Source organism: Streptomyces sp. NPDC001530 (assembly GCF_042894545.1).
In the GTDB taxonomy this organism is placed as follows: domain Bacteria; phylum Actinomycetota; class Actinomycetes; order Streptomycetales; family Streptomycetaceae; genus Streptomyces.
In genome coordinates this window covers 167,190-280,469 of sequence record NZ_JBIAVS010000014.1, presented here as the reverse complement: position 1 = coordinate 280,469, position 113,280 = coordinate 167,190, and the positions used below count along the sequence as shown (strand labels likewise).

96 protein-coding genes, 4 pseudogenes and 1 riboswitch (2 of these 101 running past the window's edge) are annotated in these 113,280 nt (G+C 70.7%); of the genes and pseudogenes, 51 read left to right on the top strand and 49 right to left on the bottom strand.

Features of this window, described 5'->3' with window-relative positions:
* The 3 genes and pseudogenes from ACFY0T_RS29120 to ACFY0T_RS29110 all read left to right on the top strand — a co-directional run.
* Positions 1–341, top strand: partial view of a response regulator gene (locus ACFY0T_RS29120; protein WP_388876668.1) — the end only. 352 nt of this gene lie to the left of the window's left edge; only the last 341 of its 693 coding nucleotides appear in the window; its start codon lies off the left edge, out of view; the stop codon is at positions 339–341.
* Positions 342–363: 22 nt separating this feature from the next.
* Positions 364–864: pseudogene (locus ACFY0T_RS29115) on the top strand (type I glyceraldehyde-3-phosphate dehydrogenase); the annotation flags it as partial.
* Positions 865–1,047: 183 nt separating this feature from the next.
* Positions 1,048–2,781 (top strand): GAF domain-containing protein, encoded by a 1,734-nt coding sequence (locus ACFY0T_RS29110; RefSeq protein WP_388876665.1) that lies wholly within the window; start codon positions 1,048–1,050, stop codon positions 2,779–2,781.
* Here the strand turns inward: ACFY0T_RS29110 and ACFY0T_RS29105 are convergent.
* On the bottom strand, positions 2,767–3,768 hold the full coding sequence (locus tag ACFY0T_RS29105; protein WP_388876662.1) for an Acg family FMN-binding oxidoreductase: 1,002 nt from the start codon (positions 3,766–3,768) through the stop codon (positions 2,767–2,769). The genes ACFY0T_RS29110 and ACFY0T_RS29105 overlap by 15 nt on opposite strands.
* 131 nt (positions 3,769–3,899) lie before the next feature.
* The gene (locus ACFY0T_RS29100; protein WP_388876659.1) at positions 3,900–4,601 is read right to left on the bottom strand and encodes a response regulator; all 702 of its coding nucleotides are present in this window, start codon (positions 4,599–4,601) and stop codon (positions 3,900–3,902) included.
* 256 nt (positions 4,602–4,857) lie between these two features.
* On the opposite strand from ACFY0T_RS29100, the gene ACFY0T_RS29095 reads away from it, so the two are divergent.
* Entirely contained in the window at positions 4,858–5,370 is a 513-nt protein-coding gene (locus ACFY0T_RS29095) for a hypothetical protein (protein ID WP_388876656.1), read from the top strand.
* 74 nt (positions 5,371–5,444) lie between these two features.
* Here ACFY0T_RS29095 and ACFY0T_RS29090 read toward each other — a convergent pair whose 3' ends face one another.
* Positions 5,445–5,909 carry a cyclic nucleotide-binding domain-containing protein gene (locus tag ACFY0T_RS29090; RefSeq protein WP_388876653.1) on the bottom strand — a complete coding sequence of 155 codons (465 nt, stop codon included), beginning with the start codon at positions 5,907–5,909 and terminating at the stop codon, positions 5,445–5,447.
* Between the two features lie 140 nt (positions 5,910–6,049).
* Positions 6,050–7,774 carry a SulP family inorganic anion transporter gene (locus ACFY0T_RS29085; RefSeq protein WP_388876650.1) on the bottom strand — a complete coding sequence of 575 codons (1,725 nt, stop codon included), beginning with the start codon at positions 7,772–7,774 and terminating at the stop codon, positions 6,050–6,052.
* 293 nt (positions 7,775–8,067) lie between these two features.
* Here ACFY0T_RS29085 and ACFY0T_RS29080 point away from each other — a divergent pair, with 293 nt between their 5' ends.
* The 3 genes from ACFY0T_RS29080 (at position 8,068) to ACFY0T_RS29070 (ending at position 10,781) form a co-directional block, all read left to right on the top strand.
* Complete coding sequence (locus ACFY0T_RS29080) at positions 8,068–8,697, top strand: hypothetical protein (RefSeq protein WP_388876839.1); 630 nt, start codon at positions 8,068–8,070, stop codon at positions 8,695–8,697.
* Positions 8,698–8,854: 157 nt separating this feature from the next.
* The gene (locus tag ACFY0T_RS29075) at positions 8,855–9,760 is read left to right on the top strand and encodes a universal stress protein (protein ID WP_388876647.1); all 906 of its coding nucleotides are present in this window, start codon (positions 8,855–8,857) and stop codon (positions 9,758–9,760) included.
* A 130-nt stretch (positions 9,761–9,890) separates the two neighbouring features.
* Entirely contained in the window at positions 9,891–10,781 is an 891-nt protein-coding gene (locus ACFY0T_RS29070) for a universal stress protein (RefSeq protein WP_388876644.1), read from the top strand.
* 5 nt (positions 10,782–10,786) lie between these two features.
* On the opposite strand, the gene ppk2 is transcribed toward ACFY0T_RS29070, so the two are convergent.
* The 6 genes from ppk2 to ACFY0T_RS29040 all read right to left on the bottom strand — a co-directional run bounded on the left by ppk2 (position 10,787) and on the right by ACFY0T_RS29040 (position 19,304).
* Positions 10,787–11,590, bottom strand: a complete 804-nt coding sequence (gene ppk2, locus ACFY0T_RS29065) for a polyphosphate kinase 2 (protein ID WP_388876641.1) — start codon at positions 11,588–11,590, stop codon at positions 10,787–10,789.
* Positions 11,591–11,760: 170 nt separating this feature from the next.
* The gene (locus ACFY0T_RS29060) at positions 11,761–13,827 is read right to left on the bottom strand and encodes a glycoside hydrolase (RefSeq protein WP_388876637.1); all 2,067 of its coding nucleotides are present in this window, start codon (positions 13,825–13,827) and stop codon (positions 11,761–11,763) included.
* Between the two features lie 53 nt (positions 13,828–13,880).
* Positions 13,881–15,926, bottom strand: coding sequence for a beta-galactosidase (locus ACFY0T_RS29055; RefSeq protein WP_388876634.1), 2,046 nt, complete (start codon positions 15,924–15,926; stop codon positions 13,881–13,883).
* Between the two features lie 72 nt (positions 15,927–15,998).
* Positions 15,999–17,336 (bottom strand): ABC transporter substrate-binding protein, encoded by a 1,338-nt coding sequence (locus tag ACFY0T_RS29050; RefSeq protein ID WP_388876631.1) that lies wholly within the window; start codon positions 17,334–17,336, stop codon positions 15,999–16,001.
* Positions 17,337–17,425: 89 nt separating this feature from the next.
* A complete protein-coding gene (locus ACFY0T_RS29045; RefSeq protein WP_388876628.1) occupies positions 17,426–18,373 on the bottom strand; it encodes a carbohydrate ABC transporter permease in 948 nt (315 codons plus the stop codon).
* 4 nt (positions 18,374–18,377) lie between these two features.
* A complete protein-coding gene (locus tag ACFY0T_RS29040) occupies positions 18,378–19,304 on the bottom strand; it encodes a carbohydrate ABC transporter permease (RefSeq protein WP_388876625.1) in 927 nt (308 codons plus the stop codon).
* Between the two features lie 194 nt (positions 19,305–19,498).
* Between ACFY0T_RS29040 and ACFY0T_RS29035 the strand changes: the two genes are divergently transcribed.
* Positions 19,499–20,587, top strand: a complete 1,089-nt coding sequence (locus ACFY0T_RS29035; RefSeq protein ID WP_388876622.1) for a LacI family DNA-binding transcriptional regulator — start codon at positions 19,499–19,501, stop codon at positions 20,585–20,587.
* A gap of 203 nt (positions 20,588–20,790) precedes the next feature.
* Positions 20,791–22,554, top strand: coding sequence for a SpoIIE family protein phosphatase (locus ACFY0T_RS29030; RefSeq protein ID WP_388876619.1), 1,764 nt, complete (start codon positions 20,791–20,793; stop codon positions 22,552–22,554).
* Here the strand turns inward: ACFY0T_RS29030 and ACFY0T_RS29025 are convergent.
* The 6 genes from ACFY0T_RS29025 to ACFY0T_RS29000 are packed head-to-tail and all read right to left on the bottom strand — an operon-like array spanning position 22,551 to position 28,399.
* Positions 22,551–23,408 (bottom strand): sugar phosphate isomerase/epimerase family protein, encoded by an 858-nt coding sequence (locus ACFY0T_RS29025; protein ID WP_388876616.1) that lies wholly within the window; start codon positions 23,406–23,408, stop codon positions 22,551–22,553. The genes ACFY0T_RS29030 and ACFY0T_RS29025 overlap by 4 nt on opposite strands.
* Positions 23,409–23,429: 21 nt before the next feature.
* Positions 23,430–24,449 carry a Gfo/Idh/MocA family protein gene (locus tag ACFY0T_RS29020; protein ID WP_388876613.1) on the bottom strand — a complete coding sequence of 340 codons (1,020 nt, stop codon included), beginning with the start codon at positions 24,447–24,449 and terminating at the stop codon, positions 23,430–23,432.
* A 26-nt stretch (positions 24,450–24,475) separates the two neighbouring features.
* Complete coding sequence (locus ACFY0T_RS29015) at positions 24,476–25,378, bottom strand: sugar phosphate isomerase/epimerase family protein (protein ID WP_388876610.1); 903 nt, start codon at positions 25,376–25,378, stop codon at positions 24,476–24,478.
* Position 25,379: 1 nt separating this feature from the next.
* Complete coding sequence (locus ACFY0T_RS29010) at positions 25,380–26,291, bottom strand: ATP-binding cassette domain-containing protein (protein WP_388876607.1); 912 nt, start codon at positions 26,289–26,291, stop codon at positions 25,380–25,382.
* 9 nt (positions 26,292–26,300) lie between these two features.
* Positions 26,301–27,374, bottom strand: coding sequence for an ABC transporter permease (locus tag ACFY0T_RS29005; RefSeq protein ID WP_388876604.1), 1,074 nt, complete (start codon positions 27,372–27,374; stop codon positions 26,301–26,303).
* 5 nt (positions 27,375–27,379) lie between these two features.
* Complete coding sequence (locus ACFY0T_RS29000; RefSeq protein WP_388876601.1) at positions 27,380–28,399, bottom strand: sugar ABC transporter substrate-binding protein; 1,020 nt, start codon at positions 28,397–28,399, stop codon at positions 27,380–27,382.
* 293 nt (positions 28,400–28,692) lie between these two features.
* Between ACFY0T_RS29000 and iolC the strand changes: the two genes are divergently transcribed.
* The 6 genes from iolC (at position 28,693) to ACFY0T_RS28970 (ending at position 35,828) form a co-directional block, all read left to right on the top strand.
* Positions 28,693–29,649 (top strand): 5-dehydro-2-deoxygluconokinase, encoded by a 957-nt coding sequence (iolC, locus tag ACFY0T_RS28995; protein WP_388876598.1) that lies wholly within the window; start codon positions 28,693–28,695, stop codon positions 29,647–29,649.
* A gap of 119 nt (positions 29,650–29,768) precedes the next feature.
* The gene (locus tag ACFY0T_RS28990) at positions 29,769–30,647 is read left to right on the top strand and encodes a deoxyribose-phosphate aldolase (RefSeq protein ID WP_388876595.1); all 879 of its coding nucleotides are present in this window, start codon (positions 29,769–29,771) and stop codon (positions 30,645–30,647) included.
* Between the two features lie 22 nt (positions 30,648–30,669).
* The gene (gene iolB, locus ACFY0T_RS28985) at positions 30,670–31,554 is read left to right on the top strand and encodes a 5-deoxy-glucuronate isomerase (RefSeq protein WP_388876592.1); all 885 of its coding nucleotides are present in this window, start codon (positions 30,670–30,672) and stop codon (positions 31,552–31,554) included.
* Entirely contained in the window at positions 31,554–33,425 is a 1,872-nt protein-coding gene (gene iolD, locus ACFY0T_RS28980) for a 3D-(3,5/4)-trihydroxycyclohexane-1,2-dione acylhydrolase (decyclizing) (protein WP_388876589.1), read from the top strand. The genes iolB and iolD overlap by 1 nt, the downstream gene beginning before the upstream one ends.
* Positions 33,426–33,452: 27 nt before the next feature.
* Positions 33,453–34,946 carry a CoA-acylating methylmalonate-semialdehyde dehydrogenase gene (locus tag ACFY0T_RS28975; protein WP_388876586.1) on the top strand — a complete coding sequence of 498 codons (1,494 nt, stop codon included), beginning with the start codon at positions 33,453–33,455 and terminating at the stop codon, positions 34,944–34,946.
* A gap of 81 nt (positions 34,947–35,027) precedes the next feature.
* On the top strand, positions 35,028–35,828 hold the full coding sequence (locus ACFY0T_RS28970; RefSeq protein WP_388876583.1) for a GntR family transcriptional regulator: 801 nt from the start codon (positions 35,028–35,030) through the stop codon (positions 35,826–35,828).
* 141 nt (positions 35,829–35,969) lie between these two features.
* Here the strand turns inward: ACFY0T_RS28970 and ACFY0T_RS28965 are convergent, their stop codons facing one another.
* The 6 genes from ACFY0T_RS28965 to ACFY0T_RS28940 all read right to left on the bottom strand — a co-directional run bounded on the left by ACFY0T_RS28965 (position 35,970) and on the right by ACFY0T_RS28940 (position 42,223).
* Positions 35,970–37,019: a LacI family DNA-binding transcriptional regulator gene (locus tag ACFY0T_RS28965; RefSeq protein WP_388876580.1), complete on the bottom strand. Its 1,050-nt coding sequence runs from the start codon at positions 37,017–37,019 to the stop codon at positions 35,970–35,972.
* A gap of 241 nt (positions 37,020–37,260) precedes the next feature.
* Entirely contained in the window at positions 37,261–38,709 is a 1,449-nt protein-coding gene (locus ACFY0T_RS28960) for an alginate lyase family protein (RefSeq protein WP_388876836.1), read from the bottom strand.
* A 189-nt stretch (positions 38,710–38,898) separates the two neighbouring features.
* Positions 38,899–40,467 (bottom strand): carbohydrate-binding protein, encoded by a 1,569-nt coding sequence (locus tag ACFY0T_RS28955; protein ID WP_388876577.1) that lies wholly within the window; start codon positions 40,465–40,467, stop codon positions 38,899–38,901.
* Positions 40,468–40,850: 383 nt separating this feature from the next.
* Positions 40,851–41,465, bottom strand: a complete 615-nt coding sequence (locus tag ACFY0T_RS28950) for a DUF1326 domain-containing protein (RefSeq protein WP_388876574.1) — start codon at positions 41,463–41,465, stop codon at positions 40,851–40,853.
* A 432-nt stretch (positions 41,466–41,897) separates the two neighbouring features.
* The gene (locus tag ACFY0T_RS28945) at positions 41,898–42,056 is read right to left on the bottom strand and encodes a hypothetical protein (protein ID WP_388876572.1); all 159 of its coding nucleotides are present in this window, start codon (positions 42,054–42,056) and stop codon (positions 41,898–41,900) included.
* 17 nt (positions 42,057–42,073) lie between these two features.
* A complete protein-coding gene (locus tag ACFY0T_RS28940) occupies positions 42,074–42,223 on the bottom strand; it encodes a hypothetical protein (RefSeq protein ID WP_388876569.1) in 150 nt (49 codons plus the stop codon).
* Between ACFY0T_RS28940 and ACFY0T_RS28935 the strand changes: the two genes are divergently transcribed.
* Entirely contained in the window at positions 42,185–42,349 is a 165-nt protein-coding gene (locus tag ACFY0T_RS28935) for a hypothetical protein (protein WP_388876858.1), read from the top strand. The genes ACFY0T_RS28940 and ACFY0T_RS28935 overlap by 39 nt on opposite strands.
* Positions 42,350–42,404: 55 nt before the next feature.
* Here ACFY0T_RS28935 and ACFY0T_RS28930 read toward each other — a convergent pair whose 3' ends face one another.
* Positions 42,405–43,559, bottom strand: a complete 1,155-nt coding sequence (locus tag ACFY0T_RS28930; RefSeq protein WP_388876566.1) for a Gfo/Idh/MocA family protein — start codon at positions 43,557–43,559, stop codon at positions 42,405–42,407.
* A gap of 111 nt (positions 43,560–43,670) precedes the next feature.
* Here ACFY0T_RS28930 and ACFY0T_RS28925 point away from each other — a divergent pair, with 111 nt between their 5' ends.
* Both ACFY0T_RS28925 and ACFY0T_RS28920 read left to right on the top strand, forming a co-directional pair.
* Positions 43,671–44,726, top strand: a complete 1,056-nt coding sequence (locus ACFY0T_RS28925; protein WP_388876563.1) for a LacI family DNA-binding transcriptional regulator — start codon at positions 43,671–43,673, stop codon at positions 44,724–44,726.
* A gap of 21 nt (positions 44,727–44,747) precedes the next feature.
* Positions 44,748–44,939 (top strand): hypothetical protein, encoded by a 192-nt coding sequence (locus tag ACFY0T_RS28920; protein WP_388876560.1) that lies wholly within the window; start codon positions 44,748–44,750, stop codon positions 44,937–44,939.
* Here the strand turns inward: ACFY0T_RS28920 and ACFY0T_RS28915 are convergent.
* The 3 genes from ACFY0T_RS28915 to ACFY0T_RS28905 form a co-directional block, all read right to left on the bottom strand.
* Positions 44,936–45,487: a TetR/AcrR family transcriptional regulator gene (locus ACFY0T_RS28915; protein WP_388876557.1), complete on the bottom strand. Its 552-nt coding sequence runs from the start codon at positions 45,485–45,487 to the stop codon at positions 44,936–44,938. The genes ACFY0T_RS28920 and ACFY0T_RS28915 overlap by 4 nt on opposite strands.
* Positions 45,488–45,492: 5 nt before the next feature.
* Positions 45,493–46,188, bottom strand: a complete 696-nt coding sequence (locus ACFY0T_RS28910) for a type 1 glutamine amidotransferase domain-containing protein (RefSeq protein WP_388876554.1) — start codon at positions 46,186–46,188, stop codon at positions 45,493–45,495.
* Between the two features lie 246 nt (positions 46,189–46,434).
* Entirely contained in the window at positions 46,435–46,998 is a 564-nt protein-coding gene (locus ACFY0T_RS28905; RefSeq protein ID WP_388876551.1) for a PadR family transcriptional regulator, read from the bottom strand.
* An 82-nt stretch (positions 46,999–47,080) separates the two neighbouring features.
* On the opposite strand from ACFY0T_RS28905, the gene ACFY0T_RS28900 reads away from it, so the two are divergent.
* Positions 47,081–47,473: a nuclear transport factor 2 family protein gene (locus ACFY0T_RS28900; RefSeq protein WP_388876834.1), complete on the top strand. Its 393-nt coding sequence runs from the start codon at positions 47,081–47,083 to the stop codon at positions 47,471–47,473.
* 76 nt (positions 47,474–47,549) lie between these two features.
* Positions 47,550–47,933 (top strand): ferredoxin, encoded by a 384-nt coding sequence (locus ACFY0T_RS28895; protein ID WP_388876548.1) that lies wholly within the window; start codon positions 47,550–47,552, stop codon positions 47,931–47,933.
* A gap of 27 nt (positions 47,934–47,960) precedes the next feature.
* Here ACFY0T_RS28895 and ACFY0T_RS28890 read toward each other — a convergent pair whose 3' ends face one another.
* Complete coding sequence (locus ACFY0T_RS28890; protein WP_388876545.1) at positions 47,961–48,539, bottom strand: histidine phosphatase family protein; 579 nt, start codon at positions 48,537–48,539, stop codon at positions 47,961–47,963.
* 114 nt (positions 48,540–48,653) lie between these two features.
* A riboswitch (cobalamin riboswitch) is annotated at positions 48,654–48,812 on the top strand.
* Between the two features lie 39 nt (positions 48,813–48,851).
* Between ACFY0T_RS28890 and ACFY0T_RS28885 the strand changes: the two genes are divergently transcribed.
* The 6 genes from ACFY0T_RS28885 to ACFY0T_RS28860 all read left to right on the top strand — a co-directional run bounded on the left by ACFY0T_RS28885 (position 48,852) and on the right by ACFY0T_RS28860 (position 56,216).
* Positions 48,852–49,073, top strand: coding sequence for a CbtB-domain containing protein (locus tag ACFY0T_RS28885; RefSeq protein WP_327426512.1), 222 nt, complete (start codon positions 48,852–48,854; stop codon positions 49,071–49,073).
* A gap of 26 nt (positions 49,074–49,099) precedes the next feature.
* Positions 49,100–49,864 (top strand): CbtA family protein, encoded by a 765-nt coding sequence (locus ACFY0T_RS28880; protein WP_388876542.1) that lies wholly within the window; start codon positions 49,100–49,102, stop codon positions 49,862–49,864.
* 126 nt (positions 49,865–49,990) lie between these two features.
* The gene (locus ACFY0T_RS28875; RefSeq protein WP_388876538.1) at positions 49,991–51,214 is read left to right on the top strand and encodes an acyl-CoA dehydrogenase family protein; all 1,224 of its coding nucleotides are present in this window, start codon (positions 49,991–49,993) and stop codon (positions 51,212–51,214) included.
* Positions 51,215–51,283: 69 nt separating this feature from the next.
* On the top strand, positions 51,284–52,081 hold the full coding sequence (locus ACFY0T_RS28870) for an oxygenase MpaB family protein (protein ID WP_388876832.1): 798 nt from the start codon (positions 51,284–51,286) through the stop codon (positions 52,079–52,081).
* A 62-nt stretch (positions 52,082–52,143) separates the two neighbouring features.
* Positions 52,144–54,423 (top strand): tetratricopeptide repeat protein, encoded by a 2,280-nt coding sequence (locus ACFY0T_RS28865; protein ID WP_388876536.1) that lies wholly within the window; start codon positions 52,144–52,146, stop codon positions 54,421–54,423.
* Positions 54,424–54,653: 230 nt separating this feature from the next.
* The gene (locus ACFY0T_RS28860) at positions 54,654–56,216 is read left to right on the top strand and encodes a phytoene desaturase family protein (protein ID WP_388876533.1); all 1,563 of its coding nucleotides are present in this window, start codon (positions 54,654–54,656) and stop codon (positions 56,214–56,216) included.
* Between the two features lie 6 nt (positions 56,217–56,222).
* Here ACFY0T_RS28860 and ACFY0T_RS28855 read toward each other — a convergent pair whose 3' ends face one another.
* Together ACFY0T_RS28855 and ACFY0T_RS28850 are read right to left on the bottom strand one after the other, a co-directional pair.
* Entirely contained in the window at positions 56,223–56,810 is a 588-nt protein-coding gene (locus tag ACFY0T_RS28855; protein WP_388876530.1) for a dihydrofolate reductase family protein, read from the bottom strand.
* 59 nt (positions 56,811–56,869) lie between these two features.
* Positions 56,870–58,657: a serine hydrolase gene (locus tag ACFY0T_RS28850; RefSeq protein ID WP_388876527.1), complete on the bottom strand. Its 1,788-nt coding sequence runs from the start codon at positions 58,655–58,657 to the stop codon at positions 56,870–56,872.
* Between the two features lie 171 nt (positions 58,658–58,828).
* Here ACFY0T_RS28850 and ACFY0T_RS28845 point away from each other — a divergent pair, with 171 nt between their 5' ends.
* From ACFY0T_RS28845 to ACFY0T_RS28830, 4 genes are all read left to right on the top strand, one after another.
* Complete coding sequence (locus tag ACFY0T_RS28845) at positions 58,829–59,956, top strand: NAD(P)H-dependent flavin oxidoreductase (RefSeq protein ID WP_388876524.1); 1,128 nt, start codon at positions 58,829–58,831, stop codon at positions 59,954–59,956.
* Positions 59,953–61,503 (top strand): acyl-CoA synthetase, encoded by a 1,551-nt coding sequence (locus ACFY0T_RS28840; protein ID WP_388876521.1) that lies wholly within the window; start codon positions 59,953–59,955, stop codon positions 61,501–61,503. The genes ACFY0T_RS28845 and ACFY0T_RS28840 overlap by 4 nt, the downstream gene beginning before the upstream one ends.
* A gap of 145 nt (positions 61,504–61,648) precedes the next feature.
* Positions 61,649–62,569, top strand: a complete 921-nt coding sequence (locus ACFY0T_RS28835; RefSeq protein WP_388876518.1) for an NAD-dependent epimerase/dehydratase family protein — start codon at positions 61,649–61,651, stop codon at positions 62,567–62,569.
* Positions 62,570–62,647: 78 nt separating this feature from the next.
* Positions 62,648–63,514 carry an RNA polymerase sigma-70 factor gene (locus ACFY0T_RS28830; RefSeq protein WP_388876515.1) on the top strand — a complete coding sequence of 289 codons (867 nt, stop codon included), beginning with the start codon at positions 62,648–62,650 and terminating at the stop codon, positions 63,512–63,514.
* A 73-nt stretch (positions 63,515–63,587) separates the two neighbouring features.
* Here the strand turns inward: ACFY0T_RS28830 and ACFY0T_RS28825 are convergent, their stop codons facing one another.
* The gene (locus ACFY0T_RS28825) at positions 63,588–66,020 is read right to left on the bottom strand and encodes a penicillin acylase family protein (protein WP_388876512.1); all 2,433 of its coding nucleotides are present in this window, start codon (positions 66,018–66,020) and stop codon (positions 63,588–63,590) included.
* A gap of 220 nt (positions 66,021–66,240) precedes the next feature.
* Between ACFY0T_RS28825 and ACFY0T_RS28820 the strand changes: the two genes are divergently transcribed.
* Positions 66,241–67,740: an acyl-CoA synthetase gene (locus ACFY0T_RS28820; RefSeq protein ID WP_388876509.1), complete on the top strand. Its 1,500-nt coding sequence runs from the start codon at positions 66,241–66,243 to the stop codon at positions 67,738–67,740.
* 188 nt (positions 67,741–67,928) lie between these two features.
* On the opposite strand, the gene ACFY0T_RS28815 is transcribed toward ACFY0T_RS28820, so the two are convergent.
* The 3 genes from ACFY0T_RS28815 to ACFY0T_RS28805 form a co-directional block, all read right to left on the bottom strand.
* Entirely contained in the window at positions 67,929–69,260 is a 1,332-nt protein-coding gene (locus ACFY0T_RS28815; RefSeq protein ID WP_388876829.1) for an enolase C-terminal domain-like protein, read from the bottom strand.
* A 40-nt stretch (positions 69,261–69,300) separates the two neighbouring features.
* Positions 69,301–70,638, bottom strand: a complete 1,338-nt coding sequence (locus ACFY0T_RS28810) for a gluconate:H+ symporter (protein WP_388876506.1) — start codon at positions 70,636–70,638, stop codon at positions 69,301–69,303.
* A gap of 86 nt (positions 70,639–70,724) precedes the next feature.
* The gene (locus tag ACFY0T_RS28805; RefSeq protein ID WP_388876503.1) at positions 70,725–71,687 is read right to left on the bottom strand and encodes a 5-dehydro-4-deoxyglucarate dehydratase; all 963 of its coding nucleotides are present in this window, start codon (positions 71,685–71,687) and stop codon (positions 70,725–70,727) included.
* A gap of 107 nt (positions 71,688–71,794) precedes the next feature.
* Here ACFY0T_RS28805 and ACFY0T_RS28800 point away from each other — a divergent pair, with 107 nt between their 5' ends.
* Positions 71,795–72,583, top strand: coding sequence for an IclR family transcriptional regulator (locus tag ACFY0T_RS28800; protein WP_388876499.1), 789 nt, complete (start codon positions 71,795–71,797; stop codon positions 72,581–72,583).
* 65 nt (positions 72,584–72,648) lie between these two features.
* Here the strand turns inward: ACFY0T_RS28800 and ACFY0T_RS28795 are convergent, their stop codons facing one another.
* Both ACFY0T_RS28795 and ACFY0T_RS28790 read right to left on the bottom strand, forming a co-directional pair.
* Complete coding sequence (locus ACFY0T_RS28795) at positions 72,649–73,167, bottom strand: hypothetical protein (protein WP_388876495.1); 519 nt, start codon at positions 73,165–73,167, stop codon at positions 72,649–72,651.
* A 53-nt stretch (positions 73,168–73,220) separates the two neighbouring features.
* A complete protein-coding gene (locus ACFY0T_RS28790) occupies positions 73,221–74,840 on the bottom strand; it encodes an acyl-CoA synthetase (protein WP_388876492.1) in 1,620 nt (539 codons plus the stop codon).
* A gap of 187 nt (positions 74,841–75,027) precedes the next feature.
* On the opposite strand from ACFY0T_RS28790, the gene ACFY0T_RS28785 reads away from it, so the two are divergent.
* From ACFY0T_RS28785 to ACFY0T_RS28740, 10 genes and pseudogenes are all read left to right on the top strand, one after another.
* Positions 75,028–75,828 (top strand): crotonase/enoyl-CoA hydratase family protein, encoded by an 801-nt coding sequence (locus tag ACFY0T_RS28785; protein WP_388876489.1) that lies wholly within the window; start codon positions 75,028–75,030, stop codon positions 75,826–75,828.
* Positions 75,829–75,884: 56 nt separating this feature from the next.
* Positions 75,885–76,826: a Zn-ribbon domain-containing OB-fold protein gene (locus ACFY0T_RS28780; protein ID WP_388876486.1), complete on the top strand. Its 942-nt coding sequence runs from the start codon at positions 75,885–75,887 to the stop codon at positions 76,824–76,826.
* The gene (locus ACFY0T_RS28775; RefSeq protein ID WP_388876483.1) at positions 76,823–77,872 is read left to right on the top strand and encodes a thiolase domain-containing protein; all 1,050 of its coding nucleotides are present in this window, start codon (positions 76,823–76,825) and stop codon (positions 77,870–77,872) included. The genes ACFY0T_RS28780 and ACFY0T_RS28775 overlap by 4 nt, the downstream gene beginning before the upstream one ends.
* Positions 77,869–79,035 (top strand): thiolase domain-containing protein, encoded by a 1,167-nt coding sequence (locus tag ACFY0T_RS28770; RefSeq protein WP_388876480.1) that lies wholly within the window; start codon positions 77,869–77,871, stop codon positions 79,033–79,035. Before ACFY0T_RS28775 ends, ACFY0T_RS28770 begins: the two co-directional genes overlap by 4 nt.
* An 83-nt stretch (positions 79,036–79,118) precedes the next feature.
* The gene (locus tag ACFY0T_RS28765) at positions 79,119–79,361 is read left to right on the top strand and encodes a DUF397 domain-containing protein (RefSeq protein WP_385168600.1); all 243 of its coding nucleotides are present in this window, start codon (positions 79,119–79,121) and stop codon (positions 79,359–79,361) included.
* Between the two features lie 357 nt (positions 79,362–79,718).
* Positions 79,719–80,456: pseudogene (locus ACFY0T_RS28760) on the top strand (universal stress protein); the annotation flags it as partial.
* Positions 80,457–80,514: 58 nt separating this feature from the next.
* Positions 80,515–81,114: a CGNR zinc finger domain-containing protein gene (locus ACFY0T_RS28755; protein WP_388876477.1), complete on the top strand. Its 600-nt coding sequence runs from the start codon at positions 80,515–80,517 to the stop codon at positions 81,112–81,114.
* Positions 81,115–81,259: 145 nt separating this feature from the next.
* Positions 81,260–84,148: an AAA family ATPase gene (locus tag ACFY0T_RS28750; protein WP_388876474.1), complete on the top strand. Its 2,889-nt coding sequence runs from the start codon at positions 81,260–81,262 to the stop codon at positions 84,146–84,148.
* A 105-nt stretch (positions 84,149–84,253) separates the two neighbouring features.
* Positions 84,254–84,751, top strand: a complete 498-nt coding sequence (locus ACFY0T_RS28745) for a hypothetical protein (protein ID WP_388876471.1) — start codon at positions 84,254–84,256, stop codon at positions 84,749–84,751.
* A 100-nt stretch (positions 84,752–84,851) separates the two neighbouring features.
* Positions 84,852–87,212 carry a glycoside hydrolase N-terminal domain-containing protein gene (locus tag ACFY0T_RS28740; RefSeq protein ID WP_388876467.1) on the top strand — a complete coding sequence of 787 codons (2,361 nt, stop codon included), beginning with the start codon at positions 84,852–84,854 and terminating at the stop codon, positions 87,210–87,212.
* A gap of 125 nt (positions 87,213–87,337) precedes the next feature.
* Here the strand turns inward: ACFY0T_RS28740 and ACFY0T_RS28735 are convergent, their stop codons facing one another.
* Both ACFY0T_RS28735 and ACFY0T_RS28730 read right to left on the bottom strand, forming a co-directional pair.
* Positions 87,338–89,308 (bottom strand): N-acetylmuramoyl-L-alanine amidase, encoded by a 1,971-nt coding sequence (locus tag ACFY0T_RS28735; RefSeq protein WP_388876464.1) that lies wholly within the window; start codon positions 89,306–89,308, stop codon positions 87,338–87,340.
* Between the two features lie 267 nt (positions 89,309–89,575).
* Positions 89,576–90,718 (bottom strand): aminoglycoside phosphotransferase family protein, encoded by a 1,143-nt coding sequence (locus ACFY0T_RS28730; protein ID WP_388876461.1) that lies wholly within the window; start codon positions 90,716–90,718, stop codon positions 89,576–89,578.
* Positions 90,719–90,950: 232 nt separating this feature from the next.
* On the opposite strand from ACFY0T_RS28730, the gene ACFY0T_RS28725 reads away from it, so the two are divergent.
* Positions 90,951–92,450, top strand: coding sequence for a hypothetical protein (locus ACFY0T_RS28725; RefSeq protein ID WP_388876458.1), 1,500 nt, complete (start codon positions 90,951–90,953; stop codon positions 92,448–92,450).
* A gap of 75 nt (positions 92,451–92,525) precedes the next feature.
* On the opposite strand, the gene ACFY0T_RS28720 is transcribed toward ACFY0T_RS28725, so the two are convergent.
* Positions 92,526–93,992, bottom strand: coding sequence for a PP2C family protein-serine/threonine phosphatase (locus ACFY0T_RS28720; protein WP_388876456.1), 1,467 nt, complete (start codon positions 93,990–93,992; stop codon positions 92,526–92,528).
* Between the two features lie 283 nt (positions 93,993–94,275).
* Positions 94,276–94,956: a TetR/AcrR family transcriptional regulator gene (locus tag ACFY0T_RS28715; protein ID WP_388876453.1), complete on the bottom strand. Its 681-nt coding sequence runs from the start codon at positions 94,954–94,956 to the stop codon at positions 94,276–94,278.
* A 118-nt stretch (positions 94,957–95,074) separates the two neighbouring features.
* Between ACFY0T_RS28715 and ACFY0T_RS28710 the strand changes: the two genes are divergently transcribed.
* Both ACFY0T_RS28710 and ACFY0T_RS28705 read left to right on the top strand, forming a co-directional pair.
* Complete coding sequence (locus tag ACFY0T_RS28710; RefSeq protein WP_388876450.1) at positions 95,075–96,145, top strand: medium chain dehydrogenase/reductase family protein; 1,071 nt, start codon at positions 95,075–95,077, stop codon at positions 96,143–96,145.
* Between the two features lie 56 nt (positions 96,146–96,201).
* The gene (locus ACFY0T_RS28705) at positions 96,202–96,648 is read left to right on the top strand and encodes an ester cyclase (protein ID WP_388876448.1); all 447 of its coding nucleotides are present in this window, start codon (positions 96,202–96,204) and stop codon (positions 96,646–96,648) included.
* Between the two features lie 57 nt (positions 96,649–96,705).
* Here the strand turns inward: ACFY0T_RS28705 and ACFY0T_RS28700 are convergent.
* Positions 96,706–97,396 (bottom strand): annotated as a pseudogene (locus ACFY0T_RS28700) (MFS transporter); the annotation flags it as partial.
* Between the two features lie 189 nt (positions 97,397–97,585).
* On the opposite strand from ACFY0T_RS28700, the gene ACFY0T_RS28695 reads away from it, so the two are divergent.
* Complete coding sequence (locus ACFY0T_RS28695) at positions 97,586–99,625, top strand: phosphocholine-specific phospholipase C (RefSeq protein ID WP_388876827.1); 2,040 nt, start codon at positions 97,586–97,588, stop codon at positions 99,623–99,625.
* 39 nt (positions 99,626–99,664) lie between these two features.
* Here ACFY0T_RS28695 and ACFY0T_RS28690 read toward each other — a convergent pair whose 3' ends face one another.
* Both ACFY0T_RS28690 and ACFY0T_RS28685 read right to left on the bottom strand, forming a co-directional pair.
* The gene (locus tag ACFY0T_RS28690; protein WP_388876445.1) at positions 99,665–100,678 is read right to left on the bottom strand and encodes a Gfo/Idh/MocA family protein; all 1,014 of its coding nucleotides are present in this window, start codon (positions 100,676–100,678) and stop codon (positions 99,665–99,667) included.
* An 87-nt stretch (positions 100,679–100,765) separates the two neighbouring features.
* Positions 100,766–101,863, bottom strand: coding sequence for a chemotaxis protein (locus ACFY0T_RS28685; protein WP_388876442.1), 1,098 nt, complete (start codon positions 101,861–101,863; stop codon positions 100,766–100,768).
* A gap of 149 nt (positions 101,864–102,012) precedes the next feature.
* Between ACFY0T_RS28685 and ACFY0T_RS28680 the strand changes: the two are divergent.
* Positions 102,013–102,639 (top strand): annotated as a pseudogene (locus ACFY0T_RS28680) (arginine deiminase family protein); the annotation flags it as partial.
* A gap of 3 nt (positions 102,640–102,642) precedes the next feature.
* Here the strand turns inward: ACFY0T_RS28680 and ACFY0T_RS28675 are convergent.
* The 3 genes from ACFY0T_RS28675 to ACFY0T_RS28665 all read right to left on the bottom strand — a co-directional run bounded on the left by ACFY0T_RS28675 (position 102,643) and on the right by ACFY0T_RS28665 (position 105,364).
* A complete protein-coding gene (locus ACFY0T_RS28675; RefSeq protein WP_388876439.1) occupies positions 102,643–102,861 on the bottom strand; it encodes a hypothetical protein in 219 nt (72 codons plus the stop codon).
* A gap of 130 nt (positions 102,862–102,991) precedes the next feature.
* The gene (locus ACFY0T_RS28670; protein ID WP_388876436.1) at positions 102,992–103,537 is read right to left on the bottom strand and encodes a DUF4232 domain-containing protein; all 546 of its coding nucleotides are present in this window, start codon (positions 103,535–103,537) and stop codon (positions 102,992–102,994) included.
* A gap of 258 nt (positions 103,538–103,795) precedes the next feature.
* Complete coding sequence (locus tag ACFY0T_RS28665; protein ID WP_388876433.1) at positions 103,796–105,364, bottom strand: alpha/beta hydrolase; 1,569 nt, start codon at positions 105,362–105,364, stop codon at positions 103,796–103,798.
* 269 nt (positions 105,365–105,633) lie between these two features.
* Between ACFY0T_RS28665 and ACFY0T_RS28660 the strand changes: the two genes are divergently transcribed.
* Positions 105,634–106,296 carry a chaplin gene (locus tag ACFY0T_RS28660; RefSeq protein WP_388876430.1) on the top strand — a complete coding sequence of 221 codons (663 nt, stop codon included), beginning with the start codon at positions 105,634–105,636 and terminating at the stop codon, positions 106,294–106,296.
* 64 nt (positions 106,297–106,360) lie between these two features.
* On the opposite strand, the gene ACFY0T_RS28655 is transcribed toward ACFY0T_RS28660, so the two are convergent.
* Positions 106,361–106,882 (bottom strand): GNAT family N-acetyltransferase, encoded by a 522-nt coding sequence (locus ACFY0T_RS28655; RefSeq protein WP_388876427.1) that lies wholly within the window; start codon positions 106,880–106,882, stop codon positions 106,361–106,363.
* Between the two features lie 170 nt (positions 106,883–107,052).
* Between ACFY0T_RS28655 and ACFY0T_RS28650 the strand changes: the two genes are divergently transcribed.
* Positions 107,053–107,907, top strand: coding sequence for a GNAT family N-acetyltransferase (locus ACFY0T_RS28650; protein WP_388876424.1), 855 nt, complete (start codon positions 107,053–107,055; stop codon positions 107,905–107,907).
* A gap of 11 nt (positions 107,908–107,918) precedes the next feature.
* On the opposite strand, the gene ACFY0T_RS28645 is transcribed toward ACFY0T_RS28650, so the two are convergent.
* The gene (locus tag ACFY0T_RS28645; RefSeq protein ID WP_388876421.1) at positions 107,919–109,154 is read right to left on the bottom strand and encodes an MFS transporter; all 1,236 of its coding nucleotides are present in this window, start codon (positions 109,152–109,154) and stop codon (positions 107,919–107,921) included.
* Between the two features lie 130 nt (positions 109,155–109,284).
* Between ACFY0T_RS28645 and ACFY0T_RS28640 the strand changes: the two genes are divergently transcribed.
* On the top strand, positions 109,285–109,659 hold the full coding sequence (locus ACFY0T_RS28640) for a MerR family transcriptional regulator (protein WP_388876418.1): 375 nt from the start codon (positions 109,285–109,287) through the stop codon (positions 109,657–109,659).
* 30 nt (positions 109,660–109,689) lie between these two features.
* Here the strand turns inward: ACFY0T_RS28640 and ACFY0T_RS28635 are convergent, their stop codons facing one another.
* Positions 109,690–110,439 carry an MBL fold metallo-hydrolase gene (locus ACFY0T_RS28635; protein ID WP_388876415.1) on the bottom strand — a complete coding sequence of 250 codons (750 nt, stop codon included), beginning with the start codon at positions 110,437–110,439 and terminating at the stop codon, positions 109,690–109,692.
* 259 nt (positions 110,440–110,698) lie between these two features.
* On the opposite strand from ACFY0T_RS28635, the gene ACFY0T_RS28630 reads away from it, so the two are divergent.
* Entirely contained in the window at positions 110,699–112,699 is a 2,001-nt protein-coding gene (locus tag ACFY0T_RS28630) for an RICIN domain-containing protein (protein ID WP_388876412.1), read from the top strand.
* A 108-nt stretch (positions 112,700–112,807) separates the two neighbouring features.
* Here the strand turns inward: ACFY0T_RS28630 and ACFY0T_RS28625 are convergent, their stop codons facing one another.
* Positions 112,808–113,280, bottom strand: partial view of a DMT family transporter gene (locus ACFY0T_RS28625; RefSeq protein ID WP_388876409.1) — the 3' portion only. 430 nt of this gene lie beyond the right edge of the window; the window shows 473 of its 903 coding nt (coding positions 431–903); the start codon falls outside the window, past its right edge; its stop codon occupies positions 112,808–112,810.

The following is a 113,280-nucleotide window of genomic DNA, read 5'->3' as shown; positions in this document are numbered from 1 at the left end:
AGGGCTCCGACCTGGTGTCGGCGGTACGCACGGTGGCGGCAGGCCAGTCACTGCTCGACTCCAGCGCCACCACCAAGCTGATGGCCCGTCTGCGCGGCGAGCAGACCAAGGAACCGGAACCGGAAGCCCTGCCGGGCCTGACCGAGCGCGAGCGGCAGATCCTCGCCCTGATCGGCGAGGGCCTGACCAACCGCCAGATCGGCCAGCGGCTCTACCTCGCCGAGAAGACCGTCAAGAACCACATCTCGCGTCTGCTGGCCAAGCTCGGCGTGGAGCGGCGCATCCAGGCCGCCGTCATCGCCACCCAGGCGCAGGAACGACAGAAGCAGGACGGGCACTGACACAACGCACGACGACACCTCACTCACCGTCGACGGGCACCGCGTCGCGGTCCCCGCTGAACGCGACCCCGCCGCCCTGGCCCGGGACGAGTTCGACGTGGACGTGGTCATCGAGTCGACGGGCCGCTTCCGCACCCGTGAGGACGCCGGGCCGCACCTGAAGGCCGGTGCGCGCAAGGTCCTGCTGTCCGTGCCGGGCAAGGGAGTCGACGCCACGCTCGTCATGGGCGTCAACGAAGACACGTACGACCCGGAGCGGGACCACGTGGTCTCCAACGCGTCGTCCACCACCGACTGCGTGGCGCCGATGGTGAAGGTGCTGGACGAGCGCTTCGGCATCGACAAGGGGCTGATGACCACCGTCCATGGCTACACCAACGACCAGGTGGTCCTGGACGGCCCGCACAAGGACCCGCGCCGCGGCCGGACCGCCGCCGTGAACATCATCCCGACCAGCACCGGCGCGGCCCGCGCCGTCGGTCTCGTGCTGCCGGAGCTGGCGGGCACCCTGGACGGCATCGCCGGCGCATCGCGACCGGCACAGGGCCGCCGACCGAGGTCGCAACCGGTCGGCGGCCGGGCACCGACTGCGAGTAAGGCCCTCGACGCGGCCTTTGAGCCAGTACGGTGAGGATTGTGCACCGAGCACCGAGACCGAGGCTACGGGTTGACCGCACCTTGCTGCGCGAGCCGGTCGGAGGAAGCGATGAGCGGTGAAGGGCGAGGAGGCTCCGAGCATCCCCTGCCCAAGCTGCGGCTGGATGAGCTGCTCGACGAACTGCAGGCGCGGATCGACGCGGCACGCGGTACGCAGGACCGGGTGCACAGCCTGCTGGAGGCAGTGCTGTCGGTCGGGCGGGAGCTGGATCTCCCGCACGTGCTGCGGCGCATCGTCGAAGCCGCGGTGATCCTGGTGGACGCCGAGTACGGGGCGCTGGGTGTGATCGGAGAGGATCGCACGCTGTCGGAGTTCCTGACCGTGGGGATCGACGACGAACGGCGCGCGGAGATCGGTGACTTGCCGAGCGGCCACGGCATTCTCGGCGAGCTGATCCGGCATCCGGCACCGCTGCGGCTGCCCGAGCTCTCGGAACATCCCTCCTCGTACGGCTTTCCGGCCCATCACCCGCCGATGCATTCCTTCCTGGGGGTGCCCATCCGCGTGCGCGACAGGGTGTTCGGGAACCTCTACCTCACCGAGAAACGCGGTGCCGCCGAGTTCGACGCCGAGGACGAGGCCGTCCTCTCGACGCTCGCCGTGGCGGCCGGTGTGGCGATCGAGAACGCCCGTCTCTACGAGGAGACCCGCCTGCGCGAGCGCTGGATGCGAGCCGGCGCGGACGTCACGAGCACCCTGCTGTCGGGCGCGCCCGGCGACGAAGTGCTGGAGCTGATCGTCGACCGGGCCCGGGAGATCGCCTCGGCGGACGTCGGGATGATCGCGGAGTACGTCACCGGAGCGGACGACCTGCGGCCGGTGCGCGCGGCCGGGGCGGACGCGGAGCGCCGCAGCGGGCTGGTCCTCGCCGCGCAGGAGGGTTTCGTCGGGGCCGTGCTCACGACGGCGGAGCCGGTGGTCAGCGCCGACATCGAGCACGACGCCCGCAACGGCGGGGGAGCGGCTCAGTGGGCCGGACTCGGCCCCGTGGTGGGGGTACCGCTCGGCGCCGGCGGGAAGGCCCGGGGCGTGCTGCTGCTGGGGCGCCTGGCGGGCCGTACGCCGTTCTCGGACTCCGCCACCGGGCCCCTGCTCGGCTTCGCCGGTCAGGCGGCGCTGGCGCTGGAGCTCGCGGAGCGACGCCGGGACGCGGAGCAGCTCGCGCTCCTTCAGGACCGTGACCGGATCGCACGCGATCTGCACGATCTCGCGATCCAGCGGCTCTTCGCGGCCGGCATGACCCTGCAAAGCACCCAGCGCTTCGTGGACCACCCCGAGGCCGTGGAACGGCTGTCGCGCACTGTCGACGACCTCGACGACACCATCAAGATCATTCGGTCGACCATCTTCGGTCTGCGCACGCACGGCGGTGGGGCCAAGGAGGACAGCGGACTGCGCGGTCGGGCGTCCGAAGCGGTGAAGGCCTCCGCCACCTCGTTCGGTTTCGCTCCCGCGCTGCGGATCGAGGGCCTCGTCGACACCGACGTCCCCGGCGATGTCGCCGACCACGCGCTCGCGGTGCTCGGCGAGGCGCTCAGCAACGCGGCCCGGCATGCGGGGGCCCGCTCCGTGGACGTTCATCTGCGGTGTGCCGGGGGCGAGCTGGCGCTGACGGTGACCGACGACGGCTGCGGAGTGCCCGACGGGGTCGCGCGCAGCGGGCTGCGGAACCTGGAGGAACGGGCCCACGCGCTCGGCGGATCGCTCACGCTGGGCGAACGACGGGAGGGCGGCGGCACGCGGCTGGTGTGGCGCGTACCGACCCGCTCAGCGGGAGGCTGACGGCGCTCGTTCGGTTTCGGCCAGTGCCTGGCGCGCCGTGCGACGTGGGGTAGCGGGCCCTTCCGGGCCGTACCCCAGACGGATCACCATCTGCGCGTGAGCGCGTCGGCCGCTCGTGGACGGTATGAGCCGCTCGCGCAGGTCGGGCCACTCCAGCCCTTGGTGCAGCAGCGACGCCCTGAGGCCATGGGCGGTGGCCACCAGCAGTACGCGTTCGAGGGCCTGCCCGGCGCGCAGCCAGTCGGTCCGCCGGTCGTGCGCCGTGGACAGGACGGCGATCGACGGCCGCGTCTCGAAGATGCGGGCGGCTGCCGCGGCCCGGTGCCGGTGGGCGCCGAAGTCGCGCATCGGGACGCGCTCCCGGAAATCCTGTGGTCCCAGCGTCTCCGGCGGCATGCCGAGGGCCGTGAGCTCCGGCGCGTGCACCCAGCGGCGACTCTCCGCGGCCCTGTCGGGGTCGGCGGTGTTGCGGTGCTCCGCCTCCCAGATGATCTGCAACAGACGGTCGGTCCCGGCGGGTGAGGGACGGATCAGCAGGGCGCCTTCGGTGTGGGCGGCCTCGGCGAGCTCGGTGAGGACGGCGGCGGGCAACGGCCGCTCCGAGAAGGGGAAGCGGCTGCTGTGCCGGCGCCACAGAGCCTCGTACAAGTGCGGAGGCGCGGGACTCCTCGCGGGGCCGCCGAGCCGTACGGTGCCGAGGAGGTCCGGCTCGTGGGGCCGGGGCAGCAGGCGGGTCACCGGTTCCCAGCCGAAGTGGGCCACCGCCACCCGAAGGTTGAGGAGCGCGCAGCCGACGGAGACGTGCAGGGCACGCCCGGCCGGATCGGTGTGGCGCAGGCCGCGGTCCGTGGCGGCGCGGATCTCCAGGGTGACGGTGTCCGGGTCGAGCCGGAAGCGCCAGGGCTGGGTGTTGTGGATCGAGGGGGCGGCCACAGCCGCGGAGACCAGGGTCTCCAGGATCGGCACGTCGAGCGTCGTGGAACTCATCGGGAACTCCTCCCGGCCCTGCCCCGAGGGGGCGGGGGCTCTGCGGTTACCCCACCCAGCGTGAGGTTCCCGGGAGCGGCGGGAGGAGGGGCCGTGCGGCCTTGTGCGGCGCCGGACGGCCCAGCTGTGTGTCACCTCGCGGGACGCTCACCGGACTCGGGCCGTTCGAGATGGGAGGCGAGGACGGCCGCCTGGACCCGGCGGTGGACGCCCAGTTTGGCCAGCAGCCGGGAGATGTGGTTCTTGACCGTCTTCTCCGAGAGGTAGAGCCTCTTGCCGATCTCACGGTTGGTGAGGCCGTCCCCGATGAGCGCGAGGATGTCCCGCTCGCGCGGTGACAGGCCGGCCAGCTCGGGGGCGACGGCCGGTGTGTCGGTCGGGTCCGCGCGCAGCGAGCGCATCAGCCGGGCGGTCGTCGCGGGGTCGAGCATGGACTGCCCCGAGGCGACCGTGCGTACCGCCGAGATCAGGTCGGAGCCCTTGATCTGCTTGAGTACATAGCCCGCGGCCCCGGCCATGATCGCGTCGAGCAGGGCGTCCTCGTCGTCGAACGACGTCAGCATGAGACAGGCGAGGTCCGGCATCCGGCTGCGCAGCTCGCGGCAGACCGTGATCCCGTCCCCGTCGGGCAGACGTACGTCGAGGACGGCGACGTCCGGGCGCAGTGCCGGGCCGCGGACGAGCGCGTGCTCGACGGTTGCGGCGTCGCCGACCACGGAGATGTCCGGTTCGGCGTCCAGGAGGTCGGTCAGGCCACGTCGTACGACCTCGTGGTCGTCCAGCAGGAAGACCCGGATCGGGTTCTGCTCCGTGAAGGTGCGTGCCTCGGTCATGACGATCCCTTGTTCCCCGGTGGCTGACGGACCGCGGGCTGTCCGTGACACCGCGGGCTGTCCGTGACGACGATCGTCACTCGCCGGGACCGGATGCACTAGGGCCGACCGGCCCCACTACTACCCCACCCTGCGCCCTGTCCGGCCCCCTCGCCGCGGACCAGCGGCCCCTCCCGGCGACGTTCGGCCGGTCAAGCGCGCGAAGGTCCGAGGGTGGCGATGGCGGCACAATCCGCTGCGACGGCACAGCGATGCCGTGGAGGCGTGGGTCGTCCTGGCCACCTGGGCGACGGCGACGGTCGGCGGTGCCGCTGCCGGTGCCGCGGGCGCGCACGCCATGGAGCGAGCGGTCGATGAGCAGCGCGCGGGCCGGCAGTCGGTCGTCGCCGTACTGCTGGAGACCGCGCCGAACGGTGTGCGTGATGAGGCCACCGGCGTGAAATACGACCACGTGCAGGCGAAGGTGCGCTGGAGCGACGGCGACGGGACGGTCCGCACGTCCGAGGCAGCCGTGAAGCCCGGTGCCAAGGCGGGCACGGCGACCACCGTGTGGACGGACGGACACGGCCGTCTGGTGTCCGGGCCCGTCAGCCCGACGGAGGGGACGGCGCGCGTGGCACTGGCCGGCATGGGGGGTGCCGTGGCCGGCGGCTTCGTGATCCTCATGGGCGGGCTCACCGTGCGGCTGCGCATCGAGCGCCGGGCCACCGAGCGCTGGGGCGAGGAGTGGGGTCAGGTCGGGCCGCAGTGGGCGCGCAAGGCCGGTTGAGAGCCCGAGGCGTGCACGGTGGCTACGGTGACTGATGGGGCGACTGCTTGGTCATCGCATCGGTTCGAGGCCGGTCATCGGTGACTGCCGCTCCCGTACGGGGCATACAGGTCCAGCAGCCGGGTGCGGGCCGAGCGGAGGCGGTGGGCGAGGATCCCGCCCACCCATTCGGCGACCGCCAGGCCCAGCGCGGGGTCGTCGTGGCACATCGACCGTACGGCCATGGCGTCGAACTCGTACACGCGCACAGGGGTCGTCGTCTCGGCCCCCAGATGCCAGGAGTGCGGCGCGAACAGCCAGGACCAGCCGACGAGTTCATTGTGTTCGAGGGTCTCGATGACGGCCGCCCGGCGGCCGGGCACATGCATGTCGAGAGCGATCGTGCCGGTTCGGATGATCCAGAACCGGTCGGCGCGGCCGCCCTCCTCGAAGAGGCGGATTCCCTGGGGGAACGACACCTCGCGGGCGATGCGCATCAGGCGCTGCCGGTGCTCGGCGGACAGTGCCCGCAGCATGCCGGCGGTGGGCGGAGCGTTCATGACGAGCCTCCTGGACGGACGTGTGGACCTGCCGCGTCCAGCGTGTGCCCGTGCCGCTGCCCGAACCAGGGGCCACCCGGCCCCACGCCGGGGCCACCCCGCACCATGCGGAGTGCCGCGACCGTGCGTTCCCGGCGATCTCATTGATCAGCCGCGCGCGCGGCCCAGCGGCGGTAAGCCGCAACGGCGGTCGGCAGGGTTGGGAAGATCAGGTCGGTGCCGACCGACTCCGTCAGCCCGTAGGCCTCCAGGTCGTCCCACAGGTCCTGTTTGACGCGGGCGAGGGCGAAGACGATGCCGCGGCGGGTCAGTTCGAGGCGGAGGGCGTCGACGGCGTCCAGCGCGGTGATGTCGACCTCCACGTTCGCCTCGGTGTTGAGGACGAACCAGCGGACCGTGCCCTGCTGTTCGGCGACGGCGGCCAGGGCCCTGTGCCGGAAGTTCTCCGCGTTGGCGAAGAAGAGCGGGGAGTCGTAGCGGTAGACCAGCAGGCCGGGGATCGTACGCGCCTCGGGGTAGTCGTCCACATCGTGCATGCCGGCCACGCCGGGGACCAGACCTTGGACCGCGTCGTGCGGACGGGCCACCCGGGTCAGCAGTTCCGCGACCGACAGACCGACGGCGACGAGCACGCCGTACAGGATGTCGAGGGTCAGCACCCCGGCCAGGCAGCCGAGTGCCAGCAGGAGTTCGCGGCGGCGGAAGGACGCCAGCCTGCGGAAGCCCGCCAGGTCGATCATGCGGACGGCCGCGTACACGACGAGCGCGCCCAGTACGGCCGAGGGCGTGCGGGTCAGCAGCGGGCTGAGGAAGAGCAGGACGGCGAGCACCGCGGCGCCGGCGACCAGCGAGTACGCCTGGCTGCGGGCGCCCGCCGAGGAGGCGAGCGCGGTGCGGCTCGCGCTGCTGCTCACCGGGAAACCGCGCAGCGCGCTCGCGCCGAGGTTGACCGCGCCCAGCGCCAACAGCTCCTGGTTCGCGTCGAGTTCGGTGCCGCCCTCGTCGTCGCGGCGGTGGAAAGCCCGCGCGGTGAGGATGAAGTCGGTGTAGCCGACCAGGAGGACACCGAGCGCGGGGAGAACCAGGTGCGGGAGATCGGTCAGGTCCGGCAGGGCGAAGCCGGGCAGCCCCGCCGGAACCTCGCCGATCACCTTGATGCCGTGCCGGTCGTCGAGATCGAAGGCGGCCACGGCCGCCGTGCCGAGCACCACCGCCAGCAGCGGTCCGGGCACCACCGGCCACAGCCGCGCCACCACGAACAGGAACGCGAGCGCCACGGCGGCGAACACCACCGTGGCCGGATGGATCCGCGACAGGTTCCGTACGAAGGACCACAGTTGGGGAAAGAAGCCCGAGCCCGTCGTCTTCACACCCGTGAGTTTGGGCAATTGGTCCACGATCATGATCAGCGCCACACCCGCGAGATAGCCGATCAGCACCGGCCGGGAGAGCAGGTCCGCGACGAAGCCCAGCCGCAGCGCCCACGCCGCGAGACACAGCAGCCCGACTGTGGCCGCGAGGGCGGCCGCCAGCGTGGCGTACCGGCCCGGGTCTCCGGCGGCGAGCGGGCCGACCACGGTCGCGGTCATCAGCGCGGTCGTCGACTCGGGGCCGACCGACAGCAGGCGGGACGAGCCGAGCAGGGCGTACAGGCCGAGCGCGGGCAGGATGGCCCAGAGTCCGGCGACGGGCGGCAGGCCGGCCACGCCCGCGTACGCCATGACCTGAGGTACGAGGTACGCGGCCACGGTCACGCCGGCCAGCAGATCGCCCTTCAGCCATGAGCGCCGGTAGCCGAGCAGCGTGCCGAGCCCGGGCGCCAGGCGGCGCCACACCGGAACGTGCCCGCCCGAGCTCTGGGACATGAGCCTCCTTCTGCCGCGTGCCCAAGGATCATCCTTGTGATCTCAGGATCCGCCTTGTGATCTCAGGATCCACAAACGGGCCGACGCCCGCGAGAGGCCGACCGGCCCGGACGACGCCGAGGACCGCTCCGGTGCCGCTGTCCGAGGCCTCGCTCGACAGCCCAACAGGCCCTGCCGAAGGGGTCGTTCAGCCCCATGGTCACGGACCTTCGGCATCCGGCGACCTCCGCCCCGTGCGACAAGAGTGAGCGGTGTCAGGCACCGACCGGATCGTCCCCGAAAGGATCACCGCCATGGCCGTGCACGAGCACTCTCACCGGAGCCAGGGGTTCCATCTCCCGTCCTTCCACAGGAACCGGACCGCCTCCGCCTCCGAGTCGACTGTCTCGGCACGCACCGACACGCACATCGCGCGGGCCTATGTCCTCGCGTCGCTGCGCCTGCTCACCGGGTTCGTCTTCCTGTGGGCCTTCCTCGACAAGACCTTCGGGTTCGGCTACGCCACCGAGTCCGGCAAGGGCTGGATCGACGGCGGCTCGCCGACCAAGGGGTTCCTCAGCGGTGTCGCCGCCGGGCCCATGGAGTCGACCTTCCACTCCTGGGCCGGCGACACCTGGGCGGACTGGCTGTTCATGGCCGGACTGCTCGGTATCGGACTGGCCCTGGTCGGCGGCGTCGCGCTGCGGCTCGCGGCCGTGGCGGGCACCGCGATGATGGCGCTGATGTGGATCGCCGAGTGGCCGCCCGCCCAGCACCTCTCCGACGGTTCGCCGAGCATGTCGACCAATCCCTTCGTCGACTACCACCTCGTCTACGCCGTCGTCCTGATCGCCCTCGCCCTGACCTCCGCGGGCGACACCCTGGGCGTCGGCAAGCTTTGGGCCAAGCTTCCCTTCGTCCGCACCAACGGCTGGCTCCGCTGACCGCAGGTACGGGACGACGCGGCGGGCCCCCGAAGGTTCCCGCCGCGCCGGCCAGTGGTAAGGCCGATCGGCCCCTGCCGCGTACCTCCGGCCCTGCAGTACGAACACCCTGGACACGACGCTGGAATCGGATCCCCCGATTCAGGAGGTGGAGACCATGCCCCGCACCATCACCGTCGGCCTCGACGGCTCGCCCGAGAGCCGGGCGGCCGCCGAATGGGCCGCCCGTGAAGCCGAGCTGCGCGAACTCCCGCTCAAGCTGGTCCACGTCTGGGAGCCCGTACCGGATCCCATGGCGCAGGCTCCGCTGCTCGGCGCCGAGACACTGCAGCACTGGAGCGAACGCGTTCCCCGTGAGTCGGCCGAGGGCATCCGGCTGCGGCACCCCGGTATCGAGGTGACCGCCGAGCACCGCAGCGGCCGGCCCGCCGAGGTCCTCTCGGGCCTGGCCGAGGACGCCGCGCTGCTCGTCCTGGGCTCCCGTGCCATGAGCGGGGTCGGCGGGTTCATGGTCGGCTCGGTCGGCCTCGCCGTCGTGGCCCACGTCGAACAGCCCGTGGTCCTGGTGCGCGCCGGCGAGCAGGCCGCGGACGAGCACGTGATGGATCCGGCGGGCATCCCGTCCGCCGCGGCCCCCTACCGGCCGGTCGTCCTCGGCCTGGACATCGAGGGACCCGACGACTCGCTCGTCGCATTCGCCTTCGACGCGGCCGCCCGCCGCGCCACGTCCCTGCGGGTCGTCCACGGCTGGAACCCGCCGCCCTACTACGCCTACGGCCTCTCCACCGACCTCGAACTCCGCCGCGGGCTGTCCCGGCAGCAGGCCGGCGCCCTGACCGAGATCCTGCGCCCGTGGCGGCAGAAGTTCCCCGCCGTCGAGGTCGTCGAGGAGCCCCGCGCCGGCAGGGCCGCCAACCACCTGGTCGACGCCTCCCGCGAGGCCTCCCTGGTCGTGGTCGGCCGCCGGATCCGGCGCTCCCCGATCGGCGCCCACATCGGCCCCGTCACCCACGCCGTACTCCACCATGCCGCGGCCCCGGTCGCCGTCGTCCCGCACGACTGACCATCCTGGAGGAGAAGGCGGTCTCTGTTTCCCGCCCCCCGGCCTCGGTCAGCGAATTCTTCCAGGAGGTCCTGGAAGGCCAGGTCGACGCCCGGATCGTCTTTGACTGCCCCGAAGGAGAGTGAGAGTCATGGAGCTGCCGCTGGTCGTGGGCGTGGACGGCTCCGAGCCCAGCATGCGCGCCGTGGACTGGGCGACGGACGAGGCCGGCCTGCGCGGCCTGCCGCTGCGGTTGGTGTACGCCTCGCTGTGGGAACGCTACGAGGGCACCTCGCTCGCTCAGGGGCTGGATCGCCCCTCGGAACAGGAGATGGCCGAGGACATCGTCGACGCGGCCGCTCGGCGAGCACATGGTCGCGACGCGAAGGTGAAGATCTCCACCGATGTGCTGCCCGAAGAGCCGGTGCCCGCCCTGCTGCGCGAGAGCCGCCACGCCACCGCGCTGGTCCTTGGATCCCGGGGTCGCAGCAGCATCGCCGAGCTGCTGCTCGGCTCGGTCAGCCTCGCCGTCGCCGCTCGCGCCGACTGCCCGGTGATCGTGCTGCGCGGCAGCCACGACAACCAGGCGAAGTCCGGGACACGGCGGCGCATCGTGCTGGGTGTCGCTGAGGAGGCGCACAACTCCGCGGCCGTTCGCTTCGCCTTCCACGAGGCGGAGGCACGGAAGGTCGAGTTGGAGGCCGTACGGGCCTGGCGCTGCCCCGCGCACGAGACCACCGACCATCCCCTGCTCGCCGGGAAACCCGCCCGTCTCCGCGAGCAGCGAGCCGCGGAGACCCTCGACGCCGCGCTGGACGCCGCCGTCGCGGGCCACCCGTCCGTGCAGCTCCACCGGCGCACTGTCGAGGGCCCGGCCCGCAAGGTGCTGCTCGACGTCTCGGCCACCGCCGACCTGCTCGTCGTCGGCGCCCAGCGCCGCCAGGGGCACTTCGGGCTCCAGCTCGGCCGGGTCGCCCATGCGGTTCTGCACCACTCGGCCTGCCCGGTGGCCGTCGTCCCGCAGCCGGTGCGAACGCCGTGACCGGCTCAGAGGCTCGCCGCGTGATCGGGGACGTAGGTCTGCAGATCGCGCGGCGGGCGCACGTATCCGGTCGACGGCGGCCGCGGCGGCAGCTCCAGCACCGGCGGTGGCACCTCGTGGTAGGGAACGGAGCCGAGCAGGTGGGCCATCATGTTCAGCCGGGCCCGGCGCTTGTCGTCGCTCTCCACGACGAACCAGGGCGCCTCCGAGATGTCCGTGTGCACCAGCATCTCGTCCTTGGCCCGGGAGTACGCCTCCCAACGGGTGATCGACTCCAGGTCCATCGGGGACAGCTTCCAGCGCCGCGTCGGATCCTTCAGCCGGCGCCGGAACCGCTCCTGCTGCACGGCGTCGCTCACCGAGAACCAGTACTTGCGCAGCAGGATTCCGTCCTCCACCAGCATGCGCTCGAAGATCGGGCACTGCCGCAGGAAGAGCTGGTACTCCTCCTTCGTACAGAAGCCCATGACGTGCTCGACACCGGCCCGGTTGTACCAGCTGCGGTCGAACAGCACGATCTCCCCGGCGGCCGGCAGGAGCTCGACGTACCTCTGGAAGTACCACTGCGTGCGCTCGCGCTCGGTCGGCTTGGGCAGCGCCGCGATCCGTGCCACGCGTGGGTTGAGGTGCTCGGCGACCCGCTTGATGGTGCCGCCCTTGCCCGCCGCGTCCCGCCCCTCGAAGATCACCACGAGCCGGGCATCCTCGGTCCGCACCCACTCCTGAAGTTTCACCAGCTCCGTCTGCAGCCGCAGCAACTCCTGCTCGTATGCCGCACGCGGCAGCGGCGACGCCTTCTTGCCGGCCATGCCGCCTCCTCAGCCGAATGACGTACCTCGACGACGTATCTCGATGCCTTTCGGAATCACCATGCCCCAGACGGCCCGAGGTCGCCGACTGAACCTGGAGCGCCTGAGGACAGCGGATGCCTTGCGCCCGCCGTGGGAGCGGCGGGCGCAGAGACGAGCTGCCCGAAGGGCTACGAAGCGGTCCGGTCGGTCACGTCGGTGATCCTCCACCGCTGGTTGGCTCCGGAGTTCGGCGTCCACATCGTGACGGCGGATCCGTCGGCGGTGGCCTGGCCGCCCACCTCGAGGAGCCCGCCGGTGGCGGCGTTGACCAGGGTCCAGCTGCCGTCGCCGGTGGTCGACATGATCCACTGGGTGGCCTTGTCGCGTCCGCCGAGATCCGCCTCCAGCACCGGGGCGCCGTCACGCACGGCCAGCCGCTTGCCCTCGACGGGGTTGGTGAACACATACCGCTGCCGGTTGCCCGTGTCGCCGCTGATCCGGCGAAGCTGCCACCGCTGTCCGGCGTCGGCCGCATCCGTGCCCGCGGTCTTGATGACGAGCTTGGTGCCATCGTCCGCCACGGTGAGCGCCTTGCCGCTCTGGACGCCGGTCAGCTGGTAGGTGTGGCCCTGCTGGAGCAGGGCGGCGTCCTTGGCCACGCCGGACACGCCCTTGACGAGGAAGGACGTCACGGACTGGGCGGGCACGGTGAAGGTGGCCCGGCGGCCGGTGACCTCGACGGGGGTCTGCCGTTCGAGCTTGCCCTCGGCGCTCGTCACCACGGGCGTCACGGTCGCGTCGCGGGAGATGTGGCCGAACTTGGACAGGTCGATCGTCACCGTACGGGCGTTGGTCGTGCTGTTGACGTGGACGACCGTCGCCGCGTTGCCCGACTTGGAGACCGCGGCGGCGCTGGAGGTGTCGTCGGTCTTGATCAGCCGGTCGCCGGGCTTGATGTAGTGCGTGAAGTTGCGGGCGGTGTCGAACTTGGTGTTGGTGTGGATCGGGCAGCTGGCCAGCGTGTCCGTGGAGGCGCAGCTGAAGGGGATCTGGATGCTGCCCCAGTTGCCGCCCTTGGCGGACTCCCCGCCGGGCTTCATGTTGTCGTAGTCCTCGACGGGCTGCCAGAACACCCAGGCGCGGGGCTCGAGTTCACGCAGGTCGTCGACCATCCGCTGGGCCAGGCCGAGCCCGGGCCGCATGTCCGTGAAGCTCTGGCCGTCGCCCCAGTCGCCCTCGACCTCGCTCATCCACAGCGGCTTGTCCGCGGCCTTGGCCAGGTCGCGCACGCTGGTACGGCCGCCGGTGCCGTAGGTGTGGACGTTCATCTGGCCGACGAGATCGCGCACGTCCTGGGGGTAGGTGTTCCAGTTCTGCGTGAAGAGGCTGGGGTTGGTCTCGTCCATCGCGGAGATCTCCGTGCCGGTCTTCGCCTGCTCGAGGGCGGGGGCCAGCGCGCGGATCACCTTCTGCTGGAGCTCCGGGCCGATGTGGGCGCCCTCCTGACGGCCGCCGACCGGCTGACCGTCGGCGCTCAGGCGGGTACCCCAGTAACCCGTGTTGGGTTCGTTGAACGGGTCGAGGGTGTCGACCTTGATGCCGTGGGCCTGCTCCAGCCGCTTGGTCGCGCCCGCCAGATAGGCGGCGAAGTCGTCGACGGAGTCCGCCTTGAGCTGGTCCTCGGTGGAGTTGAAGCCACCGGAGACATAGCCGCTCTTGGTCATGAACCAGGGCGGCGAGTTGCTGAAGGTCTCCCAGTGGTCGATGTCGTTCTTGATCCGCTCCACCCACCAGCGCTGTGTGGCGTCGGCGTCCGGGTTCCAGTCGGCCGCGTCGTCGGCGCTCCACCAGTCGGTGTCCGTGCGGGTGGTGCCCGCCGGGGCCTTCCACCAGCCCTCGACCGCTCCGCCGGCCCGGAGGTAGTCCCTGACATCGGGGGCGTTGCCGCCGCCGATGTTGTAGCGGGCGATGTTGAGGGCGAGGCCGTCGTCGTCGAAGAGGAGCTGGGCGAGCTTCTCGCGGATCTCCGCCGGGTAGCCGCCGGTGGCGTTGGCGAACCAGACCAGGCTGGTGCCCCAGCCCTCGAAGCTCTGCTCCTTGTACGAGGGGTCGGGCTGGACGGTGACGGCGGCGGCCGCCGCTGCCGTCGAGGTCTGCGCGTTCGTCGGTGGAGCGGTGACCAGGGCTGCCCCGGTCGCCAGAGCGGTGACTCCGATGGTGCCCAGAAGCCGTCGTGTGCGGGTACGGCGTGCCAACGTGTGCTCCCAACTCGTGAATGGACGCTTCGGTGGACGGACGAAGAAGGACGTCAGGTCGCGGGCTGCCGCAGTACGGCGACCTCCCTGGGGGACAGGACAGGGGCGCCGTCGTCTCCGGCCCGGCCGACCAGGAGTTCCCCGGCGAGTCCGGTCAGCGGCACCGTCTCGTCGGTCCGGTTGACCAGGAAGAGATAGCGGCTGCCGGCGTCGCGGCGCACGATCAGCTCGACGCTTCCCCGCGCGCCGTCGGGCAGTTCGCTGCCGACACCGGCGGGCCCGAGCAGCTTCGGCAGCAGACCGGTGAGGCCGTCCGTGCCCAGCCGGGTGGAGACGTACGCGGCCGAACCGCGGCCCATTGCGCGGCGGGTGACGGCGGGGCGACCGGCGTGCGTACCGCTGCGGTAGTGGGCCAGTACTTCCACCTCGGGGTCGGTGACGGTGATCCGGTCGGTCCACACCGTGGCGGTGCTGCCCGGATCCAGCTCGACCGTCTCGCCGTCGAGCAGCGGACCGAACTCCTCGATGCGGATGCCGAGCAGCTCGCGCAGGGCTCCCGGGTAGCCGCCGAGCCAGATGTGGTCGTTCTCGTCCACGACACCGGAGAAGTACGTGGTGACCAGGTGGCCGCCGTGCTCGACGTACCGCGTGAGTTCCTTGGCCAGGGCGGCGGGGACCAAGTGCAGTACGGGCGCGATCAGCAGCTCGTACCGGTCGAGGTCGGACTGCGCGGTGACGACGTCGGCCCGTATGCCGAGGGCGAGGAGGGCGGAGTACCAGTCGAGCCCTTCCTGGCGGTAGTCGAGGCGGGAGGTGGGATGGGAGTCCTGCTCGCTCGCCCACCAGGACTCCCAGTCGAAGACGATGCCGACGCGGGCCGGTTCGCGCTCGGTCCCCGCGACCGGAGCGAGTGTCCGCAGGGTCCGGCCGAGGTCGGTCACCGCGCGGAAGAGCTCGCTGTCGGGTCCGGCGTGCGGCACCATCGCCGAGTGGTACTTCTCGGCGCCGGCCGCCGACTGGCGCCACTGGAAGAAGCACACGGCGTCGGCGCCGTGCGCGACGTGCAGCAGCGAGTCGCGGGCCAGATCGCCGGGCCGCTTGGCCACGTTGACGGGCTGCCAGTTCACGGCGCTGGTGGAGTGCTCCATGAGGAACCACGGGCGTCCGCCGGAGATACCGCTGATGAGGTTGGCGGAGAAGGACAGCTCGTCCCGGTCCTGCGGGCCGGGCATGACGTAGTGGTCGTTGGAGACGAAGTCGACCTCACCGGCCCAGTCGGCGTAGTTCATCCCCTTGGTGCCGCCCATCACCATGAAGTTCGTGGTGACCGGCACGCCGGGCGTGATCTCGCGCAGCACGTCCCGCTCCGCGCGCAGGTACTCCTTCAGCGCGTCGGAGGAGAAGCGCTTGAAGTCCAGCTGCTGGGTGGGGTTCGGGTAGGAGGCGGCGAGGCGGGGCGGCAGGATCTGCTCCCAGTCGCTGTACCGCTGGGACCAGAACGCCGTGCCCCAGGCGTGGTTGAGGCCGTCGAGGGTGGTGTAGCGGGCGCGCAGCCAGTCGCGGAAGGCGCGGGCGGCGTCGTCGGAGTAGTCGTAGATGTTGTGGCAGCCCAGCTCGTTGGAGACGTGCCAGGCCACCAGCGCGGGGTGGTGCGCGTACCGCTCGGCCATCTTCCGCACCAGGCGCAGCGCGTGGTCGCGGAAGACGGGCGAGGTGGGGCGCCAGTGCTGCCGCCCACCGGGCCACAGCGTCTCACCGGAGGCGGTCACCGGGAGGATCTCCGGGTGCGCCGTGGTGAGCCAGGGCGGCGGGGACGCGGTGGCGGTGGCCAGGTCGACGCCGATGCCGCCCGCGTGCAGCAGGTCCATGATCTCGTCGAGCCAGGTGAAGTCCCACTCGTCCTCGGCCGGCTGGATGCGGGCCCAGGAGAAGATCCCCACGGAGACGATGTTGACGCCGGCCTCGCGCATCAGCCGGATGTCGTCCTCCCACACCTCGCGCGGCCACTGCTCGGGGTTGTAGTCGGCGCCGTACGCGAGGCGTGGGGTGGGGTCACCGTCCGGCCCGTGCTGAAGCTGGGACAGGAGGGTGGAGATCATGGTGGTCCTTCCGGTGTGGTGCACGGGGGCGGCGCGGCACCGTGCCGCGCCGCCCTGTTTTGCTGCTCGGAACTACTTCTCGACGGTGAAGCCCTGCTCCTCGCCGTACTTGACGGACGCGCCCTGCCAGGCCTTCAGACCGTCCGCCAGCTTGGTGCCGGAGACGTAGGCCTTGCCGACGGTGTCGTTGAAGATCGAGTTGGCGTACTGCTGGAAGGGCAGGTACGACCAGTCGTCGGCGACGTTGGCGGCGGAGTCGGCGAAGATCTTGTTGGCCTGCTGCCCGCCGAAGTAGTCGAACTTGGTGTTCTGGAACTCGGTGGACTGAAGCTCCGCGGTGGTCGCCGGGAAGGCGCCCTGCTTGACGCGGGTCTGCACGCCGTCCCCGGCGTTCGCGTACTCGACGAAGGCGTAGGCGAGTTCCTTGTTCTTGCCCAGCGCGGGCAGGGCCAGGGAACTGCCGCCGTTCTCCGCGCTCGCCTTGTCGCCCTTGGTCCAGGCCGGCATCGGGGCCGCACGCCAGTCACCGGAGGCGTTCGGCACGCCGGTGACGAAGTTGGCGGGCATCCAGGCGCCGGTGGCCAGGGTGGCGATGGTGCCGTCGCCCAGTCCCTTGTACCAGTCGTCGGTCCAGCCGTTGATGGGCGCGAGAAGCTTCTCGTCGATGAGCTTCTGCCAGGTGTCCGTGTACTTCTTCGCGCCCGCGTCGGAGAAGTCGATCTTCACCTTGGTGCCGTCGACCTTGTAGGGGCGCGAACCGGCCTGCCACAGCATGCTGGTGGTGAAGCCCGCGTCGCCCGCGTCGTTGGCGATGTAGACCTTGGGGTCGGCCTTGTGCAGCTTGCGGGCCGCGTCGACGTACTCGTCCCAGGTGGTCGGGACGGCGATCTTGTACTTGTCGAAGACCTTCTTGTTGTAGAACAGCGCCATCGGGCCGGAGTCCATCGGCAGGCCGTAGACGGACTTGCCCTCGCTCACGGCGTTCCACGGACCCGGGGTGTACTTCGAGGCCAGCTTGTCGGCGCCGTAGGGGGCCAGGTCGGTGAGGCCCTTGGTGAGGGAGTACTGGCTCAGCGCGAAGTACTCGACCTGGGCGACGTCGGGCACGCCCTTCTCGGCCGATATGGCGTTCGACAGGGCGGTGTAGTGCTTGTCGCCGGACCGCTCGCTGACGAGGTTGATCTTGACCTTGGGGTACTTCTTCTCGAAGTCGGCGGCGACCGTCTTGAGCGTGGGCTCCCAGGCCCAGACCGTCACCGTGCCGCCCTTCTTCAGGGCCGCCTGGATGTCCGAGGCGGAGACCGCCTTCTGGTCGGAGCTGTCGTCCGAGCCGCCGCAGGCGGTGGCGCCCAGGGCGAGGGTGGAGAGAAGGGCGATGCCGCGCAGCAGGCGGCTGGTCTTTCTGCGCATGGAGGTGCTTCCACTTCTTCGTGGGCGGGACAGGTGAGGGTGGGGGTGCGCGTGCGTGGGGCTGAGGGGGCGGCCGGAGGACCGCGGGGTCACTCCTTGACGCTTCCGGCGGCGAGACCGGACTGCCAGTACTTCTGGAGCAGCAGGAACGCGGCGATCAGCGGCACGATGGTGAGCAGTGAACCGGTGATCACCAGGTTGAAGATCACGTCTCCGCCGATCGTCTCCGCCTGGGAGTTCCAGACGCTCAGGCCCAGGGTCAGGGGGTACCAGTCCGAGTCCTTGAGCATGATCAGCGGCAGGAAGTAGTTGTTCCAGGTGGCGACCGTGGTGAACAGCAGCACGGTCACGATGCCGGGGGCCAGCAGCGGCAGGGCGACCGTGAAGAAGGTGCGCGCCTCGCCGGCCCCGTCGATGCGGGCGGCCTCGAGGAGTTCGGTGGGGATGGCTTCGGTGGCGAAGACCCACATCAGGTAGAGGCCGAACGGCGACACCAGCGAGGGGATGATGACCGCCCACGGGGTGTCGGTCAGGCCCATCTTGCTGAACATCAGGAAGGTGGGCACCGCGAGGGCGGTGCCGGGGACGGCCACCGCGCCGATGACCGTGGCGAAGATGCCGCGCTTGCCGGGGAAGTTGAACTTCGCCAGCGCGTAACCGCCCAGGACCGCGAGGAGGGTGGCACCGCCGGCGCCGAGCACCACGTACATCAGGGTGTTCAGGAGCCAGCGCGTGAACACGCCGTCGTCGTATGTGAACGTGTCGCGGATGTTGTCCCACAGGGCGAAGTCGTGGGCGAACCACAGCCCGGACGAATCGGCTAGGCCCGCCTGGGTCTTGGTGGCGTTGATGACCAGCCACATCAGTGGCACGACGGTGTAGAGGACCACCAGGGAGGTCAGCACCGTCAGCAGCAGGCTGCGCTTGGGCCGCCCGGCGGTGTGCCTGCGCGGGCCGCGCAGACGCGGCGCGCTCTTGCCGGGGCCGGTGGACTGGGCGGGTACGGAGGGGGAGGCGGTGGTGAGAGGGCTGCTCATCGGGTCACGCTCCCTTGCGCATGCCGCGCAGCTGCACGACGTAGGCGATCACCATCGTGATCAGGCCCATGATGATGGCCACCGTCGCGGAGTAGTTGTGCTGCTGGCCGTTGAAGGACAGCGAGTACGTGTAGAAGTTCGGGGTGTAGTCCGTCGTGATGGCGTTGCGCGCCAACGGCCGCAGGATGTTGGGCTCGTTGAAGAGCTGGAAGCTGCCGATGATGGAGAAGATCGTCGCGATGACGAGGGCGCCCCGGATCGCGGGCAGCTTGATCGCGGTGATGACCCGGATCTGTCCGGCGCCGTCGATCTCCGCCGCCTCGTACAGCGAGTTCGGGATGACGCGCAGCGCCGAGTAGAAGATCAGCATGTTGTAGCCGACGAACTCCCAGGTGACGATGTTGCCGATCGACGCCAGCACCAGGTCGGGCGAGAGCGGGTCGGGCAGGGTGACACCGAATGCCTCGTTGATGTCGCCCACCAGCCCGTACTTCGTGCCGTACATGAAGCCCCACATGAGGGTGGCGACCACGGCGGGCACCGCGTACGGCAGGAAGATCGTGATGCGGAAGAAGCTCTTGCCGTAGAGCCGCCCACTGTCCAGGGCCAGGGCCACCAGCAGGGCGATACCGAGCATGATCGGCACCTGGACCACGAGGAAGAGCGACACCCGGCCGAGGGACGCCCAGAACTGGTCGTCCTTCAGCGCCTGTGTGTAGTTGTCCAGGCCGACGAAGGTGGTGCCGCCGATGAGCTGGTCGCGGAAGAGGCTCAGGTAGATCGAGTACGCGATCGGAGCGAGGAAGACCAGGGCGAACACGGCCACGAAGGGACCGATGAACCCCCACCCGGTCCAGGAGCGGCGGTCCCGTTTCGCCGGAGGTGGTGCCGGCCGCGGCTCGGCGGCCGCCAGCGGTTGCAGCGTCGTCATGTCGTTCCTCGCTCGTCCATCGCGGAGCCGGCTTCCTGCGCCGGCTCGATGTTTACGCAAACATCGACGCCCCAATGGGGTCAAGGGCTGTTATGTTTACGTAAACATCTGATGGCGGCATGTCTACACTGCCCCCATGTCGGTGGTCAAGAGCCGCCTGATGAAACGGCGATTCAGGTAATCGAGGGAGACGGGTGGACACAGCGGACGGTGCCTCGACGAGCAGGGACGGGGTACGCACGCGCACGAGGAAACGGGCCGTGCGACGCACTGCGAGTGCGTCCATGGCGGATGTCGCGCGCCTGGCCGGCGTCTCGTCGCAGACAGTCTCCCGGGTGTCCAACGGGTACGCGGGTGTCAACGAAGAGACCCGGCGGCAGGTGCTCGCGGCCATGAAGGAGCTGGGCTACCGGCCCAACAGCGCCGCCCGGGCCCTCAAGCGCGGCGAGTTCCGCACCATCGGCGTGATCACCTTCAACCTCTCCACCACGGGCAATATGCGCACTCTGGAGGCGATCGCCACGTCCGCGGCGCAGGAGGGTTACGCCGTCACGCTCCTGCCCGTAGCCGTCCCCACCCAGGACGAGGTGCGCGGCGCCTTCTCCCGGCTGGGCGAGCTCGCCGTCGACGCCGTCATCGTCATCATGGAGGTGCACCTGCTCGACGCGGCGACCATCTCCTTGCCGCCCCACGTCCAGGTCGTGGTCGCCGACTCGGACGCCGGCGACCGCTACACCGTGGTCGACACCGACCAGGCCGGGGGAGCGCGCGCGGCCGTGCGGCACCTGCTGGACCTCGGTCATCGCACGGTCTGGCATCTGGCCGGTCCCGAGGAGTCCTTCGCGGCCGAGCGCCGTGCCGCCGCCTGGCGCGCCGAACTCACCGAGGCGGGCCGCGTCCCGCCACCCGTCGTACGCGGCGACTGGTCGGCGGAGTCCGGCTATCGCGCCGGCCTGCGACTCGCCGGCGAGAAGGACTGCACGGCGGTGTTCGCCGCCAACGACCAGATGGCACTGGGCCTGTTGCGGGCCCTGCACGAGCGTGGCCGGAAGATTCCCGACGACGTCAGTGTCATCGGCTTCGACGACATCCCCGAGGCCGGCTCCTTCCTGCCTCCGCTGACCACCGTGCAGCAGGACTTCGCCGAAGTGGGACGCCTGTGTGTCGCGGGTGTCCTGCGGCGGATGCGCCACGAGGGGGCGGAACACGGCACCACGCTCGTCCCGACGAGGCTCGTGGTGCGCGACAGCACCGCGCAGTGCCCTTCTGCCGCGGACGCCTAGAGCGGCGCTCCGGCGCACACGCCGAGCGCGAGCGGTATCCGCCGCTCTCCGCGTGTCCGAGCCGCGGAGCTCGGGGGAGTGCGCAACGAATTTCGGGCCTGCGCCCGGCCGCCTTCCGACCGTACGCGCGTGCGCGGCAGGCCCGGGTGCCGGATCATGGATGTTCAGCGGGTCGCAGACTCCGGGAGTCGAGGAGGATGCCGGTGAAGCCGGATGTTCCTGCCGCGCAGCCCCTGATCTCCAGCGACGTCGAGGCGGTGCTGGCGGCGGCGGGCGCCGTTGTCGCGGGCCTGCCGCTCGGACGTGAGTCCCGGATACTGCGCCGCATCGTGGAGGGCGCGCAGGCCGGGGTGGCCGTACTCGACACCGAGTTGCGCTATCTGTACGTCAACCCGCGGATGGCCGGGGCGAACGGGCTGCCCGTGCAGGCCCACCTCGGCCGCACCCTGGCCGAGGTCCTGCCGGGGGTGCGTCGCGCCGAGGAGGTCCTGCGCGAGGTGCTGCGGGACGGGCAGCCGCGCCGGCTGGTCGGCACCGGGTCCACGCAGGCTCCCTCGGCCTTCGCGCACCGCGAGTGGCGGGCGACGTACCACCGGCTGGAGGACGACCACGGCAAGGTCGTCGGGCTGGTCGGCATCGGCCTGGAGCTCACCGAACCGCGCCAGTATCTGCGCGAGCTGGAGCGCGCTCATCAGCGGATGGCGCTGCTGGACACCGCGGCCGCCCGGATCGGTACCACCCTGGACGTCGACGCCACCTGCGGTGAGCTGGCCGACTTCGTGGTGCCCGGGCTCGCGGACGCCGCGGGGGTGGAGCTGTTCCTGGAGGACCGGCCCGGCGGGCGGCAGCGGACGCCGCCCGGTGTGACGCGGCTGCGCAGGGCGGCGCTCAGTGTTGTGCCGCAGCTCAGGGCCAGATTCAGAGAGATCGACTTGGCCGGTGTGTATCTGGAGTACGAGGCGGGATCGCCGGTCCGGGAGCGCCTGGACGCCGGCCAGTCCTGGTTGCACGACCTCGCGGCCGGCGAGGTGCCACCGGGGCCGCACGCCGATCGGATCGCCCGGTATCGCGCCGCCGGGGTCCACTCCGTACTCGTCTCACCCATCGGCACCGAGGACCGGCTGCTCGGCACCCTGTCGATGGTCCGCGTCGGCCCTTCACCGGCCTTCACGCGCGAAGACGCCGTGGTGGCACAGCAGTTGGCGGCCCGCGCCGCCCGCGCCCTGGACCGGGCCTTCCGCTACGCCCGCGAGCATGCGATGGCCCTGGAGCTGCAGCGGGCCCTGCTGACCGAGCCGACCGTGCCCCATCCGAACCTGGAGACCGCCTTCCGGTACCTGCCCGCGGACGACACCACGGTGGTCGGCGGTGACTGGTTCGACTCCCTGGCCCTGTCCGACGACCGGAACCTGCTGGTCATCGGCGATGTCATGGGCCACGGAGTCGAGGCGGCCGTCGCCATGAGCCACTACCGGTCCATGCTGCGGGCCCTGGCCGACACCGGGCTGCGGCCGCACGAGATGCTCCAGCACGCCGACCGCATGGTCGCCGACTCCGGCTTCGACCGAGTCGCCACCTGCCTGCTGGCCCTCGGCGACCCCCGCGTCAACACCGTCTCGTATGCCAATGCGGGACACCTGCCTCCCGTTCGGCTCACTCCGCAGGGACACACCGAGATCGTGCCCCTTCCGGTGGGTCCACCGCTGGGCACCGGGTTCGGCTCGTACGAGACCGTCACGCGCCCGGGTGTGCCCGGCGGGACCCTGCTGCTCTACACCGACGGCCTGGTGGAACGCCGGGACGAGGACATCGACGACTCTCTGCGCCGCCTCACTCGCCTGAGACTCTCCCCACGAGACAGCCTCGAGAAGATCGTCGACGATGTCCTGGCCGAGCTGATGAGCGGCCCCGCAGAGGACGACGTCGCCGTGCTCGCCGCCCGCGTGCACCGCCTGACCCACCTCTAAGGCACGTCGGCGAGGTACTCGCGGATCTTCTCGCGCATGAAGACTGAGGACTCCTTGGCCCGTTCCTCCCAGGCGAACACGCAGGCCGTGAGCGTGCCGTCGAAGTGGTGGGCCTTCAGCTCGCGGAAGAGCTCGTCGAAGTCGACCTCGCCCTGCCCGATGTCCAGGTGCTGATGGATACGGGCCGGGGTGCCGGGCGGGTTGAGGATGTAGCGGTTGCCCGAGGAGGCCGTGTGGTCGAAGGCGTCGGCGAGATGGACGTGGCTGAGCAGGCCGCCGGCGTAGTCGATGATGCCGGGCGCGTCGTTGCCGATGTGGAAGGTGTGCGGGGCGCAGTACAGGAACGTGACGTTCGGATGGTTGATGCCGCGGATCAGGTTGATCGCGTCGTAGCCGTTCTCGATGAAATCGTCCGGGTGCGGTTCCAGCGCGAGGTGGATGCCCTCGCGCTCGAACACCGGCAGCAACTCGTCGAGAGAGTTCCAGAACTGGGCCTCCGAGCGGTCGGCGGCCTCGGGGCGGCCGTTGAACTCGGAGATCATGCTGTCGACGCCGAGGTCGGCGGCGATCTGGATGGACCGCTTCCAGTACCGCACGGCGGCCTTGCGGTCGTCCTCGTCGGGCCCCGACCAGCGGAACAGCGGCAGTAGCGAGGAGATGCCGACGCCCGCGGAGTCCAGCGCCTTGCGGAAGGCGCGGACCGTGCCGTCGTCGACGCGGGGATGCCGGAAGAAGGGGATGAAGTCCTCCCGGGGGGACAGCTCGATCCACTCGTAGCCCAACTCGGCAACCACGGACGGCAGTTCGAGCAGAGGCACATGGCGGATCATGTACGGGTCGAGCGCGATCTTCATGGGGGAGTCCCTTGCGGTGCGTCAGCGGTAAAGGGCGGGGCGCTCGACCAGTTCGACCTCCGTCCGGCGGCCCTCGGCCTGCGCGCGGACGCCCGCCTCGCAGACGGCCGCCGTCGCGTACCCGTCCCAGCTGCTGGGGCCGGTGACCTCGCCGCGCAGCGTGGCATCGACCCAGGCCTGCACCTCACGGTCGTAGGCGTCCACGAACCGCTCCACGAAGTCCGGGGCGATGGAACCGCCCCACCGTCCGGCCGTGTTGACGAGCATCCCGTGTGCCTCGCCGATCCGTGCCGTGCCGTTCTCGCAGACCGCCTCGGCCTGCACCTGGTAGCCGAAGCGGCAGTTGACGTAGATCTCCACGTCGACCAGCACGCCCCCGTCGGTCTCGAAGACCACGAACTGCGGATCCGACAGACCCTCGGGCGCGTTGCCGGACGGCTTCGGCTTCATCACCGTGACCGCCGTGATCTCCTGGCCGAGCAGCCAGCGGGCGACGTCCATCTCGTGCACCACGGAGTCGTTGATCAGCATCTGCTCGGTGAAGTACGGCAGGACGTCGGCGTTGCGGTGCCGGTTGTGCAGCATCAGCGGCCGGCCCAGTTCACCGCCGTCCAGCAGCGACTTGAGCCTCATGTACTCGGCGTCGTACCGCCGCATGAAGCCGACCTGGACGCGTCGGTGGCCGAGTTTCTGCTCCGCCTCCATGACGCGCAGTGCGGAGGCCGCGTCCGGAGTGAGCGGCTTCTCGCACAGCACCGGCAGATTGTGCTCGAAGGCGGTGAGCAGCGCCGCCTCGTGCGCCGGACCGGGGGAGGCGATGATCACGGCGTCGACGTCGTCCGCGGCCATGGCGGCGGCCGGGTCGGTGTACGCGGTGCAGCCGTCGATGCCCGCGGCGAGCTGCTTGGCCCGTTCCGCGTCGAGGTCCGCGACGGCCGTCACCCGCGCCCCGCTGATGACCTCGGTGATACGGCGTACGTGGTCGGCCCCCATCCGGCCGGTGCCGATGACGGCGACGCCGAGTGTTCCGCGCTGGGTCATGGTGTTCGGTGGTCCCTTCGAGTGGTTCAGGCGCCGCAGGAGCGGAGGAACTTACGGGTGCGTACGGCGATGGGGAGGGGCTTGTCCGGCTCGCACGGGTACATGTCCTGCTCGACGATGGCGAACAGGTCGACTCCGAGGCGCTGCGCGGCAACGAGGACCGGTTCCAACTCCGGTACTCCGGAAGGTGGTTCGCACATCACACCGCGCTGCACGGCGGGGCCGAACGGCACCTCGTTCTTGACGACGTCGGCGAGGATGCCGGGGTCGACCTGCTTGAGGTGCAGATAGCCGATCCGCTCGCCGTAGGTCTCGATGAGCTTGACGCTGTCGCCGCCGCAGTAGGCGTAGTGCCCGGTGTCCAGGCACAGGTTGACCAGGTCGGAGTCGGTCGAGTCGAGGAAGCGCTCGACATGGTCCTCGGTGTCGATGTGCGTGTCCGCATGCGGGTGCACCACGATGTCGAGGCCGTACATCTCCTTGACCTCGTGGCCGAGCCGTTCCATGCCCTTGGTCAGGTGGGCCCACTGCTCGGCGGTCAGCTCCGGCGGCTCCAGGATCTCGGCGGTCTTGTCGTCCCGCCAGAAGGAGGGGATGACCACCAGATGCTTCGCGCCCATGGCCTGGGTGAGCGCGGCGACCTCGCTGACGTGCTTCCAGGTGGACTCCCAGACGGAGGGGCCGCGGTGCAGCCCGGTGAAGATCGTGCCGGCCGACACCTTCAGCTGACGCTTGCTCACCTCGTCGGTGAGCCGGGCGGGGTCGGTCGGCAGATAACCGTACGGGCCGAGCTCGATCCAGGAGTAGCCCGCGTCGGCGACCTCGTCCAGGAACCGTTCCCAGGGGACCTGCTGCGGGTCGTCGGGGAACCAGACGCCCCAGGAGTCGGGGGCCGAGCCGACCCGGATGCGGTCGAGGGGGGTGGTCATCTCAGGAGGTCCCTTCGGGGGTGGCCGCCACGGGCGCTTGGAGGTCTTCCGCTTCGGGGAGTTCTTCGACGTCGACGCCTCGTACCTGAGCCAACTCGTGCTTGAGGGCGGCGAGTTCGGCGCCGCCCGCCATGTGGTTGGTGAGTTCCTCGAGGCTGACCTCGCTGCGGTCGGCGGAGAGTTCCATGGTGCCGAGGCGGAGCACGCTGAAGTGGTCGCCGACCATGTAGGCGTGGTGGGGGTTGTGGGTGATGAAGATGACGCCGAGGCCGCGGTCGCGGGCGGCGGCGATGTACTTCAGGACGACACCGGACTGCTTGACGCCGAGCGCGGCGGTCGGCTCGTCGAGGATGAGCACGCGGGCGCCGAAGTAGACGGCGCGGGCGATGGCCACGGACTGGCGCTGGCCGCCGGAGAGGGTGCCGATGGGCTGGTCGAGGTCGTCGAGGATGATGCCCATGTTGCGCAGTTCCTCGTCGGCGGTCTTCTTCATCCGCGCGATGTCGAGGCGGCGCACGGGCCAGGGGCCCTTGGTCATCTCGGAGCCGAGGAAGAAGTTGCGCCACACCGGCATCAGCGGCACGGTGGCGAGGTCCTGGTAGACGGTGGCGATGCCGCGGTCGAGGGCCTCGCGCGGGGTGGTGAAGTGCACGGGTTGGCCGTCGACGTGGAACTCGCCCTCGGTGTGCTGGTGCAGTCCGGAGATGATCTTGATGAGGGTGGACTTGCCGGCGCCGTTGTCGCCGAGCACGCAGGTCACCTTGCCGGGGTGGACGGTCAGGGAGACGCCGTGCAGGGCGCGGATGTTGCCGTAGGCCTTGCCGGCGCCGCGCAGTTCGACGATGGGCGTGCCGTCCTGGGGTGCGGCGTCCTTGACGAGGGAGGCGCCGGGTGAGGTTCCGTTGGTTGTCATGTGTTCAGATCACCTCCGGGTCGCCGTGCGGCGGACCCACAGATTGACGAGGGCGGCGACCAGGAGCATCACGCCGAGGAATGCCTTGAACCAGTCGGGGTTCCAGTTGGCGTAGACGATGCCCTGGGAGACCATGCCGAAGATGAAGGCGCCGATGACGGGGCCGATGGCGGAGCCGTAGCCGCCGGTGAGCAGGCAGCCGCCGATGACCGCGGCGATGATGTAGAGGAACTCGTTGCCCACGCCCTCGCCGGACTGCACGGTGTTGAACGAGAACAGCAGGTGCATGCCGACGAACCAGGCGCCCGCGCCGACGCCCATGAACAGGGCGATCTTGGTGAACTTGACGGGGACGCCGACCGCTCGGGCGCTGTCCTGGTTGCCGCCGACGGCGAAGATCCAGTTGCCGAACTTGGTGCGCAGCAGCAGCCAGGTCGCGGCCGCGGCGAACACCAGCCAGTAGAAGATGGTGATCTTGAAGTTCACGCCGCCGATGCCGACCTCGGAGGCGAAGATCTTCTTGGCCTGGTCGAAGCCGTCCATGTCGGCGATCGAGTCGCTGGCGACGTTGCCGGTGAAGATCTTGGTGACGGCGAGGTTGGCGCCCTGCAGGACCAGGAAGGAGCCCAGGGTGATCAGGAAGCTGGGCAGTCCGGTCCTGACCAGCAGATAGCCGTTGAACGCGCCGACGGCGAGGGAGGCGATCAGTGCGACCAGGACACCGGTCCACACGTTCGTGGTCAGCTGGAAGCTGAGGATCGCGGCGGTGAGCGCCGAGGTGGTCACGGCGACACCGGCGGACAGGTCGAACTCGCCGCCGATCATCAGCAGGGCCACCGGGATCGACATGATGCCCATGACCGAGGCCTGGTAGAGCACGGTGGACAGCGAACTGGCCTCGCGGAACGAGGGGGCCACCGAGAAGAAGAAGATGTACACGCCGACGGCGGCGATCAGCGCGCCGACCTCGGGGCGGGCGAGCAGCCTGCGTCCCAGGGAGCGCTGCGTGGCACGGCCGTCCTTCTGAGTGGCCGGCGAGGCCGGCGACGAGGGACTCGTCGCCGGTGCCGTTGCCTGACTCATGGTCATCACCGGGTACCCTTCGCGGCGAACGTGGCGATGGTGTCGACGTTGGACTTGTCGACGAACGCCGGTCCGGTCAGCACGGGTGCCTCGCCACCGCCGCTGTAGTTGCCGTTGGTCTTGTAGAGCCACAGGGAGTCGACCGCCAGGTAGCCCTGCAGATAGGGCTGCTGGTCGACGGCGAACGAGATGTCACCGTCCTGGACACCCTTCACCAGGTCCTTGTTGAGGTCGAAGGTGGCGACCTTGGCCTTGCTGCCCGCGTCGCTGACCGACTGCACCGCCGTCAGCGCGAACGGGGCACCGAGGGTGACGACGTAGTCGATGGAGCTGTCCTGCTTGAGCTTCGCGGTGATCGTCGACTTCACGGACGGCATGTCGGTGCCGTTGACGTAGAGGTTGTCCGTCTTGCCGCTGAAGGTCTTCTTCACACCGGCGCAGCGGGCCTCGAGGGCGACATGGCCCTGGTCCTGGATCACACAGATGTTGTGCTTGGCGCCGAGCTCGTTGAGCTTCTTGCCGAAGGCCTCGCCCGCGACGGTCTCGTCCTGGCCGAAGTACTCCAGCAGGCCCTGCTTCTTCCAGTCGTCCACACCGGCGTTGAAGCCGACCACCGGGATGCCGGCCTTCTCGGCCTTGGCGACCACGTCCTTCATGGCGTCCGGCTTGGCCAGGGTGATCGCGATGCCGTCGACCTTCTGGTCGATCGCGTTCTGGATCAGGTTGGCCTGGTTGCCCGCGTTGGCGTCGCTGGAGTAGATCAGCTTGACGTTGTCCTTGGCGGCCGCGGCCTGGGCGCCCTTGCGGATGGTGTCCCAGAAGGTGTCGCCGGGGGGTGCGTGGGTGACCATCGCGATCGTCATGCGGGGGGTGTTGGCCTTGCCGGCGGAGGCGTCGGCGCCGCTGTCCTGCGCCTTCTTGCCTCCGGAGCTGCTGGAGCAGCCGGCTATGAGCAGCGCGGATGCCGCGACTGTCGCGACGAGTGGGGCGATTCTGCGAGAGCGGGGGTGAAGCGTGCGATCCATCTTTCCAGCACCTCACTGTGCGACCGGGGGAAAGGGAACGGGACGGCGCGGGGCGCGTGGCCCGTGCGGGGCCCGGACGGAGGTCCGGGTCTTGAGCCGGTGACGCGGCTGTTTCGTTGGGACGGGATACAAGTCCCTGTTGCACCCAGCTGTCAATACTTTGTTAAGACATCATTTCAGGAGCAGGTCCGAATGTCAGTACAAAGTCTTGACAGGAGCTTGCTGTGGGTCCTACACCTAAGAGGCATCCGGGCGCCCCGTTGCCCGCATCCCACGCATCAGGAGCGTCACGCATGCCTGAGTCCGCTGAATCCTTCGACGTCATCACCATGGGACGCATCGGCGTAGATCTCTACCCCCTGCAGACAGGTGTGCCGCTCGCGCAGGTCGAGTCCTTCGGAAAGTTCCTCGGCGGCTCGGCCGCCAACGTCGCGGTGGCCGCCGCGCGCCTGGGCCGGTCCACCGCGGTGATCACCCGCACCGGACAGGACCCCTTCGGCACCTATCTCCACCAGGCGCTCAAGGAGTTCGGCGTCGACGACCGCTGGGTCACACCTGTCGCCGCGTACCCCACGCCGGTCACGTTCTGCGAGATCTTCCCGCCGGACGACTTCCCGCTGTACTTCTACCGTCGGCCCAAGGCGCCGGACCTGGAGATCCAGACCGATGAGCTGGACTTCTTCGCCATCCGCGCGGCCCGGATCTTCTGGATCACCGGCACCGGCCTGAGCGAGGAGCCCAGCCGCTCGGCCACGCTCGCCGCGCTGAAGGCGCGCGCCAAGTCCGGCACCACGGTCTTCGACCTCGACTGGCGCCCCATGTTCTGGAAGGACCCGGACAGCGCGCGCCCGTACTACGCCGAGGCCCTGCGCCACGCCACCGTCGCCGTCGGCAATCTCGACGAGTGCGAGATCGCCACCGGTGTACGTGAACCGCGGGCCTGCGCCCAGGCCCTGCTCGACGCCGGTGTGGAACTGGCCGTCGTCAAACAGGGCCCCAAGGGAGTCCTGGCCGTCCACCGCGACGGCACCGTCGCCGAGGTCCCACCGGTGCCGGTGGAGGTCGTCAACGGCCTTGGCGCGGGAGACGCGTTCGGCGGCTCGCTCTGCCACGGTCTGCTGTCCGGCTGGGAGCTGGAGAAGACCATCCGGTACGCCAACGCGGCCGGCGCGCTCGTCGCCTCCCGACTCGCCTGCTCCTCCGCGATGCCGACCGAGTCCGAGGTCGAGGACCTCCTCGTACGCGGCTGACCGAGTCCGAGGCCGAGGAGTCCCCGTACGCGGATTCCCTCGTACGCGACTGACCGAGTCCGACGCCGAGGAACCCCTCGTACGCGGCCGACCGACGCCACCCCTGAACGGAGCCTGTCTTGAGCATCAGCATCCCCGACCTCGTCACGGTGCGCGCCCGGCACCCGGAGGCCATCGCCGAAGCGGCCGCCCGCCGTGTCCGCCGCCCGTTGATCGGCGACAGCGGCCGCCTGATGATCGTGGCCGCCGATCACCCCGCGCGCGGCGCCCTCGGCGTCGGCGACCACCGCCTGGCCATGGCCAACCGCGCCGACCTCCTCGAACGCCTCTGCGTCGCGCTGTCCCGGCCCGGGGTGGACGGGGTCCTCGCCACCGCCGACATTCTTGAGGACCTGCTGCTCCTGGGCGTCCTGGAGAACAAGGTCGTGATGGGCTCCATGAACCGCGGCGGGCTCGCGGGCGCCTCCTTCGAGATGGACGACCGCTTCACCGGCCACCGCGCCGAGGACATCGAGCGGCTCCGCTTCGACGCCGGAAAGCTGCTGCTGCGCATCGACTACGACGATCCCGGCTCCCTGGAGACCCTGCAGACCACCGCCCGCGCCGTCGACGACATGGCCGCGCGCCGACTGCCGCTGTTCGTCGAGCCGTTCATATCCCGCCGGGTGGAGGGCACCGTCCGCAACGACCTGAGCGCCGAGGCCGTCACCCGGTCCATCGCCATCGCCTCCGGTCTCGGCGGCACCTCCGCCTACACCTGGCTCAAGCTGCCGGTCACCAACGACCCCGACGACATGGCCGAGGTGCTGGAGGCCTCCACCCTGCCCGCCGTGCTGCTCGGCGGCGAGGTCGGCAGGGACCAGGAAGGCGCGTACGAGAGATGGCGCAAGGCCCTGCGGCTGCCCACCGTCCAGGGCATGGTCGTCGGCCGGTCGCTGCTGTATCCCGCCGAAGGCAGCGTGGAGACCGCGGTGGACACCGCGGTCGGCCTGCTCTGAATCCCGTAGAGGAGCCACCCCGATGACCACCACGCACCACCTTCCCGCGGGCAAGGCCGCCGCCGACGGCTACACCGTCGAGGTGACCCCCGAGTCGGCCGGCTGGGGCCACTCCAGCCTGCGCGTCCTCGAACTGCCGCCCGGCGGCTGGCACACCTTCGACACCGGCGACAGCGAGTGGATCGTGCTCCCGCTGTCCGGCGGCTGCACCGTCGCCGTCGGCGGCGACACGTTCCGGCTGGCGGGGCGCGAGAGCGTCTTCAGCGGGGTGAGCGACTTCGCGTACGTTCCCCGCGACGCCCAAGTCTCGATCGCCTCCCGCGACGGCGGGCGGTTCGCGCTCACCGGCGCCCGTTGCGAGCGCCGACTGCCCGCCCGCTACGGGCCCGCCTCGTCCGTGCCGGTCGAGCTGCGCGGCACCGGCACCTGCTCCCGCCAGGTCAACAACTTCGGTGCCGCCGGGGTGTTCGAGTGCGACAAGCTGATCGCCGTCGAGGTGATCACGCCGGGCGGCAACTGGTCCTCCTTCCCGCCGCACAAGCACGACGAGCACCGGCCCGGCGAGGAGTCCGAGCTGGAGGAGATCTACTACTTCGAGTTCGCCGCCCACCAGGGCACGCCCGGCCTCGGCTACCAGCGGGTCTCGCCCTCGGGCCACGGCAGCGGCACGGACGTGCTCGCCGAGGTGCGCGACGGCGACGTCGTCCTCATCCCGGACGGCTGGCACGGACCGTCCATGGCCGTACCCGGCCACGACATGTACTACCTCAACGTGATGGCGGGCCCCGGCGACGACCGGTCCTGGCTGATCTGCGACCACCCCGACCACGCCTGGATCCGCGACACCTGGCCGGAGCAGCCCGTCGACCCCCGCCTTCCCCTCTACACGGCACCGGAGAAGTCCTGATGAGCACCCCCACCCGCCGCCTGACCGTCGCCCAGGCACTGGTGCGCTTCCTGTCCGCGCAGTACAGCGAGCGCGACGGCGTACGCCACCGGCTGATCGCCGGCACCTGGGGCATCTTCGGCCACGGCAATGTGGCGGGCATCGGCCAGGCGCTCCTGGAGGCCGGTGAGGACACCATGCCCTTCCACCAGGGCCGCAACGAACAGTCCATGGTGCACGCGGCGGTCGGCTACGCCCGCCAGCTCAACCGGCTGTCCGCGCAGGCCGTGACGACGTCCATCGGCCCCGGCGCCACCAACCTCGTCACCGGAGCGGCCCTGGCCACCGTCAACCGCCTGCCCGTGCTGCTCCTGCCCGGCGACTACTTCGCGACCCGCCCGGCCGACCCGCTGCTCCAGCAGCTGGAACACCCCGTCGAGGCCGACGTCTCCGTCAACGACACCCTGCGCCCGGTCTCCCGCTACTTCGACCGGATCACCCGCCCGGAGATGCTGATCCCGTCCGCGCTGAACGCCATGCGGGTCCTGACCGACCCGGCCGAGACCGGCGCCGTCACCCTCGCCATGCCGCAGGACGTGCAGGCCGAGGCGTACGACTGGCCCGAGGAGTTCTTCGCCGAGCGCGTCTGGCACGTACGCCGCCCCGCACCCGACCCGCTCGAACTCGCCGAAGCCGTAGGGGCGATCCGCGCCGCCGAGCGCCCGCTGATCGTCGCCGGCGGGGGAGTCCACCACAGTGAGGCCGAGGCCGCGCTGAAGGCCCTGGTCGACGCCACCGGCATCCCGGTCGCCTCCACCCAGGCGGGCAAGGGCTCCCTGCGGTACGACCACCGGGCCGACCTCGGCGGCATCGGCCACACCGGCACCGCCGTCTGCGACGACATCGCCCGCACCGCCGACCTGATCATCGGAGTCGGCACCCGCTACACGGACTTCACCACGGCGTCCAACACGCTGTTCCAGAAGCCCGACGTCCGGTTCGTCAACCTCAACATCACCGCCTTCGACGCCCACAAGCTCGCCGCCCACACCCTGGTCGCGGACGCGCGGACGGGTCTGGAGGCGCTCACCGAGGCGCTGTCCGGCCACCGCGTCGACGCGGCGTACGAGGCCGAGTACCGGTTGGGCAAGGAACGCTGGGACGACGTGGTCGAGGCGGCCTACCGGGCCGAGGACTCCGCCGTGCCCACCCAGACCCAGGTCCTCGGCGCCCTGGACTCCGTCGTCGGCGACGACGACGTGGTCATCAACGCGGCCGGCTCGCTCCCCGGCGACCTGCACAAACTGTGGCGAGCCCGCAGCCCGCGCCAGTACCACCTGGAGTACGGCTACTCGTGCATGGGCTACGAGATCCCGGCCGGCATCGGCGTCCAGCAGGCCGCACCGGACACCCCGGTCTGGTCCCTGGTCGGCGACGGTACGTATCTGATGATGCCGACGGAGATCGTCACGGCCGTGCAGGAGGGCCTGCCCGTCAATCTGGTCCTCATCCAGAACCACGGCTACGCCTCCATCGGCGGCCTCTCCGAGGAGACCGGCGGCGAGCGCTTCGGCACCGCCTACCGCTACCGCGTGGCCGACGGCACCTTCTCCGGGGCACCGCTCCCGGTGGACCTCGCCGCCAACGCCGCCAGCCTCGGCATGGACGTCCTGCGCGCCAAGACCGTACGCGAACTGCGCGACGCCCTGGCCGCGGCGCGCGCCTCCGACCGGCCCACCTGCGTCTACGTCGAGACCGACCCGACGCCCACCGCCCCGCCCGCCGAGGCGTGGTGGGACGTACCGGTCGCCGAAGTGGCCACGCGTGACGCCGCGTTGACCGCCCGCGAACGGTACGACGGCCATGTCGTTGCCCGCCGACGCCACCTCTGACTCCCCCGCTCACGAAAGGCCCGCACCATGAAGACCATCACCCACTGGATCGGCGGCAAGCCCGTCGAGTCCACCTCCGGGCGCTTCGGCGCCGTCTACAACCCGGCCACCGGAGCCCAGGAGAAGCAGGTCGGCTTCGCCTCGGTCGACGAGGTGGACGCCGCCGTCGCCACCGCGAAGGCCGCGTTCGAGAGCTGGGGGAGCGCCTCGCTCGCCAAGCGCACGGCGATCCTGTTCAAGTACCGCGAGCTGCTGGACGCGCACCGCGACGAGATCGCCGAGCTGATCACCGCCGAGCACGGCAAGGTGCACTCGGACGCGCTCGGCGAGGTCGCCCGCGGCATGGAGATCGTCGAGCTGGCCTGCGGCATCTCCGAGAAGCTCAAGGGCGAGCTGTCCACGCAGGTCTCCACCCGGGTCGACGTCGCCTCGATCCGCCAGCCGCTGGGTGTCGTCGCGGGCATCACGCCGTTCAACTTCCCCGCCATGGTGCCGATGTGGATGTTCCCGCTCGCCATCGCCTGCGGCAACACCTTCGTCCTCAAGCCCAGCGAGAAGGACCCCTCCGCCTCCTTCCGGCTCGCCGAACTGGCCTCCGAGGCCGGGCTGCCGGACGGCGTACTCAACATCGTGCAGGGCGACAAGGTCGCCGTGGACCGCCTCCTGGAGCACCCGGACGTCATCGCGGTCTCCTTCGTCGGTTCCACGCCCATCGCCAAGTACATCCAGCTCAAGGGCATCGAGCACGAGAAGCGCGTGCAGGCCCTGGGCGGCGCCAAGAACCACATGCTCGTCCTCCCCGACGCCGACCTGGACTTCGCCGCCGACCAGGCCATCAACGCCGCGTACGGCTCGGCCGGCGAGCGCTGCATGGCCGTGTCGGTCGTGGTCGCCGTCGGTGACACCGGCGACGACCTGGTCGGCAAGATCGCCGAGCGGGCGAAGGGCCTGAAGATCGGCCCCGGCAACGACCCGGCGAGCGAAATGGGCCCGCTCATCACGCGCGAGCACCGCGACAAGGTGGCCTCGTATGTGGCGAGCGCGGCCGAGCAGGGCGCCGAGGTCGTCGTCGACGGCACGGGCTACTCGGTCGAGGGCCACGAGGACGGCTTCTTCCTCGGCGTCTCGCTGCTCGACAAGGTGCCGGTGACGGCGGACGCGTACAAGGACGAGATCTTCGGCCCGGTGCTGTGCGTGGTGCGCGCCGACACCTACGACGACGCCATCAAGCTCATCAACAGCTCCCGCTGGGGCAACGGCACCGCGATCTTCACCCGGGACGGCGGCGCCGCCCGCCGCTTCCAGCTGGAGGTCCAGGCGGGCATGGTCGGCATCAACGTGCCGATCCCGGTGCCCGTCGGCTACCACTCCTTCGGCGGCTGGAAGGATTCCCTCTTCGGCGATCTGCACATCTACGGCAACGACGGCATCGCCTTCTACACCCAGGGCAAGGTGATCACCACCCGCTGGCCGGACCCGGCCGACGGCGGCATCAACTTGGGCTTCCCCAGCCACTCCTGACTCGAAGGGGCAGCCGGTGCGGGAACGGCCCCGCAGCCTTGCGCACCGGCCGCCTTCAGGACCGACCGTCAGGACGATGCGATGGCAAGGGTTACCGCCCACCGAACCGCCGGCTCCACCCGGGCGAGGGCCGCGTCCACGCTCGCGGACATCGACTTCGCGCTCGACCGGGGCAGCCCCGTCCCGCTCTACTACCAGCTCGCACAGCAACTGGAGTCCGCGATCCAGCGCGACGTGCTGGGCCCGGGGAGCCTCCTGGGCAACGAGGTCGAGCTCGCGGGACGGCTCGGCCTGTCCCGCCCCACCGTCCGCCAGGCCATCCAGACCCTGGTCGACAAGGGGCTCCTGGTCCGCCGCCGCGGCGTGGGCACCCAAGTGGTGCACAGTCAGGTCAAACGCCCGCTGGAACTCAGCAGCCTCTACGACGACCTGGAGACCGCCGGACAGCGCCCCACGACCCAGGTGCTGCACAACGAGATCGAGCCGGCCTCCGCCGAGGTCGCGGCCGCCCTGGGGATCGCCGAGGGCAGCGGCGTGCACCGCGTGGAGCGGCTGCGTCTCACCCACGGCCAGCCCGTGGCAGCCCTGTGCAACTACATCCCGGAGGGACTGCTGGACGTCGACACCGCCCGGCTGGAGTCGACCGGCCTGTACCGCATGATGCGCGCCGCCGGCATCACCCTGCACAGCGCCCGCCAGTCCGTCGGCGCCCGCTCCGCCACACCGGAGGAGGCCGAACGGCTGCACGAACCCGCGGGCGCCGCCCTGCTCACCATGCGGCGCACGGCCTACGACGACACCGGCCGCGCGGTGGAGTACGGCAGCCACATCTACCGCGCCTCGCGGTACGCGTTCGAGTTCCAGCTGCTCGTGCGGACATGAGCGCGTGCGTGCGGTCGTCCGACGATGAGGGCGAACGCCCTTGAAAGCGTTCGCCCTTGAAGGCGTGTGCCGTTGATGTCCTGGCCTCTGAGGGCGTACGCCTCTGACGTCGTACGCCCCTGAGGGCGCCCCGCCGACGGGTCAGCCGACCGCGGCCGTGGTCCCGCGCACGACCAGCCGAGGCGCCAGGACGATCTCGCGCGCCGTGGTGCGGCCCTCGTCGAGGCGCGCGACGGCGGCCGTGATGGCGTGCCGGGCCTGGTCCGCGGCGTTCTGGCTCACGGTGGTGAGGTCGAAGCAGGCCAGTCGGGACAGCGCGCTGTCGTCGTAGCCGGCCACGGAGACGGTGCCGGGGACATCGACGCCGGCGCGACTGAACGTGGCGAGGACCCCGACGGCGCACTGGTCGTTGGACGCCACCACCGCGTTGGGCAGACCGTCCTCGGCGAGGAACTGCCGGGCCGCCCGCTCGCCGGCCGCCTCGGTGTGATCGCCGGGCACGACGCGGATGTGCTCGGCGAGGTGGTGGCGGCGCATGGCGTCCTGGTAACCACGGCGGCGGTCGGCGGCGATGACACCTTTGCCGCCGTCGACGAAGGCGATGGAGCGGTGCCCCAGGCCGACCAGATGGTCGACGACCTGGCCCACCCCGTCGTCGTCGGCGGTGCGGACGACGTCCAGGTCCTCCGCGCCGACGCGGCGCCCCACGACGACGACCGGCAGCTTGCGGCCCAGCGCGGTCAGTTGTGCGGCGGGGGCCTCCGGCGCCAGCAGGATCAGCGCCTCGCACCGGAAGTCGAGCAGGGTCTCCACGGACTTGTGCTCGTCGCGGGTGCGGGTCACCGTGCTCAGCACGAGGTCGTAGCCGACCTCCTCGGCCGCGATGTACATGTCCTCGACCAGCTCGGCCTGGAAGGCGCTGTGCACGTCGACCATGACCCCGAGCAGCCGGCTGCGCCGACGGGCGAGGAGGCTCGCGTTCCGGTCCGGCCGGTATCCCAGGTCGGCGGCCGCCTGAAGGACACGTTTGCGGGTGCGCTCACTGGGGCCCGGCGCGCCGCGCAGCACCAGCGACACGGTGGCTGTCGACAGGGCTGCCCGGGCCGCCACGTCCTCGAGGCGCGGGCGCGGTCCGGCGCCCGTACGCGGGGGAGTGGTAGCGGGGGCTGATTCGTCCACGTGCTCTGCCATCGCCTTCCTGGACTTCTCTGCCGTAACACCCTTGACTCACCGAATAGACGCGGCACATATTACCAGCGACTTAAAGCGCTTTAAAGAATCCTGATGCTCGGATAAGAACCGTGGCGCCTGCGGCTGGCGGCCGGGAAGCTGAAGGCGGCCGCGGCCGGGATGTGACCTCGCCGGAGGCCCGGGGACGCGGCCTCCCGGCTCCCGGGCGTGCGGTTGCCGGGAGCCGGTCCAGGACCGCTCGTCACTCCTGCTCGGCGTCGCGACGGACCCGTCCGCGGCGGCGCAGCAGGAGCAGTCCGCCCGCGAGGGCGGCGACGCCGGTGGCAGCGGTCCAGGCGGGAAGGTCGGAGGAGCCGGTGGCGGCCAGGTCGCCACTCCTGCCGCCTTGAGGGCTCGCGCCGGCGGAGGGGGCGGCGGACGCAGCGCCGGAGCCCGACGCGCCGGATGCGGCGGTCGAGGGCGTCGGCGACGCCGTCGCCTCGACCACGGTGGCCCGAGCGCGGGTGAACGCCAAGGTCCCGAAGCCGAGTTGGTCGTAGCCGCCGCTGTTGGGGCCGTAGTCACCGCCGCCGCCCTCGGGCGCGAACCGGGCCGCGATCCGCGTCAGGTACTGCGCGTCCAGCCCCCGGCGCTTGGTGTAGTGGTTGGCGATCATGGCCCAGATCGGCCGGGCCATGGCCGGGTCGACGGCCGCCGCCTGGGACGCGGTCTCCGTGCCCGACCAGATGCCGGGCGCGCCCTTCTTCCGGGTGTACGAGGTGTAGGGCATGTCGCCGCCCATGCTCCACTTGGCCACGTACTGGGCGCCCTTGAGGAAGCGGCTGTCGTCGTAGCCGTACAGGTCGATGCCCTGGTTCCAGGCCATCTCGCAGATGGTGCCCATCAGGCCGACGCCCAGCAGGGCATGGCCCTGGTCGCGGCCGGCCTCGGCCCACTCGGCGAGGCCGTCGGAGTGGACGACCGGGATGGCGTTCTTGACGGAGCCCATTCCTGCACCGTGCTTGAAGTACGCGACGGCGCGATCGACCTTGGCACGGTCGTCGCACAGGATGCCGATGGCGAGGACGGAGGCGATGTTCGTCAGGTCCCAGTTGGCCCAGTAGTTGGTGACGTAGGCGCCGTTGTGGTTCGCGAGGAAGTCCTCGCTCAGCGGGTGGAAGACATTGAGCATCATCTTCTGGAAGCGGGCCAGCTCGAAGCCGTCGTGGCCGCGGACGAGTTCGGCGGCGTTGGCGAACTGGTAGCCGTAGAGGCCCGAGGCGAGGAACCGGTCGGCGCTGCCGTCGAGCTTGGTCAGCTTGGCCGACCAGGCGTTGAGGATGTCGCGGGCGGTGTCGGCGTGCGCGGTGTCACCGGTGACGTGCCAGCGCAGGGCGTTCTGGTAGGCCGCGTGGACGTCGTTGTAGAGCGTGGCGTAGTTCTCGGGCGTGCCCGAGCCGCGGTAGACGGTCGCCTGGGGATTGGCCGTCCAGGTGCTCTGCGCATGCCGGTTGGCCGTCAGTTTGGCGAAACCGGCCGTGTAGGGCTGCGCACCGGCCTTCACCTTGGCCGCCATACGGGCCAGGTCGGCCCGGGTGTGCAGCATCCCGGGATGCGCGAAGACACCAGCGGCCGCCGACGCCGGGCCCGCCGCGGCAACGGCAGTGCCGGCCCCGGCGGCGCCCGCGGCCGCACCGGCGATCTTCAGCATGTTCCGGCGACTGATCTGTGCTGTCACTGACTTGGTTCCTTCACGCTCGGTGCCAGGGGATGCCTACGCACAGGAGACGTCGTGGAACGCGGTCGATAACAGAAAGTTGGGCGACTGCGGGACACGGTGCGCCCGTGACCCGTCCGGCCCATCCGGACGAACCGGATGGGCCGGACGTTCGTCACGGCGCTACCTGAGTCCGCCGAAGGTCACGACGAGGTGGCCGTCCGCGGCGAGGGACCAGTGCAGGGCACCGGAGTACGAGGAGCACCGGGAGCCGTTCGAGCCGGACCAGAACTGGTTCGAGCTGTCGGCGTCGCCGATGATCCGGTCGTTCGTCCCGCTGCTGGTGCTGCGGCACGAGGTGTTGTTGCGGAACACCGAAGTGCCGCCGTCGAACGAGTAGTTGCGCTGGGCATTGTCGATGCTGACGTTGTCCGACACCGTCATCGTGCCGGGGTTGCTGTTGTAGGTGAATCCGTGCTTGCCGTTGTGGTAGGCGATGCTGCGCCGGACGATGTGGTTGACCGCGATGTCCTCGCCGCCGAGCTTGTAGCCGTTGCGGTCGCCGTTGGAGTTCACGGTGCCGTCGCTGAGGGTGCCGTTGTCGTAGGAGAGGGAGTCCTCGATGGTCACCGGGCCGATGGCTCCCGTGTCCGTCTTGGCGTAGAGGTCCCAGCCGTCGTCGATGTTGTTGTGGGACACGGCGTAGCGGAAGACGTTCCCGGAACCGACGGTGAGCTTCGCGGCGAAGCCGTCGGCGTCCTCGCCGTCGGAGTCGGCGTTGTCGTGCGACTCCGCGCTCAGGATCAGGTTGTTGGACGGCCACTGGTCCTTGGGGGTGCTGGAGGCCATCCGCGAGAGCTGCAGCCCCGAGTCACGGTTGAAGCGCGTCACCGTGCGCTCGATGATGTTGTTGCTGCCGCCCACGAAGATCCCGTTGTCACCGGCGTGTTCGACGACGATGCCGTTGACGTGCCAGTACGACCCGTCCACGGCCAGCCCGCGGTTGGCCGAATCCTCGGTCTGGGCCGAGAAGTTCAGTACCGGGGTCTCTCCCGGGTAGGCGGACAGTGTCGTGCGGGCGCTCGAGGTGCCGTTGTTGGTGGGCGGGATGGTGACCGTCTGCGCGTAGCTGTAGGTCCCGCCGCGCAGGTAGATCGTCCCGCCGGGTGTGATGCCGCTGATCGCCGAGGTGAGCGTTGTCGGGGCCGACTGCGTTCCGGCCGCGCTGTCGCTGCCGTTCGGCGCCACGTACAGGGCGGAGTCCGACGGCGGTGTGGTGCTGCCCGGCACATCGGCGTCGAGGTAGTCGAGGTTGGGCAGACCGGCGGAAGCGGTGGGGCTGAACCGGATGGTGTTGCTGCCCGAACTCACCGGCACCGTAAGCGTCTTCGTCGTCCAGGCCCCCCACGTGCTGGTGCTCTCGAAGGACGCCGTCGTGGCTGTCGAGCCGTTCACCGTGACGGTGGCAGGCCGTGCGGTGGTGGTCCCGTTGGCGAAGCGGACGTTCAGTGTCGCCGTGCCCGCGGCGGGGGCGTTCACCGTGAACTGCGCGTAGGCGCCTACCGCGTTGGTGCCGTTGCAGAATCCGCTGCCGGAGTAGCCGGCCCAGTCGGAGTCGATGGTGCCAGTACAGACCGCCGGGGAGCTCTCGGCCTCATAGCGGGTGGACGCGGCCTGCGCCGTGGTGCCTGACAGCGCGACGAGCGCGCCTGCTAACAGGCTGACGCACGCGATGACGGGTCTCAGCTGCATCGTTGGTCTCCATGTTGGTTGGTTCGTCTGACCAGGGACTCCGTACAAGGGGCGGTCGAGGAACTGTGCGGGCACCCCCTTTTTCTGGCGCGGTTCCGAGTGCGGCAGGTGCGGCAGGTGCGGCAGGTGCGGCAGGTGCGGCAGGTGCGGCAGGTGCGGCAGGTTCGGCAGCGTGAACAGGCCGGACAGTCGGACGACGCATCCGTTGAGGGAAAGCGCTTTCTTCAACGCTAAAGACTTGCCGTGAACGCGTCAATAGACGGGTACTTGATCCTTATTCACAGACATGAACTAAATGGAAGCCGTCGGCGGTCTTCCGGGCAGCTGTCCGGAAGACCGCCGAGATGCTCAAGCGCTGCGGCGGACAGTGATCCTTCTTCTGGTCATGCCGACCATGAGAAGGGCGCCGCGTGTCCGTTGCGGCCGGTGAAGTCCCACGAGCGGCCGTGTACGCCCTTGCCGGTCGCGCGGGTGGACCGGGCGATCGTCAGCGTGCTGTTCGCCGGGTGGAACATGCCGGTCAGCCCCATCACCGGACCGTGCTCGCCGAACTGTGGGGCCACCTGGTCCTCGATCTCGATGTCGATGGTGTCTGCTACCACCACCGTGTGGCGGCGACCGTCGTCGTGGTAGTCGATGGGGACGCGTTCGACGCCGAGGACCTCGCCGATGAGGGGGGTGAGCGCCGCCATCGGCCCGCCCACTTGCCCGGAGAAGACCTTGCCCAGCGCGTCCGCCTGGCCGTCGTCGGCCGAACCGTCGACATACAGCGCCACCTGCCATCCGCCGTCGGCCATCAGGCGGGGCGCGTCGGCGAAGAGGACGACGCTGTGGTCCGACACGTCCACGCCGTCGACCTCGCCGCGGTCGACGTGGAACGCCAAAGTCAACTGGCAGCGCTCGTGGTCTGCGGGTGCGGTGAGGCCCGAGGTGGTGCATGGACACACGACATCGCAGTTACAGCTCTCCAGATATGTGCCGTTCAGATTCCAAGCCATTTCTCTTCACCTGCCTGATGCGCACGCCTGCGCTCAGATGTCACCAGAGAAGACGGGCCGTGGACGCGTATCGCGCGCCCACTTGGCCACAAGATCGACATCGGGGGCGCCTCTCGGTGTGGGTGGCCGCCCGAGCACTTTTCAGCCTAGTCCCGCACCCGCACACCGGACCACGCTCGTCACACCTGACATACGGAGCCTCCGGCGGCTGCAGACTCAGGCGTACCGGGCCGTTGTACAGACGCCGATAGGGGTGGAAGCCGTAACCGCGACCGGGCCATCGCCGATTGGCTCGGCACTCGAACATGCGATGCCCGATTCAAGAGTTCGAATCCCTCGCTGCGCGGAAGGCTCGATCGCGACGACGGATTCGAGTTCGCGGACGATCGCCGGGCATCGGGAGGCGTGGTGTGAGCGAAACGGCGAGCGTGCTCAGCCCGGGAAGGCGATGCCGCACAGCCTGCGGATCTCGTCCATCGTCCGGAGTGTGACGACCGAGTCGTCCAGCGGTCGGATCGGGGACTCGAGTCGGCCGGCGGCGATGCACCGGGCGACCTCCGCCGCCTCGAAGTGCAGGGCGTTGTGGGCCACTTGGGGCTCGGTGTACGTCAAGGGCGTGTCGGCCCCGGCCGGGGCGCCGAGGATCCAGGTGGCGAGCGCGACGGGTAGGTGCCGAGGTCCAGCAGCGGGCCGCCAGCCAACTCCGCGCGCAGGATGTGGTGTTCGGCGGTGAAGTGCTCGCCGAACTCGGCCAGCACGGTGTGGATGTCGCCGAGGGCACCGGAGTCGAGGACCTGGCGGACGACGTCGAACTTGGGCAGGAAGTGGGTTCAGAGGGCCTCCGCGCAGAACAGGCCCCGTTCGGCGGCGAGTTCGGCGACTGATCGGCGCCCATGATGCCCGCGCCGATCACCCCAATCCGTATGCTCCCTGCCACGCTCATGCCAGGGTCACCCACGTCCCCTGCTCGGCGGAGCGTGACATGGCGTCCAGCGTGGCAGCGCTGTGAACCGCGTCAACCAGCGTCGCGCCGCATGGGGTGTCGTCAGCGATGGATCGCAGGAAGTGGTGGGCCTCGATGACCTTGAGGTCGTCATAACCCATGCCGTTGGCCGAGCCCGGCTGGAAGGCGGCGTACTCGCCGTCTCCAGGACCGACGTACACGGTGCTGACCGGTTGGTCCTGATACGACGTGCCCCGGCTGACACCCAGTTCGCCCATGCGCCGGAAGTCCCAGAAGACCGCGCCCTTGGTGCCGTGCACCTCGAAGCCGTAGTTGTTCTGCTCGCCCACCGAGACCCGGCATGCCTCCAGCACACCTCGCGCGCCGGAGGCGAAGCGCAGCAGACAGTTGACGTAGTCCTCGTTCTCCACGGGTCCCAGCTCACCGCCCGCCGCGCGCGTGTGACCGGCGGTCGCGCCCGTCGGGCGGGCCCTCTCCGGCAGGAAGATCGCGGTGTCCGCGGTCAGCGCCTCGATCTCGCCGAGCAGGAAGCGCGCCAGGTCGACGCCGTGCGAGGCCAGGTCGCCGAGGACCCCGCTGCCGCCCCGCTCCCGCTCGTAGCGCCAGGTCAGCGCGCCCTCGGGATGTGCCGCGTAGTCGCTGAACAGCCGGATGCGGACATGGGTGACGGTGCCGAGCTCGCCGGAGGCGATCAGTTCGCGGGCGGCGGCGACCGCGGGCGCGCCCCGGTAGTTGAAGCCGACCGTGCCCTGGACCCCGGCCTTGGCCACCGCGTCCGACACCGCGCGGGCGTCCCCGGCGGTCAGGCCCACCGGCTTCTCGATCCAGATGTGCTTGCCCGCCTCGGCCATGGCGACGCCGATCTCGCGGTGCAGGAAGTTCGGGGCGGCGATGCTCACCGCCTCGACTCGGGGATCGGCGGCGACCTCACGCCAGTCCCGGGCCGCGGTGGCGAAGCCGTACTGGGCCGCGGCCTCCTCGGCGCGGCCGGGCACCTCGTCGGCGACGGTGACCAGTTCGGGCCGTACGGACAGCTGCGGAAAGTGGTGCGGCACGCGGGCATACGCCTGGGTGTGCACCCGTCCCATCCAGCCGAACCCCACGACGGCAACGCCGAGCGTACGCACCATGACTGCCCCTCTTTGGACCGGTCCAACAAGTTCCCGGCTCACATTGAACGCCCTTATGAGACGTGTCAAGCCCTTTGACAAGCCCACCGGCCGTATGGAACGGTCCAGACCATGAGAGCACCGACGATTCGCGACGTCGCCGAACGGGCCGGAGTGTCGAAGTCGCTGGTCTCCCTCGTGCTGCGCGGGTCCGACCAGGTCCGCGAGGAGAAGCGGCAGGCCGTGCTGGCCGCCGTCGAGGAGCTCGGCTACCGGCCCAACGCCGCCGCGCGCAGCCTCAGCGAGCGGCGCACCCGCACGGTCGGGGTGCTCCTCAACGATCTGCGCAACCCCTGGTTCGTGGAGCTGCTCGACGGCCTGAACTCCCGGCTGCACGACTCCGGTCTGCACATGCTGCTCGCCGACGGCCACCTCAACCGGCGCCTCGGCGAGGATCTCACCCGCACCTTCATGGACCTGCGGGTCGACGGTCTGATCGCCGTCGGCACACTGCCGGTCTCCGAAGCGCTGCGTACGGCCGCCGGGCGGATTCCCACCGTGGTCGCGGGCGCCCGGGAGCCCGTGCTGCCCGGTGTGGACGTCGTCGCCAACGACGACGAGCAGGGCGCCCGCCTCGCCACCGAGCACCTCATCGGCCTGGGCCACCAGCGCATCGCCCACATCGCGGGGCAGGGGATGGTCGGTGAGCTGCGCCGCCGCAGCTTCGAGGCGGTCATGCGCGAGCACGGCTTGGCCGAGGCGGCGATCGTGGAACAGGGCGACCTGACCGAGGAGGGCGGCTACCGGGCGACCGTCCGGCTGCTCAGCGCCCCCGAACGACCCACCGCCGTCTTCGCGTTCAACGACATCGCCTGTGTCGGCGCCCTGTCGGCCGCCGAGGAGCTCGGCCTCCAGGTGCCGCGCGACCTCTCCCTCGTCGGCTACGACAACACGTACCTCTCACGCCTGCGCCACCTGTGGCTCACCACCGTGGACAACGCCAGCCACGACGTCGGCCGCCGTGCCGCGCAGCGCCTGCTCGACCGGATCGACGACCCCGCCCGCCCCGGCGAGGTCGTCCTCACCGCGCCGGTCCTCGAAGTCCGCGGCACGACAGCGCCGCCGCGCGGTCAGGCCGGAGCGGGAGCCGGAGCGGTGGTGGCGCGGGCGGTCAGGGACGCCGAGTAGCGGCGCAGCAGGAGTACGGCGGTGGTGGCCAGGCCGGACACGGCCACCGCCGTGCTGGAGCTGCTCCAACGCCTGCGCGCCGAACGCGACATGGCCGTCGCGCTGGTCAGCCATGAACTCCCTCTGGTCGCCGCCTACACGGACACCGTGCACCTGCTGCAGGACGGCCGGCTGGTCCGCCACGGACCCACCGCGGAACTGATCTCCTGCTAGACGGGCGCGCCCAGCAGCCCCGTCAGCAGAGCGTCGGTCGCCGGGGTCAGCAGACGCCTGCCGTCGGGCGCCGCCTCCAGGCCGACGACCAGGGCGAGGCAGATGTCGGCGGCCTCGGCGGGCTCGACACCGGCCGCGGAGTCCGCCTCGGCGAAGAGGGCGATCAGCAGGCGGCGCAGCTCGCCGGTGAAGGCGTGGCAGATGTCGCCGAACAACCGGGCCTTCTCGTCCAGGAGTTCGGCCGTGTGCGGGGAGTCCCCGGCAAGCCGGCGCGCCAGGTCGAGCTTGGCGGCGAGGACGCCCCGGACGCGCTCGGCGTGCGGGGCGTCCTCGGCAGCCGCCTGCCGGGCCCTGCCGAGCGCCTGCTCGTGCAGGCGTCCGGCGAGGCGGCGGAAGGCGTCGTCCTTGCTGCGGACGTACTGGTAGACCGCTGACCGGGACACGCCCATGGCGGAGGCGATGTCGTCCATCGTCGTGCGCCGTACGCCGTACCGGGTCAGGCAGTCGTAGGCGGCGTCGAGGACCTCGTCGAGCCGGTCGGTGGCCATGAGGGTCAGCCCAGCTTCTTCAGCAGCTCGACCGCGAGCGGGCCGGAGGAGGAGGGGTTCTGGCCGGTGACCAGGTTGCGGTCGACGACCACCTTGGGGGCCCACGGCTCGCCCTCCTGGAAGTCGACGCCCGCTTCGACCAGCCGGTCCTGGAGCAGCCACTTTGCCTTGTCGGCGAGGCCCGCCTGGGTCTCCTCGGCGTTGGTGAAGGCGGAGACCCGGTAGCCCGCGAAGGCGTTGCCGCCGTCCGCGCGGGTGGCGGCGAGCAGCGCGGCGGGAGCGTGGCACACCACACCGAGCGGCTTGCCCGAGTCGAGCGCGAGGGTGAGGAGGCGGCCGGAGTCGGCGTTGACCGCGAGGTCCTCCATCGGGCCGTGGCCGCCGGGGTAGAAGACCGCCGCGTAGTCGTCCAGGTCCACCTCCTCCAGCTTGATCGGCTGCTGGAGCTCGGCGATCGACGCGAGGGCGTTCGCGATCCGGTCGGCGCCCTCCTGGCCGCCGTTCACCTCGGGCGCCAGGCTTCCCTTGTCCGCCGTCGGTACGACGCCGCCCGGCGTGGCGACGACGACCTCGTGGCCCGCGGCCTTGAACGCCTCGTACGGGGCGACGGCCTCCTCGGCCCAGAAGCCGGTCGGGTGCCGGGTGCCGTCGGCGAGCGTCCAGTAGTCGACGCCGGTCATCACGAAAAGGATCTTCGACATGGTACGTGTCTCCGAGAGTGCGGGCCCTGACGGACCGGGGGGGGTTTGGCCATACGGCGTCGTACGTCGTCGTACGTCGTCCTACGCCCTGACGCTCTGCGCTCAGATCGTCAGGGCGGCGATGTCCTCGACGGTATGCGGGTCCGCCATAGGTGACCAATAGGGAAGCCTTTTGCAGGCATAGGGCATCCAATGACCCCTCCGGGAATACGGCACGGGACCAAGGAGCGGTACCGAGGCGCGGAACTATCGCGCCACGGCGGCGCGCTGCTCCAGGATGCGCAGGGCCCGCTCGGCCCAACGGATGTTCTGCTGCTCGAAGGCGCGTCCCCCCATCAGCGTGAGATACGGGCCGACGCGCTCGGCCCCGGCCAGGTACTCGTCCTCGGTGCGCCCGTCGAGGAGCCGGGCGCGGATCCGGTCGTAGTGGGCGAGTTTGCCGCGAGCCCACTCCAGCCGTTCGGTGATCGCCGCCCGTACGGCCTCGTCGTTGCCCTCGTCGAGGGCATAGACCTTGACCATCAGCTCGTCCCGGATGGCCGTGGGCTTCGACGGCTCGGCCGTGAACGCGCGCAGTGCGCCACGGCCCGCCTCGGTCAGCGAGAACACCCGTTTGTTCGGCCGGCGCTCCTGCTGGACGAGCCGGGCCTCGATGAGCCCCTCGGACTCCATGCGGTCGAGCTCCCGGTACAGCTGCTGCGGGGTCGCCATCCAGAAGTTGGCCACCGACGCGTCGAACCCCTTGGCCAGGTCGTACCCCGACGCCTCACCCTCCAGAAGCGCGGCCAGGACCGCGTTGCGCAATGCCATGGCCCAAGGCTAGACGTCGCACACCCCCGCGACTAATCTGATCCGCACCTATTCAATTAGTTGAGTATGAAGGGCAGGCGTGATGCATTCCTTCCGCAAGGCCGTGGAGGCAGGAGACCTCGCCGCGATCGAGGAGATGCTGGCCGACGACGTCGTGTTCACCAGCCCCGTCGTCTTCAAGCCCTACCCGGGCAAGGCGATCACGGCGGCCATCCTGCGCGGCGTCTCGCGTGTCTTCAGCGACTTCCGGTACGTACGCGAAATCGCCGGTGCCGACGGCCGCGACCACGCGCTGGTCTTCCAGGCGAAGGTGGGCGACAAGGAGATCACCGGCTGCGACTTCCTGCACTTCGACGAGGACGGCAGGATCGACGACCTCATGGTCATGGTCCGCCCGCTGTCGGCGGCCCAGGCACTCTCCGCGGCGATGGGCGCGCAGTTCGAGCAGATCTCGCGGGAGGCGGCGGAAGCGTGATGGCCGTCGCCCGCACCGGGTGGCCGGGGTGTGAGGTTCGGGGTTTGACACGATTCCCCCCGGTTACCCGCGCGTTGTGACATCAACAACTTCCCAGCAGGAGCTCTTCCGGTTCCTGGAGGACCGCTTCGTCTGCGCCCAGGCCTGTACCGAATGCGCCCGGGCGTGCGCGCTGCGCGCGAGCCTCATGGATCCCGACGGGCCGAAGGAACAGCATCTCGTACGCCGCAAGGGCGTCTTGTGCGCGGAAGTGTGCGACGCGACCTGCCTCGTACTGTCCGAGCAGCTTCATCTGGACGAGAACGGCATCCGCGCACAGGTGGAGTGGTGCCGCGCCATCTGTCTGGAGTGCGCGCAGGTCTTCGACGGGTACGCGGGCGCGGAGGACGGAGCGAAGGCGTGCCGTGCCTGCGCGCAGGCGTGCACGGATTTCCTCGCCACCCTGGGCTCGGGTTCGTAGCCACCTCGGCCCAGGGCGGGACGCGGGTCAGGCCGGCTCGCCGAGCGGGCGTCCGGCGCGCACGTTCCAGCGACCTGCGCGGCCGCTGAACTCGGTGGCGGTCAGGGGCGGCACGTCGACGCGCCAGAAGGCCGCCTCCGGTGCGCCCAACACCCGTACCACCAGGGCCCGTACGACCTCGGGCTCCACCACCGCGACCGTCCGGCCCGAGAGGTGCGAGGCGGTGTCCAGCCACCCCGCCACGCGGTCGCAGAACGCCCGCACCGACTCCCCCTCGTGCGGCGCGGACCCGGGATCGGCCAGCCATCGAGCCACCGCCTCCGGCTCCTTCGCGCTCACCTCCGCCAGGGTCGCCCCGCGCCAGTGACCCACGTCCAGACCGGCCAACTCCGCCACGTCCAGGGCGCTTTCGAGGCCGAGCGCGCCCGCGGTCTCGCGGCATCGCACGGTGGGGGAGACCCACAGCCGTTCCGCGACCGGCACCGCACCCGCTGCCGCGCGCGCGAGCCGCACCCCCGCGGCATCCACCGGACATCCGTCGTCGAAGCGGGCCTCGCGCAGCGCCTCGCTGATCGCCGCTGAGATGAAGATCACTCGGCTCGTCATCCATCCACTTTCGTGAGTTCTCGTCTGCGAAAAACCTTGTGCGGTACGGGAACCGGTGGCGTCCCCGGGGCAAGGGGCGCACGGTGTGGCGCTCCGTGCGCCCTTGGCCGGATCCCGGCTTCGCGGTACGGTCGCGTCGAAATCGACGACGGTTCGGCGGAAGTCCGGTGGAAATCCGGCACGGTCGCGCCACTGTAAACCCAGCACGAGCCACTCCCGCCAGGGGCGGCGAAGGCTGGGCAAGTCAGACCCGCGGCCGTCGTCCTGTGCACCACCGAGATGGGACGCGAGTTCCCCAGGAGGTTCTGCCCCATGGCGCAGTCCGTCGCTCAGCCGACCGCCACCCCCACCGCCGTTCCGGCCAAGCTGCCGATCGGCGCGATCGCCCCCTGGGCGGTCTTCTTCGGCATCCTGATGCTGGTCCTGCTCTACTTCGTCGGCGCCGAACAGGGCGCCACCTCCCTCGTGTCCGGCGAGAACGTCCACGAGTGGGTCCACGACGCCCGCCACCTGCTCGGCTTCCCGTGCCACTGACTGGCGACGAGGAAACGTACGAGCTCATGAACTCAGCAACTGTCAGAAACCTTCTGGTGCGTGGCATGCTCGCGGGTCTCGCCGCGGGCCTGCTCGCCCTGGTCGCCGCCTACTTCCTGGGGGAGCCGCGGGTCGACTCGGCGATCTCCTACGAAGAGGCGCACTCCCACGAGCACGGCATGGAAGCCGTCTCCCGCACGATGCAGTCCACCGGCGGTCTGGCCACCGGTGTGCTCGTCTACGGGGTCGCGTTCGGCGGTATCGCCGCCCTCGCGTACTGCTTCGCGCTCGGCAGGATCGGCCGCTTCGGACCGCGGGCGAGCGCGCTGCTGCTGTCGGCCGCGGGCCTGCTCGCGGTCTACGTCGTGCCGTTCCTGAAGTATCCGGCCAACCCGCCGTCCGTCGGCGACCCCGACACCATCGGCAAGCGCACCACCCTGTACTTCCTGATGATGGTCCTCAGCGTGCTGCTGGCCGTCGCGACCGTGATCCTGGGCAAGCGCCTCGCGCCGCGCCTGGGCAACTGGAACGCCACGATCGCGGCGGGCGCGTTCTTCGGCCTCGCGATCGGCCTCGCGTACGCGTTCCTGCCGGCGGTGAACGAGGTCCCGAAGGACTTCTCCGCCACCCTGCTCTGGCAGTTCCGCCTCGCGGCCCTCGCCATCCAGCTGACCCTGTGGACCGCCTTCGGGCTCGTCTTCGGGTTCCTGGCGGAGCGGGTGCTGGCTCCGCGGCCGGCCACCGGGCGGAAGAAGGAGGTCGCCGCCGAGGCGACTCCCGTCGCCCACTGAGCGGATGAAGAGGGGCGGTCCCGGTCGGCCGGGACCGCCCCTCTCGCATGTCGTCGGCATTCCCAATTACTGAAACACGTTCTACGGTGTGCGCCGTCAGGTCGGCCTTGGGAGCCAGGAGGCGCCGTGCATCTCGAATACACGCCGGAGCAGCAGCGGTTGCGCACCGAACTGCGTGGCTACTTCGCCCAGTTGGTGCCGGACAAGGCCTACGCCCTCCCCCATGGCCCTCAAGGCATGGGAGGTGCCCCCATCGCAGACCCGGCCGCGCAGAAGCGCTTCTACCGCGACACCATCCGCCGCCTCGGCACCGACGGCTGGCTCGGCGTGGGCTGGCCCAAGGAGTACGGCGGGCGCGGGCTGAGCCCCGTGGAGCAGTTCATCTTCTTCGACGAGGCGGCCCAAGCGGGGGTCCCGCTCCCGCTGATGGCCCTGAACACCGTCGGCCCGACGATCATGCAGTTCGGCACGGAGGAGCAGAAGGCGTACTTCCTGCCGAAGATCCTCTCCGGCGAGATCGACTTCGCGATCGGCTACAGCGAGCCCGACGCCGGCACGGACCTGGCCGCGCTCAAGACGAAAGCCGTACGGGAGGGCGACGAGGCCACCGGCCACTACACGGTCAACGGGCAGAAGATCTGGACGACCAACGGCGACACCGCCGACTGGGTGTGGCTCGCCGTCCGCACCGACCCGGACGCCCCGCCGCACAAGGGCATCACCATGCTCCTGGTGCCGACCTCCGACCCCGGCTACTCCTGCACGATCATCAACACCCTCGCCTCGCACGACACCACCGCGAGCTACTACGAGAACATCCGCGTCCCCGTCTCGCGCCGGGTCGGCGAGGAGAACAAGGGCTGGCGGCTGATCACCAACCAGCTCAACCACGAACGCGTCACGCTCGCCGCCCACGGCACCATGGCGATCCGCGCCCTGCACGACGTCCAGCGCTGGGCCATGGAGACCAAGCTCGCCGACGGCCGCCGCGTCATCGACCTCCCCTGGGTGCGCCGCCGCCTGGCCCAGACCCACACCAGGCTCGACGCCATGAAACTGCTCAACTGGCAGATGGTGAACGCCGTCCAGGAAGGCACCCTCACCCCGCAGGACGCCTCCGCCGTCAAGGTGTACGGCTCCGAGGCGCGGCGCGAGGCGTACGCCTGGCTGATGGAGATCGTCGGCGCCCCGGGCGTCCTCAAGGAGGGCTCCGCGGGCGCAGTGCTCCACGGCGAGCTGGAACGCGGCTACCGATCGGCGGTGATCTTCACATTCGGCGGCGGAAACAACGAGATTCAGCGCGAAATCATCTCCTGGATCGGTCTGGGGATGCCGCGGGTCCGGCGTTAGCCTGCTGGTGTGGAGGCCTTTCAGAGGGGTGACCCGGGGATCTTCGGCCCTGCCTCGGTGACCTGGCAGATGCACGGCGACCCCATGATGTGGGTCGCCGGAATCCGTGCGCTCTACCTCCAGGCCCTGCATCCGCGCACGGTGCGCGGCGTCATGCAGAACTCGGACTTCCGGCGCGACGCCTGGGGGCGGCTGATGCGTACCGCGAACTTCGTGGGGACGACGACGTACGGCACCTGCGAAGCCGCCGAGAAGGCGGGCGCCCGGGTGCGGAAGATCCACGGCATGCTCAAGGCCAGCGACCCGGACACGGGGGAGCGGTACCCGATCGACGAACCCGAGCTGCTGCTGTGGGTGCACTGCGCGGAGATCGACTCCTATCTGCACGTGCTGCGCCGCTCGGGGTTCCATCTCACGGACGCACAGGCCGACCGCTACATCGCCGAAAACCGGGTCAGCGCACAGCTGGTGGGGATCGACCCGGCCGACGTGCCGGCCGATCAGGCGGAGCTGGCCGCGTACTTCGAGAAGGTGCTGCCGGAGCTCGCGGCGGGGCCCGAGGCCCGTGACGTGGACGCCTTCCTGATGCGCCCGCCGATCCACCCGTTGCTCCTGCCGGCGCGCGCACTGCTGTGGCGGCGCGTGGCGCATCTGGCGTACGCCTCTCTGCCGCCGTACGCCCACGAGTTGTACGGCAGGGCGGCCCCGTCGCCCGCCGCGGTGACCCTGCGCCTGCGTGTCACGGGCACCTTGCTGCGCTGTATTCCCGCACGTCTGCGCTGGCAACTCCCGCCCAAACACATTCTGCGCGCCATGTCACGGCTCGGCCCCGGCTCGCGCCCGGCACCGTACAAAGTCGGCAGATAACTCGCCATACTGGACGGGCCAGGGGAGGGCGCGGCGAGCAGCGACGGGGGCGATCGCACGAGATGGCGGAGACCAGGCTGATCCAGAGCCGGTACCGACTGCTCGATCTCATCGGGCGTGGCGGCATGGGCGAGGTGTGGCGGGCGCGCGACGAGTCGCTGGGCCGGCAGGTGGCGGTCAAGTGCCTCAAGCCGCTCGGCCCGCACCACGATCAGTCCTTCACGCGCGTTTTGCGGGAGAGGTTTCGGCGCGAGGCCCGGGTGGCCGCCGCCCTGCAGCACCGCGGGGTGACCGTCGTCCATGACTTCGGCGAGTCCGACGGTGTGCTGTATCTGGTGATGGAGCTGCTGGAGGGGCGGAATCTGAGCCAGCTCCTGGAGGACAACAAGCAGCATCCGCTGCCGGTCGCCGAGGTCGTCGACATCGCCGACCAGGTCGCCGCCGCGCTCGCGTACACCCATCAACAGGGCATCGTGCACCGCGACTTGAAACCCGCGAACATCATGCGGCTCGCCGACGGCACGGTGAAGATCTGCGACTTCGGGATCGCCCGGCTCGGCCACGACATCGGTTTCACCTCGCGGCTGACCGGCACCGGTATCGCGATGGGCACCCCGCACTACATGTCGCCGGAGCAGATCAGCGGCGCCCATGTCGACCAGCGCAGCGACCTGTACTCCTTCGGGTGTGTGCTCTACGAAATCGCCACCGGAGCACCGCCGTTCGACCTCGACGACGCCTGGGCCGTTCTCGTCGGCCACCGCGACACGCCGCCCGAACCGCCCCGCACCCACCGGGCCGAACTCCCCGAGTACTTCGAGGAGATCATCCTGGATCTGCTCGCCAAGCAGCCCGAACAGCGCCCGCAGGACGCCCGTGAACTCGGCCGCCGCATCAGCGCGGGCCGCACGACCCCGGTGTACGTGCCGACCGTGGTGGCCCCGGCGGTGCGGCAACCCGCCGCGGAGCAGCGGCCCCTGGCGCCCTCGACGCAGGCGCGCCCCGAGCAGCCGCCGTCCCGCGAACCCCGGCTGCCGTCCTGGACCCGCGGTATGACCACCGGCCACAAGGCGACCGGCGCCGGACTGCGCACCACCCCGCCGGACGCGGCCGCCGGCCTCACCGGCGAGTGGATCGCCCGCCCCTCACCGGCCCTCATCCGCGAGCCCGAGCGCACCGAACGGCCCACCCCCTCACCGGAGTTGATCACCACCCTGGCGGGTCGGCACAACGCCGGGCTGAGCCTGGGGCGGCTCGGCCGGTGGACCGAGGCGGGCGAAGTGCACCGCGCCGTCGCCGCCGAGCGCGAACACGCTCTGGGGCCCGACCACCCCGACACCCTCGCCAGCCGCTACGAGGTCGGCTTCACGCTCAGCCGCACCGGACGCCCCGCCGAGGCGCTGCGCGAGTACGCCCATGTCGCCCAGGTCAGGGAGCGGGTACTCGGCGCCGACCACCCCGACACCCTCGCCGCACGCCAGGAAATGGCATACGTGCTGGGCCAGTTGGGCCGCCACTTCGAGGCGCACCAGGCCTATACGTCCGTACTCGGCGCCCGGGAGCGCGCGATGGGCCCCGACCATCCCGACACCTTGCGCTGCCGCCACAACCTCGCCTTCAACCTGAGCAGGCTCGGGCGCCTGGAGGACTCGTACCGGATGGCGAGCGAGGTCGCCGCGGCCCGCGCCCGGGTGCTCGGCCCGACCCACCCCGACACCCTCGTCACCCGGTACGAAGTCGCCTACGCGCTTGGCCAGTTGGGGCGCTGGCCCGAGGCACTGCACACCTACCAGGAGCTGGCCGAGGCCCGCGCGCAGGCGCTGGGTCCCGACCACCCGGACACGCTCGCCGCCCGCTACGAGGTCGGCATCAGCCTCGGCCGGCTCGGCCGCAGCGCGCAGGCCCTGGAGCTGTACCGCGACCTGATCGATGACCGCACCCGCGTGCACGGCCCCGCCCACCCCGAAACCCTGCGTGCCCGGCACGGCCTCGGCGTGAACCTCGGCCGCATGGGCCGCTGGGAGGAGGCCCTCGCCGAGTCCCGCGACGTCTGCGCGATCCGCGAGCGCGTCCTCGGCCCCGACCACCCGGACACCCTCGTCAGCCGCCGCGAGGTCGCCGTCGGCCTCGGCTGGCTCGGCCGCTGGTCCGACGCCCTCACCGAGTACCGCCGCGTCGCCACCGCCCGCGAGCGCGTTCTCGGCGCCGCCCACCCCGACGCCCTCGCCAGCCGCAACGACGAGGCCCACTGCCTGGAGCAGCTGGGGCGCGGCCAGGAGGCCGTGGAGCTGTACCGCAGGGTGGCGGCGTTACAGCAGCGGCGGGCGTCCGGGGGGCACTGAGCGGGGGTGGGGCGTGAGGTGGTTTTTCGCCCCCTCCGCCCCTACCCGTCCCGCACCTGGGGGGCTCCGCCCCCAGACCCCGCGTATCGCGCTGACGCGCTCGTCCTCAAACGCCGGACGGGCTGGAATACTCCAGCCCCGGCCGGGAGGGAAGCCACGCCCCCATACGGCTGCCCGCCGGCTGCCGCGCACCCCTGGCCGACCTAGATCATCTCGTGCTACCAAGAACCATGCCTGCACACGAGGGATACGACGCCGTGATCGTCGGCGGGGGCCACAACGGACTGGTCGCCGCCGCCTACCTGGCCCGGGCCGGCCGGTCCGTGCTGGTGCTGGAGCGCCTGGGGAACACCGGGGGCGCTGCCGTGTCCACCCGGCCGTTCGCCGGAGTCGACGCCCGCCTGTCGCGCTACTCGTACCTGGTCAGCCTGCTGCCCCGGAAGATCGTGCGGGACCTCGGCCTCGACTTCCGCGTCCGCGGGCGGACCATCTCGTCGTACACGCCCGTCGAACGCGAAGGCCGGGCCACCGGACTGCTCGTCGGCGGCGGCGAGCGGCGCACCCGTGAGGCGTTCGCACGGCTGACCGGCTCGGACCGCGAGTACGAGGCATGGCGGCGCTTCTACGGGATGACGGGCCGCCTCGCCCAGCGGGTGTTCCCGACGCTCACCGAGCCGCTGCCTACGCGCGAGGAGCTGCGCGCCCGCGTCGACGACGAGGACGCCTGGCGGATCCTCTTCGAGGAGCCGGTCGGCGCGGCCGTCGAGGAGTACTTCGCCGACGATCTCGTACGCGGTGTCGTCCTCACCGACGCCCTCATCGGGACGTTCGCCGACGCCCACGATCCCTCGCTGCGGCAGAACCGCTGCTTCCTCTACCACGTGATCGGCGGCGGCACCGGCGCCTGGGACGTGCCGGTCGGCGGCATGGGCGCCCTCACCGACGCGATCGCGGCGGCGGCGCGCAGCGCGGGCGCCGCCATCGCCACCGGCCACGAGGTGCTGCGGATCCAGACGGACGGGCAGGCCGCCGAGGTCACCTACCGAACCGCGGACGGGGAGGGCGTTGTCGGCGCCCGGCACGTCCTCGTGAACGCCTCGCCGCAGGAACTCGCGCACCTCACCGGCGACGAGCCGCCCACCCCGGCCGAGGGCGCCCAGCTCAAGGTGAACATGCTCCTCAAGCGGCTGCCGAGGCTGCGCGACACCTCCGTCGACCCGCGCGAGGCGTTCTCCGGGACCTTCCACGTCGCCGAGGGGTACGAGCAGTTGGCGACCGCCCACGCCGAGGCCGCGTCCGGTGAGCTGCCCACCGCCCCGCCCTCCGAGATCTACTGCCACTCGCTCACCGACCCGAGCATCCTCGGCCAGGGCCTCGTCGAGCAGGGCTACCAGACGCTCACCCTCTTCGGTCTGCACACACCCGCCCGGCTGTTCGCGCGCGACAACGACGCCGTACGGGACGAACTGCTGAAGTCGACCCTCGCCCAGTTGGACGCCCACCTCGCCGAGCCGCTCGCCGACTGCCTGGCCAGCGATGCCGAAGGCCGCCCCTGCATCGAGGCGAAGACCCCGCTCGACCTGGAACGCGACCTGCGGCTGCCCGGCGGCAACATCTTCCACCGTGACCTCGCCTTCCCGTACGCGCAGGAGGGCACGGGCCGCTGGGGCGTCGAGACCCGGCACGCGAACGTGCTGCTGTGCGGGGCGGGCGCGGTGCGCGGCGGCGGGGTCAGCGGGGTGCCCGGGCACAACGCGGCCATGGCCGTGCTGGAGGAGGATCGCGGGCGCTGAGGGCGGTCAGGCAGTCGTCTCGGCGGGCTGTGGTGGCCGCTCGAAGGTGAGGATGGCGACGCCGTCGCCGACGATCCTGGAGTCCGTCAGACGCAGCGGCTTCTTGTCGGACGTGGCCCCGAAGAGGCGCTTTCCGGTGCCGAGGATGACCGGGAAGACCATCAGGCGCAACTCGTCCACCAGGTCGTTCTCGATGAGGGTCTGCACCAGCCGGGCGCTGCCGTGCACCACGATGTTCCCGGGCTGTGTCCGCTTGAGGTTCGTGACCTCCCCGACCACATCGCCGCCGAGCACGGTGGAGTTGTTCCACTCGGCCTTGTCGAGGGTCGAGGAGACCACGAACTTGGGCATGCTGTTGAACTTGTCCGCGAACTCGCCCTCGCGGGAGGGCCAGGCGGCGGCGAACCCTTCGTAGGTGACGCGTCCGAGCAGCAGCGCGTCCGAGTTCATCGTCTCGTCGAGCTTGAACTGGTTGCCGCCGTCTCCGCGGTCGATCTCGAAGCTCCAGCCGTCGTACTTGAAGCCCTCACCTCCGCCGGGCGCCTCGAGGACGCCGTCGAGCGAGACGAATTCGGTGACGATGATCCTGCCCATGCCGTCGCTCCCTTTCAGGGTGGATGCGGGCCGTGACGCACACCTCCACCTTCGAGCCTTCAGTCCCGGGACGCCACCCAGCCCACCGCCTCAATACGCGCCGCGTCCGCGGGCCGTGCCTCGTCGAAGATGACCCGGCCCCTGGCCTCGACCCGGGGACCGTCGACGTACGCGCCACGGCCGACGTACAGCCGGTCGGTCGTGTACCGCCAGCGCAGCAAGAGCCGCGGGACCTGGGGCAGGTCCGCGGTGAGCCGGTGCCACACCCGCCCCGACCAGCCGGTTGCCGTACCGGCCGGATGCTCCAGCGGGTCCCCGTCCCGTGGCACGGTCATGAACGGGACCGGCTGCCAGGTCGCCGCGTCGTCGGTCGAGGTCTCCAGGAAGAGGAGGTCCGACTGGGGCTCGGTGTCCCACCACAGGGCGCAGTCCAGGCGCGCGGGGCCCGCGGTGGTGTCGAGCGCGGGGAGGGTGAGCGTCGCCGTGGTCGCGTTCGTCATGCCGGAGAACCAGGACGTACGGCCGCGCGCGGGGCGCACCGGTACGGCTCGGGCCAGGTCGTTCGCGGTGGCGACGCGGGGAGCGGAACCGGATCGCCAAGTGCGCACCGGATGGACGGAGTTGCCGAGGACGATCAGGAAGGAGTCGGTCGTCGGGTCGAGGACGAGCGAGGTGCCGGTGAAGCCGGTGTGGCCCGCGGTGCGCGGCGTGGCCATCGCCCCCATGTACCAGTGCTGGTAGAGCTCGAAGCCGAGGCCGTGCTCGTCGCCGGGGAAGGCGGTGTTGAAGTCGGTGAACATCAGGTCCACCGTCTCCTGCTTGAGGATGCGCGCCCTCCCGTACACACCGCCGTTCAGCAGCGTACGGCCGAGGATCGCGAGGTCCCACGCGCAGGAGAAGACGCCGGCGTGGCCCGCGACTCCGCCCAGGGAGTACGCGTTCTCGTCGTGCACCTCGCCCCACACGAGCCCGCGGTTCAGCCCCGACCAGGGCAGCCGGGCGTCCTCGGTGGCGGCGATCTTCGGCTTCCAGGAGGCGGGCGGGTTGTACCGGGTGCGGTACATCCCGAGCGGGTCGGTGATCTCGTCGTGGAGGAGCGTGTCGAGGGTGCGGCCGGTGATCCTCTCCAGGACCAGCTGGAGCGAGATCAGATTCAGGTCCGAGTAGAGGTACTTGGTGCCCGGTGGGTTGAGCGGCGCCTCGTCCCAGATGAGCTGGAGCTTCCCCTCACGGGTCGGCGCGTTGTAGAGGGGGATCCAGGCGCGGAACCCCGAGGTATGGGTGAGGAGTTGACGGATCGTGATGTCTTGCTTGCCGCCGCCCGCGAATTCCGGGAGGTACGACGCGACGGTCGCCTCCAACTCCAGCGCGCCGCGCTCCATCTGCTGCACGGCGAGGATCGAGGTGAACAGTTTCGAGACGGAGGCGAGGTCGTAGACCGTGTCCTCGAAGGCGGGGATCTGCTGGTCGGCCGGGAACTCGACGCCGGTGTCCGTCTTCTCGTCGTACGCCGCGTAGCGCACCGCCATGCCGATCGGCTGATGCAGGGCCACGGTGCCGCCGCGCCCGGCGAGGAGCACGGCGCCGGCGTACCAGGGGTGCTTGGGGGAGGGGCCGAGGAACGCCTCGGCGTCGGTGACCAGTTGGCGCAGATGCTCCGGCAGCAGACCCGCCCGCTCGGCCGGTCCGCGCCGCAGGGTCGGGTGTCCGGCGCCGTCCTCCGCGGCCGCCGCGGGCCCGGCGGGGAAGGGGGCGACGGCCAGCGCGCCGCCCAACGCCAGTACCCGTCTGCCCAGTTGACGACGGGTGAGCCCGCCGGTCCCGCTGCCCGCCGTGTCCTTGGCCATCGAGGAGCCTCCTGCCGCGCTGCCTGAAAGTATCTTTCCCGGTCCGCCGTGCGGAGTGAAACTTTCCTGTCAGGCGTGGGCGTGTCAACCCTCCTCGAATGGCCTGAAGAAATCTGACGGTGCATCAGAAAACCCCTTCCCTCGTCCGGAGGACTGCGGCATCCTGCGGCCATGCAGACGGAGCTGAGCAAGAAACTGGGAGTCGAGCACGCCATCTTCGGCTTCACGCCGTTTCCCGCCGTCGCCGCGGCCATCAGCCGCGCGGGCGGATTCGGTGTGCTCGGCGCGGTCCGCTACACCGCACCCGAGGACCTCAAACGCGACCTCGACTGGATCGAAGCGAACGTCGACGGCAAGCCCTACGGCCTGGACGTCGTCATGCCCGCCAAGAAGGTCGAAGCCCCGAAAAATCAAACACTGACCGAGGCCGACGTCGAGGCGATGATCCCCGAGGGACACCGGCAGTACGTCAAGGACACCCTCGCGAAATACGGTGTGCCCGAACTCGCCGAGGGCGAGGCGTCCGGGTGGCGCATCACCGGCTGGATGGAACAGGTCGCCCGCACCCAACTCGACGTCGCCTTCGACTATCCGATCAAGCTGCTCGCCAACGCGCTGGGCTCACCACCCGTCGACGTGGTGGAGCGCGCCCACGAGAAGGGCGTACTGGTCGCCGCGCTCGCGGGCAGCGCCCGGCACGCGCGCAAGCACGCCGAGGCGGGCATCGACATCGTCGTCGCGCAGGGCTACGAGGCGGGCGGGCACACCGGGGAGATCGCCTCGATGGTGCTCACGCCCGAAGTGGTGGACGCCGTCGACCCGTTGCCCGTACTGGCGGCGGGTGGTATCGGCAGCGGACAGCAGGTGGCCGCCGCGCTCATCCTCGGCGCCCAGGGCGTGTGGCTGGGCTCCCTGTGGCTGACCGTCACCGAGGCCGAGATGCACTCGCGCGCCGTGACCCGGAAACTGCTCGCCGCCGGGTCCGGCGACACCGTCCGCTCGCGCGCCCTGACCGGCAAGCCGGCGCGCCAGCTGCGCACCGAGTGGACCGACGCCTGGGACGACCCGAACGGGCCCGGCACGCTCCCCATGCCGCTCCAGGGGCTGCTCGTGGCCGAGGCGCTCTCCCGCATCCAGAAGTACGAGGTGGAGCCGCTGCTCGGCACCCCCGTCGGGCAGATCGTCGGCCGGATGAACAGCGAACGCAGCGTCCAGGCCGTCTTCGACGAGCTGACCCGGGGCTTCGACCAGGCCGTCGACCGGATCAACCGCATCGCGGGAAGGAGCGACCGGTCGTGAGCACGCCGCCGAACGGCTTCTGGGCCCAGGCCACCGCCCACCCCGAGCGGATCGTCCTCATCACCCCGACCGGCGAGGAGTGGACCGCGGGGCGACTGCACGCCTCGGCCAACCAGCTCGTCCATGGTCTGCGCGCCGCGGGCCTCGAACGCGGCGACGCCTTCGCGGTCGTCCTGCCCAACAGTGTCGAGTTCTTCGTCGCCTATCTCGCCGCCTCACAGGCCGGCCTCTATCTCGTCCCCGTCAACCACCACCTCGTCGGACCCGAGATCGCCTGGATCGTCTCCGACTCGGGCGCGAAGGTTCTCATCGCCCACGAGCGGTTCGCGGACGCCGCCCGGCACGCCGCCGACGAGGCCGAGCTCCCGGCCACGCACCGCTACGCGGTCGGCGCGGTCGAGGGCTTCCGGCCGTACGCCGAACTCCTCGGCAAACAGCCCGAGTCGGCGTCCGCCGACCGCACCCTCGGCTGGGTCATGAACTACACCTCGGGCACCACCGGACGCCCCCGCGGCATCCGGCGCCCGTTGCCCGGCAAGCTCCCCGAGGAGTCGTACCTCGGCGGCTTCCTCGGCATCTTCGGCATCAAGCCCTACGACGACAACGTGCACCTGGTCTGCTCACCGCTCTACCACACCGCCGTGCTGCAGTTCGCGGGCGCGTCCCTGCACATCGGCCACCGCCTGGTGCTGATGGACAAGTGGATGCCCGAGGAGATGCTCCGTGTTATAGACGCACACAAGTGCACACACACCCATATGGTCCCGACCCAGTTCCACCGGCTGCTGGCCCTCCCCGACACGGTGAAGGAACGCTACGACGTGTCGTCCATGCGGCACGCCATCCACGGCGCCGCCCCGTGCCCAGACCACGTGAAACGGGCCATGATCGAGTGGTGGGGCCACAGTGTCGAGGAGTACTACGCGGCCAGCGAGGGCGGCGGAGCCTTCGCGACCGCCGAGGACTGGCTGAAGAAGCCCGGCACGGTCGGCAAGGCGTGGCCCATCAGCGAGCTCGCCGTCTTCGACGACGACGGCAACAGGCTGCCGCCCGGTGAGCTCGGCACCGTCTACATGAAGATGAGCACCGGCGGATTCTCGTACCACAAGGACGAGACCAAGACGCGGAAGAACCGCATCGGCGACTTCTTCACCGTCGGCGACCTCGGCTGTCTCGACGAGGACGGATATCTCTTCCTCCGGGACCGCAAGATCGACATGATCATCTCGGGCGGAGTCAACATCTACCCGGCCGAGATCGAGGCCGCGCTGCTCACCCACCCCGCCGTAGCCGACGCCGCCGCCTTCGGCATCCCGCACGACGACTGGGGCGAGGAGGTCAAGGCCGTCGTCGAGCCCGCCCCGGGCCATGAGCCGGGTCCGCCGCTCGCCGCCGCCATCCTTGACCACTGCGAGCGGCAACTCGCCGGCTACAAGCGCCCCAAGAGCGTCGACTTCATCGAGGCGATGCCGCGCGATCCGAACGGCAAGCTGTACAAGCGGCGCCTACGGGATCCGTACTGGGAGGGCCGCACCCGAGTGGTGTGAGCGATGACGCGGATCCCGCTGATGTGGCGCAGGTCACATTCGCGACCTGTCACGCGGAGCCGCACTCGCCCGTCCTGATGCCGAAACGCCCCCGGGAGCTGTTCACCGGACCACCCGGGGGCCCGACATCAGGAGATGGATTCCCATGCGTGTACTCGTCGCCGGAGCCACCGGAGTCATCGGACGGGCGCTCGTCCCGCTGCTCACCTCGGTCGGACATGACGTAGTAGCCCTGTCGCGTACGCCGGTCGAAGGCAGCGTCGCGGCCGACGCCCTCGACCGCTCCGCACTGCACCGGGCGGTGCGCGAGGCGGCCCCCGACGCGGTGGTCAACATGCTCACCGCGATCCCGGCCGCGATCGACCCGCGCCACCTGGCCCGCGACTTCGCCCTGACCAACCGGCTGCGCACCGAGGGCACCCGCAACCTGTACGAGGCCGCGCATGACGCGGGGGTCAAGAAGATCGTCGCCCAGGGACTCGCGTACGCCTATGACCCGGCCGGTCAGGGCGCTGCCGACGAGGACGCCCCGCTGTGGCAGCGCCCGCCGAAGCAGTTCGTGCCGGTGCTCGAAGCGCTGAAGGAACTGGAGCTGCGCACCGCCGACGCGGGCGGCACGGTCCTGCGCTTCGGGCACCTCTACGGGCCCGGCACGATCTACGCCAAGGACGGCTCCTTCGTGGACCAGGTCGCCGGGGGGAAGGTCCCGCTGGTGGGCGGCGGAAACTCGGTGTTCTCCTTCACCCACGCCCATGACGCGGCCACCGCGGTGATCGCCGCGCTCGACAAGCCCACGAGCGGCCCGCTGAACATCGTCGACGACCACCCGGTGCCGATGCACGAGTGGCTGCCCGAGCTGGCCCGGATGCTCGGCGCCCCGCAGCCCAAGAAGGCACCCGCGGCGCTCGCCCGGCTCGCGGTCGGCGGCTGGGGAGTGGCGTTCATGAACGGGCTGCGCGGCGCCGACAACGCGCGCGCCGTGCTCACCCTGGACTGGCGGCCCCGATACGCCTCCTGGCGCGCGGGCTTCGCCGCCGAGTTGAATGGTGTGACGGCCGGGCGCTGATCGCCGTCGCGCACGGAGCCGGCCGCGGTCGTCGCGCAGCGTCGGCCGCATCCCGAACCGCAGGGAAAGGATGGGGAGTTGGAGACTCCCGAGCAGGCGACCGAGCAGTTCGAGGCGTACCGCCCCTTGCTGCTCGGCCTCGCCTACCGGCTGCTCGGCAGCATGTGGGACGCCGAGGACGTCGTCCAGGACGCCTACCTCCGCTGGACGGGAACCGACCGCGAGGACATCCGCGAACCACGCGCCTTCCTCATCACGGTCGTCTCCCGGCTCGCCCTCGACCAGCTGCGCTCGGCCCGCGTGACCCGCGAGGCGTACACCGGGCCGTGGCTCCCCGAGCCCGTGGCGACGGCGGCGCTCGGCCCGCTGGACACGGCCGAGCTGCGCGACACCGTCGCCTACGCGACCGTCCATCTGATGGAGCGTCTGTCGCCGCCGGAGCGCGCGGTGTTCGTCCTGCGGGAGGCCTTCGACCTGCCGTACGACGAGATCGCGCGCATCCTGGACACGACCCCCTCGAACTGCCGCCAGATGCACCACCGGGCCGGGCGCCGTGTCACCTCGGGACGCGACAAGTTCACCCTCGCCGAGGACGACCACGCCAAACTGCTCGCACGCTTCCTGGAGGCCGCGCAGAGCGGCGACCTCACCCGGCTGACCGACCTGCTGACCGAGGACGTCGTCGCCTGGAACGACGGCGGCGGCAAGGTCAGGGCGGCGCTGCGCCCGATCGAGGGCCGGGGGCACGTGGTCGCGTTCATCGCGGGACTGGTCACCCGCTATCCGTTCGGCGACGCCCGGGTCGTCGACGCGAACGGGGCACCCGCGCTGGCGCTCTCGGTCGACGGCATCGAACAGATCGTCACCGTCTCGGTGCACGAGGGTCGCATCGACGGCGTCTACGCGGTCCTCAACCCCGACAAGCTGGGCCACGTCGGGCTGTGAGCGGTCCGGCCTCCACGGCCACATCGGGCTTGGCGGTCCCGCCTCCACGCTAGGCGGGACCACCTCACCCCGGTCAGCGGTGGTCGCTCACCCGGACCACCCGCAACCCCGGCGAGGACAGGATGTCCTTCTCGCAGAACCGGGACGTCACCCAGCGCTCGTCCGAGAACAGCCGCGTCTGGTCGCTGTAGTGCGGCGAGTTCGGATTCGACGACTGGGAGTACGTCAGGAGGGTGCGGGCGACCGGGCAGCGGCCGCCGTCCCAGCCGACGGCCTGGATGTACGAGGACCCGGTGGTGACCTCGGTGTATCCGCCGGCCGCCGGGTTCCACACCGGCTCGACCTTGTTCCACACGCCGAGCGACTCCGTGCCGCCCGGCATGGGGATGCGCTGCCCGCCGCGGACCACGAACTGGTTCGCGCCGAGCCGCGCGTCCAGCGCGATGCCCGCCGTACGCAACTCCATCACCGTGTCCGCGAGGGCCGTGGTGAAGCCCGGCGCGTCGGTGTTGAGCGTGTTCGGGGTGCGGACCGGGTCCGCCGCCGAGAAGGGGACCTTCCACAGCTGCGCGGCCGGAACCGCGGCCGTCAGCTTCCGCCAGAACCGGTCGAAGAGCAGCGCGCCCCGGCTGTCGGTGTTCATGGAGTGGTCCCACGCCTTGAGCACACCGCAGGCCTCGGTCACGTCAACTGCCTTGCCATCGCCGCCCGTTGCCGTGCCACCCGGCAGCGCGGCACACGCAACTGCCGCGGCGTCCGCGACGAGGTCACCCGCGGGCACCCGGTTCGCGAACTGCTGCGCCTGAAGATCCCGTACGGTCAGCCGGCCCTTCGCGGCCATCGCCGCCACGTCCTCGACCGCGCCGCGGGTGCGCATCGAGCGCTGCGTGCCGATCGTGCCGAAGACCCGCTCGTACCCGGTCAGCGGCCGGTCCGCGTTGGCCAGCCAGGCACTGTCGTTGGCATTCTCCGCATACGGAGCGTCCTTGAGCACCGGCATCTTCGCCGGCCCGAAGATCCCCGGCTGTACGGCGTCGGGATCGCTGCCGAGCGCGCAGTCGCCGCGCGAGCCGTCGAGGATCGCGACACCGGCCGAGGGGTAGGTGACCTTGCCGAGCGGCGTCGAACAGCGCTGCGCCAACTCGTCGGTGATGCGCGGGAGCACCTGCGCCTGCGTGAACAGCGAGTGCCCGCCCGAGTCGGCGGCGATCGTGTTCACCCACGGCAGCCCCTGGGTGCGCTTGAGCGCGGCGAGGACGTCGGCCGTGCTGCGGGCCTTGCTGAAACCGAGCGCGGTGTCGGAGGCGCGGAGGTTGACCGCGTTCGGGTCGTTGAGCGCGTACGCCGTCGTGGACGTCCAGGGGAGCGGCAATTGCGCGCCGAGCGAGGTGACGACCGGGCCGTACCGGGTCCACCACTGGGTGCGCGTCACCGGCGTGCCGTCCTTCACGTCGACGGTGACGGTCCGCTTGGTCATCCGCTCCGGCTTGCCGTCCACCAGATACGTCGTCGGATCGGCCGGATCCAGCGTCAGCTGATGGAGGTTGAGCGTGACGCCCGTCGCGACGGTGTGGCTCCACGCCACCTTCGCGGTGTGCCCGATGGATATCGTCGCCGAGCCGAGCAGCGCACCGCCCGCGACGTTCAGCTCGCCGGGGATCGTCTGCTGCATCTGCCAGAAGCGGCGGCCGCCCTGCCACGGGTAGTGCGGATTGCCGAGCAGCAGGCCGCGCCCGTTCGCCGTCGTGGCACCGCTGAAGGCGACCGCGTTGGATCCCATGTCGGCGGTGTCGAAGAGCTCCCGCGCGGCTTCGGCGGTGCTCTTGGCGTCGGGGGTGGCGGCGCCCTTCGCGTCCGGCGTACTCGTGACGGTGGACATCGCCGTAGGTGGCTGCGCGGCCGTGATGCCCTCGACCCCGCGGCCCTGGCCGCCGAGCACGGACAGCGCGAAGTTGCGCGCGGCCACGTCCACGGGGGTCACCGGGCGGACCCAGGCGGCGCCCTGGCACGCCGGGTCGGTGGTCCGGTTCTGGGCGAGCCAGGCGTTGTAACCGGCCGCCCAGCCGCGCATCAGGTCCTTGACCTCGCGGCTCGGCCCCAGCGGCGCGGGCTCGGCGAGCAGCTTCTCCACCGTGCCCGCCTCCCGCACACCACGGAAGTACAGGTCGCTGGAGAGGTTCTTGGCCGCCGAGGAGAGCGAACCGTCGGGCGCCGCGTCCGGCCCGAAGAAGCGGGACCGCTCGCCGCGCACGGTCACGAAGCCGTCGGCGAGGGTGCACACCTGGTCGGCGGCCTGCGCCCAGCCGGTGCCGAAGCCGAGGTTCGCGTAGTCCTTGGCGACGATGTGCGGAATGCCGTACTCGGTGTAGCGGATCACGGCCGACAGGCCGCCGTGCGAGGGATGTTCCTGAAGTCCTTGGGGCTGGGCCGCGGCGGCGGGCAGTGCAGCCGTGGCTGTGAGCAGGGCGACGGCCATGACGACGAGCCGTCTCAGGCGGGTGCGCATCGTGCCTCCCAACGTCATTGGGGGAAGGGGCGGTTGAGCGTACCAACGGGTATGTGCGGCGTCGGAGTGTTCTGCGGCGATCTCTTCGCCTCGCTCCGGACCTCCGTGAGCCCGGCGTGGCGACTCCTTACGTCCGGCGTGGCGACTCCGTACGTCCCGCGTGACGACCTCCTTGCGTCCGGCTTGACCTCCCCGCGCCGCGGACCGAGGATCATGTGTCATGACGCCTGGACACGGCAGCACGGTTGACGGGGTGCTGCGGCGCAGCGCCCGGCGGACCCCGGCGCGCGTCGCGGTCGACTACCACGAGCGCTCCTGGACGTACGCGGAACTCGACGAGGCCGTCTCCCGCGCGGCGAGCGTGCTCCTCGACCAGGGGCTCGCACCGGGCGACCGGGTCGGCGCCTACGGCCACAACTCGGACGCGTACCTGATCGGCTTCCTCGCCTGCGCCCGCGCGGGACTCGTGCACGTGCCGGTCAACCAGAACCTGACCGGCGACGACCTCGCGTACGTCGTCGGCCAGTCCGGGAGCACACTGGTCCTGGCCGACCCCGACCTTGCCGCTCAACTCCCCGACGACGTACGGACGTTGCCGTTGCGCGACGCCGACGACTCGCTGCTGGCGCGGCTGGATGCGGCGCCTCCGTACGAAGGTGACGAGCCGCGCGGCGACACGCTCGTGCAGTTGCTCTACACGTCGGGCACGACCGCTCTGCCCAAGGGCGCGATGATGACGCACCGGGCCCTGGTGCACGAGTACCTGAGCGCGATCACCGCCCTCGACCTGAGCGCGGGGGACCGGCCGGTGCACTCGCTGCCGCTCTACCACTCGGCGCAGATGCATGTGTTCCTGCTGCCGTATCTCGCGGTCGGCGCGACGAACGTCATCCTCGACTCGCCGGACGCCGAGCAGCTCTTCGACCTGATCGAGGCCGGCCGCGCGGACAGCCTGTTCGCCCCGCCCACCGTGTGGATCGGTCTGTCGAACCGTCCCGACTTCGCGAGCCGCGACCTGAGCGGGCTGCGCAAGGCGTACTACGGGGCGTCGATCATGCCGGTGCCCGTCCTGGAGCGGCTGCGCGAAAGGCTGCCGAAGCTGGCCTTCTACAACTGCTTCGGCCAGAGCGAGATCGGCCCCCTGGCCACGGTCCTCGGGCCGGACGAGCACAAGGGGCGGATGGATTCCTGCGGACGCCCGGTCCTGTTCGTGGACGCCCGGGTGGTCGACGAGAACGGCAAGGACGTGCCCGACGGGACACCGGGTGAAGTCGTCTACCGTTCACCGCAGTTGTGCGAGGGGTACTGGGACAAGCCGGAGGAGACGGCAGAGGCCTTCCGCGACGGCTGGTTCCACTCCGGCGACCTCGCCGTGCGCGACGCCGAGGGCTACTTCACCGTCGTCGACCGGGTGAAGGACGTCATCAACTCCGGTGGCGTACTGGTCGCTTCACGCCAGGTCGAGGACGCGCTGTACACCCACGAACAGGTCGCCGAAGTAGCAGTGATCGGCCTCCCCGACGAGCGCTGGATCGAGGCCGTCACCGCGGTCGTCGTCGCTCGCGGCGAGGTCACGGAGGCCGAACTCATCGCCCACGCACGCGAGAAGCTCGCCCACTTCAAGGCGCCCAAGAGGGTCATTTTCGTGGACGAGTTGCCGCGCAACGCCAGCGGGAAGATCCTGAAGCGCGAGCTTCGGGACCGGTTCGGGGAGAACTGAGGGGTCTGGCGGTCCCGCACGTATCCCGGTGACCTCCGCGTTTCGGAGGCGGAAGCGGGCGCGGCCATTGCCGCGTTCAACGCGGCGACCGGTCACGCATGCCTATCGCCCGATCGTCCTCTGACAGCGGGCCGGGCCGCTACTCCGTCGCAGCGGCCCAGCCGACGTGGCCGGGGCCGGAGCGCCGGCTAGCGCACCAGACACGGGCGCTTGGCGTCGAACTCCCAGCCCGGGATGAGGTAGCGCATCGCGAGGGCGTCGTCGCGTGCGCCCAGGGCCTTCGCCTGGTAGAGCTCGTGGGCCGCGAGCAGTCGGTCCATGTCGAGTTGGACGCCCAGGCCGGGTGCGTCGGGGACGGTGATCTGGCCGTCGACGATGCGCGGCGGGGCGGTGGTGAGCCGCTCCAGGCCCTCCTGCCAGATCCAGTGCGTGTCCAGCGCGTTGTACGCGCCGGGAGCCGCGGCGCCGCAGTGCGTGACCATGGCGAGGGAGATGTCGAAATGGTTGTTCGAGTGGCAGCCCCAGGTCAGGCCCATCGCGTTGCACAGCTGGGCGACCCGCACCGAGCCCTGCATGGTCCAGAAGTGCGGATCGGCCAGCGGGATCGACACCGACTGCAGGGCCAGCGCGTGGGTCAGCTGCCGCCAGTCGGTGGCGATCATGTTGGTCGCGGTCGGCAGGCCCGTGGCACGGCGGAACTCGGCGAGGATCTCCCGCCCGGAGTAGCCGCCCTCGGCCCCGCAGGGGTCCTCGGCGTACGCGAGCGTGCCCACCAGCGGCGCGCACAGCTCGATCGCCTCGCGCAGCGACCATGCCCCGTTCGGGTCGAGGGTGATCCGCGCCTCGGGGAAGCGGTCCTTCAGCGCCCGGACGGCCTCGACCTCCTCGGCACCTTCCAGGACCCCGCCCTTGAGCTTGAAGTCCCGGAAGCCGTACAGGTCGTAGGCGGCCTCGGCCTGCCCGACGATCGCCCGGGGCGTGAGGGCCTCCTCATGCCGGATCCGGTACCAGTCCACGTCCGAGTCGGGTTCGCGGACGTACTCCAGGTCGGTGCGGTCGGGGTCAGCGACGTAGAAGAGGTAGCCCAACACCCGTACGGAGTCGCGCTGTTGTCCATCGCCGAGCAGGGCGGCGACCGGCACGTCGAGGTGCTGCCCCAGCAGGTCGAGCAGCGCCGACTCGACGGCGGTGACGGCGTGGACGGTCGTGCGCAGATCGAAGGTCTGGGCGCCGCGCCCGCCGGCGTCACGGTCGGCGAAGCGCTCCCCGATCTCGCGCAGGACGCGCTGGTAGTCGCCCACCTTCGCGCCGACGACGAGGGATTCGGCGTCCCGCAGCGTCCGCGTGATCTTCTCCCCGCCGGGGACCTCGCCGAGCCCCGTACGGCCCTCGGAGTCCTTGAGGACGACCACGTTGCGGGTGAAGTAGGGGCCGTGCGCGCCGGAGAGGTTCAGCTCCATGCAGTCCCGGCCCGCGACGGGATAGACGGAGAACTCGGTGACGGTCGGTTGCTTGCTCATCATGAGAATCCTTGCGTACGAAGGTGACCCGGGCCGCTCATCACAGGCTCAGGACGTCGAGGGCCCACTCGACCGCCAGGACACCGCCCAGGCCGAGGATCGCGAGCACCGTCGTATAGGTGGTGCGGACCTTGATCGCGTCGATGACGGAGAGGTTGAAGTACTCCTTGAACAGCCAGAAGCCGGGATCGTTGACGTGCGAGAAGGCGATCGAGCCGCAGGAGACGGCGAGCACCATCATCTCCGGATGGACCCCGCTGCCCGCCAGGAGCGGCAGCACCACGCCGGAGGCGGTGACGACGGCGACCGTCGCCGAGCCGAGTGCGATGCGGAGGATGACCGCGATGAGCCAGGCGAGGATGATCGGCGAGATCGACCAGGTGTCCGTGGCGTCCTTGATGTAGTCGGAGATCCCGCCTTCGACGAGGACGTTCTTGAAGGCGCCGCCCGCGCCGATCACCAGGAGAATCATCGCCATCGCCTGGGCCGCCGAGGTGCAGGAGGCGCTGACCTCCTCGAGGCTCCGGCCGATCCGCGGCCCGAACGCCCAGACCGCCAGGAGCAGGGTCAGCACAAGCGCGATCGGGGCCGAGCCGATGAAGGCGACGAAGTGCAGGAACGGGGTGTCGGCGGAGGTGGCCAGGTCGGTCACCGCCGCGCCGGCTATCAGGACGACGGGGAAGAGGGCCACGGACAGCGACCAGCCGAGGCCGGGCATCTCCTCGTCGGTGAACTCCCGCTCGCTGACCAGGCCCTTGGGGATGGCGGGGTTCATCACCTTGATGAACGGAAGGCGCGGCCACACGAGTGCGATGAGCGCGCCGGCCGGGACGGCGATGAACAGGCCGTAGAACAGGGTCAGTCCGATGGACGCGTGGAAGGCCGAGGCCACGGCGGTGGGGCCGGGGTGCGGCGGCAGGAAGCTGTGCATGGTGGAGAGGGCGATCGACATCGGCAGCCCGACCCACAGCAGCCTTGCCCCGGTGACCCGTACCAGGGTGAACGCGATCGGCACGATGATGATGAAGGCGACCTCGTAGAACATGGTCACGCCGATGAGCATGGACGTGACCACCATGGCCACCTGGACCCAGCGGGGGCCGAAGGCGTCGAGCAGCTTGCCGGCGATACGTTGCGCGGCGCCGGAGTCCCCCATGACCCGGCCGACCATGGCGCCGAGCCCGATGGTGAGCATCGTGTCGCCGATCTGGCCGCCGATGCCCTCCGAGAGAACGTCCGGGATCTTCTCCAGCGGAATCCCGCGGACGATGCCGACGCCGATCGCCACGAGGAGGAGGGCGGCGAAGCCGTTCAGTCTCAGCCTGGTCATGAGCAGGAGCAGAACCAGAACGCTGATTCCGACTACGAGCAGCGGCAAGGCAGTTCCCCTTTGAACTGTGGGTGCTCTGAACTGTGGGTGCTCTGGACTGTGGGTGCTTTTGGGCGCGGCAGCTGCCGGGATCGTCAGGCCGGTCGGCGGCGCACCGTTCCGACCAGGTCAAGCCCGTGGTCGAGGATCTTCTCCAGCTCCGCGAGGTCGGCCGGCCCGGGGTCGGTGAGTGGGGCGCGTACCGGACCGACCGGGAGGCCGCGCAGCCGGGCGGCGGCCTTGACCAGCGATACGGCGTAGCCCGGCACCCGGTCGCGCAGCTCGGCCAGCGGGACGTAGAAGTCGCCCAGGAGCTTGTGCACGGTCGCGTCGTCACCGTCGCGCAGAGCGGCGAAGAAGGCGTTCGCGATCTCGGGCGCGAAGGCATGGACGGCCGATGAGTAGGCGGGGACACCGACCGTGGCGTACGCGCGGGCCTGGATCTCGGCGGTGGCGGCGCCGTTGAAGAAGAGGAAGCCGTCGGGGGCGGCGAGCGTGAGGCGCTGGAGCCGGTCGAGGTCGCTGTGTCCGTCCTTGAGGCCGATGACGGTGGGGATCTCCGCGATCCGGCGCAGGCCCTCGGGGGTGAAGGCGACCGGCCCGCGCTGGTAGGCGATGAGCGGCAGCCGGGTGCCGGCGGCGATCCGGCGCAGCTGCTCGACCAGTCCGTCCTGCGGGGCCTCGACCAGGTAGTGGGGCAGCACCAACAGGGCGTCCACGCCCGCCTCCTCCGCGGTCCGGGCGAACCGCAGCGCCTGCCCCCACCCATAGCCGATGCCGGCGACCACGGGCATCCGGCCGTCGGCGATCTCGACCGTGGCCTCGACGACCGCGCGGTACTCGTCCTCGTCCAGCGCGCTGAACTCGCCGGTTCCGCAGGCGGGGAACACCGCGCCCGGCGCGGTGGCCAGCTGGGCGGTGAGGTAGGCCCGGTACGACTCCAGGTCGAGGCCCCCGTCGTCCCGGAAGCTCGTGAGCGGGAAGGACAGCACCCCGCCCGCCATGCCGTCCCGCAGCCGCGCGACCACGCTCTCGACCTCCGCGCTGAACCCTGTCATCAATCTCATCCCTATATGCAGATGGTGTCTATGTATGAGAATGGAGGCTAGGTTCGTGAACCCCATGAGGTCAATGGGTGCGACGGCGCGGAATTACGATGGGGCCCATGCCGGAGAGCACAGGGGTCCGCGGAGTGAAGTCGGCGGCCCGTACCGTGGCGCTGCTGGAACTGCTCGCCGATCGCGGCGACCGGCCCTCGCGCCTGGACGAACTCGCCGCGGAGCTGGGCGTGCCGCGCAGCAGCATGTACCAGCTGCTGCAGACCCTCGTCGACTGCGGCTGGGTGCGCTCGGACACCACCGGCTCCCTTTACGGCATCGGGATCCGCGCGCTGCTCACGGGCACCAGCTACCTCGACAGCGACCGGTACGTACGGATGGTCCGCCCCTACCTCGACGAGGCCTCGGACGCGCTCGGCGAGACGATCCACATGGCACGGCTCGACGGCGCGAACGTCGTCTATCTCGCGACCCGCGAGTCCCACGAGTACCCGCGCACCATCAGCCGCGTCGGCCGCCGGATCCCGGCCCACGCCGCCGCGCTCGGCAAGGCCCTCCTCGCCGAGCGCCCCGACGGCGATCTCCCGCTCCCCGCCGGCCCGTTGACCGCCCTCACCGAGAACACGCACACGGACCGCGCCACCCTGCTCGCCGACCTCGCCGGAGTGCGCGAGCGCGGCTACTCCATCGACCGCGAAGAGACCGTGCCCGGCATCGCGGGCTTCGGCTTCGCCCTGCGCTACGACACCCCGGCCACCGACGCCATCAGCTGCTCGGTCCCGGTGAGCAGACTCACCGAGGACCACGAGACCCGCATCGTCTCCGTCATGCGCGAGATCCGGACGAAGATCGAGACCCTGCTGCCGCCCGCTTCAGGGGCTCCCGACTGGCGTTGACCCGGCCTCGGTGGCGCCGCTCCCGCTGAGCGGTGCGCGCGAGAGGACCCGTGACTGATCTCGTACTACTTCTTGAGCTTCTCCAGCATGTAGAGGCTCCGTGAATCGGGGTCGCCGAACAGGAAGAAGAGGGCCAGCCGCCCCTTCTTGTCACGGTCCGTCTCCAGCGTCCATGTGTATCGCTCGGGCGCGGGATTCCCGCTGTCTGTTGGGGCGTCCTTCGGATCGTGACGCTCCTCCACCGCGGTGCGGTCCGCGAGACTCAGGCGCACATGCTGACCGTCGCTCCAGCCGGCATCGGCGTCGGTCAGTTGCCATGTCCCCGTACCCGAGAGCCGCCACCGGTCGTAGAAGTCGAACTCCTGTCCGTCCAGCAGGGTGATGACGGCCTTGCCGTCCGGCTTCAGCGTGATGCGCGTTCCGTCGACGCAGTGCCAAGTCCCCACGACCTCGGTCGGCCGCACGTCCGAAACTCCCTGAACCGAGTCGTACATGTGGGGATTGCAGCCCGTCAGCAGCATGGCCGACAGCGTGGCGGGGACCGCCGCCCACGCGAGCGTACGTCGTGGCCTCGTCGTCTTCACACGAGCATCATGCCAGATGGTTGAACGCGTTCAATTCCATGGTGGGGCGGCGGTCAGTGAGCCGCCTCCGCCGCGACCGTCCGAGCCCACCGGTAGTCCGCCTTCCCGCTCGGCGACCGCTGGATGGTGTCCGTGATGACGAGTTGGCGGGGGATCTTGTAGCCCGCGAGGTGGGTGCGGCAGTGGGTCTGGATGTCCTCCAGGGAGGGCCGCCCCGCGCCCTCGCGGAGCTGGACGACGGCTGCCACGTGGTTGCCCCACGTCTCGTCGGGCACCCCGGCGACCAGGGCGTCGTACACGTCCGGGTGGGATTTGAGGGCTTGCTCGACCTCTTCCGGATAGACCTTCTCACCACCGGTGTTGATGCACTGGGAGCCGCGGCCGAGGACGGTGACGATGCCCTCCTCGTCGACCGTGGCCATGTCGCCGAGGAGCACCCACCGCTCGCCGTCCTTCTGGAAGAACGTATCGGCGGTTTTCTTCGGGTCGTTGTAGTAGCCGAGGGGTACGTGGCCGCGCTGTGCCACCCGCCCCGGCTCACCGACCGCGACCGGCTCGTGGGTGACCGGATCCACCACCTGTGTACGGGAGTTGACGCGCACCCGGAAGCCGCGCTCCGGGCCCGAGTCCGGCGTCGCCGTGCCGTTGAAGCCCGACTCCGACGAGCCGAAGTTGTTGAGCAGCATCACGTTCGGCACGAGCGCCTGGAACTGCTCGCGCACCGTATCCGACATGATCGCGCCGGAGGAGGACACGCTGAACATGGAGGAGCAGTCCGTGCCCTTCATGGGCCCGTTCAGCGCGTCGATCAGGGGCCGCAGCATCGCGTCGCCCACCAGCGACATGCTGGTGACCCTCTCCTTCTCGATCGTCCGCAGGACTTCCTCCGGCACGAACTTGCGGTGGATCACGATGCGTTGGCCGAAGTTGAAGCCGATGAAGGCGGTGAGCGTCGAGGTGCCGTGCATCAGCGGGGGAGTGGGGAAGAAGGTGATCCCCTCGCCGCCGGCCGCGACGCGCTCGGCGAGTTCCTCGGGCTTCTTGACCGGCTCGCCCGTCGGAGCGCCACCGCCGAGCCCGGAGAAGAACAGGTCCTCCTGACGCCACATCACCCCCTTGGGCATCCCCGTCGTGCCGCCGGTGTAGATGATGAACTGGTCGTCCGCCGAGCGCGGTGGGAAGCCCCGCTCCGGTGATCCGGCGGCCTCGGCGTCCGTGAAGTCCACCGCGTCCAACGCGACCGCGCCCGGCGCCGGGGATCCCACCCGTACGAGATGCCGCAGCGACGGTGCGTGCGGCAGCGCGGCCGCCACCCGGTCCGTGAACTCCGCGTCGAAGACCAGGGCCACCAGATCAGCGTCACGGTAGAGGTAGACCAACTCCTCTTCCACATAGCGGTAGTTGACGTTGACCGGCACGATCCGCGCCTTCAGGCAGCCCAGCACCGTCTGCAGGTACTCGACGCCGTTGTAGAGGTGGAGACCGAGGTGCTCGCCGGGGCGTATGCCGCTGTCGATCAGGTGGTGCGCGATGCGGTTCGCGGCCGCGTCCAGCTGCGCGTACGTCAGCCGGCGCTCCGCACCTGTGCCGGGGTGGTCGATGTACACGAGCGCCTCACGGCCCGGGACCACGTCGACGACCGACTCGAACAGGTCGGCAAGGTTGTACTCCACCGCTCCTCCTGACCCCGGCAACCATCGACAAAGAGTGCGCATCCATCGGTTCGACGGTCATCAGAGCAAAGCCCGACCCAACTGTGAAGGGTCCTGGCAGAAGAAATCTGACTGTCTGTCAGAAAACCCTTGTACTGGCTCGGCGCCTCCTGCAACCTGTTCTCGTTCCTGAGACGGGAGGACGGCAATGGGTGGGACGGAACACCTCACCGTGCAGCGCGAAGGCGCCACACTGGTGCTCACGCTCAACAGGCCCGAGGCCAAGAACGCACTCTCGCTGCCGATGCTGGTCGGCCTGTACGACGGCTGGATCGAGGCCGACGAGGACGACGCGATCCGCTCGATCGTGCTCACCGGCGCGGGCGGTGCCTTCTGCGCCGGGATGGACCTCAAGGCGCTGGCCGGACAGGGCATGGAGGGCCAGCACTACCGGGACCGGCTGAAGGCCGACCCCGATCTGCACTGGAAGGCGATGCTGCGCCACCACCGGCCCCGCAAGCCGGTGATCGCCGCCGTCGAGGGGTACTGCGTCGCCGGTGGCACCGAGATCCTCCAGGGCACCGACATCCGCGTCGCCGGTGAATCCGCGACCTTCGGGCTCTTCGAGGTCAAGCGCGGCCTGTTCCCGATCGGCGGCTCGACGGTCCGGCTGCAACGGCAGATTCCACGCACCCACGCCCTGGAAATGCTGCTCACCGGGCGCCCGTACGCGGCCCAGGAGGCCGCCGGAATCGGTCTCATCGGCCATGTCGTCCCCGACGGCACCGCGCTGGACAAGGCCCTCGCCATCGCCGAGCAGATCAACGCCTGCGGCCCGCTCGCCGTCGAGGCCGTCAAGGCGTCCGTGTACGAGACCGCCGAGATGACCGAGACCGACGGCCTCGCCGCCGAGCTGAAGCGCGGCTGGCCGATCTTCGACACCGCCGACGCCAAGGAGGGCTCCCGAGCCTTCGCCGAGAAGCGCCCGCCCGTCTACCGGCGCGCCTAGGAGTGATCCGAAAGGCAGGCCCCAGCCCTCCGAAGGATCCGAAGGAGACATCCAGGATGCCCGAAGTCCTCAAAGCCCCCCTCGTCGTCGAGTTCCCCTTCACCCGCTCGCTCGGCCCCGTCCAGAGCGCCTTCCTCACCGGCCTGCGCGAGCGCGTCGTCCTCGGCGTGAAGACCGCGGACGGCCGCACCCTCGTCCCGCCGGTCGAGTACGACCCGGTCACCGCCGAGGAGATACGCGACCTGGTCGAGGTCGCCCCCACCGGCACCGTCACCACCTGGGCCTGGAACCACGAACCCCGCCGAGGCCAGCCCCTCGACACCCCCTTCGCCTGGGTCCTGGTCACACTCGACGGCGCCGACACGGCGCTGTTGCACGCCCTCGACGCCCCGGGCCCCGACGCCGTACGCACCGGCCTGCGCGTCCGCGTCCGCTGGGCCGAGGAACGCTCCGGTGCCATCACGGACATCGCCTGCTTCGAGCCGTACGACGGCGACCCGCCGGAACTCACCGGTCACGACGGCCAGTTCGAGGACCTGGTGACCGGCATCGTCGCCCCCGCCCGCCTCGACTACGTCTACTCGCCCGGCCGCGCCCAGTCCGGCTACATCAACGCCCTCGCCGAGCAGCGGACGGTCGGCGAGCGCTGCCCGTCCTGCCGCAAGGTGTACGTCCCGCCGAGGGGTGCCTGCCCCACCTGTGGTGTGGCCACATCCGAGCAGGTGGAAGTGGGTCCGCGCGGCACCGTCACCACGTACTGCATCGTCAACATCAAGGCGAAGAACCTCGACATCGACGTGCCGTACGTCTACGCGCACATCGCCCTCGACGGCGCCGACCTCGCGCTGCACGGCCGGATCGGCGGCATCCCCTACGACCAGGTGCGGATGGGCCTGCGCGTGGAGCCCGTGTGGACGGAAGGCGGCCGCTATCCCGACCACTACCGGCCGACCGGCGAACCGGACGCGGACTACGAGACGTACAAGGAGCTGCTGTGACCCGCGAGATCGCCGTCGTCGCCTTCGCGCAGACCGACCACCGGCGCACCAGTGACGAGCTCTCCGAGGTGGAGATGCTCATGCCCGTCCTGCACGGCGTCCTCGACCAGACGGGCCTGAAGACCAGTGACATCGGCTTCACCTGCTCCGGCTCCACGGACTACCTCGCGGGCCGCGCCTTCTCCTTCACCATGGCGCTCGACGGGGTGGGCGCCTGGCCGCCGATCTCCGAGTCGCACGTCGAGATGGACGGCGCCTGGGCGCTGTACGAGGCGTGGACGAAGTTGCTCACCGGGGACGCCGACACCGCGCTCGTGTACGCGTACGGCAAGTCCTCGCCCGGCTCCGTACGCGACGTCCTGACCCGGCAGCTCGACCCGTACTACGTGGCGCCCCTGTGGCCGGATTCCGTCGCGCTCGCCGCCCTCCAGGCGCAGGCGCTCATCGACGCGGGCGAGACCGACGAGCCCGCGCTCGCCGGCGTCGCCGCCCGCAGCCGCGCGGCGGCGGAGGCCAACTCCCATGCTCAGCTGAGGGGTTCGGTGGCGCAGGGCGATTACGTCGTACGTCCGCTGCGTACCGGCGACTGCCCGCCCGTCGGCGACGGTGCCTCCGCCGTGATCCTCGCGGCGGGGGAGCGGGCCCGTGAACTGTGCGAACGGCCCGCCTGGATCCGGGGCATCGACCACCGCATCGACGCGCACGGCCTCGGCGTACGCGACCTGACCGACTCGCCGTCCACGCGCCTGGCCGCCGAGAAGGCCGGCGCCTTCGAACGGCCCGTCGACACCGCCGAGTTGCACGCCCCCTTCACCTCCCAGGAGGTGGTCCTGCGCAAGGCGCTGCGGCTCGACGAGAGCGTGACAGTCAACCCCTCCGGGGGTGCGCTCGCCGCCAACCCGGTGATGGCGGCCGGGCTGATCCGGATCGGTGAGGCCGCCGCGCGCATCCACTGCGGCGCGTCCGATCGGGCGCTCGCCCACGCCACTTCAGGTCCCTGCCTCCAACAGAACCTGGTCGCCGTACTCGAAGGGGACGCCCGATGAGCAAGGAGCCCGTGGCCGTCGTAGGCATCGGCCAGACCAAGCACGTGGCGGCCCGACGGGACGTGTCCCTCGCGGGACTGGTCCGCGAGGCGGCCGGGCGGGCCCTGGAGGACGCCGAGTTGACGTGGGCCGACATCGACGCCGTGGTGATCGGCAAGGCGCCCGACTTCTTCGAGGGCGTCATGATGCCGGAGCTGTACCTCGCCGACGCGCTCGGCGCGGTCGGCAAGCCGATGCTGCGGGTGCACACGGCAGGCTCCGTCGGCGGATCGACGGCCCTCGTCGCCACCAGCCTCATCGCGGGCCGCGTCCACAGCACCGTCCTGACCCTCGCCTACGAGAAGCAGTCCGAGTCGAACGCCATGTGGGGCCTTTCGCTGCCGATCCCTTTCCAGCAGCCGCTGCTGGCCGGCGCGGGCGGTTTCTTCGCGCCTCACGTGCGCGCGTACATGCGACGCACCGGTGCGCCCGACACGGTCGGCTCCCTGGTCGCGTACAAGGACCGCCGCAACGCGCTGAAGAACCCGTACGCCCATCTCCACGAGCACGACATCACGCTGGAGAAGGTCCAGGCCTCGCCCATGCTGTGGGATCCGATCCGCTACTCGGAGACCTGCCCGTCCTCCGACGGGGCGTGCGCGATGATCCTCACCGACCGTGCGGGGGCGGCCCGTTCACCGCGGCCCGCCGCCTGGATGCACGGCGGCGCGATGCGCAGCGAACCGACTCTCTTCGCGGGCAAGGACTTCGTGTCGCCGCAGGCCGGCAAGGACTGCGCGGCCGATGTGTACCGGCAGGCGGGCATCGCGGACCCGCGCCGTGACATCGACGCCGTCGAGATGTACGTGCCGTTCTCCTGGTACGAGCCGATGTGGCTGGAGAACCTCGGTTTCGCCGAGGAGGGCGAGGGCTGGAAGCTCACCGAGTCCGGGGTGACGGAGCTGGACGGGGACCTGCCCGTCAACATGTCGGGCGGGGTCCTCTCCGCCAATCCGATCGGCGCCTCCGGCATGATCCGCTTCGCCGAAGCGGCACTTCAGGTGCGCGGGCGGGCCGGAGAACACCAGGTGGACGGGGCCCGCAGGGTGCTGGGCCACGCCTACGGCGGCGGATCCCAGTTCTTCTCGATGTGGCTGGTCGGGGCCGCGCCGCCCGCCTCCTGAAACCGTCCCCCTCACGTGGCCTGTCCGCCGCCCGAACCGATCGCTAGGCTGGCGGCGGACGACGAACCGGGAGGAGCACGGACGTGGCCGAAAGCACCATCGAGCAGCACCCGCTCGCGGGCTGGGACAAGCCGGAGCTGGACCTCAGCAAAGCCGAGTGGCAGTCCAGCAGCCGAGGGCGGGGAGACGTCCAGATCGCTTTTGTCGAGGGCTTCATCGCGATGCGCAACAGTGGCCGCCCCGAGAGCCCTTCCTTGATCTTCACCCCCGCGGAGTGGGGCGCGTTCGTGTCGGGGGCGCGCGAGGGGGAGTTCGATCTGACGTGAGCCAACGCCTCACCAGGGGTGATGCCTTTGCGGACCTGAGTCAGGCTCACCAGTCGGATTAGCCAACCGTAGTGATGCTGTGGCAGAGTGTGACGTGCACGCCCGGCGCCCAGGCGACGTCGGGCACCCTCCCCGGTCAGAACGTACGTGCCTGACCGGTCAGCGTCCGGAGGGACGTGCCACGCGGGCCGGCGGCTTTGTCCATCGGCACCAGGGCACGAAGACGATTGGCGGCACGGGGGTTCCTCGCGTTCCGGTCCTGTGCAACCCACGGGATCGCTAAGCCAATCAGAGACGCTGGCCCCAGGAAGGTTCCGCGCCGAGCCTGGGTGTGGCCCGGCTCCTGCCCGCCGGACCCCGGATCGGGTCGACGACCCCGTGCTCGACCAGGTGCGCTCGTATCTGGCGGGCCGGGGCGACCCGCCGACGACGGCGTATGTCGCTCTGGACGGCGCACCCAGTGTCGAGCTGCCCGCACTCGGCTCCGCCGCCCAGCTGTTGGTGCTCGGTTCCCGCGGCCGCGGTGGCTTCGCCAGCCTGCTGCTCGGTTCCAACGGGATGGCCGCGGCGCGCGACGCGGAGTGCCCCGTCGTCGTGGTGCCGCGCCCCGGGCGCGAGGTGCCCGACGCGCCCCCGGTGGCACCGGGGGCGCGTGTGGTCGTCGGCCTGCACGTCGACAACCCCGACGAGGCCACGCTCGCCTTCGCGTTCGAGGAGGCGGCCCTGCGCGATGCCCGCGTCCAGGTGGTCGCCGCGTACGCTTGGCCGGTCCTGTCGTGGGCCGTGCCCGGCGACTTCGCGCCGGCGACCCTCGACCAGGACGCCGTCGAGGGCGAGACCCGGACCCTGGCCGACGGCTTCGTCGCCCCGCACCGCGAACGGCACCCCGACGTCCACGTCGATCTGTACGTGGCGCCGGGAGACGCGGCCGGCAACCTCGTTGGGGCCTCCAAGGACGCCGAACTCGTCGTCGTGGGCCGCCACCGCCGCCGGCTCCTCGCACCCGCCCGCATGATGGGGTCGGTCACCCACGCCGTACTGCTGCACGCGGCGAGCCCGGTCGCCGTGGTGCCGCCGAGGGCCGCCGAGGAGTGAGCCCCCTCCTCGTGCTCCTCGTGCGTTAATGGAAGCCGGGGTGCCTATCATTAGCGCCATGGGGGACTCGACCAGCGGGGACGCCCGGCTCGCCCTGGACCTCGTCCTGACCATCCGGCACGACGGCCACGGCGGGGTCGCCGGCGACCTCACCGACCCCGCCGGGCTGACGGCCTGGGTCCACGCGCACCCCGACGCCCTGCCGGGAGCCGACCGTTTCGTCGCCGATCCGGCGACGCTCACCGCCGTCCGCGACCTCCGCGCCGCCGTCCGCGCCCTCTTCGCGCACGCCGTACGCCCGGGGGAGCCGAGCCCGGCCGACGCCGCCCGGCTGCTGCCCGTACCGCAGGCCGTGGAGCGCCTCAACGCGGCGGCGGCGCTCGCCGCGACCGTCCCCGTTCTCGTCTGGACCGAGGACGCCGACCCGGTCGTACGCGAGAAGGCCGCGAGCGGTGCCGTCCCCCTCACGGCCGTCCTCGCCCGCGCCGCGATGACCTTCCTCGCGAGCCCCGACCGGCACCGCCTGCGCGCATGCCACGCGCCGCGCTGCGTGCGGTACTTCATCAAGGAACATCCGCGCCAGGAATGGTGCACACCGTCGTGCGGAAACCGCGCCCGGGTCGCCCGGCACCACGAGCGGCACAAGAAGTCCGCGTAGGCCGAAGGTCGTTGTCCGACCGTTCCGGTCAAAAGTGGTCGAGAGGGCGCCGTCGGGTCGCTCGGGGCGTACGCTGAGGTGCCTGAAGGTCACGGTGCGCACCCGCTCCCCGCGCCGGCTGCACCGCCGTGGCAGGGGGTGCGGTATGGGACAGCGCAGCGTACGGAGCCGGACGACGCTATTCGAGCGCGAGAGTGAACTCGCCGCCGTCGACGAGGCGTTGAGCGAGCTCACCGGGCTGGGCAGGGATGGTGGTGAGTCACCGGAGCGCCCCCGCGGCGCGCTCCTCGCCTTCGCTGGACGGGCCGGCATTGGGAAAACCACCCTTCTTACCGAAGTGCGGCGGCGCGCCGCAGCCAAGGGCTGCACCGTCCTGTCCGCGCGCGGCGGCGACCAGGAGCAGCGCGTCGCCTTCCACGTCGCCCGGCAGCTCCTGCAGCCGCAGCTCGCCGGATCACCGGAGCCCGAACTCCGAGCCCGGCTCGGGAGTTGGTACGCGATCGTCGGCCCCGCGCTCGGCCTGTGCGCGCCGGCCGAGGGCGCCCCGCCCGACCAGCAGGGACTGCGCGACGGCCTCGACTGGGTGCTCACACATCTCGCAGTGCAGCGCGCCCCGATGGTGCTCGTCCTCGACGACGCGCACTGGGCCGACCCGGAGTCGCTGAGCTGGCTCGCCGCGTTCGCGCCGCGCGCCGAGGACCTCCCGCTGCTGCTCGTCGTCGCCTACCGGCCGGACGAACTCCCCGACCACGCCGAGGCGTTCAGAGGTCTGCCCGGCCGCGCGGGCCAGCGCCCCATCGACCTCGAACCGCTCAGCGCGGCGGCTGTCGCCCGACTCGTACGGGAGGATCTCGGCACCCAGGCCGACGACGCGTTCTGCCGCGAGTGCTGGGCGGTCACCGCGGGCAACCCCTTCGAGGCGGTCGAGCTGACCGCGAAGGTACGCGACCGCGGGCTGACCCCGACGGAGGCCGGGGCGCATCTGCTGCGCGACCTCGCCGCCGCCGTCAAGGGCAGCGGCCTGATCGCCCGCATCGAACGCCTCGGCACCGCCACCGTCCGCTTCGCCTGGGCCTGCGCCGTGCTCGGCACCGAGATCCATCCGCCGCTCGCCGCGGCCGTCGCGGGCCTCGGCTCCGAGGAGGCCGCCGACGCGGCGGACGCCCTGCGCGGCGCCCGCATCCTCACCGGCCCCGTGACTGCCGCGGGCACTCTGGAATTCGTCCACCCGCTGATCGCCACCGCCGTCTACCGCGCCATCCCCGGCGGCGTCCGCGTCGCGCTGCACGGCCAGGCCGCCTGGTGCGTCATCGACGAAGGCCTCGGCGCGTCCGCCGCCGCCCGCCACCTCCTGGAGACCCACCCCGACGGCGACAGCTGGGTCGTCCAGCAACTGCGCGCAGCCGCCCGCGAGACCCTCCGCGCCGGAGCCCCCGACGCCGCCCGCCGCTATCTCGCCCGTGCTCTGCGCGAACCGCCGCCCTTCGAGGACCGGGCCGCCGTCCTGTACGAACTGGGCAGCGCCTCCCTGCTCACCGAACCGGCGACCACCGTCAACCATCTGCGCGCCGCCCTCGAAGAACCCATCGCCGGCCCGGAGCTGCGCCACCACATCGTCTACCGCCTCTCCCAGGTCCTCGCCCACAGCGACCGCCTCGCCGAGGCCTCCGAGACGCTCGCCCGCGAGATCCGGGTGACCGGCGACGCCCGGGTGCGGCTGCGCATGCAGTCCGAGCAGTTCATGTGGGACGCGTTCCGTGCCGACGAACCCGGCTCGCCCGCCCGCTCCCGCCGCCTGGCCCGCCTCGCCGACCGGCTCCCCGGCCGCGACCTCACCGAGCGCTACGTCATCGGCCTGCGCGCCTGGGACGCCACCCTGCGCGGTGAACCCGCCCACATCGCCCTCCACCACGCCGAACGCGCGCTGGCCGGAGGATTGGGCTGGGCCGAGGCCGACCGCGGCTTCGAAGTGCCCGTCCTCGTCGCCCTCACCTTCATGTACGCGGACCGCCCGGGGCGCACCGAGGAGCTCTTCGCCACCGGAATCGCCGACTTCGAGGCCCAGGGCTGGCACGGCGCCCACCTCTCCTTCGGCTACACCCTGCTCGCCTACCTGCGCTACCGCCGCGGACGCCTCGCCGAGGCCGAGGACTTCGTACGGGCGGGCCTGCGGCTCGCCGAGCGCGTCGGGCCCGGCACCCCGGTTCACTGGTACGCCGTCAGCATCCTCATCGAGATCCTGCTCGCCCGCGGCAGGATCACCGAGGCGGCGCAGGCCGGCGAGGACCACGCGTTCGGGGCGCCCTTCCCGGCCGCCGTGACCTTCCCCGATGCCCAGACCGTGCACGGCGAACTGCTGCTCGCCCGCGGCCTCACCAAGGACGCCGCCGCCGAGCTGGCCGCGGCCGGACGCCGGCTCGACCCGCGCGGCATGCGCAACCCCGCCTGGTGCCCCTGGCAGCTCCACCTCGCCCGCGCGGAGAGCCACGACGCCCCGGAGCGCGCCGTCACCACGGCCCTCGAAGCGGTGAACCGCGCCCGCCAGTACGGCACGCCCTCCGCGATCGGCCAGGCCCTGCGCGCCGCCGCCGAGGTCTCCTCCGGCTCGGCCCGCGTCAAGTTCCTCGAAGAGTCCGTCAGCCATCTGGAGTGCTCCCCGGCCGCGTACGAGCTGGCCTGCGCCCTGGTCGAGCTCGGCACCGAACTGCGCCGCGCCGGACGCCCCAAGGAAGCCGCCGAACACCTCTATCGGGGGCTCGACGCGGCCGTGCAGTGCGGAGCCGACGGGCTGGTCGAGGAGGCCCGCGACGAACTGGCCGCCGCCGGACTGCGGCCACGACGCCTGCACGGCACCGAGACGGACACGCTCACGGCCCGCGAGCGCGCAGCCGCCGCGCTCACCGTCCGAGGCCGCGGCACGGCCGAGATCGCCAAGGAACTGCACACCGACGAGCCGACCGTCGTACGCCTGCTGTCGGCGGTCTATCGCAAGGTCGGCACGGACCGCACGGGACTGGCGGCCGCGCTGGGATAACAGCCGACTGCATGACGACTGCATGACGCGGACAGCCGTTTCCGTTGCCGCTCACAGGGGGCGCCCCCGGGGCCCGGTTCGCGCCCGTGCACGTACCATTGCGGCATGTCCTTCCTCCGCCGCCGCAGCGCCACGCCCGCCGGGCCCGACTTCGATGTTCTGGCCATGGACCCGGGTGACTGGCCGGGCAATCTCGGCGCGGGCCTGCTGCCCGCCCCCGACGGCAGCTGTCAGGGCGTCTTCCTGCGCTACGACCTGTTCGGCGGCCGCGGCCCCGCGATGATCATCGGCAATCTGCCGGAGGGCTCCCCGGCCCGTGACGTCGCCGAGGGCGAGGTCCCCTTCGAGGTGGCCCAGCTGCTGATCGCGTTGGAGAACGACGAGGAGGTCACCGTCACCGGGACCGAGGACATGCCGGTGATGCAGGGCGACAACCTCCTGATCGTGCGCCGCCTCAAGCTCTCCGAGACCCGTATCTCGTGCGTCCAGTTCGACCGCAGCGACAACGTCCTCGTGACCATCGCCGCCTGGGACCGCCCCATCACCGACGACCTGTACGCGCTGCTGAAGCCGCTCCCGGCGGAGCTCTTCCAGCAGGGCTGAACCGTCCCACGAAGGCCTCGTCCGGCCCCCACGGTGTTGGGGTCCGGGCGCTTTGTCATGACCCTTGTCGGTCGGTCATCGGACCCTTACGGTCCGGGTCATGCCACATGAGATATCCCGAAGAACCACGCTGAAGACCGCACTCGGCGGGGCGGGCGGCCTGGCGCTGGGAGGCGGAGCCCTTGTCACGCCCGCAGATGCCGCTGATTCCTCCGATGTATCTCCGGTCCCCTCCGCCTTAGCGCTCTGGTACACGACCCCTGCCTCCGACTGGGAGCGCGAGGCCCTGCCGATCGGAGGCGGCGCGCTCGGCGCCATGGTGTTCGGCACCCTCGCCTCCGAGCGGCTCCAGTTCAACGAGAAGACCCTGTGGACCGGCGGCCCCGGCTCGGTCCAGGGCTACGACTTCGGCAACTGGCGCGCGGCGCGCCCCGGCGCGATCACCGCCGTGCGGGAGCGGATCGACGCCGAGACCGAGGTCGACCCCGACACGGTCGCCGCGCAGCTCGGTCAGGCCCGCGTCGGCTATGGCGCCCACCAGACCTTCGGCGACCTCCAACTCGACCTGCCCGACGCCCCGACGACTCCCGACTCGTACCGTCGCACCCTCGACCTGCGCGAGGCGATCGCCACGGTCACGTACACCTCCCAACAGGTCCGTCACGAGCGGGAGTTCTTCGCCTCCCATCCCGACAACGTCATCGTCGGCCGCCTCACCGGGGGTGTCACCGTCACCCTGCGCTACGCCTCGCGCCGCGCCGACTTCACCGCGACCGCCGTCGGCGACCGCATCACGGTGCGCGGTGAACTCGCCGACAACGGGCTGAAGTTCGAGGCCCAGATCCGTGTCCGGCACGAGGGCGGCAGTCTGGCCGCGAACGCCGACGGCACATTGACCGTCACTGGGGCGGACCGTGCCTGGTTCGTGCTCACCGCCGGTACCGACTACGCCGACACCTACCCCGACTACCGGGGTGACGACCCGCACGCGCGCGTGACGAAGACCGTCGACGACGCCTTCCGCACAGGGTATGTGGTCCTCCGCGCGCGCCACGTCCGTGACCACCGCGCCCTCTTCGACCGCGTCGCGCTCGACATCCGGGCGGACGTCCCCGACATCCCCACGGACCAGCTGCTCGCGGGCTACACGGGCGGCACGAGCCCCACGGACCGCGCCCTCGAAGCCCTCTTCTTCCAGTACGGCCGCTACCTCCTCATCGCCTCCTCGCGCCCGGGCTCACTGCCCGCCAACCTCCAGGGCGTCTGGAACCAGAGCATCGCGCCGCCGTGGTCGGCCGACTACCACGTCAACATCAACCTCCAGATGAACTACTGGCTCGCCGAGGCCGCGAACCTCGCCGAGACGACCGCCCCGTACGACCGCTTCGTCGAGGCGCTGCGCGCCCCCGGGCGGCGTACGGCCAAGGAGATGTTCGGCTCGCGCGGCTGGGTCGTGCACAACGAGACCAACCCGTACGGCTTCACGGGCGTGCACGACTGGCCGACCGCCTTCTGGTTCCCGGAGGCGGCGGCATGGCTGACGGGGCAGCTGTACGAGCACTACCGGTTCGGCGGGTCGACCGACTATCTGCGCTCCACCGCCTACCCCGTGATGAAGGAGGCCGCCGAGTTCTGGCTCGACAACCTGCGCACCGACCCGCACGACGGAACCCTCGTCGTCACGCCCAGCTACTCGCCCGAACACGGCGACTTCACGGCGGGCGCGGCGATGTCGCAGCAGATCGTGCACGACCTGCTCACCAACACGCTGGAGGCGGCGCAGATTCTGGGGGACAGCCCGGCGTTCCGGGAGCAACTCGTCGGCGCCCTCGCCCAGTTGGACCCCGGTCTGCGCATCGGCTCGTGGGGTCAGCTCCAGGAGTGGAAGGCCGACCTGGACGACCCGGCCGACGACCACCGGCACGTCTCGCATCTGTACGCCCTGCACCCGGGCCGGCAGATCGAGCCCGGCAGCCGCTGGGCCGACGCGGCGAAGGCCTCGCTCACCGCGCGCGGAGACGGCGGTACCGGGTGGTCCAAGGCCTGGAAGATCAACTTCTGGGCGCGGCTGCGCGACGGCGACCATGCGCACAGGATGCTCGGCGAACAGCTCAAGTCCTCGACCCTGCCCAACCTTTGGGACACCCACCCGCCGTTCCAGATCGACGGGAACTTCGGCGCGACGTCGGGGATCGTCGAAATGCTGCTCCAGAGCCAGTACGGCGTGATCGAGGTGCTCCCCGCCCTGCCCGCCGCCTGGCCCGACGGCTTTGTCCGCGGGCTGCGCGCCCGCGGCGGTGCCACGCTCGACATCGACTGGGCGCGGGGCCGGGCCACGCGTGTCGTGCTGACGGCCTCAAGGACCCGCGAACTCACCGTCCGCTGCGTCCTGTTGGAGGGAGGCGAAACGACCTTCAAGGCCGTCGCCGGACGGAGCTACGTCTGGGGCGCCAAGGGCTGAGGCGGATCAGCGGAGCTGCTGTGACGTGCCGGTCCTGCGGCTTCCCGGCGCCGCGGGACCTACCGCCGAACACGGTCCGGGGCCGGGTCCGCCGCACGCGGACCCGGCCCCCGCCGTCACGAATGCTACGGAATCACCTTCACGTCCGCGGCCCGCACGAACGCCACCCGGTGCCCGAACTGGATCTCGTAGTACATGTCCGTGCCGGTCACGACCTTGTGCGGTGCGGTGTCGAAGGTCGGCGCGTAGAAGTACTCGCCCGGCACCTTGTCACCGACCGCGTAGCGCTGACCCTCGAGCAGCTTGTACGGCAGCGGCGAGACCGACTGGACGGGCACCCCCGTCGGGTACGCCTCCTTCTCCGGGTAGGCGCGCCCGTAGACGGGGATCTCCTTGAGGCCGTCCTTGGGTGTGACGACCGTGCCGGACGCGGTCACCGCCGTCGGCTGCTTCGGCGGGTTCTTGAACCAGGCCTTCTGACCCAGGTACCAGATCGCCGTCCAGTCGCCGTCACGGCCGGCGACCGCATACCGCTGCCCCGTGGAGACGCGCGAGGCGATGTCGTTCACGCCGGTCGTCGAGTCGTCGCCCTTGGGATACAGGCCGATGTCCTTGATGAGGGGCGACGTCTCGTCCGGCTGGGAGTACAGCCGCACCTCGCTGGAACCGTGCGCCGCGCAGGGCTCGCCGTTGGTGACGCAGCCCGTGTACTCAGGCCGGTTCTCGTCGAAGTCCGGCAGTACGGTCACCAGCTCGCCGCCCTGCTTCACGGAGCGGTGGAAGGGGTGCCCCAGCAGCGTGAAGTAGTGCTGCCAGTCCCAGTACGGGCCCGGGTCCGTGTGCATGCCCGGGATGGTCGACGTGGTCGGGCCGGGCACGTTGTCGTGGCCGAGGATGTGCTGCCGGTCCAGCGCGATGGCGTACTTCTTGGAGAGGTACTTCACCAGCCGCGCCGAGGCCCGGTACATCTCCTCGGTGTACCAGGCGTCCGGCGAGGCCAGGAAGCCCTCGTGCTCCAGGCCGATCGACTTGGCGTTGACGTACCAGTTGCCCGCGTGCCAGGCGACGTCCTTGGCCTTCACATGCTGGGCGATGTGACCGTCGGTTGAGCGCAAGGTGTAGTTCCAGGACACATAGGTCGGGTCCTGGACCAGGTTCAGGACGCCGTCCCAGGTGCCTTCCGTGTCATGGATGATGATGTACTTGATGCTCTGCGACGCGGGCCGGTTGCCGAGGTCGTGGTTCCCGTAGTCGCCCTCCCCGAACTCCTGGTACGGAGCCGGAATCCACTCGCAGGACACGTCCTTGGGGCACTCCGTGTCATCGGCGGAGACCGTGCGCAGACCCGCGCGCCGGAGCTGCGCCGTGTCGGGGCTCACCTCGGGCTGGGCTGCGAGGGCGACCTGCTGACCGGAGTCCGTGAGGCGTTCCTCGCCGCCGCGGATCACGTCGTACACGTCATTGGCGTACGTGGCCGCCGTCGCGCTGTCGTCCGCGCCCGAGAAGCGCGCCACCGCCCCGTACCAGTCGGCCGCGTCGTCGCTCAGCGGCTCGCCCAGGTCCTTCTGCGCGGCGGCGAGGAGCGCGGCGCCGCCCTCGACGTTCGCGGCCGCGTCCGTACGCAGCTGCTCCGCCGGGAGGCCGGTGAGCTTCGCCGCCTTCGTCAACGTCTTGAGCCGGGCCGGGAGTTCGGAGCGCTCCGGCACCTTCGTATCGGGCAGAAGGGCCGCGCGCGAGCTGTCGCCACGGGCGTCCTCCGTGCCCTCGCTGTGGTGTGGCGCCTCGGCGATCGCCGTATGGGCGTCGGTGAGGTGCATCGGACCGTAGCCGCCGCTGACGCTCGGGGCACCGGCGTGCGCGTCCCAGCGGGACTGCAGATAGGAGACGGCGAGCAGGACGCTCTGCGGTACGTGGTAGTCGGCGGCCGCGGTGGCGAAGGCCCGCTGCAACTGTGCGGAGGAGGCCTGCTCGGCGGTGCCGGACGGAGCCGCGCCGAGCAGCGGCAGCAGCAGCGCCGCTGAGGCGACGGCGCCCGCGGTCCTGCGCGCGCGTCTGTGCCCGGCGGTGGCCGTGGGGTCGGTGGCGGACCTGTGCAATGCAGCCTCCTGGGACGGTCGAGCGCGGTGGGGCGTGCGAGGGCCGAACTGCGTCAGTGCTACCGGCTCTCCGACGATCCGTCAATCATGCCCAGAAGCAGGCGATTTCCCACGTCAACGGCGGGTGAAAGGGTTTTCGTGGCGGCGGCGACCCGGCCTGCGGGGCGTCAGTGGAGTGGACCAATAATCCGAACGGAGGACACCCGGACATGACGAAGGCCCGCGGTGCGCCCCTGTCCTAGGCGCAATCGCGGACCTCCGTCCCCCTCAGCGAGTGCCGACCGCCGCTCGAACGGCCCGACGGGCCAACTGGCAGTCGTCGTGCAGCCGCCTCAGCAGCAGCCGCTGTTCCTCGCCGGACGGCGCAACACCCGGGTGGGCCGGTCCCGGTGCCGCCGGGGTCGTGTCGTGCATCGAACGCTGCACGGCCGTCTCGTACGTACGGATCTCCCTGGTGAGGACGAGCATCAGGTTCACCAGAAACGCGTCGCGCGCCGCGGGCCCCGCCGACTGCGCGAGCTGGCTGATCTGCCGCCGGGCCACGGGGGCGTCCCCGAGAACCGCCCACAGCGTCGCCAGGTCGTACCCCGGCAAGTACCACCCCGCGTGCTCCCAGTCCACCAGCACTGGACCGGCCGGTGAGAGAAGGATGTTCGACAGGAGTGCGTCGCCGTGACAGAACTGGCCCATGCCCTGACGGCCCGCCGAATGGGCGATGCCGTGCAGCAGCTTCTGCAGATCGCCCATGTCCCGGTCCGTGAGCAGACCCAGCTCATGGAAACGGGAGATCCGCTCCGCGTAGTCCAGGGGGGCGTCGAACGTCCCCGCCGGCGGCCGCCACCCGTTCAACCGGCAGATGGCGCCCAGCGCCGCCCGGATGTCCGCGCGGGGCGGGGCCTCCGCCGGATGCCGCTGCAGCGCGGCCACCCGGCCCGGCATCCGCTCGATCACCAGAGTGCAGTTGTCCGGATCCGCCGCGATCAGCCGGGGCACCCGGACCGGCGGCCGGTGCCGCACGAACGAGCGGTAGGCCGCTATTTCATGCCGGATCCGCTCGGCCCAGATCGGGGAGTGGTCCAGTAAGCACTTGGCGACGGCCGTGCTGCGCCCTGTCGTGCCGACGAGGAGCACGGAGCGTCCGCTGCGGCGCAGCACCTGGACCGGAGCGAACTCCGGGCAGATCCGGTGCACCGACGCGATCGCCGTGCGCAGCTGCGCGCCCTGAGGGCCGGACAAGTCGAGTCTCCCGCTGAGCGGTTGGGTACCGAGTCCCGGAACGCGCCGCGTCCTGCCGGCACCGAGCACGGGGGCCGCCGCCGGGCGCGCGGGGTCGAGGTAGGGGCCGCTGCCGCCCGGGCGGGGGTGCAGCGAACGGGGCGGAGCGGACACGGAGGACGATGCTGCGTACATGGGAGATACAGATCCCTTCGTGTGCCTGCGATTGCCGCGCTACCCGCCCCGGCCGCCCTGGTGCACCCTGGGGAATGTCCCTGAGGCAACCGGGTCGGGGTGGCGCGTTCCTACCTGACACCCGATGCCCAGTGGCACACCATCTGGCGCACCCTGGCGAACCCTGGCGAATAGTCGCTCAGCAACTGACAGACGGTTACTGTCAATTCAGCCGAGAACCTGGGGGCTTGACGTGAACGGACAACCCAACACCCGTCTGTCGGACCTGTTCGGCCTGGCCGGCTGGTCCAAGGGCGAACTCGCGAGGATGGTCAACCGGCAGGCGGCGGCCATGGGCCACCCCCAACTGGCGACCGACACCTCACGGGTGCGGCGTTGGATCGACATGGGAGAGATCCCGCGCGATCCGGTTCCGCGGGTGCTGGCGGCTCTGTTCACCGAGCGTCTCGGCCGTGTCGTGACCATCGAGGACCTCGGTCTGGTCCGGCACGGGCGTGTGGGGAAACGGCAGGGCGGCGGGAGTGCGGAACATCCCGACGGAGTGCCGTGGGCGCCCGAGCGGACTGCTGCGGTCCTCACCGAATTCACGGGAATGGACCTCATGCTCAACCGACGCGGCTTGGTGGGCGCGGGTGCCGCGCTCGCCGCAGGATCCGCACTCAGCACGGCCATGCACGACTGGCTGCACACCGATCCGGCCCTATCCGCCGACGCTCCCCAGTTCGACGATCCCCTGCACGCCGACCCCGCTGGGTTCGACCGCTACGAGGCCGCCCCCATCGGGTCGCAGGAGATCGAGGAACTGGAGCGCTCGGTCGAGGTGTTCCGGGCCTGGGACGCTGCCCGCGGCGGCGGTCTCCAGCGCAAGGCTGTGGTGGGCCAGCTCAACGAAGTGGGAGGCATGCTCTCCTACCGACACCCCGACCATCTGCAGCGGCGCCTGTGGGGCGTCGCCGCCAACCTCGCCGTCCTCGCGGGCTGGATGTCGCACGACGTCGGCCTGGAGCCCACGGCTCAGAAGTACTTCGTCATCGCCGCCCACGCGGCCCGAGAAGGCGGTGACCGGCCCCGCGCGGGGGAGGCGCTCTCCCGAGCGGCTCGCCAGATGGTGCACCTGGGTCGGCCCGACGACGCACTCGACCTCATGAAGCTCGCCAAGTCCGGTTCCGGCGACGAGGTGCTGCCCCGTACCCAGGCCATGCTCTACACCATCGAGGCCTGGGCACAGGCGTCCATGGGCAAGGGCCAGGCCATGCGGCGCACCCTCGGTCAGGCGGAGGACCTGTTCGTCTCCGACCGGGGCGACGTACCTCCGCCGAGCTGGATGCAGTTGTTCGACGAGGCCGACATGCACGGTATGCAGGCCCTCGCCTACCGCACCCTCGCCGAGCACGAGCCGACCGCGGCGGTCACCGCGCAGCGCCATGCGAAGGAGGCGCTCAAGCTGCGCGAGTCGGGCCGGGAGCGGTCGAAGATCTTCGACCACATCTCCCTCGCGTCGGCCTGCTTCATCGCCGACGACCCCGAACAGGCCGACCGGTACGCGCGACTCGCCCTGACGTCGATGGGGGCCAACTCCTCCCACCGCACCTGGGACCGGCTGCGCGAGATGTACCGGCTCACCGGGCAGTACTCCAGCTATCCGAAGATCCAAGACCTGCGTGAGGAGATCAAACTCGCGCTGCCCAAGGGCTCGTTGAAGCCCAGGGGTGGCAACAGCGCGCGGGCGTAAAGGGGCCCGTGTCGGCAATGCGGGTCGGCCGGTCCTGGCGGGGTGGTGATGTGACCCCGGTCGTCAGGAAGGGCGTCAGGAGCTGACCCGGGCGATGAGCACGCAGGCGTCGTCCTCGCGCTCGGACTCGCCGAATTCCTCGACCACCATCCGTACACAGTCCTGGGCCGAGCGGACCCCGTCGAAGCGCGGGGCCAGGTCGAGCAGGCTCTGGACGGCCGCCGTTCCTCCCCCACTCTCGGCTTCGCCCGTGCGGGGGGACCCCCATCGCCACGGCACCAGTCCGTCGGTGTGCAGGAGCAGCAGGTCGCCCTCTTCGAGTGTCTCCTCGGCCTGCCCGTAGGTGGCACCCGATGTCGCCCCGAGCAGCACGCCGTCCGGTGCTGCCAGTGCGCGCCCCGTCCCGTTGCGGAACAGCAGCGGGGCGGGGTGTCCTGCCTGCGCCCAGCTGAGGGTGCGGGTCTTGGGCCGGTAGCGGCCGCAGACGGCGCTGCCGAGGGCCGGCTGGACGGAGGCGTCCAGTAACTGGTTGAGCCAGATCAGGAGTTGACCCGGTTGGGCACCCGTCACGGCCATGCCGCGCAGGGCGCCGAGCAGCATCGCCATGCCCGAAGCGACCGCGACTCCGTGACCAGTGAGGTCGCCCACGCTCAACAGGGTGTCGCCGTCGGGCAGTTCGAGGGCGTCGTACCAGTTGCCGCCGATCAGCGCGCTGGTCGACGACGGCAGATAGTGGGCGGCGAGGTCCAGGGTCGCGGGGCCCCGCTGCGGGAACCGCAGGGAGCCACGCCACGGCGGCAGCACGGCCTCCTGCAGTTCGACCGCGAGCCGGTGCTCGGTCTGCGCGATGTGCCGCGCGCGTTGCAGCGAGTCACGGGTCTCGCTCACCGTCCGCTGGCTGCGGCGCAGTTCGCTGACGTCGCGCAGCACGGCCCACATCGAGGCGGTGCTGCCGTCGGCGTCGAGCACGGGCTCGCCCATCATGTGTACGGTCCGCACCCCGCCGTCGGGGCGCACGATGCGGAATTCTCCGTCGATGGGCTTGGCGTCGATGAGGCAGTCCGTGACCATCGCCGTCAGCATCGACCGGTCCTCGTCGAGCACCAGTGACGGCAGCTCGTCGAGCGTGAGCGGGGGAGCGGCGGGGTCGCGGCCCAGGATCTGATAGAGCTCACCGGACCAACTGGCGTCGTCCGCCAGCAGGTTCCACTCGGCGCTGCCGACCCGGCTCAGCAGCGAGCCGCGCCGGGATGCGGCCGGCACGGCTCGGGCGGCGGGAGCGGCTGAGGGTTGGACAGGTACGGGCGACGGTCCGTCCCGCAGCTGGGCCAAGTGCTCGTCGAGATCATTGAGTTGATGCATCGCCAGATCGCACAGCGCGCGCTGCCAGCGTCCCTGCGGGTCCTCGCCGTCGGCGGGCGCGTCACGCCGTACGGCGTCCACCTCGCCGCGCAGCCGCCGTGTCTGCGAGATGAGCGCTTCGACCGTGCCGCGCTGAGGCGGCTGAGCGGCTGAGCGGTCCGCAGAGAGATGGGAGGGCATGACGTACTCCGATGCGGGGACGGTACGACCAAGGCTGACGGAAGGACCGTTACGACTGTTGCACAGCCCGCGACGCGCTGTAAGGGATTTGGCAACACACGATACGGTGGTGCTTCTGGCATATGCCGCAGTCCTCCCGGACCGGGTGAGCGGTACCGATTCGGTACGCGTCCGGCACGGGCAAGTCGTAGAAAGCGTACGTGACTTGATGGTCTGTCGGGGTGTGCGCACCCGGCGCTCATGCTTCTGTTCGAGGGGTGTTTGTGCGAATCCTTCCCTGGCTTCAGAGCGAGCGCATGAATTCCCGCACCTCGGTGTCGTAGAGGGCGGTCGGTTCGATGCCCATCGAGGTGAAGTTGCCCTCGATCTCCAGGCTCACGAGACCATGCAGGTGGGCCCAGAGCATCGTGGTGCGGGAGGCGACCGCCGGCGGTATGTCCTCGACTCCGTGGCGCTTCATCCACTCCTGGAACTGGGATGCCGGGCCCTCCGGAATCGGCGCGCCCGGTGTGGTGAGGGTGTTCACCACGTTCAGTACGACGTTCATGGCCGGCTGTGAGGCCTCGACGAGGCTCGTGGACTGAGCGTCGTAGCCCTGCAAGGGGGCCCGGAAGAGCAGGCGGTAGCGGTGCGGCTCGGCCAGGGCCCAGTCGCGGTAGGCCTGCACGACTGAAGTCAGCCGTGCGCCCCCGTCCTCCGTCGCCTCGTCGGCCGCGCGGGCGAGGGCGGACGCCAGGTCCCCGTACGCGTCGATGACCAGCTCGGTCAACAGGCTGTCCCGGTTGGTGAAGTAGCGGTAGAGCGCGGGGCCGGTCATGCCCACCTGTTTGGCGATGGCGTTGAGCGACAGCGCCTCCGGGCCTCCCTCGGCCAGTTGCCGCAGTGCCGCGGCCTTGACCTCCTGTCGTACCTGCGCGCGGAACCGATCGCGCAGACCGGGTTCCGTCCGGCTCTCTGCGGCCATGCCATCGCCTCTTCGTCTCTTCTGCGGGTGTCCCTTGACTTACGGAATATAGAGGAGCAAGCTTTAGTTAGAAGCTATCACGAACACGAGAAGCTATAACGAAGGAGCTCTGACCGTCATGGACACGGAGACCGTGGCCGATGTGGTGACCGAAGTCGTCCTCCCGGGTGTCGTGGAGCCCTCCGGCCTCGAGATCCGGGTGCGCCCCGCGCCGGAACCGGCTACCGGTGAGGTCGTCCTGGCTCTGGAGGCCTCCGGGGTGTCGTTCGCCGAACAGCAGATGCGTCGCGGCAAGTACTACGACCAGCCGCCGTTCCCCTTCGTGCCCGGCTACGACCTGGTGGGCGTAGCCGTCCAGGTCGGCGCGGGGGTGGACTCATCACTGATCGGCCGGCGCTTCGCCGGGCTGACCAAGGTGGGCGGCTGGGCCAGCCGGGTCGTGCTGCCCGCCACCGACCTGGTCGAGGTGCCCGGCGCGCTGGACGCCGCCGACGCCGAGACAGTGGTCGTCAACGGCATCACCGCCTGGCAGATGCTGCACCGCGTCGCCAAGGTCCGCGCCGGAGGGACCGTGCTGGTGCACGGCGCGAACGGCGGCGTGGGCTCCACCCTGGTCCAACTGGCCACGCACGCCGGCATCCGCGTGATCGGCACCGCGTCGCCCCGCCATCACGAGGCGGTGCGCGCACTCGGCGCGACTCCGCTCGACTACCGGGCGACCGATCTGCCCGCCAGGGTGCGGGAGTTGGCGCCGGGCGGTGTCGACGCCGTCTTCGACCACGTCGGAGGCGACGGCATCGTTGACTCCTTCCGGCTGCTGGCCCGGGGCGGCACGCTCGTCTCGTACGGCACCGCGGCCACCCGGGACGTCGCCGGATCCTCCAAACTGCCCGTCCTCAAGCTCCTCGCACGGCTGTTCCTGTGGAAGCTCCTGCCCAACTGCCGGCGTACGCACTTCTACAACATCTGGGCCGGCAAGCGCCGTTCGGCCGCCTTCCACGACCGCCTGCGCGCCGACCTCGGTCAGGTCTTCGCCCTGCTCGCCAGCGGCGCCATCACCGCGCAGGTCGCGGCACGCTTCCCGCTCAGTCGGGCGGCGGAGGCCGTGCGGCTGGCCGAGTCCGGCACCGTCACCGGCAAGGTGATCCTCGTCCCGGACCCGGGACAGGACGCGCCCGACCCGCACTGAAACCCGCCGGCTCCGACATCGACACGCCTGAGATCAACGCACCCAAGGAGAACCGCATGTCCGTACAGGAAAACGTCGCACTGGCCGAGCCCTGGAAAGAGCTCTGGAACAACGACCTCTCCCTCACCGAGAAGATCATCGCCCCCGACTTCGTCGCCCACGCGGCGCCGATCACAGGATCCGGCGGTGACGAGATCCGCGGCCGGGAGGCGCTGAACCAGTGGGTCGCCGGGATCCACTCCCTGCTGAGCGACCTGACCTTCACCATTCAGGTGGGGCCGATCGCCACCGACGAGTACCTGGTGGTCCGCTGGCAGGCGCGGGGCACCTACCGCGGCGGGTTTCCCGGCGCTCCCAAGGAGGCGATCGGCAACGAGGTCGCGTTCACGGGAACCGACACGCTCCGTGTGGAGGACGGCCAGTTGGCCGAGTACTGGGCGAACGCGGACAGCCTGCTGTTCGTGCAGCAACTCGGGATACGCGAACTTCCCACCGGGTCCTGACGGGACACGCGTTGACGGACCGCACGTGGTCGGCGGTCTGTCACGGTCGGCGGTCTGTCATGGCCGACTCCGCGCCAGATCCCGCTCGTGCGGTGCCGAGTGGTCGTGTCGGGGCATCAGGAGCGGGGTTGTCAGGATGAGGAGACCGGCGCGATCGCGGTGCGGACGCCGGCGATGCCGGCCAGCAGGCCCACAGGGCGGTCAGGCCCGCGATCGTGGCATTGCTGGTGACCGACCACGCGGACAGGGTACGGGCGACCCGGTCCGTCGCGGTGTGCTCGATCCGGTAGGTGGCGAACACCGGGTTGAACACGCTCACGCAGGTGATCAGACCGAGCTCGACCGCGATGACGAGCACCAGCCCGGTGGTGCCGGGGCGGATGAAGGCCAACCCGAGTGGCCAGCACGCGCGCAGCGCCCCGGCGGTGAGCATGACCTTGTGCTGCCCGAACCGCGCGACGAGCCGGCGCGCCAGGCGGGAGCCGGTGAGCCCGCCGACGCAGGGTGCTCCGAAGGCGAGGCCGTACTGCCAGGGCGTGAACCCGAGGTGGCCGAGCATGAGGGTGGCGAGCAGCGGCGAGGCCGCCATGATCAGGCCGTTGACCAGGGCCGTGTTGAAGAACAACGGGCGCAGGGCCGGGTTGGTCAGGATGTACCGCCACCCTTCGAGCAGGTCGCCGGCGCGGAGCCGTGGCGATACGTCGGTCCGGGCGGGGCGCGGCTCCCTCCCGCCGATCGCACCGCGGCCAGGCCGGGCGGGTGTGGACGGTCAGCGCGGGGTCAATCTAGTGGCCCGCTCCACGGGTGCCGGTCAACTGGGCGAGGTTCGACCGCTGTTCACCCATGCCTCACCGCACAGGGATGGACCTTGACGATCACCGCGTGCACGCTTGCGCGCGGTGTGCCGCAGGGGCACTCCGGTGACGAGGGCGGGCGAATGACACCGATCAGCCGAAGAGGCTTTGTGGGGTTCGGCGCATCCGTGGCGGCGGGCGCCGCGATGGGCGTCGGTTCGCGTCCGGCGGCCGCCGCGACCGCGACCGCGGCGACGGCGACGGCGACCGGCACGATCTCGGATGTACAGCACGTCGTGATCCTCATGCAGGAGAATCGCAGCTTCGACCACTACTTCGGCCGCCTCAAGGGCGTCCGAGGCTTCGACGACCGCAGCGGCATCACGCTGTCCGGCGGCTACTCGGTCTTCAACCAGCCGAACGGCGTCGGCCGTCAGTACCCGTGGAAGCTCAGCTCGACGCCCCCCGCGGGCGGCAAGGACGGCGAGACCCTCGCGCAGTGCAACGGCGACCTCCCGCACTCCTGGTCCTCGCAGCACTCCGCCTGGAACAAGGGACGGCTCGACAACTGGGTCTCGGGCGTCGGCAACGTCCGCACGATGGGCTACCTCGACCGCTCCGACATCCCCTTCCACTACGCGCTCGCCGACAACTACACCATCTGTGACGCCTACTTCTGCTCCGCGCTCAGCGCGACCGGCCCCAACCGTACGTACCTGTGGAGCGGCAAGGTCGACGGCTCCAGCTACGACGGCGGCGACGAGTCCGGACTGACCTGGCAGAACTACGCCGAGGCGCTGCAAGCGGCCGGGGTGACCTGGAAGGTCTACCAGAACGCGCAGGACAACTACGGCGACAACGGCTGCGCCTACTTCAAGAAGTTCGCCTCCGCCAAGGCGGGCGACCCGCTGTACGACCGCGGCATGGCCTCCGTACCGAAGGTCACCGGCTCCACCCCGGACGACATCGCCGCCGCCATCAAGGCCGACGTCCTCGCGGGCACCCTGCCCCAGGTCTCCTGGGTGGTCGCCAACCAGGCCTTCTCGGAGCACCCCTACGCCCCGCCCGGCGACGGCGCCCACTTCGTCGACCTGGTGTACAAGGCGCTCGCCGCCGACTCGAGCGTCTTCGACTCGACCGTCCTGTTCCTCAACTACGACGAGAACGACGGCTTCTTCGACCACGTCCCGCCGCCGGCGCCGCCGGCCGGCACGGCGGGGGAGTTCCTCAACGGCACTCCGTACGGTCTCGGCTTCCGGGTTCCCATGCTCGTCATCTCGCCCTGGACCCGCGGCGGTTGGGTCTCCTCGGAGGTCTTCGACCACACCTCCGTGCTGCGCTTCCTGGAGACCTGGACCGGCGCCCTCGGCAAGCCCGCCGCCTGCCCCAACATCAGCGCCTGGCGCCGCAAGGTCACCGGCGACCTGACCGGCGTCTTCGACTTCGCGCATCCGGTGTACGGCGCGCCCTCGCTCCCCGCGACCGGCGTCATCGGGTACGACACCTGCGGCCCCCTGCCCAACCCGGTGCCCACCACCAACGCACTGCCCGCCCAGGAGCCAGGCACCCGGCCCGCCCGCGCCCTGCCGTACCAGCCGGGCGGCTACCTGGACCGTCTGGAGTTCGGCACCGGCGGCAAGATCCTCGCCTGGTTCACCATGGCCAACCAGGGCACGCCCGCCAAGAGCGCCGTGCACTTCTCCATCCACCCGGGCGCCTACCGCGACACCACGCCCTGGCAGTACACGGTCGACGCGGGCGGCACCGCCTCCGACTACCTCAACATCGGCTCGGGGTACGGCGACGGGAAGTACGACATCTCGATGGCCGGGCCCAACCGCTTCCTGCGCCGCTTCAAGGGCGACGCGACGAAGGCGGGCAAGTCGGCGGAGGTGAGCACCCGTTACGCGACCGAGCCCGGCACGGGGAAGACGGCCATCTACTTCAAGATGACCAATTCCTCGGCGTCCGCGGTGAAGTTCACCATCACCTCGAACCACTACCGCAGCGACGGGCCCTGGACCTACACCGTCGCCGCGGGCGGTTCGACGGAGGACTTCTTCAACGCGGTGGCGTACCAGGACGGTTGGTACGACTTCACCATCACCGTCGACTCCGACGCGAGCTGGTCGCGCCGGTTCACCGGGCACATCGAAACGGGCGCGGCGAGCGTCAGCGGCTGATCCGGTGCGGCGGCGGGCCCGGTCGCCCGCCGCCGCGGATCACGCGTAGAGGTCCGGGCGCGGGGCGAGTACGACGGTCACCCGGCCGCCGTTCTCCTGCGCCCGGACGCCCGCCTCGGCGGCGGCGGACGCCGCGTACCCGTCCCAGGCGCTGGGCCCGGTGACCCGGCCCTTCCGGGTGGCGTCCACCCATGCCTGCACCTCGCGGTCGTAGGCATCGGCGAACCGTACGAGGTAGTCCTGGGCCACCGCCTCGTACGCACCGTCCGCCGTCGTCACCACCATCGCGTGCTCGTCCCCGATCCGCGCGCTCCCCGCCTCGCAGACCGCCTCGCACCGCACCTGGTAGCCGAAGCCGGAGTTGACGAAGACCTCCACGTCGACCAGGGCACCGTCCGCGGTCTCGAAGAGCACGAATTGGGGATCGAGCAGCCCCGCGGGGGCCTGCGAGGACGGCCGCGGACGCAGCACGGTCACGGCCGTCAGCTCCTGGCCCAGCAGCCAGCGGGCCGCGTCGATCTCGTGCGACACGGAGCTGTTGACCAGCATCGCCGAGGTGAAGTCGGGCGGGGACGAGACATTGCGGTGCGTGCAGTGCAGCATCAACGGGCGGCCCAACCGACCACTGTCCAGCAGGGACTTGAGACGCTGGTACTCGGCGTCGTACCGGCGCATGAACCCGACCTGCGTCAGCCGTCGGCCGAGCCGCGCCTCGGCCTCCACCACGCGCAGCGCCCCGGCCGACTCCGGCACCAGCGGCTTCTCGCACAGCACCGGCAGGCCGCGCTCGAAGGCCGCGAGCAGCGCCTCTTCATGTGCGGGTCCGGGGGAGGCGATCAACACCGCCCGGACGCCGGGCGCGTCGAGCGCGGCCGACACCTCGGCATGGACCGACACACCGTCGATACCGGCCACGGCGTGCTTGGCCCGGTCGGTGTCGGGATCCGCCACCGCGGCGACCCTGGCACCGCTCACCACCCGGTCGAGTCGCCGTATATGGTCGGCGCCCATGTGTCCGGCACCCAGGACCGCCACACCCAACAGCTCACTCACGCGCTCCGCACCTCTCCGCCGACAGCTCGGTCCGTCTGATCCGATTGTCGGCCGGAGTGATCAATACCGCAGTACCCGGGGGCGAGATCAATAGCGCAGTACCCCGGCGATCCCTTTCGCGTCGCCGAGGCTGCCGTCGGGGACGAAGCGGACCTCGGCGCCGGTATCCAGGCACTGTTCGACGATCTCGTCGACGATGTCCTCCCGGGCGTCCAGTTCACCGCTCTCGGCCGGGATGAGATGGTCGCCGCCGTCGCTGCGGACCGTCACGCGGTAGTTCTCCTCGACGGCGAGGAGCCCGATGCGGCCGTCGGAGGCGTTCTGCCAGACCTCGTCGACACCGGCGGCGAACGCCTTGCGGCCGCGGGCCATTTCGAGTTCCCGGGCCACCTCGTCGGTGTTCTTCTTCTCCTCGGCGGCGATCACCGGCCGGACCGCCTGCCACACAGCGTTGGGGGTGCCGTGCGCGAGACCGCCGTGCGGCACGTGGACGGCGTCCTTGGTGACGGTGCCGACCTCGTCGAGTGTCGAGAGCGCGGCCTGCTCGCCCGTGATGTACAGCGGCCGCGGTTGCTCGCGCAGGACCGCGGCCAGGGCGGTGTCCGCGTCGCGCAGGAAGTGGCGGGTGCCCTCGTCGCGGAAGGTGCTCGGCATGTCGCCGATCTGCTCCTGGCGCTCCGCGTCGAAATTCTCGCGCCCCCTGGTCAGCGGGAAGCCACCGGAGTGGTCCTCGACGACATGGCCGGCGCCACCGTTCCACAGCGTCACCCGGTCGGGCGAGACCGCGAGGACCCAGAACGGGCGCTCGGAGGCCTGCGCGGCAACGAGATTGCGGGTCAGGAAGGTGTCCGAGAGCACCACGCGCTCCGGCACGGTGCGGGCCAGTGACCAGACCTGGTGCTCGCCGGGCGCCGCGAAGATCGCCAGGCCGTCCTCGGCGTGCGTGAGATCGACCTCGGCCAGGGCCCGCTCGAGCTGCTCGACGACATCGGTACGCCGTTCGCGGGTGACCGCGGGGTCGGCCTCCAGCTGCTTCTTGGCCTTGGCCACCATGTTGCGGAGCCGGACCGGATCCTGTGCGTTGTCGGGTTCGCGGCGGTGCGTCGGTGTCAGCACGGACACCGCCGGATAGGGCCGCGGCCTGCGCAGCTCGGTAAGGGTCGCGGGGCTGAGTGCGTGCTCCATACCAGCACCATAGGACCGATTCGATGATCGGGCATTTGGGGCAATCGGTTGTTAGTGTCGCTCGGGTCGCCAGATGACGTTCCCCGCATGGTGGTCGCCGTACGACGATGCCCGTCTCCGCAGGACGCCCATGACCGAGGTCGACACGGTGGGGCGACCCCGAACTGGACTGGGGGCAGGCCACGTTCGAGGGCGGCGACATCATGCCGGTGGGCAACGGGATCGTGCTCATGGGCATGAGCGAGCGCACCTCAGGCCAGGCGATCACCCAGGTCGCGGCCGCGCTCTTCCAGAACGGGGCGGCCGAGCACGTCATCGTCGCGGGCATGCCCAAGCTGCGCTCCGCGATGCACCTCGACACCGTGTTCACCTTCGCCGACCGCGACCTGGTCACGCTCTACCCGACCATCATGGACGCGGTCCACACCTTCTCCTTGCGCCCGAGCGACAAGGCGCCCGGCATCGAACTCACCGACGAGGGCTCGCGCTCCTTCACCGACGTCGTCGCGAAGGCGCTCGGCCTGTCCGAGCTGCGGGTCGTCGAGACGGGCGGCGACGTGTACGCCTCCGAGCGGCAGCAGTGGGACAGCGGCAACAACGCCGTCGCCCTGGAGCCGGGCGTGGTGTTCACCTACGACCGCAACACCCGGACCAACACCCTGCTGCGGAAGGCCGGGATCGAGGTCATCACCATCGTCGGCGCCGAACTCGGACGGGGGAGGGGCGGCGGCCACTGCATGACCTGCCCCATCGTGCGGGATCCCGTGGACTTCTGACCCTCAGAAGGCAGGGCAGCGACGCTGGGCGGTTTCCCGCGAGACCGCGATCTCACCGCCGTCCCCGCGGATGTCGAAGACGTCTTTGCCCGTGGCCGTTTCCCGGTCGAAACCGCCCGGCACCGGGCGGATCCGCCGGTCCGCAGTGCGCAAACGCGGCCGAAAGCGCGGGGGTGGCTGCGCCGATCGTGTGACGGGCGCGTTGACCGGTCCGTCGTGCATGACCGGGGCACCTGGGGCGAAGGCCCCGCGGCCCTCGGGCGCCGCAGGCTTGCCATCATCGACCTGTTGTGGCGGCCGTCCCAGGCGGCGCCGGCGCTCTGGATGGATCTGTACGCCCCGGAGGTGTCGCTCAGCTGAGCCCGAGTGCCTGGTCCGCGGCGGCCACGGACGGCTTCCACCACGTCGTCACCGGCTCCCACACCAGGACGGCGTCACCGGCGCCCACCTCGTGCGCGGTGAAGGAACGTCCGTAGCGCGACGGGTCGGCGGAGACGGTGATCGAGTCGACCCGGCGGGCCTCCGGGTCGGCCGGGTCGGCGATCGTCCGCACCGACGCGTACGCCGTCCTGCCCGCGCCGAGCCGGTACGGCCCGCTGTCCCCGGCGGGCGTCGGCAGGGCCGCGCCGTCCAGGTCACCGAAGGTGACGGTGGGGATACGGTCGACGGTGCAGGCGCGGGTGGAGCGGTTGGTGACGCTGATGTGCACGACGGTGGGGTGCGCGGACTGCTCGGCCCGCAGCTTGAGGGCCCTCTCCGCGCACTTCGCGGGCTGCGGGGCGGCCTTCACGGGCCGCGCGGTGGCCTGGGGGCCGGTGGCGGCCGAGCTGCTCTGGGGCGCTGCGAGGAGCAGCGTCGTGGCGACGGTCGAGAGGGCGAGGACGGGGCGGATGCGCATCGGTGATTTCCCCCTGGTGTGGTCACGTACGGGTGCGGCGTGCCCGGTCGAGGCGGCGCCTACCCAGTGTGACGTCCGGGGTGTACGAGAGGTTGTACCTGACTTGTCCGTGTTACTGGCCCGCGCCCCTTCTGCCATCTTCCAGGGTTGTCCGGCTGCTTCCGGAGGGCAGCTGGGGGCATCCGGTCGATCCCGGTCATCCGGTGAGGAAGACGCGCACGCAGGAGCCCGGCGTCATGTCCTGGCAGGGTGTCGTCCTCAGCTGTCGTCGTCCGGCCCGCACGAGCTGCCGCTGTCGGGCAGGGAGCCGTACAGCAGGAAGTCGTCGACCTTCTGGTGTACGCACTTGGAGGACGTGTACCCGGTGTGCCCCTCGCCCTTGTTGTCGAGCACGACGGCCGAGGAGCCGAGCCGCTTGGCCGTCTCCAGGGTCCAGCGGTACGGGGTCGCGGGGTCGCCGCGGGTGCCGACGAGCAGCATCTTCGGGGTGTGGACGTCGCGTACCTTGTCGCGGATGTAGTCGGTGCCCTTGGGGCGGCCGTAGCACATCAGCACCTGGGTGAGCCGGTACCGGCCGAAGACGGGGGACGCCTCCTCGTACGCGGCGCGCAGCTTGACGATGTCCTTGGTGGCCTGCTCGGCGGTGGGCCGGTCGGGATCGTCCGCGCAGTTGATCGCCATGAGGGCGGCGGGGAGGTTGTCGATGGGTATGTCCTGCTCGTCGACGAGACCGCCGTCACGTCGGGCTGCCGCGGCGGCGTGGGGGAAGGCAATGCCGCCCGACAGCTGCGTGAGTCCGCGGGTTTCGCCGTCCTGGACCAGTTGGTTGAGGGCCTGTTCGAGGGTGGGCCACATCTCCCTGCTGTACAGCGCTTGACTGATGGCGCCCACGAGGTCCTGGCCGGAGAACTGCTGGCCGAAGTCCGCCAGGACCGGGTCCTGGTCGAGCGAGTCGACGAGCCGGACGACCTGCTCCCGTGCGCTGCGCGGATCCTGCCCGAAGGGGCAGGCGACGTCCTTCGTGCACCAGGTGAGGAAGTCCTCCAGGGCGGTTTGCTGCCCCTCGGCGGCCACCAGGCCCTGCTCGGTCAGCGGTTCGGTGAGCGTGTCCACCCCGTCGAACACCAACCGGCCGGTCTTCTTGGGGAATTGGGATGCGTACACCGCGCCCAGCCGCGATCCGTAGGAGAAGCCGAAGTAGTTGAGCTTCTTGTCGCCGAGCGCCTGACGCATCACGTCCATGTCCCGGGAGGCGTTGACCGTGCCGATGTGCGGCAGTACGGGACCGGAGTGCTTGGCGCACAGGTCGGCGGCCTTCTTGACCACCTTGAGGGCGGCCTGCGGATTGCTGCTGTCGACCGTGCCGCCGACCACCTCGGTGGCCTCATCGGCGCCTTCGCCGCAGCTGACGGGCGACGACTGGCCGACGCCGCGGGGGTCGAAGGTCACTACGTCGTAGCCGTTCGTCAGGCTCATGAAGTCCTTGCCCCCGAGGGCGAGTTGACTGATCCCCGCGCCTCCCGGGCCACCGAAGTTCAACAGTACGGAACCCCTCGACTTGCCCGTCGCCCGGTAGCGGGCCATTGCCACGTCGAGCGTTCCTTCGCTCGGGCGCGCGTAGTCCAGCGGGACGGTCACCTTCCCGCACTGCAGGTCCTTGGGCATGCCCTCGCCCTCGCACGCTGTCCACTTGATCTTCTGACGGTAGAAGCGGGACAGGTCCGGGCCGTCGGCGGCCGTCGCCACCGCGGGCAAGCCAGCCGCCAGCAGGGCCAGCGTCGCGGTCGCGGCTCCGGCGAACGCGCAGCGTTGGTGCACGGACAGCATGCATGCCTCCAGGGACACCCGGCGGTGGACCGGCGGTACCCCCTCGATCACGATAAGCGCAGGTCCGGGGCCACGCCTCTGGGCGAGCGGAACGGTCCGACATGCCTTATCGTGTGCGCCGACACCCCGCCCGCGAGCTGCCGCGTCAGTTCGACAACCATGACACTCGATGGGGTGAAAGGCAGATAAGCCATAACGTCGGATGGTTCTCCTGCGTTTTACGCGATGCGGGTGAGTGCCCGCGACCATGTCTGGAAGGCAGGGAACCTATGAGACGGGTTACCCGAAATGGCTTGATCGCCGCGGCCGCCGCCTCGGGGGCGCTGGCCGTGACCATGCCGGCACACGCCGACTCCGCGGCGGACGGCACCGCGGCCGGCTCGCCCGGGCTGATCTCCGGCAACACCGTCCAGCTCCCGGTGCACGTTCCCGTGAACGTGTGCGGGAACACCGTGAACGTGGCCGGGTTGCTCAACCCGGCAGCGGGCAACAGCTGCGCCAACAAGAGCGACGGCGGCGGGGCCGCCCAGTCCGGCGGGACATCCGGCGGTGCCGTCGCGCACGGCAGCGGAACGGATTCGCCGGGCGTGCTCTCGGGTAACGGTGTGCAGCTGCCGGTGGATCTTCCGGTGAACGTCAGCGGCAACTCCGTGACGGCGGTCGGCCTGGGCAACGCGGCGACCGGCAACGAGTCCACGAACACCTCCGGTGGCCTGCCCCACCACCCCGTCGCGCCCGCCACCAAGCCGCCCGCCCCGCCCAGGGCGCACCCGCATCCCCGGACGCCCGGGCCCGCCGCGCCGCAGCGGCCCGTGGCCTCGCTCGCCCACACCGGCACGGACGAGACGGTGCCCGCCCTCGCCGCAAGCGCGGCCCTGCTCCTGGGCGGAGCCGTCCTGTACCGGCGGTTCCGGCCCGCCGCGGTGCGCTGACCCACGGCCCACCGAGGACGGAAGGCCCCGCCGGGCTCGTGACCGGCGAGGCCTCCTTGGTCTTTCAGCGGATCATGTCGTCGCGGAGGATGCTGTACCGCACCCCGTCGCGCCACTGGCCGTCGCGGAACACGACCTTGCGGAGCACGCCCTCGCGGGTGAACCCGACTTTCTCCAGGGCGCGTTGCTCGGCGATGTTGTCCGACTCGGTGTCGGCCTCGATGCGCATCACGAGGGTGTGGGCGAAGAGGTAGCGGACCATCTGCCGCTGCGCTTCGGTCCCCACGCCCTTGCCGCGCGCCTCCGGCAGCAGAGCGATACCCATGTTCCAGTAGTGCGTGGTCCTGCTGGAGACGATCTTCCGCCAGGCGACGAACCCCAGCCGCTCGTCGTCGCGCACCACCATCAGATGGCCCGCGTCCTCGGTGATCAGGCCGGTCTCCGTCCACTGACGCCGCCAGCGCCGGGGGTCCCACCAGCCGAACCACTGGAAGGGTTCGCTCGTTCGCGGATCCATCAGGAACCGCTCCATGACGGACAGGTCGTCTTCGGCCACGGGGCGCAAGGTCACGCGTTCGACGCTCATGAACGGTCACTCTAGGCGACCTGTCGGATGGGCGGACCACGTGCCTTCTTGGCCAAATCCTCTCCGGTACGCGGTGATTGCCGCTGCGACGCGCCCCGGGATCGGGAAGGATGCTGCCGGTGCGACCGACCACCGCACCCACCCGACCCCGTACGGAATGGAGCGCCCACATGACCTCTCCGGGACCCGAAGACCTCGTCGTCGCCCAGGCCTCGCTCGACGACTGGACGGTGGTCGGCGGATGGGCGGCGGACGAGGGATGGAACCCCGGGTTGTCCGACAGCGCGAGCTTCTTCGCCCAGGACCCCGAGGGCTTCTTCATCGGCCGGATCGGCGGGGAACCCGTCTCGGCCATCTCGGTGGTCAACTACGGCGCCGACTACGCCTTCCTGGGCTTCTACCTCGTACGCCCCGACCTGCGCGGCCGCGGCTACGGCAGCACCACCTGGAAGACGGCCCTCGCCCACGCCGGCGGCCGTACGGTCGGCCTCGACGGAGTGGTCGCGCAGCAGGACAACTACCGCCAGTCCGGCTTCGAACTCGCGTACCGCACCGTCCGTTTCAGCGGGGTGGCCCCCGCGGGGCAGGCGCCCTCGGGCGTCCGGCCCGCCGAGGAGGCGGACCTCGCGGCGATCACGGCGTACGACCGTGGCTGCTACCCGGCCGACCGCCCGCGCTTCCTGGAGCGGTGGCTGACCGAGCCGGGCCACCGCACCTACGTCCGCATCGTCGACGGCCGCCCCACCGGCTACGGCGTGCTCCGCCCGGCCCGCGACTGCCCGCGCATCGGACCGCTGTTCGCCGACACCGCCGACGATGCGCGGGCCCTGTTCTCCGCGCTGGCCGCCGAGGCCGCGGGAGGTGAGGTCGCCATCGACGTCCCCGAGACGAACGCGGCGGGCATCGCCCTCGTCGAGGGACTCGGCCTCACCCCGTCCTTCGAAACGGCCCGTATGTACACGGGCCCGGTCAGGCCGTTCGCCCAGGAGCGCGTCTACGGCGTCACCACGCTGGAGCTCGGGTAGCCGGGCAGGCGTCATCGGAGCCGTCGGCGCGCCGGCGGGCAGGACCCTGCGGCGGAGCGCCGTGCGGGGAAGGCGCGTCGGCGCCCCACGGCCACCACGCTCAGCGCGGTCGCGATCAGCGGGAGCGACGTCCAGGGGAGGGATCCCGCGCCCGCACTCTCCAGGACGAGCCCGCCGGTGAGGGATCCGGTCGCGATGCCCGCGTTGTACACAGTGGTCTGGAGCGATGTGGCCACGTCCGCCCGGGCGGGACCGGAGGCGTCGACCAGCGCGGTCTGGATGAGGGTGGGTGCTCCACCGAACGCGGCGCCCCACAGGGCGACCGAGACGAGGAGTACGGCGGGGACCGCGGCGAACAGTCCCAGCGTGAGCAGGGCGCAGGCGATCAGGGCGAGCGCCGTCAGCAGGGTCCGGCGCAGGTGCGCGTCGACCAGGACGCCGGTGATCCAGATGCCGACCACCGTGGCGATTCCAAACACCAGGAGGACCAGCCCCGTATGCCCGAACCCCACATGGTCCGCGAACGGGGCGACGTACGTGTACATCACCTGATGCCCCAGGAGCAGCAGCAGGGTGACGGACAGCACGGGCGCGATCCCCGGCAGTGCGGCGACCCGGCGCAGCGGTACGCGCGTGCCCGCCGCCTCGCCGGGGAAGCCCGGCACCCGCCACCGCACCCAGCCCACGAGCAGAACGGCGAGCACGGTCAGTACGGCGAAGGCCGCGCGCCAGCCGAGGGCGTCGGCCAGAGCGGTGCCCGCGGGCACGCCCAGCGACAGTGCGAGCGTGATCCCCGCGAGCACGATCGCGATGGCGCGGCCGCGCCGCTCGGCGGGCACCATCCGGGCCGCGTATCCGACGAGCATCGCCCACAGCGTCCCGCCCATGGCGCCGGCCGCGAGCCGGGCCACGAAGGTGAGCGCGTACGAGGACGACGCGGCGGTGACGGCGTTGCAGCAGGCGAAGCCCACCAGGGTGCCGATCAGCACCCGGCGGCGCGGCAGACCGCGCAACGCCGCCGTGAGCGGGATGGCGGCGAGGAAGGAGGCGAGGGCGTAACCGGTCACCAGGAACCCGACACGCCCCTCGGAGACGCCCAGGTCCGAGGCCATCCGCGGCAGCAGGCCCGCGGGCAGCAGCTCGGTCATCACGGCGGTGAAGGCCGCCGTGGACAGGGCGAGCAGCCCCGACAGGGGGAGGGCGGCGGCGGGCGTGGCGGTGCGCTGGGCAGGCGAGGCGACGGACATGCGACCATGCTGAAACCTTCACATCAGTGTGAAGGCAAGCGCGCCCTCCAGGCGTCGCGGGGCTGGGGGCACCTCCCACGCCCTTAAGGCAGTGGGGGAGGGAATCTGACGACAGGGCCCCGGGAGAGCCATGAGGATCGGTGAGTTGTCGCGTCGCACCGGCGTCCCGACTCGGATGCTCCGGTACTACGAGGAGCAGGGCTTGCTCCACCCCGAGCGGGCCGACAACGGCTATCGCGCGTACGGCGATTCAGCCGTCCGGTGTGTCCAGCAGATCCGGGGGCTGCTGGACTCCGGACTCACCACCGAGATCATCCGCGCCATCCTGCCGTTCCTGTCCGACCCTGGGGAGATTCATCTCCACCCCGAGTGCCTGACCCCGGAGACCGCCGCGCTGCTGCGCGGCGAGATCGACCGCATCCAGGCCCGTATCGACTGCCTGGCCCGCAACCGGGACGCGCTGCGGGCCTATCTGGCGGCGGTCCAGCCGGACGACGTCGGTTAGCCGATCCTCGCGCGGTCCTGCCGGGCCGCGTCAGCCGGCCAGCTCCCGCGCGCGTTGTGCCGCCTCGCGCACCGGACCGCGGTGCACGGGACCGTGCCCCGGCAGCATGACATCGGCCGCGAGGGCTTCGATGTGCGTGAGTGACGCGAGGGCCGCGTCGCGTTCGGCGTCGAACATCTCGGGCAGCAGCTGCGGACCCCGTATGCGTGACGTGGGGTGGCCGCTGACCAGGGCGTCACCGGAGATCAGGATTCCGGAGTCCGGCAGATGGTAGACGCAGTGACCGGCCGTGTGGCCGGGTGTGTGCACCGGTACCGGACGGCCGGGCAGGTCGAGAGGGCCCTCCTGGGGAAACGCCGCGGGCCGGGTCATGCGGACGTCCGCCGTGCCGCCCGAACGGATGGCGTGCACCGCCCACGGCAGCACGCCGGGACGCCACGCCTGGCGCATCACCTGCCCCACGCTCACCTGATGGAGGAACTCGCGGCGCGCGTGCGGCAGTTCCGCCTCGTGCAGGTGGACCGGGGTACCGAAGGTGGTGCTGAGGTACTCGGCGGAACCGAGGTGGTCGTTGTGCGCATGCGTGATGAGCACGGCGCTGACGGCCTCGGGCGCGTGGCCGAGTGCGTCCAGCGACGCGAGCACCTCCTCGCGGTCACCGGGATACCCGGTGTCGATCAGGGTGACGGCGTCGCCGTCGGTCAGTACGACCCAGTTCGTGTTGCTGCCGTGGACCAGATGGACTCCGGCGGCTGCCTCGACGATCGCATCCTCGCGCATGACCATCCCGACGCTTGAGATCTGTTCGCGGCCGAAGGAGGCCGTGTCAGGGCGAAGGTACCGCGAGCGCGCGGGAGTGCCACGGCCGCCCTCGGCGACACGGGGTCCGTGGTGTCCGACGGCGAACGGTCCGATGGCCGAAGGTGAACGGCCCCTTCTGGCAAGGGACTTGACGCGGCACAGACGAGACCGCTCCCATATGGCGAGTCTCGTTGACTTTTGTTCGAGTCTGCGAACAAACCGCTCAAGGGAGAGCTGCATGTCCCCTAACACCACATGTCTCACGCGCCTCCTGAGACGCGTGGGGATCCAATGCGCCGTCCTGTTGCTCGCGGTCGCCGGACTGGCCGGTCTCGGCCGCTCGACCGCGCCGCTCACGGCCGAGCCGACCGCCGTCAGCACCAACCAGATCGGAGTCGACCCGGCTCCGATGGGCTGGGCGTCCTGGAACAGCTTCGCCAGCGCCATCGACTACGACACCATCAAGGCCCAGGCCGACGCCCTCGTCTCCTCCGGCATGGCCGCCGCCGGATACAAGTACGTCAACATCGACGAGGGATGGTGGCCGGGTACCCGCGACAGCAACGGCAACATCACCGTCGACACGGCCAAGTGGCCCGGCGGTATGAAGGCCATCGCCGACTACATCCACAGCAAGGGACTCAAGGCCGGCATCTACACCGACGCCGGCAAGAACGGCTGCGGCTACTACTACCCGACCCCGGAAGGCACGCCCGCCGCCCCCAACACCGGGATGGAGGGCCACAACCAGCAGGACCTGGAGACCTTCCAGAAGTGGGGCTTCGACTTCCTCAAGATCGACTGGTGCGGTGGTGACGCCGAGGGGCTCGACCAGGAGACGACGTACAAGGCGATCCGCGACGCCAACGCCGCCGCGACCGCCGTCACGGGTCGCTCGCTGGTGCTGTCGCTGTGCGAGTGGGGCACGGGCAAGCCCTGGAACTGGGCCGCCGGCGTCGGCGCCATGTGGCGTACGAGCACCGACATCGTCTACTGGCCCAGCAACCCCACGATGTCCAACATCCTGGCGAACTTCGACAAGTCCCTGCACCCGGCCGCCCAACACACCGGCTACTACAACGACCCGGACATGATGACGGTCGGCATGACCGGCCTGAGCGCCGCGCAGAACCGCACCCACATGGGCCTGTGGGCGATCTCCGGCGCACCGCTGCTCGCGGGCAACAACCTCGCCACCATGAGCTCGTCGACCGCCTCGATCCTCACCAACTCCGAGGTCATCGCCATCGACCAGGACGCGCGCGGCCTGCAGGGCGTCAAGGTCGCCGAGGACAGCACCGGCCTGCAGGTCTACAGCAAGATCCTCTCCGGCACCGGCAAGCGCGCGGTCCTGTTGCTGAACCGTACGTCCGCGGCGGCGAACATCACTGCCCGCTGGCAGGACATGGGCCTGACCACCGCCTCCGCCACGGTGCGCAACGTCTGGTCGGCCTCCAACGTCGGCTCGTACGCGACGAGTTACACCACCAGCGTGCCCGCCGGGGAGGCCGTCCTGCTCACCGTCTCCGGCACGGAGGGCTCCGGGACGACGTATGAGGACACGACCTCGGCCACCACGCCGACCTTCACGGGCGTCACGACGGCGGGCGCGGGCACGAAGCTCATCGACATCACGTACGCGGGCGGCGGCTCCGCGGCCCGCAAGGCGACCCTCAAGGTCAACGGCCAGTACACGCAGACGCTCGCCTTCCCGCCCACCGGGTCGTCGAGCACGTACCGCACCGTCTCCGTCCTGGCCCATCTGGCGAAGGGCTCGAACACGCTGACCTTCGCGGCCTCCGGCACCGCACCCGACATCGACGCCGTCGCCGTACGCGCCATCCCGGGCACCAACGGCACCGCGATCGTCGGCACGGGATCGGGCCGCTGCCTGGACTTCTTCCAGAACACCATCACCAACAACAGCCAGGCCGAACTCTGGGACTGCGGCGGAGGCCAGAACCAGACCTTCACGTACACCTCGCGCAGTGAACTCGTCGTCTACGGCAACAAGTGCCTCGACGCCTACAACAGCGGCACCGCCAACGGCACCCGCGTCGTCCTGTGGGACTGCAACGGCGGCACCAACCAGAAGTGGACCGTCAACTCCAGCGGCACCATCACCAACAACGTCTCGGGCCTGTGCCTCGACGCGGTCAACAACGGCACGGCGAACGGCACATTGATCGACCTGTGGTCGTGCAACGGGGGAGCGAACCAGAAGTGGAGCCGCAACTGACCGGAGACTGACGCCCGTTGATGGCATCCGAGCGCCCTCCACCGTGGCTACGGTGGAGGGCGCCCAGGCATTGCATGCCCGGCCGGGGTTCCGGCGTATGACGCGACGTCACGTACGCGTCGTGAGGATGCTGAGCGCGTTGGCGCAGACGACGGCCGCGATGGCCGCCCAGTCGGTCCAGCCGAGGTGCTGGCTCAGGACGATCCATCCGACGACAGCGGCGAGGACCGGGTTGACGCTCATGAAGAGGCCGAAGGTCTGGGCGGGTACGCGGCGCAGGGTGAGCAGGTCCGCCAGGTAGGGCACGGCGGAGGAGAGGACGCCGGCGGCGACGGCGTACGTGAGGGGCCCCGCGGTCGGCGGATTGCGGACGGCGACGACGAGCCCGACCGGCAGGAACACCAGGGCGGACAGACAGGCGGCGGCCGCCGATCCCTGCGCTCCGGGGATGCGTCGCCCGACTGTGCGGTTGAGCAGGATGTACGACGCCCAGCACACGGCGGCGAGCAGCCCCAAGGCCATGCCGAAGTAGTCGGTGGAGGGCTTCGGACGCATCAGGGTGACGACGCCGGCCGCGGCGA

Bases quoted from the DNA above. Each gene is read 5' to 3' on its own strand.
- ACFY0T_RS28975 (WP_388876586.1), top strand. From the start codon at position 33,453: ATGAAGACCATCACCCACTGGATCGGCGGCAAGCCCGTCGAGTCCACC.
- ACFY0T_RS28780 (WP_388876486.1), top strand. From the start codon at position 75,885: ATGCCCGAAGTCCTCAAAGCCCCCCTCGTCGTCGAGTTCCCCTTCACC.
- ACFY0T_RS28770 (WP_388876480.1), top strand. From the start codon at position 77,869: ATGAGCAAGGAGCCCGTGGCCGTCGTAGGCATCGGCCAGACCAAGCAC.
- ACFY0T_RS28740 (WP_388876467.1), top strand. From the start codon at position 84,852: ATGCCACATGAGATATCCCGAAGAACCACGCTGAAGACCGCACTCGGC.
- ACFY0T_RS28635 (WP_388876415.1), bottom strand. From the start codon at position 110,439: ATGCGCGAGGATGCGATCGTCGAGGCAGCCGCCGGAGTCCATCTGGTC.
- ACFY0T_RS28950 (WP_388876574.1), bottom strand. From the start codon at position 41,465: ATGGCTTGGAATCTGAACGGCACATATCTGGAGAGCTGTAACTGCGAT.
- ACFY0T_RS28805 (WP_388876503.1), bottom strand. From the start codon at position 71,687: ATGACAGGGTTCAGCGCGGAGGTCGAGAGCGTGGTCGCGCGGCTGCGG.
- ACFY0T_RS29015 (WP_388876610.1), bottom strand. From the start codon at position 25,378: ATGACCACCCCCCTCGACCGCATCCGGGTCGGCTCGGCCCCCGACTCC.
- ACFY0T_RS28855 (WP_388876530.1), bottom strand. From the start codon at position 56,810: ATGGGCAGGATCATCGTCACCGAATTCGTCTCGCTCGACGGCGTCCTC.
- ACFY0T_RS28870 (WP_388876832.1), top strand. From the start codon at position 51,284: ATGCACGGCGACCCCATGATGTGGGTCGCCGGAATCCGTGCGCTCTAC.
- ACFY0T_RS28820 (WP_388876509.1), top strand. From the start codon at position 66,241: ATGACGCCTGGACACGGCAGCACGGTTGACGGGGTGCTGCGGCGCAGC.
- ACFY0T_RS28800 (WP_388876499.1), top strand. From the start codon at position 71,795: ATGCCGGAGAGCACAGGGGTCCGCGGAGTGAAGTCGGCGGCCCGTACC.
- ACFY0T_RS28815 (WP_388876829.1), bottom strand. From the start codon at position 69,260: ATGAGCAAGCAACCGACCGTCACCGAGTTCTCCGTCTATCCCGTCGCG.
- ACFY0T_RS29100 (WP_388876659.1), bottom strand. From the start codon at position 4,601: ATGACCGAGGCACGCACCTTCACGGAGCAGAACCCGATCCGGGTCTTC.
- ACFY0T_RS28785 (WP_388876489.1), top strand. From the start codon at position 75,028: ATGGGTGGGACGGAACACCTCACCGTGCAGCGCGAAGGCGCCACACTG.
- ACFY0T_RS28850 (WP_388876527.1), bottom strand. From the start codon at position 58,657: ATGGCCAAGGACACGGCGGGCAGCGGGACCGGCGGGCTCACCCGTCGT.
- ppk2 (WP_388876641.1), bottom strand. From the start codon at position 11,590: ATGGCCGGCAAGAAGGCGTCGCCGCTGCCGCGTGCGGCATACGAGCAG.
- ACFY0T_RS29020 (WP_388876613.1), bottom strand. From the start codon at position 24,449: ATGACCCAGCGCGGAACACTCGGCGTCGCCGTCATCGGCACCGGCCGG.
- ACFY0T_RS28925 (WP_388876563.1), top strand. From the start codon at position 43,671: ATGAGAGCACCGACGATTCGCGACGTCGCCGAACGGGCCGGAGTGTCG.
- ACFY0T_RS28665 (WP_388876433.1), bottom strand. From the start codon at position 105,364: ATGCTGTCCGTGCACCAACGCTGCGCGTTCGCCGGAGCCGCGACCGCG.
- ACFY0T_RS28885 (WP_327426512.1), top strand. From the start codon at position 48,852: ATGGCGCAGTCCGTCGCTCAGCCGACCGCCACCCCCACCGCCGTTCCG.
- ACFY0T_RS28730 (WP_388876461.1), bottom strand. From the start codon at position 90,718: ATGTACGCAGCATCGTCCTCCGTGTCCGCTCCGCCCCGTTCGCTGCAC.
- ACFY0T_RS28960 (WP_388876836.1), bottom strand. From the start codon at position 38,709: ATGCTGAAGATCGCCGGTGCGGCCGCGGGCGCCGCCGGGGCCGGCACT.
- ACFY0T_RS28910 (WP_388876554.1), bottom strand. From the start codon at position 46,188: ATGTCGAAGATCCTTTTCGTGATGACCGGCGTCGACTACTGGACGCTC.
- ACFY0T_RS29040 (WP_388876625.1), bottom strand. From the start codon at position 19,304: ATGACGACGCTGCAACCGCTGGCGGCCGCCGAGCCGCGGCCGGCACCA.
- ACFY0T_RS28685 (WP_388876442.1), bottom strand. From the start codon at position 101,863: ATGGAGCACGCACTCAGCCCCGCGACCCTTACCGAGCTGCGCAGGCCG.
- ACFY0T_RS28630 (WP_388876412.1), top strand. From the start codon at position 110,699: ATGTCCCCTAACACCACATGTCTCACGCGCCTCCTGAGACGCGTGGGG.
- ACFY0T_RS28755 (WP_388876477.1), top strand. From the start codon at position 80,515: ATGGGGGACTCGACCAGCGGGGACGCCCGGCTCGCCCTGGACCTCGTC.
- ACFY0T_RS29080 (WP_388876839.1), top strand. From the start codon at position 8,068: ATGGCCGTGCACGAGCACTCTCACCGGAGCCAGGGGTTCCATCTCCCG.
- ACFY0T_RS29025 (WP_388876616.1), bottom strand. From the start codon at position 23,408: ATGAAGATCGCGCTCGACCCGTACATGATCCGCCATGTGCCTCTGCTC.
- ACFY0T_RS28970 (WP_388876583.1), top strand. From the start codon at position 35,028: ATGGCAAGGGTTACCGCCCACCGAACCGCCGGCTCCACCCGGGCGAGG.
- ACFY0T_RS28900 (WP_388876834.1), top strand. From the start codon at position 47,081: ATGCATTCCTTCCGCAAGGCCGTGGAGGCAGGAGACCTCGCCGCGATC.
- ACFY0T_RS28710 (WP_388876450.1), top strand. From the start codon at position 95,075: ATGGACACGGAGACCGTGGCCGATGTGGTGACCGAAGTCGTCCTCCCG.
- ACFY0T_RS29045 (WP_388876628.1), bottom strand. From the start codon at position 18,373: ATGAGCAGCCCTCTCACCACCGCCTCCCCCTCCGTACCCGCCCAGTCC.
- ACFY0T_RS28965 (WP_388876580.1), bottom strand. From the start codon at position 37,019: ATGGCAGAGCACGTGGACGAATCAGCCCCCGCTACCACTCCCCCGCGT.
- ACFY0T_RS29110 (WP_388876665.1), top strand. From the start codon at position 1,048: ATGAGCGGTGAAGGGCGAGGAGGCTCCGAGCATCCCCTGCCCAAGCTG.
- ACFY0T_RS28890 (WP_388876545.1), bottom strand. From the start codon at position 48,539: ATGACGAGCCGAGTGATCTTCATCTCAGCGGCGATCAGCGAGGCGCTG.
- ACFY0T_RS28845 (WP_388876524.1), top strand. From the start codon at position 58,829: ATGCAGACGGAGCTGAGCAAGAAACTGGGAGTCGAGCACGCCATCTTC.
- iolB (WP_388876592.1), top strand. From the start codon at position 30,670: ATGACCACCACGCACCACCTTCCCGCGGGCAAGGCCGCCGCCGACGGC.
- ACFY0T_RS28655 (WP_388876427.1), bottom strand. From the start codon at position 106,882: ATGAGCGTCGAACGCGTGACCTTGCGCCCCGTGGCCGAAGACGACCTG.
- ACFY0T_RS28650 (WP_388876424.1), top strand. From the start codon at position 107,053: ATGACCTCTCCGGGACCCGAAGACCTCGTCGTCGCCCAGGCCTCGCTC.
- ACFY0T_RS28705 (WP_388876448.1), top strand. From the start codon at position 96,202: ATGTCCGTACAGGAAAACGTCGCACTGGCCGAGCCCTGGAAAGAGCTC.
- ACFY0T_RS28715 (WP_388876453.1), bottom strand. From the start codon at position 94,956: ATGGCCGCAGAGAGCCGGACGGAACCCGGTCTGCGCGATCGGTTCCGC.
- ACFY0T_RS28930 (WP_388876566.1), bottom strand. From the start codon at position 43,559: ATGGTGCGTACGCTCGGCGTTGCCGTCGTGGGGTTCGGCTGGATGGGA.
- iolC (WP_388876598.1), top strand. From the start codon at position 28,693: ATGCCTGAGTCCGCTGAATCCTTCGACGTCATCACCATGGGACGCATC.
- ACFY0T_RS29075 (WP_388876647.1), top strand. From the start codon at position 8,855: ATGCCCCGCACCATCACCGTCGGCCTCGACGGCTCGCCCGAGAGCCGG.
- ACFY0T_RS29005 (WP_388876604.1), bottom strand. From the start codon at position 27,374: ATGAGTCAGGCAACGGCACCGGCGACGAGTCCCTCGTCGCCGGCCTCG.
- ACFY0T_RS28675 (WP_388876439.1), bottom strand. From the start codon at position 102,861: ATGCACGACGGACCGGTCAACGCGCCCGTCACACGATCGGCGCAGCCA.
- ACFY0T_RS28860 (WP_388876533.1), top strand. From the start codon at position 54,654: ATGCCTGCACACGAGGGATACGACGCCGTGATCGTCGGCGGGGGCCAC.
- ACFY0T_RS28720 (WP_388876456.1), bottom strand. From the start codon at position 93,992: ATGCCCTCCCATCTCTCTGCGGACCGCTCAGCCGCTCAGCCGCCTCAG.
- ACFY0T_RS28955 (WP_388876577.1), bottom strand. From the start codon at position 40,467: ATGCAGCTGAGACCCGTCATCGCGTGCGTCAGCCTGTTAGCAGGCGCG.
- ACFY0T_RS29055 (WP_388876634.1), bottom strand. From the start codon at position 15,926: ATGATCTCCACCCTCCTGTCCCAGCTTCAGCACGGGCCGGACGGTGAC.
- ACFY0T_RS28745 (WP_388876471.1), top strand. From the start codon at position 84,254: ATGTCCTTCCTCCGCCGCCGCAGCGCCACGCCCGCCGGGCCCGACTTC.
- ACFY0T_RS28835 (WP_388876518.1), top strand. From the start codon at position 61,649: ATGCGTGTACTCGTCGCCGGAGCCACCGGAGTCATCGGACGGGCGCTC.
- ACFY0T_RS29085 (WP_388876650.1), bottom strand. From the start codon at position 7,774: ATGTCCCAGAGCTCGGGCGGGCACGTTCCGGTGTGGCGCCGCCTGGCG.
- ACFY0T_RS28750 (WP_388876474.1), top strand. From the start codon at position 81,260: ATGGGACAGCGCAGCGTACGGAGCCGGACGACGCTATTCGAGCGCGAG.
- ACFY0T_RS29050 (WP_388876631.1), bottom strand. From the start codon at position 17,336: ATGCGCAGAAAGACCAGCCGCCTGCTGCGCGGCATCGCCCTTCTCTCC.
- ACFY0T_RS29010 (WP_388876607.1), bottom strand. From the start codon at position 26,291: ATGACAACCAACGGAACCTCACCCGGCGCCTCCCTCGTCAAGGACGCC.
- ACFY0T_RS29000 (WP_388876601.1), bottom strand. From the start codon at position 28,399: ATGGATCGCACGCTTCACCCCCGCTCTCGCAGAATCGCCCCACTCGTC.
- ACFY0T_RS28825 (WP_388876512.1), bottom strand. From the start codon at position 66,020: ATGCGCACCCGCCTGAGACGGCTCGTCGTCATGGCCGTCGCCCTGCTC.
- ACFY0T_RS29090 (WP_388876653.1), bottom strand. From the start codon at position 5,909: ATGAACGCTCCGCCCACCGCCGGCATGCTGCGGGCACTGTCCGCCGAG.
- ACFY0T_RS28695 (WP_388876827.1), top strand. From the start codon at position 97,586: ATGACACCGATCAGCCGAAGAGGCTTTGTGGGGTTCGGCGCATCCGTG.
- iolD (WP_388876589.1), top strand. From the start codon at position 31,554: ATGAGCACCCCCACCCGCCGCCTGACCGTCGCCCAGGCACTGGTGCGC.
- ACFY0T_RS29105 (WP_388876662.1), bottom strand. From the start codon at position 3,768: ATGAGTTCCACGACGCTCGACGTGCCGATCCTGGAGACCCTGGTCTCC.
- ACFY0T_RS28865 (WP_388876536.1), top strand. From the start codon at position 52,144: ATGGCGGAGACCAGGCTGATCCAGAGCCGGTACCGACTGCTCGATCTC.
- ACFY0T_RS28660 (WP_388876430.1), top strand. From the start codon at position 105,634: ATGAGACGGGTTACCCGAAATGGCTTGATCGCCGCGGCCGCCGCCTCG.
- ACFY0T_RS28905 (WP_388876551.1), bottom strand. From the start codon at position 46,998: ATGGCATTGCGCAACGCGGTCCTGGCCGCGCTTCTGGAGGGTGAGGCG.
- ACFY0T_RS28915 (WP_388876557.1), bottom strand. From the start codon at position 45,487: ATGGCCACCGACCGGCTCGACGAGGTCCTCGACGCCGCCTACGACTGC.
- ACFY0T_RS28640 (WP_388876418.1), top strand. From the start codon at position 109,285: ATGAGGATCGGTGAGTTGTCGCGTCGCACCGGCGTCCCGACTCGGATG.
- ACFY0T_RS28880 (WP_388876542.1), top strand. From the start codon at position 49,100: ATGAACTCAGCAACTGTCAGAAACCTTCTGGTGCGTGGCATGCTCGCG.
- ACFY0T_RS28670 (WP_388876436.1), bottom strand. From the start codon at position 103,537: ATGCGCATCCGCCCCGTCCTCGCCCTCTCGACCGTCGCCACGACGCTG.
- ACFY0T_RS28645 (WP_388876421.1), bottom strand. From the start codon at position 109,154: ATGTCCGTCGCCTCGCCTGCCCAGCGCACCGCCACGCCCGCCGCCGCC.
- ACFY0T_RS29070 (WP_388876644.1), top strand. From the start codon at position 9,891: ATGGAGCTGCCGCTGGTCGTGGGCGTGGACGGCTCCGAGCCCAGCATG.